This is a genomic window from Streptomyces sp. NPDC041191 (genome assembly GCF_055591945.1).
The window spans coordinates 1-113,345 of record NZ_JBVIZC010000010.1 but is presented as its reverse complement, the minus strand read 5'-3'; the positions used below and the strand labels follow the sequence as shown (position 1 = coordinate 113,345).

The 113,345-nt window shown below is 73.9% G+C and carries 98 protein-coding genes, 1 tRNA gene and 1 riboswitch (1 of these 100 running past the window's edge); of the genes, 59 read left to right on the top strand and 40 right to left on the bottom strand.

The window, feature by feature from the left end; translation table 11 throughout:
• Positions 1-1,078: the 5' portion of an SGNH/GDSL hydrolase family protein gene (locus ACZ6AQ_RS20765; protein ID WP_468761502.1), read on the bottom strand. Its footprint begins 146 nt before the window's first position; only the first 1,078 of its 1,224 coding nucleotides appear in the window; it begins with the start codon at positions 1,076-1,078; its stop codon lies beyond the left edge, outside the window.
• A 307-nt stretch (positions 1,079-1,385) separates the two neighbouring features.
• Here ACZ6AQ_RS20765 and ACZ6AQ_RS20760 point away from each other — a divergent pair, with 307 nt between their 5' ends.
• Both ACZ6AQ_RS20760 and ACZ6AQ_RS20755 read left to right on the top strand, forming a co-directional pair.
• The gene (locus tag ACZ6AQ_RS20760; RefSeq protein ID WP_468761169.1) at positions 1,386-2,057 is read left to right on the top strand and encodes an HNH endonuclease family protein; all 672 of its coding nucleotides are present in this window, start codon (positions 1,386-1,388) and stop codon (positions 2,055-2,057) included.
• 92 nt (positions 2,058-2,149) lie between these two features.
• Complete coding sequence (locus tag ACZ6AQ_RS20755) at positions 2,150-2,899, top strand: N-acetyltransferase (RefSeq protein WP_468761167.1); 750 nt, start codon at positions 2,150-2,152, stop codon at positions 2,897-2,899.
• A 111-nt stretch (positions 2,900-3,010) separates the two neighbouring features.
• Here ACZ6AQ_RS20755 and ACZ6AQ_RS20750 read toward each other — a convergent pair whose 3' ends face one another.
• On the bottom strand, positions 3,011-3,781 hold the full coding sequence (locus ACZ6AQ_RS20750; protein WP_468761165.1) for a hypothetical protein: 771 nt from the start codon (positions 3,779-3,781) through the stop codon (positions 3,011-3,013).
• 101 nt (positions 3,782-3,882) lie between these two features.
• On the bottom strand, positions 3,883-4,662 hold the full coding sequence (locus tag ACZ6AQ_RS20745) for a DUF4352 domain-containing protein (protein WP_468761163.1): 780 nt from the start codon (positions 4,660-4,662) through the stop codon (positions 3,883-3,885).
• A 309-nt stretch (positions 4,663-4,971) separates the two neighbouring features.
• Here ACZ6AQ_RS20745 and ACZ6AQ_RS20740 point away from each other — a divergent pair, with 309 nt between their 5' ends.
• The 4 genes from ACZ6AQ_RS20740 (at position 4,972) to ACZ6AQ_RS20725 (ending at position 9,909) form a co-directional block, all read left to right on the top strand.
• Positions 4,972-7,023, top strand: a complete 2,052-nt coding sequence (locus ACZ6AQ_RS20740; RefSeq protein ID WP_468761500.1) for an N-6 DNA methylase — start codon at positions 4,972-4,974, stop codon at positions 7,021-7,023.
• Between the two features lie 153 nt (positions 7,024-7,176).
• Positions 7,177-7,794 carry a hypothetical protein gene (locus tag ACZ6AQ_RS20735; protein ID WP_468761162.1) on the top strand — a complete coding sequence of 206 codons (618 nt, stop codon included), beginning with the start codon at positions 7,177-7,179 and terminating at the stop codon, positions 7,792-7,794.
• On the top strand, positions 7,791-9,386 hold the full coding sequence (locus tag ACZ6AQ_RS20730) for a protein kinase domain-containing protein (RefSeq protein ID WP_468761160.1): 1,596 nt from the start codon (positions 7,791-7,793) through the stop codon (positions 9,384-9,386). Before ACZ6AQ_RS20735 ends, ACZ6AQ_RS20730 begins: the two co-directional genes overlap by 4 nt.
• A gap of 121 nt (positions 9,387-9,507) precedes the next feature.
• Entirely contained in the window at positions 9,508-9,909 is a 402-nt protein-coding gene (locus ACZ6AQ_RS20725; RefSeq protein ID WP_468761159.1) for an LppU/SCO3897 family protein, read from the top strand.
• A 57-nt stretch (positions 9,910-9,966) separates the two neighbouring features.
• On the opposite strand, the gene ACZ6AQ_RS20720 is transcribed toward ACZ6AQ_RS20725, so the two are convergent.
• The 5 genes from ACZ6AQ_RS20720 to ACZ6AQ_RS20700 form a co-directional block, all read right to left on the bottom strand.
• Entirely contained in the window at positions 9,967-10,374 is a 408-nt protein-coding gene (locus tag ACZ6AQ_RS20720; protein ID WP_468761157.1) for a hypothetical protein, read from the bottom strand.
• Positions 10,371-11,003 carry an RNA polymerase sigma factor gene (locus ACZ6AQ_RS20715; RefSeq protein ID WP_468761155.1) on the bottom strand — a complete coding sequence of 211 codons (633 nt, stop codon included), beginning with the start codon at positions 11,001-11,003 and terminating at the stop codon, positions 10,371-10,373. The genes ACZ6AQ_RS20720 and ACZ6AQ_RS20715 overlap by 4 nt, the downstream gene beginning before the upstream one ends.
• 75 nt (positions 11,004-11,078) lie before the next feature.
• Positions 11,079-11,522 carry a hypothetical protein gene (locus ACZ6AQ_RS20710; protein WP_468761153.1) on the bottom strand — a complete coding sequence of 148 codons (444 nt, stop codon included), beginning with the start codon at positions 11,520-11,522 and terminating at the stop codon, positions 11,079-11,081.
• Positions 11,523-11,710: 188 nt separating this feature from the next.
• Positions 11,711-11,917 (bottom strand): DUF397 domain-containing protein, encoded by a 207-nt coding sequence (locus tag ACZ6AQ_RS20705; protein ID WP_468761151.1) that lies wholly within the window; start codon positions 11,915-11,917, stop codon positions 11,711-11,713.
• Entirely contained in the window at positions 11,899-12,741 is an 843-nt protein-coding gene (locus ACZ6AQ_RS20700) for a helix-turn-helix domain-containing protein (protein WP_468761149.1), read from the bottom strand. Before ACZ6AQ_RS20700 ends, ACZ6AQ_RS20705 begins: the two co-directional genes overlap by 19 nt.
• Positions 12,742-12,916: 175 nt before the next feature.
• On the opposite strand from ACZ6AQ_RS20700, the gene ACZ6AQ_RS20695 reads away from it, so the two are divergent.
• The gene (locus tag ACZ6AQ_RS20695; protein WP_468761147.1) at positions 12,917-13,309 is read left to right on the top strand and encodes a hypothetical protein; all 393 of its coding nucleotides are present in this window, start codon (positions 12,917-12,919) and stop codon (positions 13,307-13,309) included.
• Position 13,310: 1 nt separating this feature from the next.
• Here the strand turns inward: ACZ6AQ_RS20695 and ACZ6AQ_RS20690 are convergent, their stop codons facing one another.
• A complete protein-coding gene (locus tag ACZ6AQ_RS20690) occupies positions 13,311-13,934 on the bottom strand; it encodes a GNAT family N-acetyltransferase (protein ID WP_468761145.1) in 624 nt (207 codons plus the stop codon).
• A 91-nt stretch (positions 13,935-14,025) separates the two neighbouring features.
• Here ACZ6AQ_RS20690 and ACZ6AQ_RS20685 point away from each other — a divergent pair, with 91 nt between their 5' ends.
• Positions 14,026-14,619 (top strand): GNAT family N-acetyltransferase, encoded by a 594-nt coding sequence (locus tag ACZ6AQ_RS20685; protein WP_468761143.1) that lies wholly within the window; start codon positions 14,026-14,028, stop codon positions 14,617-14,619.
• A 105-nt stretch (positions 14,620-14,724) separates the two neighbouring features.
• On the opposite strand, the gene ACZ6AQ_RS20680 is transcribed toward ACZ6AQ_RS20685, so the two are convergent.
• The 3 genes from ACZ6AQ_RS20680 to ACZ6AQ_RS20670 all read right to left on the bottom strand — a co-directional run bounded on the left by ACZ6AQ_RS20680 (position 14,725) and on the right by ACZ6AQ_RS20670 (position 20,157).
• Positions 14,725-16,494 (bottom strand): NlpC/P60 family protein, encoded by a 1,770-nt coding sequence (locus tag ACZ6AQ_RS20680; RefSeq protein ID WP_468761141.1) that lies wholly within the window; start codon positions 16,492-16,494, stop codon positions 14,725-14,727.
• 507 nt (positions 16,495-17,001) lie between these two features.
• Positions 17,002-17,535, bottom strand: a complete 534-nt coding sequence (locus ACZ6AQ_RS20675) for a DUF7822 domain-containing protein (protein ID WP_468761139.1) — start codon at positions 17,533-17,535, stop codon at positions 17,002-17,004.
• Between the two features lie 126 nt (positions 17,536-17,661).
• A complete protein-coding gene (locus ACZ6AQ_RS20670) occupies positions 17,662-20,157 on the bottom strand; it encodes a YfhO family protein (protein ID WP_468761137.1) in 2,496 nt (831 codons plus the stop codon).
• Positions 20,158-20,281: 124 nt separating this feature from the next.
• Here ACZ6AQ_RS20670 and ACZ6AQ_RS20665 point away from each other — a divergent pair, with 124 nt between their 5' ends.
• The 13 genes from ACZ6AQ_RS20665 to ACZ6AQ_RS20605 all read left to right on the top strand — a co-directional run bounded on the left by ACZ6AQ_RS20665 (position 20,282) and on the right by ACZ6AQ_RS20605 (position 34,021).
• A complete protein-coding gene (locus ACZ6AQ_RS20665; RefSeq protein WP_388692744.1) occupies positions 20,282-21,292 on the top strand; it encodes a glycosyltransferase family 2 protein in 1,011 nt (336 codons plus the stop codon).
• Positions 21,293-21,371: 79 nt separating this feature from the next.
• Complete coding sequence (locus ACZ6AQ_RS20660) at positions 21,372-22,016, top strand: SurA N-terminal domain-containing protein (RefSeq protein ID WP_468761135.1); 645 nt, start codon at positions 21,372-21,374, stop codon at positions 22,014-22,016.
• A gap of 19 nt (positions 22,017-22,035) precedes the next feature.
• Complete coding sequence (locus tag ACZ6AQ_RS20655; protein WP_468761133.1) at positions 22,036-23,007, top strand: nucleoside triphosphate pyrophosphohydrolase; 972 nt, start codon at positions 22,036-22,038, stop codon at positions 23,005-23,007.
• A complete protein-coding gene (locus ACZ6AQ_RS20650) occupies positions 23,004-23,231 on the top strand; it encodes a hypothetical protein (protein WP_388692749.1) in 228 nt (75 codons plus the stop codon). Before ACZ6AQ_RS20655 ends, ACZ6AQ_RS20650 begins: the two co-directional genes overlap by 4 nt.
• A 70-nt stretch (positions 23,232-23,301) precedes the next feature.
• A complete protein-coding gene (locus ACZ6AQ_RS20645; RefSeq protein ID WP_468761131.1) occupies positions 23,302-24,615 on the top strand; it encodes a cytochrome P450 family protein in 1,314 nt (437 codons plus the stop codon).
• A 94-nt stretch (positions 24,616-24,709) separates the two neighbouring features.
• Positions 24,710-25,786, top strand: a complete 1,077-nt coding sequence (locus tag ACZ6AQ_RS20640) for a transglycosylase family protein (RefSeq protein ID WP_468761129.1) — start codon at positions 24,710-24,712, stop codon at positions 25,784-25,786.
• Positions 25,787-26,044: 258 nt separating this feature from the next.
• A riboswitch (cyclic di-AMP (ydaO/yuaA leader) is annotated at positions 26,045-26,218 on the top strand.
• 3 nt (positions 26,219-26,221) lie between these two features.
• Positions 26,222-26,950, top strand: coding sequence for a transglycosylase family protein (locus tag ACZ6AQ_RS20635; protein WP_468761127.1), 729 nt, complete (start codon positions 26,222-26,224; stop codon positions 26,948-26,950).
• Between the two features lie 337 nt (positions 26,951-27,287).
• Positions 27,288-28,574 carry a phosphopyruvate hydratase gene (eno, locus tag ACZ6AQ_RS20630; protein WP_468761125.1) on the top strand — a complete coding sequence of 429 codons (1,287 nt, stop codon included), beginning with the start codon at positions 27,288-27,290 and terminating at the stop codon, positions 28,572-28,574.
• A gap of 102 nt (positions 28,575-28,676) precedes the next feature.
• The gene (locus ACZ6AQ_RS20625; RefSeq protein ID WP_388692758.1) at positions 28,677-29,147 is read left to right on the top strand and encodes an FtsB family cell division protein; all 471 of its coding nucleotides are present in this window, start codon (positions 28,677-28,679) and stop codon (positions 29,145-29,147) included.
• A gap of 32 nt (positions 29,148-29,179) precedes the next feature.
• Entirely contained in the window at positions 29,180-29,785 is a 606-nt protein-coding gene (locus ACZ6AQ_RS20620; protein WP_468761123.1) for a DUF501 domain-containing protein, read from the top strand.
• The gene (locus tag ACZ6AQ_RS20615) at positions 29,782-30,696 is read left to right on the top strand and encodes a Ppx/GppA phosphatase family protein (protein WP_468761122.1); all 915 of its coding nucleotides are present in this window, start codon (positions 29,782-29,784) and stop codon (positions 30,694-30,696) included. Before ACZ6AQ_RS20620 ends, ACZ6AQ_RS20615 begins: the two co-directional genes overlap by 4 nt.
• A 369-nt stretch (positions 30,697-31,065) precedes the next feature.
• The gene (locus ACZ6AQ_RS20610) at positions 31,066-32,445 is read left to right on the top strand and encodes an NAD(P)/FAD-dependent oxidoreductase (RefSeq protein WP_388692764.1); all 1,380 of its coding nucleotides are present in this window, start codon (positions 31,066-31,068) and stop codon (positions 32,443-32,445) included.
• Positions 32,446-32,710: 265 nt separating this feature from the next.
• A complete protein-coding gene (locus tag ACZ6AQ_RS20605; RefSeq protein WP_468761120.1) occupies positions 32,711-34,021 on the top strand; it encodes a class I SAM-dependent methyltransferase in 1,311 nt (436 codons plus the stop codon).
• 63 nt (positions 34,022-34,084) lie between these two features.
• Here ACZ6AQ_RS20605 and ACZ6AQ_RS20600 read toward each other — a convergent pair whose 3' ends face one another.
• Both ACZ6AQ_RS20600 and ACZ6AQ_RS20595 read right to left on the bottom strand, forming a co-directional pair.
• Complete coding sequence (locus ACZ6AQ_RS20600; RefSeq protein WP_468761118.1) at positions 34,085-36,616, bottom strand: ABC transporter permease; 2,532 nt, start codon at positions 36,614-36,616, stop codon at positions 34,085-34,087.
• A gap of 101 nt (positions 36,617-36,717) precedes the next feature.
• Positions 36,718-37,488, bottom strand: a complete 771-nt coding sequence (locus ACZ6AQ_RS20595; protein ID WP_468761116.1) for an ABC transporter ATP-binding protein — start codon at positions 37,486-37,488, stop codon at positions 36,718-36,720.
• A gap of 378 nt (positions 37,489-37,866) precedes the next feature.
• On the opposite strand from ACZ6AQ_RS20595, the gene ACZ6AQ_RS20590 reads away from it, so the two are divergent.
• From ACZ6AQ_RS20590 to ACZ6AQ_RS20580, 3 genes are all read left to right on the top strand, one after another.
• Positions 37,867-37,951, top strand: a tRNA-Leu gene (locus ACZ6AQ_RS20590).
• A 296-nt stretch (positions 37,952-38,247) separates the two neighbouring features.
• Positions 38,248-39,150 carry a Bax inhibitor-1/YccA family protein gene (locus tag ACZ6AQ_RS20585; protein ID WP_468761115.1) on the top strand — a complete coding sequence of 301 codons (903 nt, stop codon included), beginning with the start codon at positions 38,248-38,250 and terminating at the stop codon, positions 39,148-39,150.
• A 127-nt stretch (positions 39,151-39,277) separates the two neighbouring features.
• Positions 39,278-39,607 carry a hypothetical protein gene (locus tag ACZ6AQ_RS20580; protein ID WP_468761113.1) on the top strand — a complete coding sequence of 110 codons (330 nt, stop codon included), beginning with the start codon at positions 39,278-39,280 and terminating at the stop codon, positions 39,605-39,607.
• 60 nt (positions 39,608-39,667) lie between these two features.
• Here ACZ6AQ_RS20580 and ACZ6AQ_RS20575 read toward each other — a convergent pair whose 3' ends face one another.
• From ACZ6AQ_RS20575 to ACZ6AQ_RS20565, 3 genes are all read right to left on the bottom strand, one after another.
• Positions 39,668-40,477: a hypothetical protein gene (locus ACZ6AQ_RS20575; protein ID WP_468761498.1), complete on the bottom strand. Its 810-nt coding sequence runs from the start codon at positions 40,475-40,477 to the stop codon at positions 39,668-39,670.
• A gap of 290 nt (positions 40,478-40,767) precedes the next feature.
• Positions 40,768-41,988, bottom strand: a complete 1,221-nt coding sequence (locus ACZ6AQ_RS20570; protein WP_468761111.1) for an acetyl-CoA C-acetyltransferase — start codon at positions 41,986-41,988, stop codon at positions 40,768-40,770.
• Between the two features lie 111 nt (positions 41,989-42,099).
• On the bottom strand, positions 42,100-43,170 hold the full coding sequence (locus tag ACZ6AQ_RS20565) for an SGNH/GDSL hydrolase family protein (protein WP_468761110.1): 1,071 nt from the start codon (positions 43,168-43,170) through the stop codon (positions 42,100-42,102).
• Between the two features lie 135 nt (positions 43,171-43,305).
• Here ACZ6AQ_RS20565 and ACZ6AQ_RS20560 point away from each other — a divergent pair, with 135 nt between their 5' ends.
• Both ACZ6AQ_RS20560 and ACZ6AQ_RS20555 read left to right on the top strand, forming a co-directional pair.
• On the top strand, positions 43,306-44,694 hold the full coding sequence (locus ACZ6AQ_RS20560; RefSeq protein WP_468761108.1) for a cystathionine beta-synthase: 1,389 nt from the start codon (positions 43,306-43,308) through the stop codon (positions 44,692-44,694).
• Between the two features lie 449 nt (positions 44,695-45,143).
• On the top strand, positions 45,144-45,983 hold the full coding sequence (locus ACZ6AQ_RS20555; RefSeq protein ID WP_388692780.1) for a MurR/RpiR family transcriptional regulator: 840 nt from the start codon (positions 45,144-45,146) through the stop codon (positions 45,981-45,983).
• Between the two features lie 38 nt (positions 45,984-46,021).
• Here ACZ6AQ_RS20555 and ACZ6AQ_RS20550 read toward each other — a convergent pair whose 3' ends face one another.
• The 5 genes from ACZ6AQ_RS20550 to ACZ6AQ_RS20530 all read right to left on the bottom strand — a co-directional run bounded on the left by ACZ6AQ_RS20550 (position 46,022) and on the right by ACZ6AQ_RS20530 (position 49,798).
• On the bottom strand, positions 46,022-46,393 hold the full coding sequence (locus ACZ6AQ_RS20550) for a hypothetical protein (protein ID WP_468761106.1): 372 nt from the start codon (positions 46,391-46,393) through the stop codon (positions 46,022-46,024).
• A 142-nt stretch (positions 46,394-46,535) separates the two neighbouring features.
• Complete coding sequence (locus tag ACZ6AQ_RS20545; protein ID WP_468761104.1) at positions 46,536-47,060, bottom strand: roadblock/LC7 domain-containing protein; 525 nt, start codon at positions 47,058-47,060, stop codon at positions 46,536-46,538.
• Positions 47,060-47,842 carry a transcriptional regulator gene (locus tag ACZ6AQ_RS20540; protein ID WP_388692784.1) on the bottom strand — a complete coding sequence of 261 codons (783 nt, stop codon included), beginning with the start codon at positions 47,840-47,842 and terminating at the stop codon, positions 47,060-47,062. Before ACZ6AQ_RS20540 ends, ACZ6AQ_RS20545 begins: the two co-directional genes overlap by 1 nt.
• Positions 47,839-48,234 (bottom strand): roadblock/LC7 domain-containing protein, encoded by a 396-nt coding sequence (locus ACZ6AQ_RS20535; protein WP_388692786.1) that lies wholly within the window; start codon positions 48,232-48,234, stop codon positions 47,839-47,841. The genes ACZ6AQ_RS20540 and ACZ6AQ_RS20535 overlap by 4 nt, the downstream gene beginning before the upstream one ends.
• Positions 48,235-48,469: 235 nt before the next feature.
• Positions 48,470-49,798 (bottom strand): type III PLP-dependent enzyme domain-containing protein, encoded by a 1,329-nt coding sequence (locus tag ACZ6AQ_RS20530; protein WP_468761102.1) that lies wholly within the window; start codon positions 49,796-49,798, stop codon positions 48,470-48,472.
• Between the two features lie 141 nt (positions 49,799-49,939).
• Between ACZ6AQ_RS20530 and hutU the strand changes: the two genes are divergently transcribed.
• Genes hutU through hutI form a run of 4 tightly spaced genes read left to right on the top strand, consistent with a single transcriptional unit; the run spans position 49,940 to position 55,498 of the window.
• Positions 49,940-51,628: a urocanate hydratase gene (gene hutU / locus ACZ6AQ_RS20525; RefSeq protein ID WP_468761100.1), complete on the top strand. Its 1,689-nt coding sequence runs from the start codon at positions 49,940-49,942 to the stop codon at positions 51,626-51,628.
• Between the two features lie 17 nt (positions 51,629-51,645).
• Positions 51,646-52,866 (top strand): allantoate amidohydrolase, encoded by a 1,221-nt coding sequence (locus ACZ6AQ_RS20520; RefSeq protein WP_468761496.1) that lies wholly within the window; start codon positions 51,646-51,648, stop codon positions 52,864-52,866.
• Positions 52,857-54,197, top strand: a complete 1,341-nt coding sequence (locus tag ACZ6AQ_RS20515; RefSeq protein WP_468761098.1) for a formimidoylglutamate deiminase — start codon at positions 52,857-52,859, stop codon at positions 54,195-54,197. Before ACZ6AQ_RS20520 ends, ACZ6AQ_RS20515 begins: the two co-directional genes overlap by 10 nt.
• A gap of 17 nt (positions 54,198-54,214) precedes the next feature.
• Entirely contained in the window at positions 54,215-55,498 is a 1,284-nt protein-coding gene (hutI, locus tag ACZ6AQ_RS20510; protein ID WP_468761095.1) for an imidazolonepropionase, read from the top strand.
• Positions 55,499-55,532: 34 nt separating this feature from the next.
• Here hutI and ACZ6AQ_RS20505 read toward each other — a convergent pair whose 3' ends face one another.
• Positions 55,533-55,883: a VOC family protein gene (locus ACZ6AQ_RS20505; protein ID WP_468761094.1), complete on the bottom strand. Its 351-nt coding sequence runs from the start codon at positions 55,881-55,883 to the stop codon at positions 55,533-55,535.
• A 252-nt stretch (positions 55,884-56,135) separates the two neighbouring features.
• On the opposite strand from ACZ6AQ_RS20505, the gene ACZ6AQ_RS20500 reads away from it, so the two are divergent.
• From ACZ6AQ_RS20500 to ACZ6AQ_RS20480, 5 genes are all read left to right on the top strand, one after another.
• The gene (locus ACZ6AQ_RS20500; RefSeq protein ID WP_468761092.1) at positions 56,136-57,212 is read left to right on the top strand and encodes a GNAT family N-acetyltransferase; all 1,077 of its coding nucleotides are present in this window, start codon (positions 56,136-56,138) and stop codon (positions 57,210-57,212) included.
• 175 nt (positions 57,213-57,387) lie between these two features.
• Positions 57,388-58,752, top strand: a complete 1,365-nt coding sequence (locus tag ACZ6AQ_RS20495; protein ID WP_468761090.1) for a glycosyltransferase family 2 protein — start codon at positions 57,388-57,390, stop codon at positions 58,750-58,752.
• 92 nt (positions 58,753-58,844) lie between these two features.
• Positions 58,845-59,600 carry a polysaccharide deacetylase family protein gene (locus ACZ6AQ_RS20490; RefSeq protein WP_468761494.1) on the top strand — a complete coding sequence of 252 codons (756 nt, stop codon included), beginning with the start codon at positions 58,845-58,847 and terminating at the stop codon, positions 59,598-59,600.
• Positions 59,601-59,797: 197 nt separating this feature from the next.
• Positions 59,798-61,654, top strand: a complete 1,857-nt coding sequence (locus ACZ6AQ_RS20485) for a hypothetical protein (protein WP_468761088.1) — start codon at positions 59,798-59,800, stop codon at positions 61,652-61,654.
• A gap of 55 nt (positions 61,655-61,709) precedes the next feature.
• Positions 61,710-62,162, top strand: coding sequence for a hypothetical protein (locus ACZ6AQ_RS20480; protein WP_468761086.1), 453 nt, complete (start codon positions 61,710-61,712; stop codon positions 62,160-62,162).
• Positions 62,163-62,204: 42 nt separating this feature from the next.
• On the opposite strand, the gene ACZ6AQ_RS20475 is transcribed toward ACZ6AQ_RS20480, so the two are convergent.
• The 3 genes from ACZ6AQ_RS20475 to ACZ6AQ_RS20465 form a co-directional block, all read right to left on the bottom strand.
• Positions 62,205-64,373 (bottom strand): lipopolysaccharide biosynthesis protein, encoded by a 2,169-nt coding sequence (locus ACZ6AQ_RS20475; protein ID WP_468761085.1) that lies wholly within the window; start codon positions 64,371-64,373, stop codon positions 62,205-62,207.
• Positions 64,370-65,560, bottom strand: coding sequence for a DegT/DnrJ/EryC1/StrS family aminotransferase (locus ACZ6AQ_RS20470; protein ID WP_468761083.1), 1,191 nt, complete (start codon positions 65,558-65,560; stop codon positions 64,370-64,372). The genes ACZ6AQ_RS20475 and ACZ6AQ_RS20470 overlap by 4 nt, the downstream gene beginning before the upstream one ends.
• Positions 65,561-65,738: 178 nt before the next feature.
• Positions 65,739-66,638 carry an RNA polymerase sigma factor SigF gene (locus ACZ6AQ_RS20465; RefSeq protein WP_468761081.1) on the bottom strand — a complete coding sequence of 300 codons (900 nt, stop codon included), beginning with the start codon at positions 66,636-66,638 and terminating at the stop codon, positions 65,739-65,741.
• Between the two features lie 220 nt (positions 66,639-66,858).
• Here ACZ6AQ_RS20465 and ACZ6AQ_RS20460 point away from each other — a divergent pair, with 220 nt between their 5' ends.
• Positions 66,859-67,227, top strand: a complete 369-nt coding sequence (locus tag ACZ6AQ_RS20460) for an STAS domain-containing protein (protein WP_468761079.1) — start codon at positions 66,859-66,861, stop codon at positions 67,225-67,227.
• A gap of 121 nt (positions 67,228-67,348) precedes the next feature.
• On the top strand, positions 67,349-67,777 hold the full coding sequence (locus ACZ6AQ_RS20455; protein WP_388692811.1) for an ATP-binding protein: 429 nt from the start codon (positions 67,349-67,351) through the stop codon (positions 67,775-67,777).
• Between the two features lie 102 nt (positions 67,778-67,879).
• On the opposite strand, the gene ACZ6AQ_RS20450 is transcribed toward ACZ6AQ_RS20455, so the two are convergent.
• The gene (locus ACZ6AQ_RS20450; protein WP_468761077.1) at positions 67,880-69,400 is read right to left on the bottom strand and encodes a peptide MFS transporter; all 1,521 of its coding nucleotides are present in this window, start codon (positions 69,398-69,400) and stop codon (positions 67,880-67,882) included.
• 424 nt (positions 69,401-69,824) lie between these two features.
• Here ACZ6AQ_RS20450 and ACZ6AQ_RS20445 point away from each other — a divergent pair, with 424 nt between their 5' ends.
• Together ACZ6AQ_RS20445 and ACZ6AQ_RS20440 are read left to right on the top strand one after the other, a co-directional pair.
• Entirely contained in the window at positions 69,825-70,502 is a 678-nt protein-coding gene (locus ACZ6AQ_RS20445; RefSeq protein ID WP_388692815.1) for a response regulator transcription factor, read from the top strand.
• A 23-nt stretch (positions 70,503-70,525) separates the two neighbouring features.
• Positions 70,526-71,803: an ATP-binding protein gene (locus tag ACZ6AQ_RS20440; RefSeq protein ID WP_468761075.1), complete on the top strand. Its 1,278-nt coding sequence runs from the start codon at positions 70,526-70,528 to the stop codon at positions 71,801-71,803.
• A gap of 52 nt (positions 71,804-71,855) precedes the next feature.
• Here ACZ6AQ_RS20440 and ACZ6AQ_RS20435 read toward each other — a convergent pair whose 3' ends face one another.
• Positions 71,856-72,371 carry a GtrA family protein gene (locus ACZ6AQ_RS20435; RefSeq protein WP_388692818.1) on the bottom strand — a complete coding sequence of 172 codons (516 nt, stop codon included), beginning with the start codon at positions 72,369-72,371 and terminating at the stop codon, positions 71,856-71,858.
• Positions 72,372-72,639: 268 nt separating this feature from the next.
• Between ACZ6AQ_RS20435 and ACZ6AQ_RS20430 the strand changes: the two genes are divergently transcribed.
• Genes ACZ6AQ_RS20430 through ACZ6AQ_RS20420 form a run of 3 tightly spaced genes read left to right on the top strand, consistent with a single transcriptional unit; the run spans position 72,640 to position 75,481 of the window.
• A complete protein-coding gene (locus ACZ6AQ_RS20430) occupies positions 72,640-73,758 on the top strand; it encodes a 5-(carboxyamino)imidazole ribonucleotide synthase (protein ID WP_468761492.1) in 1,119 nt (372 codons plus the stop codon).
• Complete coding sequence (gene purE / locus ACZ6AQ_RS20425) at positions 73,755-74,282, top strand: 5-(carboxyamino)imidazole ribonucleotide mutase (RefSeq protein ID WP_388692820.1); 528 nt, start codon at positions 73,755-73,757, stop codon at positions 74,280-74,282. The genes ACZ6AQ_RS20430 and purE overlap by 4 nt, the downstream gene beginning before the upstream one ends.
• Positions 74,279-75,481 (top strand): dipeptidase, encoded by a 1,203-nt coding sequence (locus ACZ6AQ_RS20420; RefSeq protein WP_468761073.1) that lies wholly within the window; start codon positions 74,279-74,281, stop codon positions 75,479-75,481. The genes purE and ACZ6AQ_RS20420 overlap by 4 nt, the downstream gene beginning before the upstream one ends.
• Before the next feature lie 65 nt (positions 75,482-75,546).
• On the opposite strand, the gene ACZ6AQ_RS20415 is transcribed toward ACZ6AQ_RS20420, so the two are convergent.
• The 3 genes from ACZ6AQ_RS20415 to ACZ6AQ_RS20405 all read right to left on the bottom strand — a co-directional run bounded on the left by ACZ6AQ_RS20415 (position 75,547) and on the right by ACZ6AQ_RS20405 (position 79,031).
• Entirely contained in the window at positions 75,547-75,924 is a 378-nt protein-coding gene (locus tag ACZ6AQ_RS20415) for a VOC family protein (protein ID WP_468761072.1), read from the bottom strand.
• A gap of 171 nt (positions 75,925-76,095) precedes the next feature.
• On the bottom strand, positions 76,096-77,430 hold the full coding sequence (locus ACZ6AQ_RS20410; RefSeq protein WP_468761070.1) for a UDP-glucose dehydrogenase family protein: 1,335 nt from the start codon (positions 77,428-77,430) through the stop codon (positions 76,096-76,098).
• A gap of 347 nt (positions 77,431-77,777) precedes the next feature.
• Positions 77,778-79,031, bottom strand: coding sequence for an LCP family protein (locus ACZ6AQ_RS20405; RefSeq protein ID WP_468761068.1), 1,254 nt, complete (start codon positions 79,029-79,031; stop codon positions 77,778-77,780).
• 130 nt (positions 79,032-79,161) lie between these two features.
• Here ACZ6AQ_RS20405 and ACZ6AQ_RS20400 point away from each other — a divergent pair, with 130 nt between their 5' ends.
• Positions 79,162-79,695, top strand: a complete 534-nt coding sequence (locus ACZ6AQ_RS20400; RefSeq protein ID WP_388692828.1) for an acyl-CoA thioesterase — start codon at positions 79,162-79,164, stop codon at positions 79,693-79,695.
• An 82-nt stretch (positions 79,696-79,777) separates the two neighbouring features.
• Here the strand turns inward: ACZ6AQ_RS20400 and ACZ6AQ_RS20395 are convergent, their stop codons facing one another.
• Positions 79,778-81,235 carry an LCP family protein gene (locus tag ACZ6AQ_RS20395; RefSeq protein WP_468761066.1) on the bottom strand — a complete coding sequence of 486 codons (1,458 nt, stop codon included), beginning with the start codon at positions 81,233-81,235 and terminating at the stop codon, positions 79,778-79,780.
• Positions 81,236-81,407: 172 nt separating this feature from the next.
• Here ACZ6AQ_RS20395 and ACZ6AQ_RS20390 point away from each other — a divergent pair, with 172 nt between their 5' ends.
• The gene (locus ACZ6AQ_RS20390) at positions 81,408-82,427 is read left to right on the top strand and encodes a glycosyltransferase family 2 protein (RefSeq protein WP_468761064.1); all 1,020 of its coding nucleotides are present in this window, start codon (positions 81,408-81,410) and stop codon (positions 82,425-82,427) included.
• 76 nt (positions 82,428-82,503) lie between these two features.
• On the opposite strand, the gene ACZ6AQ_RS20385 is transcribed toward ACZ6AQ_RS20390, so the two are convergent.
• The 4 genes from ACZ6AQ_RS20385 to ACZ6AQ_RS20370 all read right to left on the bottom strand — a co-directional run bounded on the left by ACZ6AQ_RS20385 (position 82,504) and on the right by ACZ6AQ_RS20370 (position 88,638).
• Complete coding sequence (locus tag ACZ6AQ_RS20385; protein WP_468761062.1) at positions 82,504-84,258, bottom strand: LCP family protein; 1,755 nt, start codon at positions 84,256-84,258, stop codon at positions 82,504-82,506.
• Between the two features lie 50 nt (positions 84,259-84,308).
• A complete protein-coding gene (locus tag ACZ6AQ_RS20380; RefSeq protein ID WP_468761060.1) occupies positions 84,309-86,054 on the bottom strand; it encodes an LCP family protein in 1,746 nt (581 codons plus the stop codon).
• A gap of 271 nt (positions 86,055-86,325) precedes the next feature.
• Positions 86,326-87,600 carry an LCP family protein gene (locus ACZ6AQ_RS20375; protein ID WP_468761058.1) on the bottom strand — a complete coding sequence of 425 codons (1,275 nt, stop codon included), beginning with the start codon at positions 87,598-87,600 and terminating at the stop codon, positions 86,326-86,328.
• A 285-nt stretch (positions 87,601-87,885) separates the two neighbouring features.
• Positions 87,886-88,638 (bottom strand): TIGR03089 family protein, encoded by a 753-nt coding sequence (locus ACZ6AQ_RS20370; protein ID WP_468761056.1) that lies wholly within the window; start codon positions 88,636-88,638, stop codon positions 87,886-87,888.
• A 137-nt stretch (positions 88,639-88,775) separates the two neighbouring features.
• Between ACZ6AQ_RS20370 and ACZ6AQ_RS20365 the strand changes: the two genes are divergently transcribed.
• The 4 genes from ACZ6AQ_RS20365 (at position 88,776) to ACZ6AQ_RS20350 (ending at position 93,594) form a co-directional block, all read left to right on the top strand.
• The gene (locus tag ACZ6AQ_RS20365) at positions 88,776-90,632 is read left to right on the top strand and encodes a peptidoglycan recognition protein family protein (RefSeq protein WP_468761054.1); all 1,857 of its coding nucleotides are present in this window, start codon (positions 88,776-88,778) and stop codon (positions 90,630-90,632) included.
• Between the two features lie 104 nt (positions 90,633-90,736).
• Complete coding sequence (manB, locus tag ACZ6AQ_RS20360) at positions 90,737-91,819, top strand: mannose-1-phosphate guanylyltransferase (protein WP_468761052.1); 1,083 nt, start codon at positions 90,737-90,739, stop codon at positions 91,817-91,819.
• A 242-nt stretch (positions 91,820-92,061) separates the two neighbouring features.
• Positions 92,062-93,033, top strand: a complete 972-nt coding sequence (locus ACZ6AQ_RS20355; protein ID WP_468761051.1) for a DNA-3-methyladenine glycosylase family protein — start codon at positions 92,062-92,064, stop codon at positions 93,031-93,033.
• Between the two features lie 72 nt (positions 93,034-93,105).
• On the top strand, positions 93,106-93,594 hold the full coding sequence (locus ACZ6AQ_RS20350) for a DUF1877 family protein (protein WP_388692846.1): 489 nt from the start codon (positions 93,106-93,108) through the stop codon (positions 93,592-93,594).
• 110 nt (positions 93,595-93,704) lie between these two features.
• Here the strand turns inward: ACZ6AQ_RS20350 and ACZ6AQ_RS20345 are convergent, their stop codons facing one another.
• The 3 genes from ACZ6AQ_RS20345 to ACZ6AQ_RS20335 are packed head-to-tail and all read right to left on the bottom strand — an operon-like array spanning position 93,705 to position 96,602.
• Positions 93,705-95,120, bottom strand: a complete 1,416-nt coding sequence (locus ACZ6AQ_RS20345; RefSeq protein WP_468761049.1) for a coenzyme F420-0:L-glutamate ligase — start codon at positions 95,118-95,120, stop codon at positions 93,705-93,707.
• Positions 95,117-96,073 (bottom strand): 2-phospho-L-lactate transferase, encoded by a 957-nt coding sequence (cofD, locus tag ACZ6AQ_RS20340; protein WP_468761047.1) that lies wholly within the window; start codon positions 96,071-96,073, stop codon positions 95,117-95,119. The genes ACZ6AQ_RS20345 and cofD overlap by 4 nt, the downstream gene beginning before the upstream one ends.
• Before the next feature lie 13 nt (positions 96,074-96,086).
• Positions 96,087-96,602 carry a cysteine dioxygenase gene (locus tag ACZ6AQ_RS20335; protein ID WP_468761045.1) on the bottom strand — a complete coding sequence of 172 codons (516 nt, stop codon included), beginning with the start codon at positions 96,600-96,602 and terminating at the stop codon, positions 96,087-96,089.
• Between the two features lie 712 nt (positions 96,603-97,314).
• Between ACZ6AQ_RS20335 and ACZ6AQ_RS20330 the strand changes: the two genes are divergently transcribed.
• From ACZ6AQ_RS20330 to ACZ6AQ_RS20320, 3 genes are all read left to right on the top strand, one after another.
• Positions 97,315-97,581 (top strand): WhiB family transcriptional regulator, encoded by a 267-nt coding sequence (locus ACZ6AQ_RS20330; RefSeq protein WP_030759721.1) that lies wholly within the window; start codon positions 97,315-97,317, stop codon positions 97,579-97,581.
• 405 nt (positions 97,582-97,986) lie between these two features.
• On the top strand, positions 97,987-101,697 hold the full coding sequence (locus ACZ6AQ_RS20325) for a glycosyltransferase family 2 protein (protein ID WP_468761043.1): 3,711 nt from the start codon (positions 97,987-97,989) through the stop codon (positions 101,695-101,697).
• Entirely contained in the window at positions 101,694-103,208 is a 1,515-nt protein-coding gene (locus ACZ6AQ_RS20320) for a DUF5719 family protein (RefSeq protein WP_468761041.1), read from the top strand. Before ACZ6AQ_RS20325 ends, ACZ6AQ_RS20320 begins: the two co-directional genes overlap by 4 nt.
• 123 nt (positions 103,209-103,331) lie before the next feature.
• Here the strand turns inward: ACZ6AQ_RS20320 and ACZ6AQ_RS20315 are convergent, their stop codons facing one another.
• On the bottom strand, positions 103,332-103,787 hold the full coding sequence (locus ACZ6AQ_RS20315; protein ID WP_468761039.1) for a metallopeptidase family protein: 456 nt from the start codon (positions 103,785-103,787) through the stop codon (positions 103,332-103,334).
• 354 nt (positions 103,788-104,141) lie between these two features.
• On the opposite strand from ACZ6AQ_RS20315, the gene ACZ6AQ_RS20310 reads away from it, so the two are divergent.
• The 8 genes from ACZ6AQ_RS20310 to ACZ6AQ_RS20275 all read left to right on the top strand — a co-directional run bounded on the left by ACZ6AQ_RS20310 (position 104,142) and on the right by ACZ6AQ_RS20275 (position 112,988).
• On the top strand, positions 104,142-104,525 hold the full coding sequence (locus ACZ6AQ_RS20310; protein ID WP_388692859.1) for a DUF3499 domain-containing protein: 384 nt from the start codon (positions 104,142-104,144) through the stop codon (positions 104,523-104,525).
• Positions 104,526-104,641: 116 nt separating this feature from the next.
• Positions 104,642-106,009 (top strand): phosphomannomutase/phosphoglucomutase, encoded by a 1,368-nt coding sequence (locus ACZ6AQ_RS20305; RefSeq protein ID WP_468761037.1) that lies wholly within the window; start codon positions 104,642-104,644, stop codon positions 106,007-106,009.
• Positions 106,010-106,113: 104 nt separating this feature from the next.
• Positions 106,114-106,296, top strand: coding sequence for a Trm112 family protein (locus tag ACZ6AQ_RS20300; RefSeq protein ID WP_309050867.1), 183 nt, complete (start codon positions 106,114-106,116; stop codon positions 106,294-106,296).
• A gap of 489 nt (positions 106,297-106,785) precedes the next feature.
• Positions 106,786-107,934 (top strand): SIS domain-containing protein, encoded by a 1,149-nt coding sequence (locus tag ACZ6AQ_RS20295; protein WP_468761035.1) that lies wholly within the window; start codon positions 106,786-106,788, stop codon positions 107,932-107,934.
• A gap of 290 nt (positions 107,935-108,224) precedes the next feature.
• Positions 108,225-109,376, top strand: coding sequence for a mannose-6-phosphate isomerase, class I (gene manA / locus ACZ6AQ_RS20290; protein ID WP_468761033.1), 1,152 nt, complete (start codon positions 108,225-108,227; stop codon positions 109,374-109,376).
• A gap of 66 nt (positions 109,377-109,442) precedes the next feature.
• Positions 109,443-110,408, top strand: a complete 966-nt coding sequence (locus ACZ6AQ_RS20285) for a cation diffusion facilitator family transporter (RefSeq protein ID WP_468761031.1) — start codon at positions 109,443-109,445, stop codon at positions 110,406-110,408.
• Between the two features lie 310 nt (positions 110,409-110,718).
• The gene (gene ahcY / locus ACZ6AQ_RS20280) at positions 110,719-112,173 is read left to right on the top strand and encodes an adenosylhomocysteinase (protein WP_468761030.1); all 1,455 of its coding nucleotides are present in this window, start codon (positions 110,719-110,721) and stop codon (positions 112,171-112,173) included.
• A 200-nt stretch (positions 112,174-112,373) separates the two neighbouring features.
• Positions 112,374-112,988 carry a hypothetical protein gene (locus ACZ6AQ_RS20275; RefSeq protein ID WP_468761028.1) on the top strand — a complete coding sequence of 205 codons (615 nt, stop codon included), beginning with the start codon at positions 112,374-112,376 and terminating at the stop codon, positions 112,986-112,988.
• Positions 112,989-113,345: the final 357 nt, after the last annotated feature.

Genomic DNA, 113,345 nt, shown 5'->3' with positions numbered 1-113,345 from the left:
CGTACGCGCCCGAGGTGCGGATCCAGTGGTTGACGGCGTCCCGCACGGCCTCGTTGGCCGGGGTGCCGTAGCGGGAGCCCCCGACCGGGAGGAGGGTCGCGCCGACGACCCGGAGGCCCCGGTCACGGGCCTCGCCGATCAGGGCGCGGTACCCGTCGATCAGCCGTTCGGCGGAGACGTCCTTGCCGGCGCCGATGTCGTTGATGCCTTCGAGGACGACGACGGTCCGGACGCCCGGCTCGGTGAGGACGTCCTTCCGGAGGCGGGTGAGGCCCTTCTCGCCCGCCCAGGAGGTGTCGCTCAGGAGCTGGTTGCCGCCGATGCCGTGGTTGAGGACGGCGCGGGGGCGCCCGGCCTCGGCCAGGAGCTCGGCGAGTTCGTCGGGGTAGCGGTTGTCGGCGTCGGGGGTGGAGCCCGCGCCGTCGGTGAGGGAGTCGCCGAGGGCGACGACCCCGTCGCGGCGGCCGGCGTCCCGCCCGCCGGAGACCTCGACGCCCGAGAGGTAGTACCAGGACCGGCCGGTCTCGCCGAAGGGCGCGCCGGACTCGTCGGCGCGGTGGTCGCCGGGGGCGCGGTAGGTGGTGGCGGCGGCGAACGGGTGGAAGGTGGCGGGGCCGGTGGGGCCCGCCGGGCGGAGGGTGACGGTCAGGGACTCGAAGGGCGTGACGGGGAAGCGGACGGCGTCGCTGTGGAGGGCGCCGCCGGCCGGGACCGTCACGGACTCCTCCCCGCCGAAGCGGAGGTGCCGCGAGGAGCCCGGCACGACCGCGCCGCCGCGCGCGGCGCGGGCGAGGGTCGCGCCGGCGATCCGCAGGGGAGCGGTGCCGTAACGGTTCGACAGTTCGATCCGGACCCGGTCGCCGCCGGCGGTGACGCGGACGACCTGGCGGAGCGTGTGGTCGTCGAAGCCCCGCTGCGACCAGTTGGGGGCGTACCGGTCGGTCGGCGCCTGCGGGGAGGCGGCCCACGCGCCCCGCCACCCGGGGTCCCGGTGGCCGGGGGAGGCGGCGGCGGACGGGGACAGGGCGAGGGCGGCCGTGGTGAGCAGGGCCGCGGCGGTACGGCAGAGGGCGAGCATGGTTCCCATGGTTCCGTTGATGACCGGCGGGGGCGGGTCCCTACCGCTTCCGGACGGAAGTCACTTCGGGAGGAGCAGGGTGGAGCGGGGCGGGGGGGGTGACGCGGCCTCCGGGGAGGTGCGACGGCCTCCGGGGCGTGGCGGCCTCCGGGGCGGTGTGGCGCGGCCCGGGGAAGCGTGACGGCTCCGGGGAGGGCGGAGGCCCCCGGGGCGCGACGGCCCCCGGGAAGGTGTGGCGTTCCGGAACGGGGGAACCAGAACACCCCGGGGCCGGAGGGCCCCGGTCCGTCCGACCTAGGATTCCATGGTGCCGACGTATCGAAGGAACCTCGCCCTCCCGGCCCTCGCCGCCGCCGTCCTCCTCGCCGCGGGCTGTTCCGCCGGCTCCGGCGGCGGCACGCCGGGGCGGTCGGCCGCGCCCGGCACCGCCCTCGCCGCCGTGGACGCCCTCACCGTCAAGGGGCGGGCCCCGAAGACCGGGTACGACCGGGAGAAGTTCGGCCGCGCCTGGGTGGACGTCGACAAGAACGGCTGCGGCACCCGGGACGACATCCTCAAGCGCGACCTGACCGGGGTCCGGTTCGCGGACGGCCACTGCAAGGTCGCCTCCGGCACTCTGAAGAACGACCCGTACACCGGCACCACCGTCACCTACACCCGGGGCCGCAGCAAGATCGACATCGATCACGTCGTGGCCCTCTCCGACGCGTGGCAGAAGGGGGCGCGGCAGTGGGACGCGGAGACCCGGCGCCGCTTCGCCAACGACCCGCTCAACCTGCTCGCCGTGGACGCCGCCACCAACCGGGGCAAGTCCGACGGCGACGCGGCGACCTGGCTGCCGCCGAACGGCGCGTACCGCTGCGCGTACGTGGCCCGGCAGGTCGCGGTGAAGAAGAAGTACGGGGTGTGGGTGACGGAAGGGGAGCGGGACGCGATGAAGCGGGTCCTCGGCGGCTGCCCGGAGCAGAAGCTCCCGTAGGACGGCGCCCGGACGCGGACCCCTGCGGCGACCTGCGGCGACCTGCGGGAAAACTCGTTGGTTCCCGCCGGAACGATCTTTACGCTGCGTCCATGGACCTGAACATATCGACCCTCGCCGAGCGCCCCGCACTGGAGGGGCCGATGTGGGGCATGCGCGACCTCTGGCCCGAGTTCATGATGTACGACCCGGTGGGCTGGGCGAACATGGGACAGATCGTGCGGCGGTTCCCGGAGTACGTGCTCGTCGCCACCGACCCCGGCGGGAAGGTCGTCGCCCGGGGGTTCTCCGTCCCCTTCCGGCTCGACGTGGACGGCCGCCGCGAACTGCCCGACCGGGGCTGGGACGAGGTGCTGCTGTGGGCCTTCTCCGACCTGAGGCACGACCGGGAGGCCGACACGGTCGGCGCGATCGAGATCACGGTCGACACGGAGTTCCTCGGCCGGGGCGTCTCGCACCTGATGCTCGCCGCCCTGCGGGAGAACGCCGGCCGGCTCGGCTTCTCCGAGCTGGTCGCCCCGGTCCGCCCCAACCACAAGCACCTGGAGGCCGGGTCCTCCCTCCACGAGTACGCCTTCCGCACCCGCGCGTCCGACGGCCTGCCGCACGACCCGTGGCTCCGCGCCCACGTGCGCGCGGGCGGCGTGATCGAGGCGGTGGCCCCGGCGTCGATGACGGTCGCCGGCTCCGTCGGGCAGTGGCGGAAGTGGACCGGCCTGCCCTTCGACACGGACGGCCCGGTCGAGGTCCCGGGCGCCCTCGTCCCGGTCCACTGCGAGGCGTCGCGCGGCTACGCGGTCTACGTCGAGCCCAACGTGTGGGTCAGGCACCGGATCGGCTGAGCCCGGCGGGCCCTTTCCCGGCGCCGGGTCCCGGCGCCGGCACACGCGACACGTGCGAGGGGGCCGCTCCCCGGCGGCGGCCCCCTCGCACGTGTCGCGTCCTCGTCCGGCTCAGCCGATGTCGGCGATGTCCCCGGCCGCCGGGACCTTCGCCACGACCGGCTTCCCGTACTGCGGGAAGGCGATCGTCCCCGGCTCGTCGCCGCCCTTCGTGACGATCTTCAGGACGTACGGAGTGCCTTCCGCGGCCACGTACACGGTCCTCGTCACACCGCCGTCGTCCGGTTCCGTCACCGTCAGCGCCTTCCGGCCGTCGACGGTGGCCTCTCCGCCCTTCACGATGCCGCTCGCGCCCTGCTCGAATCCGTCGAGGAGCGACGCGAGGTCGCAGAGTTCCAGGACGTCCTTCGTGTCGGGGTCGGTCACCGGGGTCCTGACCCAGTGGCCCCTGAGCGCCTTGAACACGCCCTCCCGCACCTCGGGGCTCTCCCCCTCGGTCTGCTCGCGCAGGGAGGCGTCGTCGAAGCGCAGGTACACCTCCTTGGAGTCGGCCTTGATCAGTTCGGTCGTGGCGGCCGTGCCCGTGGACAGCGTGCCGGTGCACCTTCCCGCGTCGTCGAGGGAGAGGTGGGCCTTCACCCGCTCGCCCTCGGACGTCATGTCGACCGCCACCGTCAGGGACTTCGCCGCCCTCGTCGCCGCGAACGCCTTGTCGAGGACCTGCGATCCGGTCAGCTCCGCGAAGGGCCCCTCCGGCTTCGCGCCGTCCGGGGACGGGCCGCAGGCGGCGGCGCCGGTCGCGACGGCGGCGCACAGGAGGACGGCCGCGGCGGCACGGCGGGCACGCGGGCGGGGGCGGGCGGGAATGCGGGGGGTGCGCATGGGGTGGGTCTCCGAGGCGTGTCGTACGGGGTGCCCGGTGGGGCGGTGTCCGGTGGGGCGGTGCCCGGGGCGCCGGGCCCCGGGGAAGCGGGTCCGGCCGGTCAGCCGAGCTTCAGCTCCCACTGCGAGGCGTTGTAGTCGAAGCCGGGGTGCACCTCGACCGTCAGGTCCTTGGCGCCCTTGGGGGTGTCGAAGGCGACGGTGAGGGTGGCCTTCTTGCCGGGCAGGACGGTGCCCTGGAAGCCCGCGCCGACCTTCTCGTCGAAGATCTGCTCGGCCGCGGCGCCGTTCGCCCCGGTGCGGCCGTTCAGCGTGACGAGGGTGGCGTCGAACTTCTTCTTGCCGCCGTTCTCGATGACGACGGTGACCTGGTACGCCTTGTTGCCCGGGGTGTGGTTCGCCGCGAACTCGCCGGGCTCGTACGCCTTCGGGTCCGAGACCGTGACCTTGAGGTCGTCGTCGTAGACCGAGGTGTCGCCGTCCGCCAGGGGCTTGGCGGGCTGGCCCTTGGCCCCCTGGTCCTTGGCCTTCGGGTCCTTGGGGGCCGCGTCCTTGACGGCCTTGTCGATCTCGTCGACCGCGTCGCTGACGGCCGTGAACGTGATCACCGCGCCGACGACCGAGAGGATCAGGGCCGCGAGGCCGAGGAGCGCGCCGGTGAGGGCCACCCCCTTGTTGTTCGCCTCGCCGCGCTTCACGCGACCCTTGCCGACGAGCCCGAGGATCAGGGCGATCAGGCCCAGGATGCCGGCCAGCCAGAAGAGCAGCGGGACGAGTCCGGAGAGCGTGCCGATGATGCCGAGGATCAGGGCGGCGGTGCCGAGGCCGTTGCGCATGATCCGCTGCGGGGCGGCAGGCGGGACCTGGGTGTCGTACGACATGGGTGTGTCCTCCCGGACGACGGTGATGTCTGGAGCGATGGGTCAATCACAGCAGAGCTTGTGAACCGAGTCAACATCGTTCACGCGAGCGAGGTCGGATCACACTGTGAAGCGCCCTTCGCGCGGTTCGTCAGTAGGATGGACGTCACACAGGAGACGGCCGGGGACCTGCCAGGGGTCCCGTCGGGAATCCGGCCGGAAGGCGAGCCAGGGGAGATGGGTCAGGTGCCGGAGAACGCGGCCGGGGCGGGTACCGGAGGAACGGACGCGAGGAGCGCGGGCGAGGAGGGGACGGACACGGCCGCCGAGGTGACCGCCGCCGGGATCGCCCGGCTGGCCGGGGTCGGCCGGGCCGCCGTCAGCAACTGGCGCCGCCGCCACGCCGACTTCCCCAAACCCGTGGGCGGCACGGAGACCAGCCCGTCCTTCGCCCTCGCCGAGGTCGAACGGTGGCTCCGCGCGCAGGGCAAGCTGGCCGAGGTCCCGCTCGGGGAGCGCGTCTGGCAGCAGGTCGCCGGCCACCCGGCCGGCGCCGTCACGGCCCTCGTCCACGTGGGCTGCGTCCTCCTCCTCGTGCAGGACCGGTCCGCGGCCTGGCCCTCGCTGGCCGAGCTCCCCGACGAACGGCTGGCCCGGCTGCTCCCCGTCGCCCTCGAAGAGGTGCTGACCGAGCGGCTGGGGCCCGAGCGGGCCGTGCTCACGCCCACGTCCGGCGCGCTCGCCGCCTCCCTCCCCCTGCTGCGCGGGGCCGCCGAACTGGCGGCCGGGACCGGAGTCCGCCCGGCCTTCGAGTTCCTCCTGGGCCGGCACCTCGACGCCAACCCGCGCCAGTACACGCTCACCCCGCCCGGCCCCGCCGCCCTCATGGCGGCGCTCGCGGCCCCCGCGCACGCGCGCGACGGCGGCGCTCCACCCACCGTTCTCGATCCCGCCGCCGGCACCGGCGGCCTGCTGGGCGCGGTCGAGGGCCCCGGCGCCGTCTGCGGCCAGGACGCCGACCCCGACCTCGCCGCGCTCACCGCCCTGCGCCTGGCGCTCACCACCGACGCCGACATCCGGGTCCGGTCCGGCGACAGCCTGCGCGCCGACGCCTTCCCCGCGCTCGCCGCGGACGCCGTCCTCTGCCACCCGCCGTTCAACGACCGCAACTGGGGCCACGACGAGCTGGCCTACGACCCGCGCTGGGAGTACGGCTTCCCGGCCCGTACGGAGTCCGAACTCGCCTGGGTCCAGCACGCCCTGGCCCGTCTCCGTCCCGGCGGCACCGCCGTCCTCCTCATGCCGCCCGCCGCCGCCGCCCGCCGCGCGGGCCGCCGCGTCCGCGCCGACCTGCTCCGCCGGGGCGCCCTGCGCGCGGTCGTCGCCCTCCCGGCCGGGGCCGCGCCCCCGTACGGCATCCCGCTCCACCTCTGGGTGCTGCGCAAGCCCGTCCCCGGCGCCCGGCCCGCCTCCGAGGTCCTTCTCGTGGACACCGCGTCCGAGCACGCGGCGCCGGGCAGGGAGGGGCGCGACCGGCTCGACTGGCAGGCCGTCCACACGGCCGTACTGGACGCCTGGACGCCCTTCGACCGGGACGGCGCGGCGGGCGGGGTCCCGGGTGCGAGCCGCTCCGTGTCCGTCGTCGAACTCCTCGACGACGACGTGGACCTCACCCCCGCCCGCCACCTCCCGCCCCCGGCCGGGGCCGGGGGCCCGGCGCAGCTGGCCGGGGTGCGCGAGCGGCTGACCGAGACGCTGCGCCGCACCCGGGAACTGACTCCGCCGCCCGTCACCGACCCGGTCGGCACCGGGGCCGGCGGGCCCGTCACGACGGTCGGCGAACTGGCCCGCGCCGGGGCCCTGACCCTGCGCGCGGGCGGCACGGGCACCGCCCCCGCCTCCGCCCCGGTCGCCGTCCTGACCGACCACGACGTCCTGGCCGCCCAGCCCCCCTCCGGGACGCTGCCGGACGGGCCGCCGGAGGAGCCGGTGCTGCTCGCCGCCGGGGACGTCGTCGTCCCCGTCCTGGGCGGCGGCGCGGCCGTGCGCGTCGTGGACGCCTCCGCCGAGGGCGCCGCCCTCGGCCGCAACCTCCACCTGCTGCGCCCCGACCCGGCGGCCCTCGACCCCTGGTTCGTGGCCGGTTTCCTCCGCGCCACCGCCAACACCCGGCAGGCCAGCAGCTACGCCTCCACCGCGTCCCGGCTCGACGTCCGCCGCCTCCGGCTCCCGCGCCTCCCCCTGGCCGAACAGCGCGTGCTCGGGGAGCGGTTCCGCGCCCTGGCCGCGTTCGAGGAGGCCCTGCGGGAGACCTCCCGCCTCGGCGACCGGCTGGTCCAGGGGATGTACGACGGCCTGGCGAACGGTTCCGTGGCGCCCTGACGCCCCGGGCCCGGTCCGCCGGGCCCCCGGGCCGGGGCCCGGCGCGCCGCTCCTCATCCGTTCCACAACGGTTCCGGGTATCCCGGAGCCGTTGTCCCCGGGGGTGTATACGCTCGTGCTCCGCACCCGAACCGTCCGAGCAGGAGCAGCAGGATGTACGGCCCCCCGCAGGTCCCGCAGCCGCCGAAGAGCCCCGCCTCCGGCGGCCGGATCGCCCTGCGCGTCCTCTTCTGCGCGCTCGCGCTGCTCAGCTGCGGTTTCCTGGCCTGGGCGCCGATGCTGCGGCTGGCGGTCGTCACCCGCAGGACGGCGGACTGGGTGCTGTGCGCCCTGACGTTCCTCGCGGGGGCCGGCCTGTTCGCGTACGCGGCGGCCACCGGCGACCAGGAGGTCACCACCGCGGAGTCCTTCGTCGCGCTCGGCGTCATCACGGTCCTGGTGGCGGGCCCGGTCACGTACTACCTGGTCGGGGAGATCCGCCACGCCGAACGCCGCCGCGCGGAGGGGACGGCGTTCGGCCGCGACCCGCGGGGGTACGCGTTCGGCACCGCCGTCACCGTTCCGGGCGGAAGCGTTCCGGGCGGGGGCGTTCCGGGCGGGGGCGCGGGCCCGAACCCGTACGCCGTTCCCGTGACCCCCGCCTCCGTCACCCCCGCGCCCGTGGCCCCCGCCCCCCGGCCCCCGGCCCGCATCGAGCAGGTCCGCGCCGAACTGGACGAGCTGAGCGACCTGCTGCGCAAGGAGCCCCGGGAAGACGAAGGCGGCCGGTGAGCGGGCGGGTCGTCGGAGGACGCTACGAACTCGCCACCGTCATCGGCCAGGGCGGCATGGGCCAGGTCTGGACGGCCTACGACGGGCGCCTCGACCGCCGGGTCGCGGTGAAGCTGCTCCGGCCGGCCGCCATGACCGGCCCCGCCGCCGACGCCGACGAACTGCGCCGCCGCTTCGTGCGCGAGTGCCGGGTCACCGCGCGCGTGGCCCATCCCGGTCTGGTGACCGTGCACGACGCGGGCAGCGAGGACGACGACCTGTACCTCGTCATGCAGTACGTGGAGGGCGCGGACCTCGCCGACCACCTCGCCGAGCACGACCCGTACCCGTGGGAGTGGGCGGTGTGCGTCGCCGCGCAGCTGTGCCCGGTGCTCGCCGCCGTGCACGCGGTGCCGATCGTGCACCGCGACCTCAAGCCCCGGAACGTGATGATCCGTCCGGACGGCACGGTGACCGTCCTCGACCTCGGCGTGGCCTCCGTCCTGGACACCGACACCACCCGCCTCACCCACACCGGCTCACCCATCGGCAGCCCGGCGTACATGGCGCCGGAACAGGCCATGGGCGGCGCCGTCGGACCCTCCACCGACCTGTACGCGCTCGGGGTCCTGCTCCACGAACTCCTCAGCGGGAACGTGCCGTTCTCCGGTTCGACCGCGCTCGGCGTGCTGCACCGGCACCTGTACGAGCCGCCCGTCCCGCTCCGGCGGCTGCGCCCCGAGGTGCCCGCGGCGCTGGAGGCGCTGGTGCTGCGGCTGCTCGCCAAGGACCCCGGCGACCGCCCGTCCGGCGCGCACGAGGTGTACGAGCACCTGCTGCCGCTGCTGCCCGCACGCGGGGCGCCGACGGGGCCGATGGACCCGACCCGGCCGTTCCTGCGCCCGCACGCGCCGTGGCCGGACCGGGCGCGGACCCCGTCCGGGCCGGTGACCGCCGTCCCGGCCCCTCCTCCGCCGGCGCACGCCCCGGCCCCGGCCCCGGCATCCGGTCCCCGCGCCGATCCCCGGGTGTACGCCTCGTCCGCGGCGCCGCCCGCGCGGCCGGACGTGGCCGCCGCCGTGGACGAGGCGAAGCGGCTGCTCGCGGAGGGGTCGCTGACCCGGGCCGTGGACGTGCTCGGCGGCATCCTGCCCGCCGCCGAGGCCGAGCACGGGACCCGGTCGCCGGTCGTCCGCATCCTGCGCAAGCAGTACGCGTCCACCCTGATGGACGACGGACAGTACCGGCGCGCGCTGCCGGAGCTGCGCCGGCTCGCGGCGGACCGCGACGCGGAGGCGGGCCCGGCGGACCCGCAGGCCCTCCAGTTCCGCTACGACACGGCGCTGTGCCTGGAGCAGCTGGGGGAGACGGCCGCCGCGCTCGCGGAGTTCCGGGCGGTCCTGCCGTACTACGAGCGGGAACCCGCCCGCGCCTTCGACATCCGCCGGCGGATCGGCCTGCTGCTCCTGGCGGCGGGCGACCACGTCGCGGGGCAGGACCAGCTCCGGCGGCTCCTCTTCGACGCGGAACGCGCCTACGGTCCGTACCACCCGCTGCCGGCGGATCTGCGCAGGGCGCTCGACCACCAGCGGCAACTGGGCCCGCGTCCCTGACGGGGCGGCAGCATCACGACTCCGCATCTGATCGGTCAACGATTCCCTGTGATCCCTTTTGTCGTTTTTGATAAATGTAGCGTTCGCGTCTGATCATGTTCATATCCCTGAGGAACCCTTCATGACGACGCCGTCCGCGCCCTTCAGCCCCGAGCAGCAGCCCGCCACCCCGGAGCAGCAGCCCGCCCCCGCCAAGAAGGGTTCCGCGATCCTCAAGAAGGTCGGCGGGGTCGTCGTGGCGATCGTCCTCGCCGTCGCCGTGAAGCTCGGCCTCCCGCACCTCACCGGGGACGCCCCGGTGCACGCCAAGCCCGGCGAGTGCGTCACGGTCACCGGCCCGGACAACGACCCCGAGGTCGACACCGTGGACTGCTCCTCCGGGAAGGCCGACCTCTTCAAGGTCGTCAAGGTCATCGACGACAGCTTCGACGTGAACAAGTGCGGCGAGCAGCTGTCGGCGCTCGCCCAGCAGCTGGAGTCGGACAAGTTCGTGCTCTGCCTGGACGAGGTCACCGCGAAGTAGGCGCGTCACCCGTCGGCAGGGGCCGGGACCCGCGGGTCCCGGCCCCTGCCGCGTCCCCTACGGGGCGTCGGCCGGTTTCGGGGTCGTCACCGTCGGGGTGGCCGGGCCGGATGTCGGGGTCGGCACGGGTGCCGGGGCAGGGCCGGGGGGCGCGGTGGTGGCGGTACGGGCCGGGAGCACCGGGTCCGGGACCGGTGAAGCGCCGGGCAGCAGGGCCGGGACGCACGCGGCGGCCACGGCGGCGGCCGCGCCGAACGCGACGAGGGCCACCCGGCGGACGCGGCGCGTTCCCCAGGAGCGCCCTTGCGGCGGCGCGCCGCGGCGCAGGTCGCGGTGGGTCACGAGAGCGGCCCGCGCGGCGAACGCGGCCCGCAGCCGCTCCTCGGTCGCGGCCCGCGACCGCCCGGCCGCCGGGGCCCGGCCGGTCTCCGGCGCGGGCCCGTGTTCTTCGGCGCCCGGTGTCATCGGACCGCCTCCAGTCTCTTCTCCAGGGCGTCGAGCGCGCGGCTCGCGGTGGACTTCACGGTGCCGCGCGCGAGCCCGAGGGTCTGCGCTATCTGCTCCTCGGTCAGCTCCGACCAGTACCGCAGGACCAGCACCTCGCGCTGGCGCCGGGTCAGCCCCGCGAGCGCGTCGAGCACGTGCCGGTGCTCCTCGGCGAGCAGCAGCCCCTCGTCCACGGGCGCCCCGGCGCCCGGGTGGGGCGGCACGTAGGCGCGGGCGGTGCGGCGTCTGCGCAGGACGGAGCGGGCCGCGTTGACCACGGCGGTGTGCAGGTACGCGCCGGGGTCCCGGAGCCCGTCCAGCGAGGTCCCGTAGGTGCGGCACAGCGCCGCGAACGCGTCCTGGACGACGTCCTCGGCCGTGTGCAGGTCGTCCACCAGGAAGAGCGCGAGCCGCACCATGTCGAGCCGCCGGGCGTGGTACAGCTCGGTGAGCGTGGGCGCCGGCCCGTCCCCGTACGGGGACGGCGCGACCGCCCGGAGGTGGCGTCCTCGCACGGGCGCGGTCCCGGTCCCGCCGCGCGGGGCGCGGGCGAGCAGGCGGGACCACCAGGGCGGCGCCGCCGGGGCGGCGGGCAGGGCGTACTGCATGGGCCTCGATCCGTTGCGCGGGGGCCGGGCGGGCCGGGGCGCGGTTCCCGCACCCCGGCCCGCCCGGCCGTGGTGCTACTTGCCGGTGCCCGGCCGGGTCACGCGGGGCGCGACCGGAGCGGGAGCGGCGGGCGCGGGCCGGGAGACGTCGCCGGTCGCCGGAACGGGCCGGGGGGCGTCGCCGGTCGCCGGAGCGGGCCGGGAGACGTTGCCGGTCGCCGGAGCGGGCCGGGAGACGTCGCCGGTCGCCGGAGCGGGGGCGGGCGCGCCGGGCGCGACCACGGTCGGCTTCGCGGCGGGCTTCGGAGCGGCGGGCACGGTGACCGGCGCCGGGGCGGCCGGAGCCGTGTCGGGGGCCGTGACGACCTTCGGCGCGGCCGGGGCCGGGGCCGGGACCGTGCCCGAGTCGGCGACGGCCTGGACGGCGAAACCGCCGCCGAGGAGGAGCGCGGCACCGGTGAGGACGGTACCCAGGACCCGGGGGCGGGGGCGGTAGTTCCGCTTGGCGTGGCTGGACATGGGGTTCTCCCGAGGAAGCGAGGAAGTCCGGACGCGTGGCCCGGTGGTCTGTCGAAGGGCGCCTTCAACCCACCAGACGTGCGGCGCTCCCCGGGGTTGCGGCCCGCTCCGGAAAACTTTCCGGAGCGGGCCGGGACCCGGTCCCCGCCGAGGCCCCACTCCTCACCGTCGGTGCGACTGCCCGGGCCTCACGCCCCGAGCGGACCGCCCGCGACGCCACCCACGAAGGAGGCCCAGGCCCCGGTCCCGAAGACGAGAACGGGCCCGGCCGGGACCTTGCTGTCACGGACGGGGACGTGGGGGAGGCCGTCGGCGACTTCGAGGCAGTTGCCGCCGTCCTGGTTGCTGTAGGAGCTCTTGCGCCATGTGACGTGGCTCAGGTCGAGGGTGCGCATGAAGCTGCCTCCAGCATGTCCTTGATGAACTTCCGTGACTTGACAGGGGAAAGCGCCAGATCACGGACCAGATCGTAGCGGAGCTGAAGCTTCTCGACTGTGGCCGCATCTTCCACAAGGTCGCCCGAGTATCCGGTCTCCACCCAGGCCACTGAGCGCCCGTCCGTCAGCCGTAGAAAGATCACATCGGTATTGGTCAGCGCATGCGGACCGACCGAGTTGAGGACGACCTGGAGTGTGATGTTCCGTCGCTCGCCCATCATGATCAGATGCTCCAACTGGTCGCGCCATTCGACGGCGTCGGGCAGCGGGGTGCGAAGCACGGTCTCCGAAAGGATCGCTCGGAACGGGGGAGCGGTAGTGCCGGACAGCAGTTCGCGGCGTCCCGTGCGTGCGTCGACCTGCCGGGTCAGTTCCTTGCCGTCCATGCCGCCCGCGGACAGAGTGGTGCGAGCGTACGCGGGGGTTTGCAGAAGCCCCGGGACCGCGCTCACCGCGTAGTACCAAAGGCTCACCGCTTCCGACTCAAGCCGCATGTAGCGCTGGTACCGCTCTTTGAATTGCGCTGGATCCCCGACCGCCAACTCCCACAGCGTCAGCAACAGCCCCGGTGTCCCGTAGTACTGGTCCAACGCTTTGACCACCTCCGGGCCGCCCAGCGTCTCCCCGTTCTCCATCTTCGAGAACAGGGACCAGTCCCAGCCGACGACCTCGCCCAGCTTCCTCAGGGGAAGCTCCCGTTCGGCCCGCAGCGACCGCAGCTCCTCCGCGAACCGCTTCCTCGGCTCCTGACTCCGGCCCGTGACCGCCCGTCTCGCCGGCATGGCGCGCCCTCCCTCTGTGGAAGATGTGGAACTACCCGCGCCACCTGCAGAAGTACCGCCCGACCGCGCTCTTCGTTCCCTGGAACCGGGCCATCCTCGCCATGGACCCGGAACACGCACGGTAGTCCACCCCTGGCGCTCCGCGCAGGCGGTGGAGGAGAAGGAGACAGGGCGCATGGAGTCGCAAGGACCGGAGCGCGGGGCGCTCGTGTACGACCAAGTGGCGCACGTGGTGGGGGAGTTCCGGGGGAGGGCCGGGCCGTACGCGATGCTGCGGCCCGTGGGCGGTGGCCGGGAGTGGCAGGCGGACCCCGCCGACCTGCGCCCGGCCACCCCCGCCGAGCGGCTGAGCGCGGGCGTGCGGGCGGCCAACGACCGGACGCGGGCGGGCAACGGCGCGGGCGGCCCGGTGCCCGACCTGAGCCGCCCGCCCCGCCCCGTACCGCACTGCACCGCCTGTGCGCTGCTCGTGCGGGAGCGGCGCGAGGCCCGGGAGCGGTGCGACCGCAGCGCGGAGACGGACGTGAACGTCCTGCTGCGCCGTCACCTGTCCCGGGACCACCCCTGAGTCACGGGGTCTGCGGCTCCCGGCGCATCGCCCACAGGACCGGGCCGCCGCCGGGCAGCCGGAACTCGTCGCGCACGACGAAGCCGAAGTGCTCGTAGACGGGGAGGTTGTCCGGCTTGGAGGACTCCAGGTACACCGGCAGGCCCGCCGCGTCCGCCTTGGCCAGGCCCGAGCGCAGCAGGGCGGAGCCGTGGCCCCGTCCCCGGGCGGCGGGGTCGGCGCCGACGACGGCGAGGTACCAGTGGGGTTCGGCCGGGCCGTGCTCGGCGGCGGCCGTGACCGCGTCGCGGAAGACCCCGGCCCGGTCGCCCAGGATCTCCTGGAGCAGCCCGATCGTCTCCGCGTCGGGGACGGCCTTCTCGGCACCCTCGGGCGCCACCCAGAACGCCGCCGCCGCGTCGGTGCGTTCGCACACGCCGTGGAGGCCGTACTGCCGGGTGAAGAGGGTGGTGAAGTACCGGCGGAGCCCCGCCTCGCGGCCGGCGTCGTCGGGGAAGAACCAGCGCATCATCGGGTCGTCGCCGAAGGCGGAGGCCAGGATGCGGCCGATCTCCGGAGCGTCGTCGATCACGGCCGGCTTCGGTGTGTTCGTCATCGGTGTGTTCGTCAGGGGCATGCGGGTCATTCTGCAACCGCGACGATCTTGGTCGGCCGGGGGGTCCCGTACGCCCGGAGGGACGGCCGGGAGCAACGGGGAGACGTGCGACGATCCCCCGGTGACCGAACCGGACGGCCGGGCCGCGCCCGGAACCCCGCGCACCGAACGCCTCGACCTCGTACCGCTCGCCGTCGCCCACGCCGGGGAGATGGCGGAGGTCCTGGCCGACCCCGCCCTGTACGCCTTCACCGGGGGCGAGCCCCCGGACCCGGCCGCGCTGCGGGCGCGCTACGAGCGGCTGACCGCCGGATCGCCGGACCCGGCCGTGACCTGGCACAACTGGGTGGTGCGGCTCCGTACCGAGGACCGCCTCGCCGGGACCGTGCAGGCGACCGTCACCGGGGGCGGCCGGGTCGCGGAGGTCGCCTGGGTCGTCGGGACCGCCTGGCAGGGGCGCGGGATCGCCCGCGAGGCGGCCCGCGCCCTGGTCGGGCTGCTCACGGACCGGGGCGTGCGGACCGTCGTCGCCCACGTCCACCCCGGCCACACCGCCTCCGCCGCCGTCGCCCGCGCGGCCGGCCTCGCCCCGACCGGCCGGATCGTGGACGGCGAGGTCCGCTGGGAGCTGCGGACGGACACCCCCGCGGACCCGACCGGCCCGCCGGACCGGAACGCCGGCGGGGCGGGACCGGGAGCGGAGGACGGGCGGTAACCGCGGTGGGGTGATCTCCACGACCGGCCGCACCCTGGACGACGACCTCCGCCGGATCACCGAGGGCCCCGACGTCGGTCCGGCCGTCCGGCCGTGGGCCGCGCGTCAGATGCGGTGCACGGTGTGGAGCTTCGTGGCGTACGTGCCCGTGCCGTCCAGGGTGGAGGAGCCCGCCAGGTCGGACATGGTCGGGCCGTTTCCGGTCTTGCGGCTGGAGAGGAAGCGGCGCTTGCCGTTCGTGTCCTCGCCCAGGTAGATGCCGACGTGGTCGACCGTGACGGTCAGGTTGTCGTCGCCGGAGTCGGCGTTGAAGAGGACCAGGTCACCGGGCTGCAGCAGGGTCGCGGCGGGCGGGGTGCCGCCGGTCGTCCGGTCGATGCGGGTCCCCGGAGCGTAGTCCGCCATGTCGCGGGACTTGCGCGGCAGACGCGTCCTGGAGGTGTCGGCCCCGGCCGCCATCGGGACCCGGTGGTGGTAGCCGAACACCATGCGGGTGTAGCCGGAACAGTCCAGGTTGCCGACCTGCTTGCTGGACGGGCCGGTGTAGGTGCCGTCCGGGAAGGTCCAGCCGACGTTCATGTACTCGTGGAAGTCGGCGCCCTCGTAGCGGTTGCCCCGCGCGTCGAGGTAGCCGTAGCCGGCCCGGCCGAGGACCTGCTTGCCCGCCGCGGCACCCGTACCCGCGGTCACGGCGGGCGCGTCCGGGAGGAACATCGCCGCGCAGGCGAGCACGTCGGGCGCGGTCGAGCCGGCCCAGGAGCGGATCTGCGCCTCCAGCGCCGGAGTCCAGGTGCCGTCGAACGGCTGCTCCAGAACGCGCACCCAGTCGGTGTGGGTGACGGTCGGCGGGGTCTCCCACGTGGCGGCGGTGACCTCGAAGCGGCTGACGGTGAGCTTGATCGGCAGGTTGGTGCAGCCGTCGTTGGCGAGGGCTCGAAGGCCCACCCGGCCCTTGCCGAAGGTGGTGTCGTCGGCCTCTGCGGTCCAGGCGGCCGGCTCGCTCGTGTTCGTGCGCCAGGCCTTGACCTGGATCCTGGCCCCTTCACGGCGGACTCGTATGGTCCAGTTGGTGCCGGCGGCGACGCCGGTGGCCAGGGAGACCGCCGGTACCAGCTGCGTGACGGCGTCGGCGACCTCCTTCTCGACACGGAGCTCGACGGCACCCGTGGTCGTGAAGGACAGCCGGGCCCGGTAGTTGTTGTGCGAGTCCTGATAGCCGAAGGACAGGGCGTACGAGCACGCCTGACCGGTCGGCACCTTGTCGAAGTTGGCCACCGACCGCACGTCGACGTCGGTGATCTCCCCGTCGCGGACGCTGGCGTGGCGGCTCGCGTAGTCCGTGGTCAGGTTGATGACGCCGGCGCCGGGGGTCACCGAGTAGTCGGAGGCGGCGCCGCCGAGGGTGGTCCACCCACCGCCGCCGGGAGCGGTGCCCCAGTACACGCGGTCGGCCTCGGGGAGGGACAGGTCCGGCAGGGTCCGCTGGAAGTCGTCCACGAAGGGCCGCTTGTTCTCGGTGAAGGTGCGCTCGGGGCCGGGAAGCAGCACCGTACGGGCTCCGAGCGTCAGCAGCGCGACGCGCTTGCCACCGGAAGTGACCTCGGTACGGGCAGGAGTGCCGGACAGCACGCTGGTGCTGAGTGCGCCGAGAGCGACGGGGGTGAACCAGTCGGCGCCGAGGGGGGCGATGGTCACCGCGGAGCGGGGGGCGCTCAGGCCGGGCGCGGGACCGGCGAGCGGGGCCGGGGCGGGAACCGCGGCCGTGGTGACCGCCTGAGCGGCCCGGGCCGGGCCGGCGGTCAGGGACGCGAGGGGAACCGCGGCGGCGGTGGCGGACAGCGCGGTGAGCAGACCGCGGCGGGAGGTAGGGGTCATGGCAACATCATCCGGTTGCCCGTCAACCGCGTTCGGGCGGGGCTGATTTCGGCGCCGGGCCTCCGGAACGGATGCCGATGCGGCGGGTCCGGGGCAGAGGGCACCGCCCGGAGGGTTGGGTCACCGACGGGGGCGGTGGCCGGGGGCGAGCGGCCCGGACGCGCTGTCCGGGGCTGTCCGGGCAGGGCGATGACCCGGTCCGGGCTTTGCCCCGTTCCGTGGACACTCGCCTTTCGTGCGACCGGTTCCAGGTGAGCGGCGCTCACCGCGTGGTGCCGTTCGTCGGAAGACACAGGAAGGCGACGGCGAAGGCCGCGCCCGTCCGCGGGAGGGGTCTCCTCCTCCATCGCCTCCTGCCCCGCCGGGACCACGCTGGACGAGCTGAACCACTCTCACCGAAACCGGCGGACCGCTCCGAGCCGTCTTCCGTCTTCGTGGCCCTGCCCATCCCACCGGGGTGCCCCGCCGATCAGGCCGGGATCGCCCGGCACCGCGCCGCGGGCTCCGTCAGTCGGGGAAGGAGAAGTAGAGCGCCTCGCTGTAGAAGGACGCGAAGTGCCTCTGCCAGTCGGCTCGTACCGAAGCCAGCCAGTCGTCGTTCCGGCCGACGATCGCCGCCTCGGCCCTGGCGACGGCGTCGGGGATGTCCTCGGACACCAGACGCCGCACGCTCTCTGCCGGATCGTCGTCCGCCATCGAGACGATCTCCCCCGTCTCGAGGAGGAAGTACTTCGCCTGCTGCTTCTCGAGGTGGGCCGTGGTCCTGGCAACGCATTCGGCGAACTCGGCGTCGTCCTCCAGGCCCTTGCCGACCGCGCGCAGGAGGTCGAGGAGAAGGGCCGCCCCGTCGGCGTAGTCCGCGGCGATGCCGATCGGAGGGTTCCAGATCATGGACGGGACGATCGTCGTTCCGCGCCCCACCATGAGCTTGTGCGCGAGCGGGATGTCCCAGTTGTGCTCGGATATGCATCGGACCCGTTGGGGGATCCCCGCCTCGTTCGGCATCGAGTCTGCGGAGTAGAGATAGGAACGGTTTGCCATGGCGGGGACGCTAGCACCGGGGGCCGACAACGTCGGCGCCGTCGGGTTCCTTCCGCGCGGACACACCGCACGCGCAGGCAAACCACCCGCCGGCCGCGTCCCCCACCTCACAGGGCGACACACGCCCTAGGCGCCGGGCGGCGACGGGGCACGGGCCCGCCTCCGCGCGGTCACCGCCGTCGCCGCCAGCAGCAGCGCCGCCGCCGCGCCCGCCGCCAGGCCCGCCCGCAGGCCCGGGGGCCGGAACGCGCAGGAGATCTCCGTGCGGCCGTCCCCGAGGGGAACGGCCAGGAAGCCGCCGTACGAGACCGGTCGGGCGCCCTCGCAGTGCCAGCCCGCGATGCGGGGGACCGCCACGACCGCCGTGCCCCCGCCCGGCGGGAGGACCGCCCGTATCCCCGACGGGGTGACCTCCACCGAGGTCGCCGCCCGGGTGCGGAGGGCCGTCACCGCCGCGCGCAGGCGGCCGTGGTCCAGGCAGCCGAGTTCGCCGGGGCCAGGAAGGGACGGCCGCAGGCCGGGGACCCGCTGGAACCCGAGGGACACCATCGCCTCCTGCCGCTTCGGCCGGCCGCCCCGGAGCCGGACCTCGCGGTCGCCCAGGCGGGCCCGGCCCGTGGCGTCCGGGGCCCAGAGGAAGACCTCCGTGCCGACGGGGCACGCGCCCGCGCGCGGGGTCCCGTAGACCCGGGAGCCGAGCAGGAGTTCCTGGTTGCGGAAGGGCGACGGGCCGTAGACCGGGGGCGGTCCCGGCGGCCGTACCGTCACCAGGGGGAGACGGACGTCCGTGCGGACCACCGCGCCGTTCCGCCACCGCGCGCCCACACCGGACAGCGCGTCCGTCACCGGGTTGTCCAGGCCCATCAGGTTCCGGCCCCGCGAGGTCCAGCCGCCGCCCAGCGCGTCCAGGGTGGAGGTGAGGACCGCCGGGGTGTGGCTGCTGTAGTACGCGGCGCCCTGGCCGCCCAGGAGCAGCGGGTCGTTGCCCGCGACCCGGGGGTGCCCGGAGTCCGTGCGGTACGCGGGCCAGCCGTCCGCCGCCGCCAGGGCCGCCGCCCGCCGCTCCGCCGCCGCGCCCAGCGCGGGGTAGTCGTCGAGCCGTCCGAGCCGTTCCCGGTCCGCGTACGCCGTCGTCGCCGCCGACTGGCCGACCAGCGTCCCCGTCACCAGGAGCGCGGCGAGCAGTCCGTACCGGCCCCGGCGGGGGAGGAGCAGCGCGCCCGCGACGGCCGCGAGGCCCGCGCCCGCGAGCGGGAGCGACCAGGGGGTGAGGAGGGGGCTCGGCAGCGCGGCGAGCGCGAGGACGAGGACGACCGCCGCGCCGCCCGCGACCGCCCGGCGGCCCGGACCGCCGGGGAGGGGTCCCGCCCCCGTCCGGCCTCCGCCGCTCTCCGCCCCCGGCCGCTCTCCGCCGCTCTCCGCTCCCGGCCGGCCTCCCTCCGGGACCGCCGGGGCCCGTTCCCCGCCCCGGGCCGTCCCCGTCCCGCCTCCGGTCAGGCACGTCCAGGCCGTCAGGACCAGCACGCCGGAGAGGACGAACGTCTGCCGGTACGGGCTGCCGTTCGGCGTCGCGAAGGCGTGCCAGAGCAGATGCGTCGGCCCCCACTGCATCGACGCCGCCACCGCCGCGCACAGCCCCGGCCACAGCCACCGCTCCCGGCCCGGCACGTCGCGGCGGAAGAGCAGTGCCCCCGCGAGCAGCGTCACCGCCGTGCAGACGTAGGCCGCCGGGGTGGAGAAGCTGTAGGTCAGCGGGAGCAGCCGGGCCAGGACGTCCGTGCCGGCCGCCGGGGCGAACTCCCGGACCAGGCCCGGGTGGGCGTACCGCGAACCGAGGAGGACCGGGACCAGGACGGGGGCCGCGAGGCCCACCCCGGCGACCGCCGTCACCGCCGCCCGCAGCAGCGTCCGCGCCCGGAAGGAGTCCGTCACCGCCAGCCGGACCAGGAGGACGAGGAGGGCGCCCAGGGTCGCCATGTACGCGGTGTAGAAGTTCGCCACCCAGCAGACCGCCACCACCAGGGGCCCCAGGAGCGGCCGGCGGCCCTCCCGCACCCACTCGCCCACCAGGCAGAGCAGGGGGAGGGCGATCAGGCCGTCCAGCCACATCGGGTTGTAGGTGGCCTCCACGACCGACCAGCCGCACAACGCGTACGAGGCGCCCAGGACCGCCGCCCACCACCACGCGCCCGGCCCCAGCCGGCGCAGCAGGTGCGTCATGGCCGCCGCCGCGACCGCCGTCTTCAGGACGGTGATCGCGTACACCGCGTACTCGATGTCCCCGCGCGGGAAGAGCGCCACCAGCGGGGCGAAGGGGCTCGACAGGTAGGTGCCGTAGTCGGGCAGGAAGGCCGTGCCCCAGCCCGCCCGCCAGTCGAAGAGGAGACCGCCGTCCGCCCGGCCCCTGAGCAGGTCCCACAGGTGCGCGTGGAACGGCACGAACTGGTTGGCGAGGTCGTTGACGGACCGGCGGTCCGGCCCGAAGGGGAAGACCCGGGCGGCGGCGTCCCCGCCGCAGACGGCGACGACGGAGAGCGCGGCGGCGAACAGCGCGGGAAGCGTGGCGGCGAGCGGCGCGGGGAGTGCGGCGGCGAGCGGGCGCGGGCCCTTGGAGTTCGGCATGACGGGTCGAATATGTCAGCGTTTCCCAGGCCGGGAACCGGTCCGGAGGGACAGTTCACGCGATGGCTGCCGAGGGGTCATGCGCGCGTCAGATCGGGGGGTCGGGCCCCGCTATCATGACCGCGTGCTGCTCTCGATAGTCGTCCCGTGCTTCAACGAGGAAGACGTTCTCGCCCGTTTCCACGACCACGTCACCGCCGAGCTCGAACGCTTCGACGGCGAGTTCGAGATCGTCTACGTGGACGACGGGAGCCGGGACAAGACCCTGCTGATCCTCCGGGAGCTCGCGGAGCGCGACCCGGGGCGGGTCCGCTACCTCTCCTTCAGCCGCAACTTCGGCAAGGAGGCCGGCATGCTCGCCGGGCTCCGGCACGCGTCCGGCGACGCCGTCGTGATCATGGACGCCGACCTCCAACACCCGCCGGAGCTGGTGCACCGCATGGTCGCGCTGCACGCCGAGGGGTACGACCAGGTCGTCGCCCGCCGCACCCGCGAGGGCGACCGCGTCACCCGCACCCTCACCGCCCGCCTCTACTACTGGGCGATCAACCGGCTCGTGGACGTCGAACTGGTCGACGGCGTCGGGGACTTCCGGCTCCTGTCCCGCCGGGCCGTCGACGCGGTCCTCGACCTCGGCGAGTACAACCGCTTCTCCAAGGGCCTCTTCTCCTGGGTCGGCTTCCCCACCACGACGTTCTCCTACGAGAACGCCGTCCGTGAGGAGGGCCGCTCCAAGTGGTCCTTCGGCCAGCTCCTCAACTACGGCCTCGACGGCCTGCTCTCCTTCAACAACAAGCCGCTGCGCGCCGCCGTCCACCTCGGCCTCCTCCTTCTCCTCGTCGCCCTCGGCTACGCGGCCTGGATCGTCGGGTCCGCCCTGGTCAACGGCGTCGACGCCCCCGGCTACGTCACCCTCCTCGTCGCCATCACCGCCCTCGCCGGCGTCCAGATGATGATGATCGGCCTCATCGGCGAGTACGTCGGCCGCATCTACTACGAGGTGAAGCGGCGGCCCCACTACCTCCTGAAGGAGACGCACGAGGACCGGGGACGGACCGCGGGCGGGGAAAACGCGGGACGGGCCGGTACCCGGGCGGCGGACGAGCCGTTGTGGGAAGCAGTCGCCCCGAAGTAGTGGCTCCGGCCCGGGCGACTCCCTACCATCGATCACCGCAGGGTCGTTCCACCGACGCACGACCGCCCGGGAGGCTCCTTTGCACCGCCGCACCGCGCTCACCGTCTCCGCCGCGCTCCTCGCCGCGGCCCCGCTGCTCACCGCCTGCGGAAGTGACGCCCATCCGGGGGCGGCGGCCGTCGTCGGCGGCGAACGCATCGACGTCTCCAGCCTCCAGGCACAGGTGAAGGACGTGCGGGCCGCGCAGGAGGCGTCCCCGCAGGCCGACCGGCTGGTCGGGAGCGACGGCGACCTCGGCCGCCGCAAGCTCAACGTCATGATCTTCGACCGGATCGTCGAGAAGGTCGCCCGGGACAACGGCGTCACCGCCACCCGCGCCGAACTCCAGCGGACCCGGACGGCCTTCGTCCGCCAGAGCGGCGGCGAGGACCGGCTCGCCGGCGTCCTCCTCCAGGAGCAGGGCGTGGCCCCCGGCCAGATCGACGGCGTCGTCCGCCGCAACGTCCTCATGAACAAGATCGCCGAGAAGCTGGGCGTGGACGCCGGCCCCGAGGGCCAGAAGAAGCTCACGCAGGTCTTCTCCGCCGCCTCCCGGGACCTCGGCATCGACGTGAACCCGCGCTTCGGCGCCTGGGACGACGCCGAGGTCCGGCTCACCTCCACCACCGCGCCCTGGCTGCGCCGGACCACCGAGGACCCGGTCGCCGTCGAGGCCGGTGCCTGAGTCCGGGTAGGTTCGGGGGGTGACTTCCGAGAGCCCCGGCCGCATCGTCCTGCTCACCGCCAGCCACCGCGTCGCGCCCGGACTGCTGTCCTGGCCCGCCTGGCAGGCGCTGCACGGTGCGGACCGGGTGCTCTGCCCCGACGAGCACCACCCCCAGCTGCCGTACCTGCGCGAGGCCGGGATCACCGTCGAGCACGCCCGCCCCACCGCCGGGGAGCTGGTCGAGGCGTGCGCCGGGGGCCGTACGGTCCTGGTCCTGCCCTCCGGCGAGGGCGACCGGGACCTCACCGACGGCCTCGCCCGGCTCGCCGGCTCCGGCCGGGCCGTCATGCCCGACCTGGAGCTGCTGCCCGGCTCGTACGACCTGCCCGGCGCCCGCCTCCTGGACCTCGTGCAGATCATGGACCGCATCCGGCGGGTCTGCCCCTGGACCTCCGCCCAGACCCACGAGGGGCTCGTCCCGTACGCCGTCGAGGAGGCGTACGAACTCGTGGAGGCGATCGAGGACGGCGACCGGGCCGCGCTGCGCGAGGAGTTGGGGGACGTCCTGCTCCAGGTCGTCTTCCACGCGCGGATCGCCGAGGAGGACCCGGAGGAGCCGTTCTCCGTGGACGACGTGGCCGGAACGCTGGTCGAGAAGCTGGTCCACCGTCATCCGCACGTCTTCGGGGACGCGACCGCCGAGACCCCCGAAGAGGTCCACGCGCACTGGCAGCGGACCAAGGCGATCGAGAAGCGGCGGGAGTCCGTCACCGACGGCGTGCCCCTCGGACAGCCCGGCCTCGCGCTCGCCGCGAAGCTGGCGGGCCGGGCGCGGGCGGCCGGACTCGGCGTGCCGCTCCCGGCGGACGAGGGCTTCGGGTACGACCTGCTCGCCCTCGCCGCCCGCGCCGAGGCGGCCGGCGTGGACCCGGAGGCGGCGCTGCGGGCCGCCGCCCGTACGTACCGCGACGCGATCCGCGCTGCGGAGGGACTGGAGGAGAAGGCGTGAACGAGGGCGACGAGAACAGGACCTCCCCGGAGGTCTCCCGGAAGGCGTCCCGGGGGGACCTGGCGGCGGGGGCGGGCGGGACCGTGCTGTTCCTGCTGCTCCTCGCGTGGGGTGCGACGAACGACGACTCCCCGGGGTGGCCCCTCATGGTCGCGGCGCTGGGCGCGGTCCTGAGCGTGGCCCTGCTCGTCCAGTGGGTGGCGCAGGGGCGGCGCGCGGAGTGAGCGACGGCCCCTCTCGCGGGCGCCTCCCGCCGGGGAGGGGCGCGCGAGAGGGGCGCTGTACGGTCGGGGGGTGAGTGACAGCACCGCCCCGGCCCCCGGCTCCGGGGAGACCCCCGCCCCCGAGCTCTTCACCTGGGAGTTCGCCACCGACCCGTACCCGGCCTACGCCTGGCTGAGGGAGCACGCGCCCGTGCACCGGACGACGCTGCCGAGCGGGGTCGAGGCATGGCTCGTGACGCGGTACGCGGACGCCCGGCAGGCCCTCGCGGACCAGCGGCTCTCCAAGAACCCCGCGCACCACGACGAGTCCCCGCACGCCCGGGGCAAGACGGGCATCCCGGGCGAGCGCAAGGCCGAGCTGATGACCCATCTGCTCAACATCGACCCGCCGGACCACACCCGGCTGCGGCGGCTCGTGTCGAAGGCGTTCACCCCGCGCCGGGTCGCCGCGTTCGCCCCGCGCGTCCAGGAGCTGACCGACCGGCTCATCGACGGCTTCGTGGAGAAGGGGAGCGCGGACCTCATCCACGAGTTCGCCTTCCCGCTCCCCATCTACGCCATCTGCGACCTGCTCGGCGTGCCCCGCGAGGACCAGGACGACTTCCGCGACTGGGCCGGGATGATGATCCGGCACGGCGGAGGCCCGCGCGGCGGGGTCGCCCGGTCGGTGAAGAAGATGCGCGGCTATCTCGCGGAGCTGATCCACCGCAAGCGCGAGGGCCTGGGGCGGGAAGAGGGGGACGACCTGATCTCGGGGCTCATCCGCGCCTCCGACCACGGCGAGCACCTCACCGAGAACGAGGTCGCCGCCATGGCCTTCATCCTTCTCTTCGCGGGCTTCGAGACCACCGTGAACCTGATCGGGAACGGGCTCTACGCGCTGCTGCGCCACCCCGGGCAGCGGGAACGGCTGCAGGCGTCCCTCGCCGCCGGGGAGACCGGCCTCCTGGAGACCGGGATCGAGGAGCTGCTGCGGTACGACGGGCCCGTGGAGATGGCGACCTGGCGGTACGCGACGCGGGCGCTGACCATCGGCGGGCGGGAGATCCCGGCGGGGGACCCGGTGCTCGTGGTGCTCGCCGCCGCCGACCGGGACCCGGAGCGGTTCGACGGGCCCGACACGCTCGACCTCGCCCGGCGCGACAACCAGCACCTCGGGTACGGCCACGGCATCCACTACTGCCTGGGCGCGCCGCTCGCCCGCCTCGAAGGGCAGACGGCCCTGGCGACCCTGCTGACCCGTCTGCCGGACCTGGCGCTCGCCGTCGATCCGGCCGGACTGCGGTGGCGCGGGGGGCTCATCATGCGTGGTTTGCGCACCCTTCCGGTGGAGTTCTCCCCCTCCGTACCGGTCCTTCCGGCTGACGGCGTGTCAGAAATGTGATCTTCACGTGATCGGGGAGCCATCGACTTGTGACGGACGTTCGAATGCGGCTACGTTTCGCGGCAGTCTCAGCCGTCACGCGAAAGGCGCTTCTATGCGTTCCGGGAACGGACGACACCGTCGCCCCCGTCAGGCCCCCGCCCTTGTCGTCGCCGCCGGGGTGACCGGATCGGCCATGGCGCTGCCGCTGCTCGCCACCGGGTCCGCCTCCGCCGCCGACGCCGCCACCTGGGACCGGGTCGCGGAGTGCGAGTCCGGGGGGCAATGGAGCGCCAACACCGGCAACGGGATGTACGGCGGACTCCAGTTCACCCAGGAGAGCTGGGAGCGCCACGGCGGTCTGGTGTACGCGCCCAGCCCCGACCTCGCCAGCCGGGCCCAGCAGATCGCGGTGGCCGAGAAGGCCCTCGCCAAGGGCAGTGCCGAGTGGGCCACCTGCGCCCCGATCGCGGGCCTGGCGAACGACGGGAAGGCCACCGGGGTGGACCCGGGCCCGGTCACCGTTCCCGTCTCCCCCGTGAAGCCCGTCCCCGAGTCGGGCTGGAACGCGGGCGGATCGGGCGCCCCCGCCGCTCCGGAGACCGTGGCGCCCGAAGCGGCCGAGAGGTCCGCGCCCCCCGCCGCCACCGTCACGCCCGCGACGCCCGCCTCCCCGACCGCGCCGGCCGCCCCGGTCACTCCGGTGCCTCCCGCCACGCCGGGCGCGCCGACCGGAACGACCTCCCCGACCGTGCCGGTCACTCCGGCCGTGCCCGACACATCCGTTACGCCCGTTACGCCCGGTACGCCGGAGGGTGGTGAGGTGTCGGTCACGCCCGGCACCGGCAAGCACCGGGGCGGGGCGGACCCGCAGGAAAGCATCAAGTCGGGCACTTCCGTCGAATCCGGCAGACATGCCTCGGGCGAGGATAAGCTCGCCGAAAACCCTGCGGGCACTCCGGTGACCGGGGGGGTGAAGAATTCGGGCGTAACGGACAGTCAGGGCTCTTCGGGTGAATACGTCGTGCGTCCGGGTGACAGCCTGTCGGACATCGCGCGGGCGAACGAACTCCCCGGCGGGTGGACGGCCCTCTATGACGCCAACAAGCGGACCGTGGGGACCGATCCGGACCTCATCCTGCCTGGTCAGAACCTCGAACTGACGCCGGCTCCGAACCCGGCGGCGGGGTAGTTCGGGAGCTTCTGTCCGGATCCATGCGAGTGAGACATGGGTCTCTTTGTCCCAACTGGCGTGTCGTGCCCGGAAGCTCTGCTTCCGTCACCTCCCACCTGCGCAAACGGGCCCCACTGGAGGGCAAGGAGAGGCGAAATTAGTCATATGAGCCTCTTTGAACTTCGGGGGGGTCTGTGCGTACGGTCGTCATCGCTCGCCACCGCGGGCCCCTTCGACCGAAACGCCGAATCCTGCCGTCGGTCGTGGGGAACAGTCGTCGCGCAAGCGCCGAAGGCAGGAGCGGGGGACCCAAGGTAAGCGCCGGCCCCGGCCGTTGAGACAGACGGCCGACGATCGGCTTGGGGTGAAGCCGCGTGCTAGGACACGCGGCCGGGCAACTCATTGGCCCGAACCCGACAGCTCACCTCGCAGGCGTCGGTGAGGAGAAACTCCATGCTGTTTTCCGCCAAGGGCAAACACCGCCGTCCCTCCAAGGCCACCCAGGTCGCCGCGCTCGTCGGCGTCACCGGTGTCGCCGTCGCCGCCCCGCTGATGACCGCGGGCGCCGCCTCGGCCGCCACGGCCTCCGAGTGGGACCGCGTCGCCCAGTGCGAGTCCGGTGGCAACTGGTCCATCAACACCGGCAACGGCTTCTACGGCGGCCTCCAGTTCACGTCCTCCACCTGGGCCGCGTACGGCGGCACCGCCTACGCCCCGCGCGCCGACCAGGCGTCGAAGTCCCAGCAGATCGCCGTCGCCGAGAAGGTCCTCGCGGGCCAGGGCAAGGGCGCCTGGCCGCACTGCGGCGTCGGCCTCTCGGGCGCCTCGTACGGCGGCTCCGCCGAGAGCGCGACGGAGCAGGAGAAGCCCGCGAAGAAGCAGCGGACGCAGAAGCGCTCGACCGAGCAGCCGACCACCCGCAGCGAGCAGCGCCAGGCCCCGAAGAAGGCCGAGAAGCGCCACGACGCTCCGGAGTCCGCCCGGAAGACCGTCACCACCCCGACCGGCGAGACGGTCAAGAAGGGCGACGGCGAGTACAAGGTCGTCGCCGGCGACACCCTCAGCAAGATCGCCGAGGCGCAGGGCGTCGAGGGCGGCTGGGCCCGGCTCTTCGAGCTGAACGACGACGTCGTCGAGAACGCCGACCTGATCTACCCGGGTCAGCAGCTCCACCTGAAGTGAGTCCGGCGGGTCGCGTGAGTCCGGCGGCTCACGCGGCCCCGACGGCCCTCCCGCGGTGACCACCCCGGTCCGGCGCGCCCTCCCCCGTGCGCGCCGGACCGGGGTTCCCCCTTTTCCCGGGCCGGGTCCGCTCGTACGGGAGTACGGGTCCCATGACGGTTACCAACCAGTAGATACGGGGTGATTCGCCCCCATGCGCGTGCCCTTGGGTCCTTTTTCGTCCCAGGGTGCGGGCGCCCGGCCGACCGGAGCCCCCGGGACGGTTAGGCTCTTGCCGCAAGGCCGAGCGACCCCGCACCGACCTTGCGTCACATCCAGCGTCACATCCCAGAAGGAGATGCTCGTGCCGTCCATCGACGTCGTCGTAGCCCGGGAAATCCTGGACTCCCGAGGCAACCCCACGGTCGAGGTCGAGGTCGGCCTCGACGACGGCAGCACCGGCCGTGCTGCCGTCCCGTCCGGCGCCTCCACCGGTGCGTTCGAGGCCCTGGAGCTCCGCGACGGCGACCCCGGCCGCTACCAGGGCAAGGGCGTCGAGAAGGCCGTCCTCGCCGTCATCGAGCAGATCGGCCCGGAGCTGGTCGGCTACGACGCCACCGAGCAGCGCCTGATCGACCAGGCCATGTTCGACCTGGACGCCACCCCGGACAAGTCCTCGCTCGGCGCCAACGCCATCCTCGGCGTCTCCCTCGCCGTCGCGCACGCCGCCTCCGAGGCCAGCGACCTCCCGCTCTTCCGCTACCTGGGCGGCCCGAACGCGCACCTGCTGCCCGTTCCGATGATGAACATCCTGAACGGCGGGTCGCACGCCGACTCCAACGTGGACATCCAGGAGTTCATGATCGCCCCGATCGGCGCGGAGTCCTTCTCCGAGGCCCTGCGCTGGGGCACCGAGGTCTACCACACCCTCAAGGCCGTCCTGAAGCGCAAGGGCCTCTCCACCGGCCTCGGCGACGAGGGCGGCTTCGCCCCGAACCTGGAGTCCAACCGCGCCGCCCTCGACCTCATCCTCGAGGCGATCAAGGAAGCCGGCTACGCCCCGGGCAAGGACATCGCGCTCGCCCTCGACTGCGCCGCCTCCGAGTTCTACAAGGACGGCGCGTACGAGTTCGAGGGCAAGTCCCGCTCGGCCGCCGAGATGACCGAGTACTACGAGGAGCTGGTCTCCGCGTACCCGCTGGTCTCCATCGAGGACCCGCTGTTCGAGGACGACTGGGAGGGCTGGAAGGCCATCACCGACAAGCTCGGCACCAAGGTGCAGCTCGTCGGCGACGACCTGTTCGTCACCAACCCGGAGCGCCTGGCCCGCGGCATCGAGGAGGGCAGCGCCAACGCCCTGCTCGTCAAGGTCAACCAGATCGGTTCGCTGACCGAGACCCTGGACGCCGTCGAGCTGGCCCAGCGCAGCGGCTTCAAGTGCATGATGTCCCACCGCTCCGGCGAGACCGAGGACGTCACCATCGCGGACCTGGCCGTCGCCACCAACTGCGGCCAGATCAAGACCGGCGCCCCGGCCCGCTCCGAGCGCGTCGCCAAGTACAACCAGCTCCTGCGCATCGAGGAGATCCTGGACGACGCCGCGGTCTACGCCGGCCGCAGCGCGTTCCCGCGCTTCAAGGGCTGACGCACACGCCGGGCCCCCGGGCAGGGCGGCCTCCGTACGTCCCCGTACCCGGTCCCGTACCGTGTGCGGGGACGTCCGCGTGAACAGGGGAGGCGACACGACATGGCCGTGAAGGACCGGGACCGGTTCTCGACCGCGACCCGGATCAGACTGCTCGGCGAGCAGACCGCCGCCCGTGTCTACCGCTCCCAGACCCGCCGTCAGGCCCGCCGCTCCCGGCTCACCGGCCGCGCGGCCTTCCTCGCCCTCGTCGTCTGCTCCCTGGTCGTGGCGCTCGCCTACCCGATGCGCAGCTACGTCTCCCAGCAGGGCGAGATCGCCGAGCAGGAGCGCCGGGCCGCCGAGGCCGCCCGGCGGGTCCAGGACCTGAGGGACGAGAAGGCCCGCCTGCAGGACCCGGCCTACGTCCGCCGCCTCGCCCGCGAACACCTCCACTACGTGCTTCCCGGCGAGACCGGCTTCACCGTGGACGACCCCGGCGCGGAGCAGCGGCCCCGCGCCGACCGGGGAGCGGCGGACCGCCCCTGGTACGACAACCTCTGGGCCGGCGTGGACGACGCCGACCGCCGCTGACCCACCCGTACGACCCGACGACCAAGGCAGACATGGAAACGCCCCCTCCGCAGACCGAACGCACCGAGCCCACCGGGGCGGACATCGCCGCCTTCGAGCTCCAGCTCGGCCGGCCGCCCCGCGGCCTGCGCGCCATCGCGCACCGCTGCCCCTGCGGGCAGCCGGACGTCGTCGAGACCGCGCCCCGGCTCCCCGACGGCACGCCGTTCCCCACCACGTACTACCTGACCTGCCCCCGGGCGGCCTCGGCCATCGGCACCCTGGAGGCCAACGGGGTCATGAAGGAGATGCAGGCCCGGCTCGCCACCGACCCGGAGCTGGCCGCCGCCTACCGGGCCGCGCACGAGGACTACCTCGCCCGCCGCGACGCCATCGAGGTCCTGGAGGGCTTCCCGAGCGCCGGCGGCATGCCGGACCGCGTCAAGTGCCTGCACGTCCTCGTCGGCCACGCGCTGGTGGCCGGTCCCGGCGTCAACCCGTTCGGCGACGAGGCGATCGCCATGCTGCCGGAGTGGTGGGCGAAGGGCCCCTGCGTCACTCCGTGCGTGACGCCGAAGGAGGAGGACGGCTGGACGGTCGAGGGCGACGGGAACGGCCACTTCGCCTTCAGGCCGGCCGACGGCGAGGAGGAGAAGTGACCCGGGTCGCCGGAATCGACTGCGGCACGAACTCCATCCGCCTCCTCGTCGCCGACGTCGACCCGGAGACGGGCGGGCTGACCGAGCTGGACCGGCGGATGCGGATCGTCCGGCTCGGCCAGGACGTCGACCGGACCGGCCGGCTCGCCCCCGAGGCCCTGGAGCGGACCTTCGCCGCCTGCCGCGAGTACGCGGAGGTCATCCGGGAGCTGGGCGCCGAGAAGGTCCGCTTCGTCGCCACCTCCGCCTCCCGCGACGCCGAGAACCGCGACGACTTCGTGAACGGCGTCGTGGAGATCCTGGGCGTCGAGCCCGAGGTCGTCACCGGTGACCAGGAGGCAGGGCTGTCCTTCACCGGCGCCACCGCCGACCTGCCCGGCACGGAGACGTACCTCGTCGTGGACATCGGCGGCGGCTCCACCGAGTTCGTCACCGGCAGCAGCCGGGTCGAGGCCGCCCGCTCGGTCGACATCGGCTGCGTCCGGCTCACCGAGCGGCACGTCCGCCACGACCCGCCGACCGCCGAGGAGGCCGAGGCGATCCGCGCCGACGTGCGGGCCGCGCTCGACCTGGCCGCCGAGACCGTGCCGATCGGCACCGCCGGCACCCTCGTCGGGCTCGCGGGCTCGGTGACCACCGTCGCCGCCCTCGCCCTCGGGCTCCCGGAGTACGACTCCGAGCAGGTCCACCACTCCCGGATCTCCGCCGCGCAGGTCGCCGAGGTCGCCGACCGGCTCCTCGCCTCCACCCACGCCGAACGGGCCGCGCTGCCCGTGATCCACCCCGGGCGGATCGACGTGATCATCGCCGGGGCGCTCGTCCTGCGGGAGGTCGTGGAGCGCGTCGGAGCCGCCGAAGTGGTCGTCAGCGAGCACGACATCCTCGATGGGATCGCGCTATCCGCGGCATAGAGGGGCGCTATCGAGCCTCCTGACGGCGCTCCGCCGGGAAAGTTCGTGAAGTTCTTCACAAGGAAAAGGGCCCTGAGGGTGCCCGAGGAGGGCCTTCGGGCCCTCCGAGGGGCGCCCCAGGCCCCTTTCGCAGGCGCGGAGGCCGATCGGCCCGATGTTTCCATCGCGTGAACCGGGCCTCCGGTTCAGCGTCGACGGAGGCTCTCCTGTCCAGTTCACGAGGGGTGAACAACGTTCGCCACCGCACCTCGGTTCCTTTGCGGGACCATGACGTGGATCACGTGGGCGGCGGAGTGTAGCAGAGGTGCCCGCAGACCTTGTGAAGGGGCGCACGAGATCACCCCCCGAACGGGGTGGATACTCGATCTCATGAGCACCACGGAGCGTCCCAGGATCCTCGTAGTAGGCGGCGGGTACGTAGGCCTGTACGCAGCTCGGCGCATCCTCAAGAAGATGCGCTACGCGGAGGCGACCGTCACGGTCGTCGACCCGCGGTCGTACATGACCTACCAGCCCTTCCTGCCCGAAGCCGCCGCCGGCAGCATCTCGCCGAGGCACGTCGTCGTCCCGCTGCGACGCGTCCTTCCCAAGGCCGAGGTGCTCACCGGTCGGGTCACCACCATCGACCAGGACCGCAAGGTCGCCACGATCGCGCCGCTCGTCGGCGAGGCGTACGACCTGCCGTTCGACTACCTGGTCATCGCGATGGGCGCGGTCTCCCGCACCTTCCCGATCCCCGGCCTCGCCGAGCAGGGCATCGGCATGAAGGGCATCGAGGAGGCCATCGGCCTGCGCAACCACGTCCTCGAGCAGCTCGACAAGGCCGACTCGACCACCGACGAGGAGGTCCGCCGCCGGGCGCTGACCTTCGTCTTCGTGGGCGGCGGCTTCGCCGGCGCGGAGACCATCGGCGAGGTCGAGGACCTGGCCCGCGACGCCGCGAAGTACTACCAGAACGTGTCCCGCGAGGACATGCGCTTCATCCTGGTCGACGCGGCCGACAAGATCCTCCCCGAGGTGGGCCCCAAGCTCGGCCAGTACGGCAAGGAGCACCTGGAGGGCCGGGGCGTCGAGATCTACCTGGAGACCTCCATGGACTCCTGCGTCGACGGCCACGTGGTGCTGAAGAACGGCCTGGAGGTCGACTCCAACACCATCGTGTGGACCGCCGGCGTGAAGCCGAACCCGGCGCTCTCCCGCTTCGGTCTGCCGCTCGGCCCCCGCGGCCACGTGGACTGCAACGAGAAGCTCCAGATCAACGGCCTCGACTACGCGTGGGCCGCGGGCGACAACGCCCAGGTCCCCGACATGGTGGGCCGCCGCGCGGGCAACCCGAACGCCTGGTGCCCGCCGAACGCCCAGCACGCGCTGCGCCAGGCCAAGGTCCTCGGCGACAACGTGGTGGCCGGCATGCGCGGCTTCCCGCAGAAGGAGTACAGCCACGCCAACAAGGGCGCCGTGGCCGGACTCGGTCTGCACAAGGGCGTCGCCATGATCGTCATGGGCAAGATGAAGATCAAGCTCAAGGGCCGCCTCGCCTGGTACATGCACCGCGGCTACCACGGCATGGCGATGCCGACCTGGAACCGCAAGATCCGCGTCTTCGCCGACTGGACCCTCGCGATGTTCCTCAAGCGCGAGGTCGTCTCCCTCGGCGCCATCGAGTCGCCGCGCGAGGAGTTCTACGAGGCGGCCAAGCCCGCCCCGGCGCCGGCCGCCCCGGTGCAGGAGAAGGCCAAGGCGTCCTGACGCCCCGGCAGGGCTGACCAGGACACGGCAGTACAGAGGGGCCCGGGGCAGTACAGAACAGCACAGAGCGGTACGGCGGCGGCGCCGGGCAGTACCGCAGTGACCCGAAAGGGCCGTCCGCCATCCGTGGTGCGGGCGGCCCTTCGCGTGTTTTGCCGACTCGTTGCGCTGCGGCGGGAGTGAGAACGCGCACGCACGGTGTTCCCTTGGTGACGAACACGCCTGACGAACGTTTCCGGGGCACGAGATCACGGAGGTGCGCACCATGGCCGACGCCGCGCCGAGGCTGACGGCTCTCGCCGAGGAGCTGCTGGGAGGACCGCTCCCGGTCCGGTTGCGGACCTGGGACGGCAGCGAGGCCGGTCCCCCGGACGCCCCCGTCCTGGTCGTCCGCGACCGCCGCGCCCTGCGCAGGATGATCTGGAAGCCCGGCGAACTGGGCCTGGTCCGCGCCTGGGTGGCCGGGGAGATCGACGTCGAGGGGGACCTGTACGAGGCCCTGGACCGCCTCTCCGGCCTGCTCTGGGAGCGCGGGGACACGGGCGGGGGCCTGCTCGCCGCGGCCCGCGACGCTCGGCTGCGGGCCGCCGCCGCCTCCCTGCTGCGGCTCGCCGGACCCCTGCCGCCGCCGAAGCCGCCGGCCGAGGAGATCCGCCGCCGCCGGGGCGGCCGGCACACCAGGCGCCGCGACCGGCGGGCGATCAGCCACCACTACGACGTGGGCAACGACTTCTACGCGCTGGTCCTCGGCCCCTCGATGGTCTACTCGTGCGCCTACTGGCCCGCCGGGGGCTCCGCCGGCTCCCTGGAGGAGGCCCAGCGCGACAAGCTCGACCTCGTCGCCCGCAAGCTGGACCTGAAGGAGGGCGACCGGCTCCTCGACGTCGGCTGCGGCTGGGGTTCCATGGCCCTGCACGCCGCCCGCGCGTACGGCGCCCGGGTCGTCGGCATCACCCTCTCCCGCGAACAGGCCGCCCACGCCCGCAAGCGGATCGCCGAGGAGGGCCTGACGGACCGGATCGAGATCCGCGTCCAGGACTACCGGGACGTCGCCGACGGCCCGTACGACGCGATCTCCTCGATCGGGATGGCCGAGCACGTCGGCGCCGTGAAGTACCGGGAGTACGCCGACGTCCTGTACGGGCTCCTCAAGCCCGGCGGACGGCTCCTCAACCACCAGATCTCCCGGCGCCCCGAACCCGACGAGGACGCCTACGAGGTCGATCCCTTCATCGACGCGTACGTCTTCCCCGACGGCGAACTCGCCCCCGTGGGACGCACTTTGACGACCCTGGAGGACGCCGGTTTCGAGGTCCGGGACGTCGAGGCCCTGCGCGAGCACTACGTGCTGACCCTGCGCCACTGGGTGGCCAACCTGGAACGGGAGTGGGACCGGGCCGTCCGGCTCGTCTCGCCGGGCCGGGCCCGGATCTGGCGGCTCTACATGGCGGCCTCCGCCGTCTCCTTCGAACGCAACCGGATCGGCGTGAACCAGGTCCTCGCCGTCAGGACGCCGGAGTCGGGGACGAGCGGAATGGGCCTGCGCACGCGGGTCTGGACCGAGGGCGCGGACTGACGCGCGGACGGCGGAGGGCCGTCCCCCGCGCGGGGGACGGCCCTCCTTTCCGTACGGGTGCCGCTACTCGGCCTTGATGGCGGCGAGCACGTTCAGCCGGGCCGCGCTGCGGGCCGGCCACAGGGAGGCGAGGACGCCGACCAGGGCGGCCAGGGCCAGGAAGATCCCGATCCGGTCCCAGGGCAGGACCAGCGCGTAGCCCGGCAGGCTGTTCCTGAAGGTCTCGCCGATGGCCCAGCCGAGGAACGAGCCGAGCCCGATGCCGACGACCGCGCCGAAGACCGAGATGACCACGGCCTCCAGACGGACCATCCGCTTCACCCGGCGCCGGTCGAGACCGATCGCCCGCAGCATGCCGATCTCCTGCTTGCGCTCGAAGACGGACATCGCGAGGGTGTTGACGACGCCGAGGACGGCGATCACCAGGGCCATGCCGAGCAGGCCGTACATGATGTTCAGCATCATGTTGATCGGGCCGCCGAAGGCGTCGCGGACGTCCTTGTGGTCCATCACCGTGATCGCCGGGTTGTCGCCCATGGCCTTCGCCAGGGCCCGCTCGTTGGCGGCGCTCGCGCCGCCGGAGGCGGAGACGAAGATCTCGCGGATCCGCGCCTCCTCGTCGTGCGCGGCGAGCAGCGCGTGGTCGGCCAGGACCGGCGAGAGGAACTGGTTCTCCTCGTAGATCGCGCCGACGGTCAGCCGGCCCTTGCGCTTGTCGAGGAAGTCGACCGGGACGGTGTCACCGACCTTCAGGTGCCGCTTCGCGGCGGTCTCCTCCTCGACGGCGATCGTGTCGCCGCCGAGGGAGGACAGCGACCCCTTCACGACGTCCAGCCTGAGGAGCTTCCCGATCGCGTCCGGGGTGACGCCGGAGACCGGGACGTACTCGCCCTTCAGCTCGAAGGCGCCCGCCTCCTGCGGGGAGACCGCGAGGGCGCCGGGAGCCTTCTCCAGGGCGGTCAGCGCCTCCTCGCTCAGGGGGTCGCCGCCGGCCATGACGACCAGGTAGTCGGCCTTGAGGTCGTCCGTGGTCATCTTGTCGAGGGCCGCGCCGACGGTGGCGCCGAGCACGGACAGGCCGGTGACGAGGGTCAGGCCGATGGCGAGCGCGGAGGCGGTGGCGCCGGTGCGGCGCGGGTTGCGGACCGCGTTCAGGCCCGCGAGCTTGCCGGAGACCGCGAAGAGCTTCACGAAGACCGGGCGGATCACGGCGATCACCGGCCGGGACAGGAACGGGATCAGCACGATGACGCCGATGAGGGTGAGGAACGCGCCGCCCGCGATGAGCATGCGGCCGTCGTCGCCGCCCTGGTTCGCGCCGAACACGATGAGCGCCGCGCCGAGGGCGGTGATCGCCGCGCCGAGGGAGTTCCGCACGACGAGCGACTTGGTGCCGGCGGCGGCGTGGACGCTGCTCATGGCCGCGACCGGCGGGATCTTCGAGGCGCGGCGGCCGGGCAGCCAGGCGGCGAGCATCGTGATGAGGACGCCGACGCCGAAGGCGCTGAGGGCCGGGGTGGCGGTGAGGACCAGTTCGCCGTCCGGGACCTTCATCTCGAAGGAGGCCATGGCCGAGCGGAGCCCGACGGCGAGACCGATGCCGAGGACGTAGCCGACGACCGAGGCGACCAGGCCGACCAGACCGGCCTCGGCGAGGACGGAGCGGGTGATCTGCTTCCGGGAGGCGCCGATCGCCCGCATCAGGGCCAGTTCCCTGGTGCGCTGGGCGACCAGCATGGTGAAGGTGTTGGAGATCAGGAAGACCCCGACGAAGAGCGCGATGCCCGCGAAGCCCAGGAGGACCTGGTTGAGCGCGCCGAGACCGTCCTCGATCTCCTTGGCCTGCTTGGCGGCGAGCGCCTTGCCGGTCTGCGTGGTGGCCGTCTTCGGGAGGACCTCGCGGACCTCGGCGAGCAGCTTGCCGTCGTCGGTGCCGGGAGCGGCGGTGACGGTCATGTCGCGGTAGAAGCCGGGCTTCAGGTAGAGCTTCTGGGCGACGGCGGTGTCGAACAGGACCAGGCTGCCGCCCGCGTTGACGGCGCCGTCCTCGGTGGTGAAGACGCCCGAGAGGACGTACTCCTTCACGGGGCCGTTGGTGGCGACGCGGACGGTGTCGCCGACCTTGTAGCCGCCCTTGTCGGCGGTGTCCCTGTCGAGCGCGACCTGACCCGCCTCGACCGGCCCGGTGCCCGTGGTGAAGTCGTACGCGCGGTCCTTGCCGTCCTTGCCGGGGGCGAAGTTGGTGCCCTTGTTGGACCAGCCGACGCCGATGAGCTTCCCGTCCTTGTCGGGCACGCCGGCGAAGCCGTCGACGCGGGCGGCGACGGAGACGACCCCGCCGAGCCCGGCGACCGCGTCGACGTCGCGCTGGGAGAGGCCGGGGGTCTTCCGGGGGTCTTCGGGGTCCCCGTACATCGTGACGGCCACGGCGACGTCGTCGTAGCTCTTGGCCGACTGGTTGCGGAACGCCTGGGAGAGGGTGTCGGTGAAGACGAGGGTGCCGGAGACGAAGGCCACGCCGAGCATCACGGCGAGCACGGTCATCAGCAGTCTCGCCTTGTGCGCGAGCACGTTGCGCAGGGCGGTACGGAACATGGGTGTGTCCTGAACGAAGGGTGGGACGGACGGAGGTCGGGGCGGAGCGGGCGGGGCGGGGCGGGCCGTACCGGTTCGAGTCCGGTTCCGGCGCCCCCGCGTCAGCTCGTGCGGCCCTTGGCGTCGAACGCCTTCATGCGGTCGAGCACGCCGTCCGCCGTGGGGCTGAGCATCTCGTCCACGATCCGGCCGTCCGCGAGGAAGATCACGCGGTCCGCGTAGGAGGCGGCCACCGGGTCGTGGGTGACCATGACCACGGTCTGTCCCAGCTCCCGCACCGAGTTGCGCAGGAAGCCGAGGACCTCGGCGCCCGAGCGGGAGTCGAGGTTTCCGGTCGGCTCGTCCCCGAAGATGATCTCGGGGCGGGAGGCGAGGGCGCGGGCCACGGCCACGCGCTGCTGCTGGCCGCCGGAGAGCTCGGTCGGGCGGTGGCCGAGGCGGCCGGAGAGGCCGAGCATGTCGATGACCTGCTGGACCCACTGCTTGTCGGCCTTGCGGCCCGCGATGTCCATGGGGAGCGTGATGTTCTCCATGGCCGTCAGGGTGGGCAGGAGGTTGAACGCCTGGAAGATGAAGCCGATCTTGTCCCGGCGCAGCTGGGTGAGGTGCTTGTCCTTCAGGGTGGACAGCTCCGTGTCACCGATCCGCACCGAGCCGGAGGAGAAGGAGTCGAGTCCGGCGACGCAGTGCATGAGCGTCGACTTGCCGGAACCGGAGGGGCCCATGATCGCGGTGAACTCGCCCTGCCGGAAGTCCACGGTGACGTGGTCCAGCGCGACCACCTGGGTCTCGCCCTGGCCGTAGACCTTCGAGAGGTCCGTGGCGCGGGCCGCCACCGCGGTGGCGCGGGGCACGGTGGGGGTGGTGGTCACGAGGAGGACTCCTGTCGTCGCGGGGGTGCTGCGGGAACTCCCTCATCGTGTCGGGCGTTCCGCCTCCGTACGTCCGCCCACGTGCCCGTTCCCGGGGCAGCCTGGAGTCGGACCGGGGGCCGGGAACCTCCTCCTGAGGTATGACCGGCGTCCCTGAGGCCGGCCTCCGCGCGGAGGTGACAGAAAGGCGACGACTTTTCGTCATTCCGTGAGGTGCGGCTTTGCGCCCGCGGCGCTCGTCACGGTTCGGGAAGAACGCCCCCACCTGCACTGACGCACCCTCAGGCGTCAATAAAATAAGACAACATCGGTCTGGCTCTTCCACTGAACGAGGGAAGTGTCCCGATAGGCTCCTGTGCCAACGCGGAGCTTCGCGACGCCCGGATGGTGGAACGCAGACACGGCGAGCTTAAACCTCGCTGGCCTTCGGGCCGTACCGGTTCGAGTCCGGTTCCGGGCACCACCGTGTCCAGGCGGACGCCTGCGGCCCGGCGGGGCTCCTCCGGCCCGGCGGGACCTCCCCGGCCCGCCCGGGAGCCGGGAGGCCGGGGGCGGGCCCCGGCCGCGCCGTCCCGGCGGGCGCTCCCCGCCGGCTCCTCCGCACGGAGCGGGAAGCTCCGGGTGGAACGGGACGTTCCAGGGGTAGGGGACCCCCGTATCGCGGGAAAAAGATCCTCCCCGAGCACTAGAGAGTTTCTTTTGCCTACGCATTACCCTTGACGCATGGCCGCGCCGTGCGGTCTGCCATGGAGGAGTGAGATGAGGAGCAGCAACCCGGTCTTCTCGCGACGGGGGTTCAGCCGCGACAACGGCTACGCGGGCTTCAACGCGCAGCAGCCGCAGGCCGGGGGCCCCGCCGTCGGAACCGACCCGTACGCCACCGGCAACCCGTACGCCGGGGGCGCGGCGAACCCGTACGCGACCAACCCGTACGCCCCGCAGGACACGCAGCTCGGCGCCCCGCAGCAGGCCCGCGGCAACGTGATGACGATCGACGACGTCGTGAGCCGCACGGCCATGACGCTCGGCACGGTCGTGGTCACCGCCGTCCTGTCCTGGCTGCTGCTTCCGGTCGACCCGGCGAACCTGACCAAGTCGTACGGCATCGCCATCGGCGCCGCCCTGGTCGCCCTCGTGCTGTCGCTCGTGCAGTCCTTCAAGCGCAAGCCGTCACCCGCGCTCATCCTGAGCTACGCCGCCTTCGAGGGCGTCTTCCTCGGCGTGATCTCGGCCGCCGTCTCGACGTACATCGCCGACGGCGTCGTCACCCAGGCGGTCCTGGGCACCATGGCGGTCTTCGCCGGCGTGCTCGTGGCCTACAAGATGGGCTGGATCCGCGTCAACCGGCGCTTCTACGGCTTCGTGATGGCCGCCGCGATGGGCTTCATGCTCCTCATGGCCGTCAACCTGCTGTTCTCCGTCTTCGGCGGCGGCGACGGCCTCGGCTTCCGCAGCGGCGGCCTCGGCATCCTCTTCGGCGTCATCGGCATCATCCTGGGCGCCTGCTTCCTCGCCCTCGACTTCAAGCAGGTCGAGGACGGCGTGACCTACGGCGCGCCGCGCGAGGAGGCGTGGCTGGCCGCCTTCGGCCTCACCATGACGCTGGTGTGGATCTACCTGGAGATGCTGCGTCTGCTGTCGATCCTCCAGGGCGACGACTGACGCTCCCCGTCCCCGGCGCCCTCGGCGCCTTCGGGGTGAGGGCCCGTCCGGCTTCGTGCCGGGCGGGCCCTTCCGCGTTCCTGGCGTCCGTTGGCGGGGGCCCCGGCGCGGCGCGTAGGGTCGCGGGGTGCGTGATACGAGTGATCTGACCACCGCCGTGGCGCGGTTCGCCGACCGGCTGCGGGCCGCCCCGCACAGCCGCCTCCAGCGGGGCGCGGCGGCCGAGGGGCTGGCCCTCGCCCGGGAGCTCGCGGTGCGCGCGCAGCGCGCCGAGGACCCGGACCGGGAGCCGAGGACCATGCCGGACGCCGGGGTCTTCGCGGTGGCCGACCAACTGGTGGTGGCCGGCAACGACCTGGCCGAAGCACTGCGAACGGCCCCGGCCGGCTCCCGCGAGGGGGAACTGGACGAGGCCGTGGGGCTCGTACGGGAGGCGGCCGGGCGCTCGGGACTCTGAGCCGCCCGCTCCGGGGCTCCGGCGGCTCCCCGGGTAGGGGGCTGCCGGTAGCCCGGGTGGCTACAGCGAGGCGATCACGCGGTCCGCGAGGATGTAGACGTTCTCCTCGTCCATGTCGCCGTACGAGAAGGTCAGGGCGAAGGCGCCGGACACGCCCGAACCGCCCAGCAGGACGGGGGTGCGGCCCGCGCGCAGGGCCTCGGCCAGGCGCTCCGCCGTCTCCCGGTGCCCCGGGGTCATGCAGAGCGTGGTGCCGTCCGCGAAGACGTACACGTCCAGGGTGCCGAGGGGACCCGGACGCACGTCGGTCAGCGCCGTGCGGGTGTCGGCCAGCTCCTCCAGGCGGGACACCGTCCGCTCGTGATCGGTGACGACCGGGGTCTGCACCGGTACGAAGTCCGGGTGCGAGGGGTGCCGGCGACGGGCCGCGGCCAGCTCCGGAGAGTCCTCCGGGAACTCCTCCAGCGGGTCCGGCACGCCGTCGAGCGCCTCCGCCTCCGCCTCCATCGCCTCCAGGGCCATCGCCTCCAGGCCCACGAAGTCGGTCTGGCGCGGCACGTAGAAGGCGCCGTCCTCGACCGGGCCGCCGAGCAGGGACGGGGCGTCGGCCGCGTCCCGGGCCTCCTGCGCGGCCCAGAAGGCCCGCGCCTCGGCCAGCTCGCGCTCGCGCTCCTCGGCCAGGGCCTCGGTGACCGCGGCCCGTATCTCGGCGGCGGGCGTGGCCCGTGCCGCGGGCACCGTGGCGCCGCGCCCGGCCGCCAGCTCGCTCCGCAGGGCGGTGATCTGCTTGCGGAGACCGTGGACGGCGTGCAGGGCGGCAGCGCCCACGGCCGTGGCGGCGGCCGTGGTCAGCAGCAGGGCAAGAGGCATGGCGCTCACTGACGTACTCCCGTTTCCGAGTCGATCCCCCGACTTCCTACCTCAGCTTGTCGCGGGGTGGCGCACGCTGTCAGTGCATTACGTCACGAATTGGACAGGTATTTCTCCCTGGCTTTTGGTCCCGAAACCGCCCTGACCTGGGAAAACGAACTCCCCCGGGATGTAGGTCACATCCTGGGGGAGATTCGGTCACGACCGGGACGCGGGCGGGGGCCCGGCGGGAGGACTCGGCTCGGCCGCGCGTTCCCGTTCCTCGGACGACCCCCACCCTCCGCTCCGGCTCAGCTCAGCCGCTCGATCACCATCGCCATGCCCTGGCCGCCGCCGACGCACATGGTCTCCAGGCCGAACTGCTTGTCGTGGAACTGGAGGCTGTTGATCAGCGTGCCGGTGATCCGGGCGCCGGTCATGCCGAAGGGGTGGCCGACGGCGATCGCGCCGCCGTTGACGTTCACCTTGTCCAGGTCCAGGCCCAGCTCCTGGTAGGACGGGATCACCTGGGCGGCGAACGCCTCGTTGATCTCGGCCAGGTCGATGTCGTCGATGGTGAGACCGGCGCGCCTCAGGGCCTGCTTCGACGCCTCGACCGGGCCGAGGCCCATGATCTCGGGGGAGAGGCCGGAGACGCCGGTGGAGACGATCCGGGCCAGCGGGGTCAGACCCAGCTCGCGGGCCTTGGTGTCGGACATGATCACCAGGGCGGCGGCGCCGTCGTTGAGCGGGCAGCAGTTGCCGGCCGTGACCAGGCCGTCGGGGCGGAAGACCGGCTTGAGGCCCTCCACGCCCTCCAGGGTGACGCCCGCGCGCGGGCCGTCGTCCGCCGAGACGACCGTGCCGTCCGGCAGCGTCACCGGAGTGATCTCGCGCTCCCAGAAGCCGTTCTTGATGGCCTGCTCGGCGAGGTTCTGCGACCGTACGCCGAACTCGTCCATCTCCCGGCGGCCGATGCCCTTGAGGCGGGCCAGGTTCTCGGCGGTCTGGCCCATCGCGATGTAGGCGTCCGGGACCAGGCCGTCCTCGCGCGGGTCGTGCCAGGTGGAGCCCTCGGAGGCGGCGACCTCGGCGGTGCGGGCCTCGGCCTCGGCGAAGAACGGGTTGTGCGTGTCGGGCAGGGAGTCCGAGTTGCCCTTCGCGAAGCGGGACACCATCTCGACGCCGGCCGAGACGAAGACGTCGCCCTCGCCCGCCTTGATCGCGTGCAGCGCCATCCGGGAGGTCTGGAGCGAGGAGGAGCAGTACCGGGTGATCGTGCAGCCCGGCAGGTGGTCCATGCCCATCTGCACGGCCACGATCCGGCCCAGGTTGTTGCCCTGCTCGCCGCCGGGCAGACCGCAGCCCAGCATCAGGTCGTCGATGTCGCGCGGGTCCAGCTCGGGCACCTTCGCCAGGGCCGCCCGGACGATGGTCGCGGTGAGGTCGTCCGGCCGCAGGTCCTTCAGGGAGCCCTTGAAGGCCCGGCCGATGGGGGAACGGGCGGTCGAGACGATCACGGCTTCGGGCATCACGGCTCCATGGGGTGCGGAGTGGGCGGACTCAAAGGGAAGTTACCCGTACGTACCGCACGGGGTCACCGGCACGGGCGTGTGATGCGGGCCTCTTTTCTAAGCGGTCGCTCAGTCGGTGGGGGTGTCGGGCGAGGGGGAGGCGTCCACGGACGTCTGCGCGTCCCCCGTGACCTTCCCGGTCCCTCCCGCTTCTCCCGCCTCTCCCGCCTCTCCCGTCGCGAGCGGCAGCCGCCGCCTGCGCCGGTGCTTGAGCAGGGCCCAGGGCGCCCGCGCGGCCGTGACCTCGGTGCCGGCCTCCTTCGCCGCCTCGGCCGCCGCCTTCGCCACCGGCAGCACGTTCTCCCGCCGCGCGGGCTCCAGCAGGTCGGCCTCCGGCCACATGCCCAGCACCGCGCAGACCGTGGGCAGGACGGCCATCGCCGCCGTCGCGTATCCCTCGGCCGAGGGGTGGAAGCTGTCCACCGCGAACATCTCGCGCGGGTTCGCCTCGAACTCCGGCCCCAGGAGGTCGCCGAGCGACACCGTCCGCCCGCCCTGCTCCACCACCACGATCGTCTGCGCCGCCGCGAGCTGCCGCGACGCCCGCCGCGCCAGCCAGCGCAGCGGCTGGTAGACCGGCTCGATCGTGCCCAGGTCGGGGCAGGTCCCGACGACCACCTCCGCGCCCGCCGTCCGCAGCCTCCGCACCGCCTCCGCCAGGTACCGCACCGACTCGGTCGGCGGCATCCGGTGCGTCACGTCGTTCGCCCCGATCATGATCACGCACACGTCCGGCGCCCCCAGGGGCTGCGAGAGCAGCAGCGACACCTGCCGCTCCAGGTCGTCCGAGCGCGCTCCCGGCAGGGCCACGTTCCGCAGCACCACCGGCCGCTCCGCCACCGCCGCGAGCCCCGAGGCGAGCAGCGCGCCCGGCGTCTGGCCGGTGCGGCGCACCCCCTGACCCGCCGCCGTGGAATCACCCAGAAGGGCGAGCCGCAACGGCTCCTCCCCGCCGAAGGCCCGGCCGTACAGGCCGTCCGCCGCCGGGGGCAGCGGGGCCGCCCCGCCCCCCACCGTCCGCTTCGCGAGCTGCGCCTCGGCGAGGAGGAGTCCCACCGCCGCGACCCCGAGGAGCCCGATGCCCCCGCCGCCGTACGCCGCACCCGTCGCGATCCGCCGCGCCACCCTCGCCCTCGACATGGGGCCGTCACCTCCTTCGAGCCGTTCGGGCCTCCTGCCCGCCGGGCCTCGGACCGTTCAGGGTCTAACTGCCCCGTAACCCGCTCCGACTACGCATACGCTGGCCACACCATTACGGAGACCCCGGAGATTACGGTGCAATTCCACGACTCGATGATCAGCCTCGTCGGCAACACGCCGCTGGTGAAGCTCAACAACGTCACAGCGGGCATCCAGGCGACCGTCCTGGCCAAGGTCGAGTACTTCAACCCCGGAGGATCGGTCAAGGACCGGATCGCCCTGCGGATGATCGAGGCGGCCGAGCGCAGCGGCGAGCTGAAGCCCGGCGGCACCATCGTCGAGCCCACGTCGGGCAACACCGGCGTCGGCCTGGCGATCGTGGCCCAGCAGAAGGGCTACAAGTGCGTCTTCGTCTGCCCCGACAAGGTGTCCCTCGACAAGATCAACGTGCTGCGGGCGTACGGCGCCGAGGTCGTGGTCTGCCCCACGGCCGTCGACCCGGAGCACCCGGACTCGTACTACAACGTCTCCGACCGGCTCGTCCGGGAGACGCCGGGCGCCTGGAAGCCCGACCAGTACTCCAACCCGAACAACCCGCGCTCGCACTACGAGACCACCGGTCCCGAGCTGTGGGAGCAGACGGAGGGGAAGATCACCCACTTCGTCGCGGGCGTCGGCACCGGCGGCACCATCTCCGGCACCGGCAACTACCTCAAGGAGGTCAGCGGCGGCTCCGTCAAGGTCATCGGCGCCGACCCGGAGGGCTCCGTCTACTCGGGCGGCTCGGGCCGTCCGTACCTGGTCGAGGGCGTCGGCGAGGACTTCTGGCCCACCGCGTACGACCGGAAGGTCACCGACCGGATCGTGGCCGTGTCCGACAAGGACTCGTTCCAGATGACCCGCCGCCTCGCCAAGGAGGAGGGCCTGCTCGTCGGCGGCTCCTGCGGCATGGCCGTGGTCGCGGCCCTGGAGGTCGCCCGCGAGCTGGGCCCCGACGACGTCGTGGTCGTCCTCCTCCCGGACTCCGGGCGCGGCTACATGTCCAAGATCTTCAGCGACGAGTGGATGGCCGACTACGGCTTCCTGGAGGACACCTCCTCCGCGAACGTCGCCGACGTCCTGCGCCACAAGGAGGGCGGCCTGCCCTCCCTCGTCCACATGCACCCGGACGAGACCGTCGGGCAGGCCATCGAGGTGCTGCGCGAGTACGGCGTCTCCCAGATGCCGATCGTGAAGCCCGGCGCCGGCCACCCCGACGTCATGGCCGCCGAGGTCGTCGGCTCGGTCGTCGAGCGCGAACTGCTCGACGCCCTCTTCACGCAGCGCGCCTCCCTGGAGGACCCGCTGGAGCGGCACATGAGCGCGCCGCTGCCGCAGGTCGGCTCCGGCGAGCCCGTCGCGGACCTCATGGCCGTCCTGGGCGAGTCCGCCGACGCGGCGATCGTCCTGGTCGAGGGCAAGCCGACCGGCGTCGTCAGCCGCCAGGACCTGCTGGCCTTCCTGGCGGGCGGCGGCGCGAAGTAGTCCGCGGCGGGGGCGCGGCGCACCGGTCGTGGCGCCGTTCGCGCGATCGGTACGCGCACGACACGTGCGCGCAGCACCCGCTTAACATGCCTCTGGCACGTTGTTCCTTGTCGGCGTCACGGACTTCCGGAGCGGCTCCCGGGCCTCCGAAGACGCCGCCGGACGCGGAGACCGGCCCGACCCGGGCCCGTGTCCCCGCGGGGACCGCCGTCGTCCCGCCCCCCGGTCACGGGGGTGCGGCGGTCCCCGCGTCAGGCTCCTCGGAAGGGCCCCCGCTCTCGCGGGGGCCCTTTCCCGTGCGGCGGCGCGGCCGTACGGTGGGCGCCGGCCGGTCCCGGGCGCGCGGTCCGGGTACGGAGACCCGCGGGGCCGCCGGGGCGTCCTCCCGGGTTCGTGCATATCCTTATGCAGAGTGGTGTGCGCGTGAATAGGTGAAAGGGGAGGGCGGCGTGAGCGACAGCCCGGCCGGTCGGCTCCAGGCCCTCTTCGAGGGGCACCGGCTGACGCCGACCCAGCGGCGGATCGCGCACTGCATGGTGCGGCGCGCCGGTGACGTGGCGTTCCTGTCCAGCGTGGAGCTGGCCGAACTCGCCGGGGTCAGCCAGCCCTCCGTCACCCGCTTCGCCGTCGCCCTCGGCTTCGACGGGTACCCGGCGCTCCGCCGCCACCTGCGCGAGGTGACGCCCTCCGGTGCCGGCGAGGACGGGGGCGAGGTGTTCAACGAGTACCAGCAGGCCGTCCTCGCCGAGATCGAGAACCTCAGGCACCTCGCCGGGCTGCTCGCGGACCCCGGGCCGGCCGAGCGGGCCGGCCGGCTCCTCGCCCGCTCCCGCCCGCTGCCCGTGCTCGGGCTGCGGGCCGCCTCCTCGCAGGCGCGGGGCTTCGCCTACTTCGCCGCCAAGGTGCACCCCGACGTACGGCTCCTCGACGAGGGCGGCTCGATGCTCACGGACCGCGTGGACGCGGCCGTACGGGCCGGGGCCACGGCCCTGCTCTGCTTCGCCCTGCCCCGGCACCCCCGCGAGACCGTCGAGGCCCTGGCGTACGCGCGGACGGCCGGGCTCACGGTCGTGACCGTCGCCGACTCGGCGTTCGCGCCCGTCGCCGCCCACAGCGACCTGCTGATCCCGGCCGCCGTGGGCACCGGGCTCGCCTTCGACACCGCCTGTGCGCCCATGATGCTCGGCCGGGTCCTCCTGGAGGCCATGGCCGACGAACTCCCCGACGCGCAGGCGCGCCTGGAGGAGTTCGACGCGAAGGCGGCGGCGCGGGGCCTGTTCGTCGAGTAGGCCGGGGCCGGCGTGCCGGGCGGCGCGGCCCGGCTCCGTCAGACCTCCAGTTCGGCCTCGATCTTCTTCAGCTGGTGGCGGGCCATCGCCAGGTTGGCCCGGCTCTTGTCCAGGGCCAGGTAGAGGAAGAGGCCGTTGGCGTTGCGCCCCTTGAGCAGCCGGATCAGGTGGTAGTGGGTGCCGAGCGTGATCAGGATGTCCTCGATCTCGTCGTTGAGCCCCAGCATCTCCATCGCCCGGACCTTGGCGCGGACGACGTCGGTGTTGCCGGCCGCGGCCACGTTCAGGTCGAGTTCCTTGCCGCCGCCGATCGTGCCGAGCGCCATGCCGCTGGTGTAGTCGACGAGGGCCGCGCCGATCGCGCCGTCGATGGAGGCCGCTTCCTTGAGGGAGGTCTCGGTGTTCGCCATGGTGTCGTACTTCTTTCTTACTCGGGTTGCGGCCTTCTCGGGTGAGGGCCTTCTCGGGTCACGGACTTCTGGGTCGCGGGCTTCTCGGTCGCCGGCTTCCGGGGGACGGGCTTCCGGAGCCGTGGAGCAGGGGCTTCCGGGTTCACGGGCTCCCGGGGCCGCGGACGTCCCGGGTCGGGAGCCCCCCGGAGTACGGGGCCCTCTCCGGGTACGGGGGCGGGAGCTGTCCGAGGCGGGGCGGCTCCCTGCGCTCCAGCGCGCCGTCGACCAGCTCCCCTATCCGGACGCTGGACCGGCGGGCCTCCAGGTGGAGCCGCCCCACGTTGATCCGGGGCCCCGCGAGCAGCGTCAGGACGACCGAGTCGCCCGCCGCGTACGTCGCCACGTAGCCGTTCTCGCCGCGTACGAGCAGTTCGCGGAAGCGGCCCTGTCCCGTGGCGTCGGTCAGCCGCCGGCCGACGCCGAGCGCCGCCGCCGTCAGCGCGGCCACGCTCCCCGCCTCGCCGTCCACGGTGTCGTGGGCCAGGACGAGGCCGTCGGCGCTGGCGGCCAGGGCTCCGGTGAGCTGGGGCAGCCGCGCCCGGAGCCGTCTCAGCTCGCCCAGGACCTCGGCTTCTGCCGTCATGAGCTGTCTCCTCTCGGCGCGCATGCGCAGGGCACGCCTCATCACAGGTGTGCCTCCAGGGCGTCACGGAGCCGGCGCAGCAGGGCGATGTCGGGGTGGGACACCGGCGGGACCGGCGGGAAGGACGGCGACCGTGGTGCGGGGACGGATTCCGGATCGGGGGCGAGCGGGGTCTCGACCAGCCCGGCGGCGGCGAGCCGCCGCACGTCGAGAAGGGTGTGGAAGGCGGGGCGGCCGAGCAGCCGGGCCAGCTCCGCCGGGGTCCGCTCCCCGTCGGCCAGCGCGAGCAGCGCGCGCTGGCGCGCTCCCACGGTCTGGCCCGGGGCGGCGGGGCGGGGGACGACCGGGGCGGTGTCCACGGCGGCGTACGGCCAGACGGCGTCGAGGAGTTCGCGGCGGCGCACCGTCTCGCGCTCCACCGCCTCGGCCGAGACCGGCCGCACCGTCCCGAACCAGTGGCCCACCCCGTACCGGAAGCGGGTCGGCCCGCCGGTGGGGGAGAGGGCGAAGAAGGCCGCGTCGAAGACGGCGCCGAGGTGGCATATCTCCAGCTCGCCGTCCTGGAGCCGGCCGCTGTCCACGAGGAAGCGGCCCACCGCGCGGTGGGCGCCGGCCCGGTCGACGGCCTCGTCCCAGTTCTCCCGGGGCAGCCGGCCGCCGGTGGTGAGGAGGACGTCGACGCCGGGGGCGGCGGGACTCTCGGCGTGCACCACCCGGCCGTCGACCAGGTAGAGCGTGCCGTGGTCGCGGAGCAGGGCGCCGGTGGCCTTCTCGGCGGCGAGCCGGACCAGCATCGGGGAGACGGGGGTGGCGACGGCGCTCATCCGAGGACCAGCCTCTCGGCGATGTCGCGGAGCCGCATGCGGGCGAGGGCGAGGTTGCCGGTGTCGCGGTCGAGCCAGAGGTGGAGGAAGACGCTGCTGTCGAAGGAGGTCTCCACGAAGCGGAGGACGTGGTAGCCGGCCCGGGTGGTGACGATCAGGTCCTCGACGGGCGGGCCCCCGGCGCCGGGACCGTCGTCCGCCGTCGTGAACGTGTCGAACTCCGCTGCCGAGCGGGCGAGTTCGGCGGTCTCGGCGGCCGTCGTCTCGTGGTCCCCGACCGGCGAGTCCCCCGCCGTCCCCAGAGCGAGCCCGCTGGTCCAGTCGACCAGGGAGGCGCCCCGAGCGCCCGGCAGGGTCATGGCCTCCGTCAGGCACTCGTCGATTCCGGGCACGCGGATTCCCCTCCCGATGCGGTGTGCGAACGTACGGCAGTGACGGTGACGCTACTGAACGTTCCCGTCCGGAGGGGGAGTTCTGGCATTTTCCATCGGAACATGCCATGGAGTGGCGAGAATTCGTCTGCCGTCCTCCGTCCCGTTCGGCCCGCCGCCCGCCGCCCGTCCCGTTCCGTCGGCGGGCCGGTCCCGCGTCCGCCGCCCGGCCGGCGGCGTGCCCGTACCCGCCCGGTCACCCCACCAGCGCGTCCGCCAGGTCCCCGCCCGATTCGGCCACGATCCCGTCGGTGGTCTGGGCCCTCCGTACGGTCGCGAACGCCACCGTCCCGTCACCGGCCACCGTGAAGCCGTGGACCGCGGGCCGGGGCAGGCTGTTGTACGCGTAGTGGTGGGCGAAGCAGTACGCGCCGGTGTCCGGAACCGCCACCACGTCCCCGGGACGGAGCGGCGGCAGCGCGCGGCCGGTGGCGATCAGGTCCCCGGCGAAGCAGGCGGGGCCCGCCACGTCCTGGACGGTGGTCTCCCCGGTGCGCGGCCGGCCCCCGGAGTCGTACGCGAGGACGCGCAGCGGCCAGGAGGCGGGGGCGTAGACCGTCCGGGTGACGAGCTGTACGCCCGCGTGGGTGACGGCGATCGGGCGGCCCCCGGAGGTCTTGGTGTACTCCACCTGGGTCAGGACCGTGCCGTGCTTGGCGAGCAGCGAACGGCCGAACTCGGTGACCAGGCGGTAGCGGCCGTCGAAGAGGCCGGGGACGGTGGCGGCGAGCAGCCGGGCGTACTCCGCGTACGTCGGCGTCTCCTCGTCGGAGGCGAAGTTCACCGGCAGGCCGCCGCCGATGTCGAGGGTGTCGATCCGCCGCCCGCCCGCCGCCCGGTTGATCTCCTCGGCGAGCGCGTACGCCTCCCCGACGCCCCGTGCCATCAGGGCGAGCGGGACGCCCTGGGAGCCGGTGTGGACGTGCAGGCGGGTCAGCCAGGGGCGGTCGAGGAAGGCCCGCACGACGGCCTCGCGGGCGCCCTCGTCGCGGAGCGCCACGCCGAACTTGGAGGTGGCGGTCGCGGTGGAGAGCGCGTCGATGGAACCGGCGCCGACCTGCGGGTTCACCCGGAGTCCGAGGGGCGGGAGCGGCGCGGTGGCGGCGGCGGCGAGCGCGTCGAGCCGGGCCAGCTCCTGGAAGTTGTCGGCGTTGACCGCGATCCCGAGCGCGAGGGCCCCGCGCAGCTCCTCCGGCGTCTTGGCGGGGGAGTCGAGCACGGTCCTGCCGGGCGGGACCCCGGCGGCGCGGGCGAGGGCCAGCTCGCCGGGGCTCGCCGCCTCGGCGCCGATCCCGGCCTCGTGCAGCAGGCGCAGGACGGGGACGAGCGGGGCGGCCTTCACGGCGAAGGCGTGCAGCACGGGGGCGTCGGTGACGGCGGCGAAAGCGCTGGTCAGGGCGGCGGCGGAGGCGCGGATGCCGGCCGTGTCGAGGAGGGCGACGACCGGTTCGGCGGGGGAGAGGAGACCCTGTTCGACGGCGGCGCGGACGGCGGGATCGCGACGGGAGGAGGCCATGCGTTCCATCGTCGCCCCTCCGGTGCGGGAGCGGGAGGGGGCAGGAGCGGAAGGGGCGGCGTGCCCCCGTCCGCCGCCCCACCCTGTTGACTACAACTATTCATGACGCCAGGATGTGAATATCTGAACGACATTCGAGGAGGCACCGCCATGTCAGGACCCCGCCCCGTACGGGCCCCGCGCGGTACGGAACTGAGCGCCCTGGGATGGCAGCAGGAGGCCGCCCTCCGGATGCTCCAGAACAACCTCGACCCCGAGGTCGCCGAGCACCCCGACAAGCTCGTCGTCTACGGCGGCACCGGCAAGGCCGCCCGCGACTGGCGCTCCTTCGACGCCATGGTCCGCACCCTGCGCACCCTCAAGCAGGACGAGACGATGCTCGTCCAGTCCGGCCGCCCGGTCGGCGTCATGCAGACCCACGAGTGGGCCCCGCGCGTCCTCATCGCCAACTCCAACCTGGTCGGCGACTGGGCGAACTGGGAGGAGTTCCGGCGCCTGGAGCAGCTCGGCCTCACCATGTACGGCCAGATGACCGCCGGTTCCTGGATCTACATCGGCACCCAGGGCATCCTCCAGGGCACGTACGAGACCTTCGCCGCCGTCGCCGCCAAGAAGTTCGGCGGCACCCTCGCCGGGACCATCACCCTGACCGCCGGGCTCGGCGGCATGGGCGGCGCCCAGCCGCTCGCCGTGACGATGAACGACGGCGTCGCGATCTGCGTCGACGTCGACCCGCGCGCCATCGAGCGCCGCATCGAGCACCGCTACCTGGACGTCAGGGCCGACGACCCGGCCCACGCCCTCCGGCTCGCCACCGAGGCCCGCGACGCCCGCCGCCCGCTGTCCATCGGCCTCCTCGGCAACGCCGCCGAGCTGCTCCCGCAGCTGCTCGCCGAGGGCGCGCCCATCGACATCGTGACGGACCAGACCTCCGCCCACGACCCGCTCTCCTACCTGCCCGTGGGCATCGCCTTCGAGGACATGGCCGACGCGGCGGCGAAGGACCCGGCCGGGTTCACCACCCGCGCCCGCGAGTCGATGGCCCGGCACGTCGAGGCCATGGTCGGCTTCATGGACGCGGGCGCCGAGGTCTTCGACTACGGCAACTCGATCCGGGGCGAGGCCCGGCTGGCCGGCTACGACCGCGCCTTCGCCTTCCCGGGCTTCGTCCCGGCGTACATCCGCCCGCTGTTCTGCGAGGGCAAGGGCCCGTTCCGCTGGGCCGCGCTGTCCGGCGAGGCGTCGGACATCCACAAGACGGACAAGGCGATCCTCGACCTCTTCCCCGAGAACGAGTCCCTGCACCGCTGGATCAGGATGGCCGGCGAGCGGGTCCACTTCCAGGGCCTGCCCGCCCGCATCTGCTGGCTCGGCCAGGGCGAGCGCGACAAGGCGGGCGACATGTTCAACGACATGGTCGCCGACGGCACCCTCGCCGCGCCCCTCGCGATCGGCCGCGACCACCTGGACTGCGGCTCGGTGGCCTCCCCGTACCGCGAGACCGAGGCCATGCTCGACGGCTCCGACGCCATCGCGGACTGGCCGCTGCTCAACGCCATGGTCAACGTCGCCTCCGGCGCCTCCTGGGTCTCCCTCCACCACGGCGGCGGCGTCGGCATGGGCCGTTCGATCCACGCGGGCCAGGTCACGGTCGCCGACGGCACCCCGCTGGCGGGCGAGAAGATCCGCCGCGTGCTCACCAACGACCCGGGCATGGGCGTCATCCGCCACGTCGACGCGGGCTACGACGTCGCGGAGCGGGTCGCGGACGAGAAGGGCGTCCGCGTCCCCATGCGCGAGGGTTCCGACGCGTCCGGCTCCGGGGAAGGCTCCGCGTGAGCGACAGCTTCCACGCCATGTGGCGGTCGCTGCGGCCCCTCGGCCGCAGCGCCGCCTCCGGCGGCTACCGCCGCTACGCCTGGACGGACGCCGACGCCGACTGCCGCCTCTGGTTCCGGATGCAGGCCGAGGCCCGCCGCCTGGACGTCGAGACCGACCGCAACGGCAACCAGTGGGCCTGGCTCGGCGACCCGACGGCAGGCGACGCCGTCGTCACCGGCTCCCACCTGGACTCCGTCCCCGACGGCGGCGCCTTCGACGGCCCCCTCGGCGTCGTCTCCTCCTTCGCCGCCCTCGACGAACTGCGCTCCCGCGGCGTCTCGTTCAAGCGCCCCCTCGCCATCGTCAACTTCGGCGACGAGGAGGGCGCCCGCTTCGGCCTCGCCTGCGTCGGCTCCCGCCTCACCGCAGGACGGCTGACGAAGGAGCAGGCGCACGCACTGCGCGACGCCGACGGGATCAGCCTCCCGCGGGCCATGGAGGCCGCCGGGTACGACCCCGACGCCATCGGCCCCGACCCGGAGCGGCTCGCCCGCGTGGGCGCCTTCGTGGAACTGCACGTCGAGCAGGGCCGGGCCCTGGACCTGTCCGGCGACGCCGTCGGCATCGCCTCCGCCATCTGGCCGCACGGCCGCTGGCGGTACGACTTCGCCGGCGAGGCCAACCACGCCGGCACCACCCGGCTCGTGGACCGCCGCGACCCGATGCTCACCTACGCCGAGACCGTCCTCGCCGCCCGCCGCGAGGCCGAACTCGCGGGCGCCGTCGCCACCTTCGGCAAGGTCGCGGTCGAGCCGAACGGCGTCAACGCCATCCCCTCCCTGGTCCGGGGCTGGCTCGACGCGCGCGCCGCCGACCAGGACTCCCTGGACGCGGTGGTCAGGGGCGTCGAGACGGCGGCCCGCGACCACGCCGACCGGCACGGCATCGACCTCACGGTCGTCCGCGAGTCCTTCACCCCCGTCGTGGACTTCTCGCACGCCCTGCGCGACGAACTGTCCCGCATCCTGGGCGACCCGGCCTCCGGCACCACGGGCACCTCGGGCAAGGTGCCGGTCCTCGGCACCGGAGCGGGCCACGACGCGGGTATTTTGTCCGAATCGATCCCGACCGCCATGCTGTTCGTACGGAATCCCACCGGCGTCTCCCACTCCCCGGCCGAGTTCGCGGCCGAGGACGACTGCCTGGCCGGGGTCCGCGCACTCGCCGACGTACTGGAGGAGCTGGCGTGCCGCTGACGACGACGTACTGGCTGGAACACGCCTGGCTCGACCCGTACGTCGAGCCGGGCGTGGCCCTGGACGTGGCGGACGGCCGGATCACGGCGGTCCGGACGGACGCGGCGACGCCCCCGCCGGGCGCCGAGGTCCTGCGCGGCCTGACGGTCCCGGGCCTGGCCAACGCCCACTCGCACGCCTTCCACCGCGCCCTGCGCGGCACCGTCCAGGTCGGCTCCGGGACCTTCTGGACCTGGCGCGAGACCATGTACAAGATCGCCCAGCGCCTCACCCCCGACAGCTACTTCGCGCTCGCCCGCGCGGTGTACGCGGAGATGGCGCTCGCCGGCATCACCTCCGTCGGCGAGTTCCACTACCTCCACCACGCCCCCGGCGGCACCCCGTACGCCGACCCCAACGCCATGGGCGAGGCCCTGATCGCCGCCGCCGCGGAGGCGGGCGTCCGCATCACCCTCCTCGACACCGCGTACCTCTCCTCCGGCTTCGGCGCCGCCCCCGAGCACCACCAGCTCCGCTTCACCGACGGCACCGCCGACGCCTGGGCCGAGCGGGCGTCGGCGCTCAGGGAACGGGACGGCGTCCGGATCGGGGCGGCGATCCACTCCGTCCGGGCCGTCCCGGCGGACCAGCTCGCCACCGTGGCCGACTGGGCCCGGCGGCGGGAGGCCCCCCTCCACGTCCACCTCTCGGAGCAGACCGCCGAGAACGACGCCTGCCTCGCGGCCCACGGCCTCACCCCCACCGGACTCCTGGCCGAACACGGCGTGCTGGGCCCCCGGACCACCGGCGTCCACAACACCCACCTCACGGACGGGGACATCGGCCTCATCGGCTCCTCGTCCACCGGCACCTGCATGTGCCCGACGACCGAACGCGACCTCGCGGACGGCATCGGCCCGGCCACCGCCCTCCAGAAGGCCGGCTCCCCCCTCTCCCTGGGCAGCGACAGCCACGCGGTCGTCGACCTCCTCGAAGAGGCACGGGCCATGGAGCTGAACGAGCGCCTGCGCACCCACGTCCGGGGCCACTGGACCGCCGCCGCGCTCCTGCGCGCCGCCACCGCCGGCGGTCACGCGGCCCTGGGCTGGGACGAGGCGGGCGCTCTGGAGACGGGCGCCCTCGCCGACTTCACGACGATCGCCCTGGACTCCGTCAGGACAGCGGGACCGGTGCCGCGTCTGGCAGCCGAGACGGCGGTATTCGCAGCGTCGGCAGCGGACGTGCGCCACACGGTCGTGGGCGGCCGCCACGTCGTACGGGACGGGGCCCACCGGTCCGTGCCGGACGTGCCGCGGGCCCTCGCCGACTCGATCGCCGTCCTGCGCGGCTGAAGGAGACACCCCCCACCATGAACACCGGCCCCGAGACGAGGAACAGTGCGGCGGCGACCTCCGCCCCCACGAGCGCGAACAGCGCGGTGGCGACGCCCGCCACCGCCATCGTCAACATCGCCAGCCTGGTCACGAACGATCCCTCCCTCGGGTGGGGGTCCCCCCGCTCGAGCAAGTTCGAGAGCGGGGGAGGAAGTCCTCTGGGCCTGATCCGGGACGCGGCCGTCGTCATCGAGGGCGACCGCGTCGTCTGGACCGGTGAGACCAGCAAAGCACCCGCCACTGACAACCGGGTCGACGCCGGCGGCCGGGCCGTGATCCCCGGCTTCGTCGACTCCCACTCACACCTCGTCTTCGCGGGCGACCGCACGGCCGAGTTCAACGCCCGCATGTCGGGGCAGCCGTACGGGGCGGGCGGCATCCGCACGACGGTCGCGGCGACGCGCGCGGCGTCCGACGCCGACCTGGAGCGCAACCTGACGCGCCACCTCCACGAGGCCCTGCGCCAGGGCACGACCACCTTCGAGACCAAGTCCGGCTACGGCCTGACGGTCGGGGACGAGGCCCGGGCGCTGCGCATCGCCGCCGCGCACACCGACGAGGTCACCTACCTCGGCGCGCACGTCGTCCCCCCGGAACACGCCGACGACCCGGCGGCGTACGTGGACCTCGTGACGGGCGAGATGCTGGACGCCTGCGCCCCGTACGCCCGCTGGATCGACGTCTTCTGCGAGGAGGGCGCCTTCGACGGCGACCAGGCCCGCGCGATCCTCACCGCCGGGAGGGCGAAGGGCCTCCACCCCCGCGTCCACGCCAACCAGCTCACGTACGGCCCCGGGGTCCGGCTTGCGGTGGAGCTGGACGCGGCGAGCGCGGACCACTGCACCCACCTGACGGACGCGGACGTGGACGCCCTGGCGTCGGGCAACACGGTCGCCACCCTCCTCCCGGGGGCGGAATTCTCCACCCGCGCCGCGTGGCCGGACGCCCGCCGCCTCCTGGACGCGGGCGTCACGGTGGCCCTCTCCACGGACTGCAACCCGGGCTCCTCCTACACCTCCTCCGTCCCCTTCTGCGTCGCCCTGGCGGTGCGGGACATGGGCATGACCCCCGACGAGGCGGTGTGGTCGGCCACCGCGGGCGGCGCGGCGGCCCTCCGCCGCACGGACGTCGGCCGCCTGGCCCCCGGCGCCCGCGCGGACCTGACGCTCCTGGACGCCCCGTCCCACGTCCACCTGGCCTACCGGCCGGGGGTGCCGCTGGTGGCGGGGGTGTGGCGGAGGGGCGAGCGGGTGGTCTGAGGGAAGGAGTCCCGCCGGCCGGCGGCGGCTCCTCTCAGGCGCGGTGGCCGAGCACGTTGACGACCCGGCCGTCGGGGTCCCGCACGAAGAAGCGCCGGACGCCCCACTCCTCGTCCGTCAGCGGGTGCACGACCTCCGCGCCCGCCGCCCGCACCGCCGCGTACACCGCGTCCACGTCCTCCACCTCCACGCTCAGGTCGGGGGAGACGGGAGCGGTCGGGTCCTCGCCCATCAGGCCGACCTGGGCGGCGGGGACGGCCGGCGAGGCGAGGGTCGCGATCCAGCCGTGGTCCATGACCTGCTCGAAGCCGAGGAGTCCGTAGAACTCCCGGTTCTCGCCGGGGGACCCGGTCCGCAGGTTGGGGACGACGCGACGCACGCTCATCGGGGGCTCCTCGGCACGGGAACGTTCGGCGGAACTCGTGGACCACCTGGATCTCCCCCACGATATGCGCGGGGAACCCCTCCGGCTCCTCGGCCGGGCCCCACGGTTCGGGGACCGTCCGCCCGTCCCTCCCGGGGCCGGTCACGGAAAGACCGGGTATCCCTGTCTCCGGGCGTTGCGGACCGGTACCGTCCTGTCCTGGCAGTACTCAGGGGGTTGGACCGGGGGGTCGGCAGGGTGAGTGCCTTTCGTGTGCGAATCGCGCGGCCGGGGGAGCTGGGCGCGCGCGAGATCGAGGCGTGGCGGGCGTTACGGGCCGGGTCCGGCGCGCCCGGGAACCCCTTCATGGAACCGGAGTTCGCCCTCGCCGTCGCCCGGGTGCGGCCCCGTTCCCGCGTCGCCGTCTGGTGGGAGGGGGACGAACCGGTCGGCTTCTTCCCCTACGAGAAGGGCCCGTTGGGGAGGGGGCGCGCCCTCGGGTACGGCGTCTCCGACAGCCAGGGGGCCGTCCTCCGGCCCGGCCTGCGACCCGACGCCCGCGCCCTGCTGCGCCACTGCGGCCTCGCCTCCTGGGAGTTCGACAACCTGGAGGCCGGCCAGCCGGTCTTCGGGCCCGCCGCCGCCGAGTCCTTCGCCTCCCCCGTGATCGACGTCCGCGAGGGGTACGCCGCCTACGAGGCGCTGTTGCGCGTCCGGTCGCCCACGTTCCTCCGGACCACCCTCGCCAAGGAGCGGCGGCTCGCCCGCCGGACCGACGGCGGGACGCGGTTCGTGTTCGACGAACGCGACCCGGCGGCCCTGCGCACCCTCATGGAGTGGAAGTCCGCCCAGTACCGCAGGACCGGCCGCCGCGACCGCTTCGCCCAGGAGTGGATCACCACCCTCGTCCGCCGCCTCCACGAGCGGCGCACGCCCGGCTGCTCCGGCGTCCTCTCCGTCCTGTACGCGGGGGAACGGCCGGTCGCCGCGCACTTCGGGCTGCGGTCCGCGACCGTGCTGTCCTGCTGGTTCCCGTCGTACGACCCCGAGTTCGCGAAGTACTCGCCCGGCCTCGTCCTGCACCTGCGGATGGCCGAGGCGGCGGCGGAGGCCGGGATCGGGACGCTCGACCTGGGGCGCGGCGACGCCGAGTACAAGGACGCCCTGAAGACGGGGGAGCTGACGGTGTACGAGGGGGCCGTCCTCGTCCCCGGCGCGCGGGCCGCCCTGCACTGGCTGGGGCGCGAACCCGCCCGGCGCGTCCACGGCTTCGTCCGCGACCGGCCCGCCCTCGCGGCCCGCGCACGCGCCGCGCTCAACGGGGCCGCCCGGCTGCGGGGCGGACGGTGACCGCGCCCGGAGGACCCGCCTCCCCGCAGCCGGACGGCCCCGCTCCGCACGCCCCCGGTCCGGCGCGCTCCCGCCCCCGCGTCCCCGGGGGACCGCCCCCCCGCCCGTACGCTTCCGCCCCGTCCCGCCCCCGTCCGTCCGGCCCTCGCCCGCGCGTCCTCCGGGAGCCTCCCCGTTGAACCGTTCCGTCCCCCGTCCCCTCTCCGTCGCCGAGATCGACCTCGCCGCACCCGAAGGGCCCGTCCTGTCGTTCCGGCCCGCGCCCGGCGGGCCGCCGGTCGTGCCCGGGAACGTCTACGCGCTCGTACGGCTCCGGGGGCGGCCCGCCGCCACCGTCGTCGGGACCGTCGCGGACGGCGAGGACCCCGCCGGCGTGCTGGCCGCCCTCGCCCGCGAACGGCTCGCCCGGCGGGTCCCTCTCTCCGACGCCGAACGGCTCGCCGGGACGGGGCCGGGGACGGAGGCCGGGAGGGGGCCGGAGGCCGGAGCGGGGCCGGGGGCCGGAGCGGGGCCGGGGGCCGGAGCGGAGCCGGGGGCCGGTACGGGCGAAGGGCCCGTCCCGCCCCGCGCCTCCGTCGTCGTCGCCACCCGCGAGCGCCCCGCGCGGCTCGCCCGCGCCCTCGACTCGCTCCTCGCCCAGGACCACCCCGGCTTCGAACTGGTCGTCGTCGACAACGCGCCCCGGACCACGGCCACGTACGACCTCGTGACCCGGGAGTACGCCGGCCGCGTCCGGTACGTCCGCGAGGACGCCCCCGGGCTCGCCGCCGCCCACAACACCGGCCTCGCCGCCTCCCGGAGCGGGATCGTCGCCTTCACCGACGACGACGTGATCGCCGACCCGCGCTGGCTGACCGCGCTCACCGGCCCCTTCGCCGCCGACCCCGGCCTCGGCTGCGTCACCGGCCTGATCCTGCCCGCCCGGCTCGCCACCCCCGCCCAGGTCCTCCTCGAATCGCACGGCGGGTTCGCCAAGGGCTTCGCCCCGCGCCTGTACGACCCGGCCCGGCCGCCCGCCGACGAGCCGCTGTTCCCGTTCACCGCCGGCGGCTTCGGATCCGGCGCCAACATGGCCTTCCGCGCCGAGGCCCTGCGCCGCGCCGGGGGCTTCGACCCCGCCACCGGCACCGGGACCGCCGCGAGGGGCGGCGACGACCTGTACGCCTTCGTCGCCGTCCTCTCCGCCGGCTTCCGCCTCCGCTACACCGCCGAGGCCCTCGTCTGGCACCACCACCGCGACACCTGGCAGGACCTGCGGAACCAGGCGTACGGCTACGGCGCGGGCCTCACCGCGTACCTCACCGCGACCCTGGTCCACCGGCCCCGCCTGCTGCCCGCGCTCCTCGCCCGCCTCCCGCGCGGCCTCGCGCACGCCCGCGCCGTGACCGCCCGGCGGGGAGGGGCCGGGGGCGGCGTCCCCGGCGAGCACGGCACCCACCACCCCTGGCCCCGAAGCCTCTCCCGACTGGAGCGACGCGGCATGCTCTACGGCCCGATCGGATACGCCACGGCCCGGCTGCGGAAGGCGGGTCCGCGATGACGCGCGCCACCGGCGGCCTCCGTGCCCTCCTGCCCGGCGGTCCCCCCGTCCCCGTCCACGCCCGGATACCCGTCCTCCTGTACCACGCCGTCATGGAGGACCCGCCGGACTGGATCGCCGAATTCACCGTCTCCCCGGCGGAGTTCGCCTCCCAGCTCGACGCGGTCGTCGCCTGCGGCCGTACCGCCGTCACCGCCGGCGCCCTCGCCCGCCACCTCGCCCACGGCACCCCGCTGCCGCCCCGGCCCGTCGTCCTCACCTTCGACGACGGCTTCGCCGACCTCGCCGGGCCCACGGCCGAGGCGCTCGCCGCGCGGGGCCTGCCCGCCACCGCCTACCTGACCACGGGCGCCCTCGTCCCGGGCCGCCCCTGCCTGCTGCCGCCCGCGCCGATGATGACCCTCGACCGGGCGCCGCGCCTGGAGGAGTACGGGATGGAGGTCGGCGGCCACACCGTCACCCACCCGCAGCTCGACACCCTCGCGCCGGGCGCCCTGCGGCGCGAACTGCGCGACTCGAAGGCGGAGCTGGAGGACGTCCTCGGGCACGAGGTGGCGCACCTCGCCTATCCGCACGGCTACAACAGCCCGGCCGTCCGGCGGGCCGCCGCGGCGGCCGGGTACGCCTCGGCGGTCGCCGTGCGGCACGCGCTGAGCTCCGGGAGCGACGAGGTCTACCGCGTCGCCCGGCTCATCGTGCGCCGCACCCACACCGCCGCCGACGTGGAGCGGTGGATGGAGGGGCGGGGCGCGAGGACCGCTCCGTACCCGGACTCGCCGGCCACGTTCGGCTGGCGCGTGTACCGCCGGGGCCGGGCCCTGGTGAAGGGACCCGAGTTCGCCGGCTGAGCCACGGAGCCGGCGGGGACCAGCGATTCCCTTGCCGATCAAGGGTGTCGCATGCGTGTACGTAACCGAAGTGGGTTCCTCTGCTTCACCGAGGGGACCGTGAGGAGAGAGCCGCCGTGCAGCACCACGTGCCATCAACACCGGTGACCGGGAGCGACGGTATGCCGTCGCGGCCTTCCGCGCGGGGCCGGGAGGCCATGGAGCGCGGAACCGGGGAACAGGGCGGCGGAGCCCCCCCGGACCACCGCCGCCGGACCGGCGCCCTCACCGCGCTCCGTTCCCCCGCCGCCCTCAACCCGGCGCTCCTCGTCCTCGCCGCCGCGCTCTGGTGGTGGGCGCTGCCCCGCATCGACTTCCGGAACATCGAGGAGTTCGGCCTCCTCGACCGCTTCCCTCTCGCCTTCTACGCCGCCCTCGCCGTCCTGACCTGCGGATTCGTCATCACTCTGCGGCGTGCCGGCACCGCGCCCCTGTGGCCCGCCACCTACGGCGCGGCGATGCTCGTCGCCCTCAAGGCGCCGCCCGCGATCCTCTACGACACCGTCCGCTACGCCTGGGCGTCCAAGCACGACGCGATCATCAGCAGGCTCCTCGCCGAGGGCACCGTCCCTTCCGGGCGTGAGCCCTCCGGCGGCATGGCGGCCTACGACCAGTGGCCCGGCTTCTTCTCCCTCGACGCGGCCCTCGTCCGTGCCTTCGGCGTCGATGCCGCCGCCTCGTTCATCAACTGGGCCCCGGTCGTGCTCGGTCTGCTCACCATGCCCGTCCTCATCCTTGTCTACCGCACGTTCAGCGACGACTGGCGGCTCGTGTGGACCGGCGTGTGGATCTTCCAGTTGGCGAACTGGGTCGGCCAGGACTACCTCTCACCGCAGGGCTTCTCCTACCTGCTGTACCTCGCCGTCCTCGCCGTCGTCGTCCGGCACTTCGTCCTGCCCGGTTCCGCCGGCGTGCTCCGCGACCGCTCCGCCCTGGACCCGGCCGCCGGGTCCGTGCCGCCGCCCACGACCACCCGGCAGCGGGCGGTCGCCGTCCTCTTCCTCGTCCCGATCGTCGCCGCCATCAACGTCTCGCATCAGCTCACCCCCGTGATGCTGTGCGCGAGCCTCTTCGCCCTCTGCCTCACCCGCCGCTACCGCAACCTCGGGCTCCTCGCCACCACCGGCCTGATCATGCTGGTCTGGGACCTGACCATGGGCCGGGAACTCTTCCTCGACACCCTCGGCACCCTGCGGGAGAAGGCCGGCGACCTCCTCGGCAACTCCCGCCCCGGATTCGCCGGCGACCCCACGGGCCCCGGCTCGGAGCTGGTCGGCAGCGCCAACGTCCTGATGGTCCTCGTCCTCGCCGGGCTCGCCGGCACGGCCGTACTGCTCCGCCGCGCACTGGTCCGCAGCGCCCTGCCGCTGCTGCTCGTCACCGCGGCGCCCCTCCCGATGTTCGCCGTCAACGACTACGGCGGCGAGATGGTCTTCCGCGTCTACCTCTTCGGCCTGCCCGGCGCGGCCTTCTTCGCCGCCGCCGCGCTCGTCCCCGCCGCCGGTGCCGCGAGCCGCGCCGCCGTGCTCGCCCGCCGCACGGCCGCCGTCGCGCTGCCCGTCACCCTCGTCGCCATGCTCGCCGGCTTCCTTCCCTCGTACTACGGCAAGGAAGGCATGCACTACGCGCCGCCCGGCGAGGTCGCGCTCACCCGCCGTGCCTTCGACCGGGCGCCCGAGGGAGCGCTGATCCTCGCCGCGACCGGCGCCTTCACCGACTCGTACTACCGGTACGACCGCTACGAACGCTGGTTCTTCACCGAGCAGGAGGTCGACGAGAACCTCCGCATGCTGAAGGACCCGGCCGGTTACCTCGCCGGCGGCATCCCCGGGGGCCGCCCGGCCTACGTGATCCTCACCCCCACCCAGGGGAGGGCCGTCCTCGGCGAGGGCTACCTCCCGGAGGGCGGTTACGACACCCTCCGGAAGGCGCTCAAGAGCTCCCCGCTGTTCGGGGTCGTGGAGGAGAGCCGGTACGGGCTCGTCCTCCGCTACCGCCCCACGACCGGCGGCTGAACACCCCTCCGGACACGACCCGTCGCAGACCACACGCACGAGGAGCGGATACGCCATGAGCCACCCACGTCCGACCCCGGGCGTCCAGCGCAGAGCCGCCCTCGCGGCTTCCGGCTGGATCGCCCTCGCCGCGACCGCGTTCCCCGGCGGCTCCCCGCTGCGCTGGATACCCGTCCTCGCCTTCGTCGTCCTCGCGCCGGGCCTCGCGCTGATGCTCCCGCAACCCCTCGGGCTGCGGCCCGGCGCCCGTCTGGAGGCACTGGCCCTCGCCGCGCCCGTCAGCCTCTCCGTGGCCACCCTCACCGCGACCACCCTGTTCCTGACGAAGTCCTTCTCCCCGACGCTCTTCCTCGTCGTCCTCGCCCTCTTCGTGAGCGTCACCGCCGCTCTGCCCGGCGTTCCGCTGCCGGCCGCCACGCGCGGCGCCGTCGAACGGGACGGGGCCGGGGCCGGCGGCGCGCGGGGGTTTCCCCGGCCCCGTCGGCGAAGGGCCGGCGGGGGACGGTGAACGGGCGTCTTTCCGGGGCGGCCCGCGCCGCCGTCAGCGCCGTCAGTGCCGTCGGCCGGCTGCCCCCCGGAAGGCGCACGCCGCCATCGTGCACCCGGCCAGGCCGAGGAAGAGCGGGAGCGGGACGGCGGCGAAGGCGTGCTGTCCCGCCCAGCCCGCCCAGACCAGCACCCACACCGCCCCGGCCGTGACCCGCGCGCCCGCCCCGGAGACCCGCAGCAGCACGGCCGCGAGCAGCAGGCACAGCGCCTGGAGCGCGACCGGGGCGACGGCCCGCGCCGTTCCCTCGCCCAGGAGCACCGCGCCGGGACCCCGCGCGTCGGCCGGACGCAGGCCGAGCAGGGGCGGGGCGGTGTGCAGGGCGAGGAAGGTGGCGAGCAGGACCGCCGAGGCGAAGGCCGGCCGGAAGGCGCGCAGGCCCACGGCGACGCCCTGGAGGACGACGAACAGCAGCCCGGCGGCGAGCGTGACGGGCGGCAGCGCGGCGAGCAGCCCGGTGCCAGAGAGTTCCTCGACCTCCAGCTCGCGGGAGCGGGCGAGCGGGTACCAGAAGAGCCCGGCCGCCAGGCCGAGCAGCGGCCACGGCCAGGCCGTCCACCACTCCGGGCCCTCCGCCCTCGCCCTCGCCCTCGCCCCCGCCCCCGTTCCCGCGGCCGGGGCCGACCGTGGCGTCCGTGTCTCCGCCGCACGGCCCGGGGGCCCGGGAACGGGGACGGGAATGCCGAACGCGGGCGTCACCGCGTCGTGCGCCCCGCGCAGATAGGCGCTCTCGCGCGCCCAGCGCGTGCCGTACCCGTCTCCGTACCCGTCTCCGTGCCCGCCCCCGTACCCGTCCCCGGCCTTCGTCCGGGCCGCCGTCCGGGGCCGCGGGGCCGGCGCGCGGTCCTTCAGGACGGCCCGCAGCCCCGGCACGCACACCGCCGCCATCACCGTCATCGAGCCGAGCACGGCGTATCCGGCGCCGTCGATGCCGTACGGGCCGAGGAGGAGGGTCGCGCTGCCGAGGACCAGGACGCACATCGAGCCCTGGATCACGGCGAGCATGCCCGTGCGTCCCTGGACGCGCAGCACGCCGATGTACAGCTCGACGGCGACCCGGGGCAGCGCCCCCGCGGCGAGCAGCCGCAGCACCGTGGAGCCGTTGTCGGCGTAGCCCCGGCCGAAGGGGGTGAGGATCAGGGGGGCGAGGAGGACGAGGACGAGGACGACCGGGACGAGCAGCAGCGTCATGCGGCGCAGGGCGCCCCCGACCCCTTCGGCGAGGGAGTCCGGGCTGTGCGAGGCGTGCGCGGTGAGCGAGGAGGCCATGTTGATGGCCATGAACTCCATCGTGCCGCCGACCGTGTAGGCCGTGTAGAAGAAGGCGTTGTGGGCGGCGTCGAAACGGACGGCGACCATCATCGGCAGCAGGCTGATCATGACGAGGCTGAAGAACGCCCCCACGGCGTCCCCGGCCACGAAGCGGCCGATCTCGCGCGGGCTCGGCGGTTCGCGGTCCCGGTCGGCGCGGGCCTGCCGGGGGATGAGCCGGCGGAAGATGAGCCAGCCGAGCGGCACCACCGAGAGCGCGATCGCCGCCGCCCAGGAGACGAAGACGCCGAGCACCGGCACGGCGGAGGCCAGGAGGACGAGCAGGACCAGCTTGCCGAGCGAGAAGGCCGCGTTGCCGACGGGCACCCAGATCGCGCGCCTGAGCCCGGTGAGCACGCCGTCCTGGAGGGAGAGCAGCGCCCAGCCGATGGAGGAGGCGGTGAAGAAGATCCCGGCGGAGACGGTGCCGAGCGGGGCGTACGAGGGGCCCCACCAGTCCAGGGTGAGCAGGAAGAGCGCGCAGGCGAGGCCGACGACGACGGTGCTGGTCAGGTAGAGGCGCAGCACCAGCGGCCCGGTGGCCCGGCCGGCCCGGGGGACGTACCGGACGACCGCGCCGGCCAGGGTGGTCGCCGCGATCGAGGCGAGCATCCGCTGCGCGGCGATGGCGGCTGAGCCCTGGCCGACGGCCTCCTCGGAGTAGTGGCGGGCCGCGACCAGCCAGAAGCCGAGGCCGAGGGCGGCGGAGACGCCGGTGGAGAGCATCAGGGCGTACGCGTTGCGGAACAGGGAGCTCTCGCCGGAGCCGGGGTCCCCGTCGTCCTTCGTCGCGCGGGCGTCCGCCGGGGCCCCGCCGTCCGCTTTCCGCTCCGCCCCGCGCAGCCGTACGGATCCGGTCACCGGGCGCCGCCGAGGGCGGCCGACGGGTGGACGGGCCGCAGGCCGGCGGCCCGCAGGGCGGCGAGGACGTCGTCGGCGCGGCGCGGGTCCACCGGCAGGGCGTGCCGGGCGAACCACGCGGCCCGCTCGGGCGCGGGGGAGGGGTCGGTGAACGGTTCGCCCGCGTAGGCGTCGAGCGGCGGGTCGTAGAGGTAGCCGGTGGTGATCCGGCGCCGGGCGAGGGCGGCGGCGGCCGCGTCCCGGTCCTCGACGAGCAGGGGCACCCGGAAGAGGGGCTGGGCCTCCGCGTCGGCGGCGCAGCCGTACTCGCTGGCCAGGAGGCGGGCGGTGCCCGCCCGGTGGGCGTCGAGGACGGCGTCGAGCCCGGCGAGCCTGCGGGCGGTGCGGCGGAGCCTGCCGGAGCCCGGCCGGAGCCGGTAGTCGTGCAGGTCGACGCGGACCCAGGAGTGGAAGGGGTCGAGCGCGGGCGCGGCGGGAAGGGCCCGCGCGAGCGCGTCGGCGCGGAGCGGCATCCGGATCTCCTCCCGCTCCTCCAGGCCGCACGCCCGCAGCGCCGCGCGCGCGGCCCCGGTCAGGCGCAGTCCGCGCACGGCGGCCTCCGCGTACGGCCGCACCAGGTGGGCGAGTTCGGCGGTGGTACGGGTCGGGTGCAGCAACGCGTCGCGGGCGGCGGCCAGTTCGTCGCGCAGGTCCGGGTCGGCGAGGGACAGGAAGCCGCCCGTCCCGGCGCGGGCGTGCTTGGAGAGACTGAAGACGGACGCCTCGCCGTACGTGCCGACCGGGCGCCCGCCGACGGTGGAGCCGATCGCGTGGGCCGCGTCCTCGATCAGCGGGACGCCGAGCAGGTCGCACCGCTCGCGCAGCTCCGGCGCCGGGTCGGGGTTCCCGTACAGGTTGGTCGTGAGGACGGCGGACAGGCCGCGCCAGACGGACTCGGGCACGGCCGGGACGTCGAGGGAGCCGTTCCCCGGGTCGAGCGGGGCCTGGACCGGGCGGAGGCCGGCGGCGAGGACGACGAAGAAGATCACGTCGTCGTTGACCGGCGACATCAGCACCCGTCCGCCGGGCTCGCACCAGTGGCGCAGCGCCAGGTAGAGACCGAAGCGGCACGACGGCACGTAGAGGCACTCCCTGCCGCCGAGTCTGCCGCGCATGCGTTCTTCCAGGTCCGCGTACGCAGAAACCATGTGATTCCCCCCTGAGACCCCGGCTCAATGTGGCCCAGCCCGGACGGCGCGTCAACAAGGCCCCGGTCACGGGCCGGATCGCGCGCGCCGGTCACGCGGAAGGGCCCGCCCAGGGTCGTCAGACCGTGAACGGGCCCTTCCGGAAGCCATCTTGGCGCCCCGGGCGGGGGAGTGGGGCTCATTCCTCCAGAGTGAGGCCCTGGCGCAGCCGGGCGAGGGTGCGGGTGAGCAGCCGGGAGACGTGCATCTGCGAGATGCCCAGCTCCTCGCCGATCTCCGACTGGGTCATGCCCGAGACGAAGCGGAGGGAGAGGATGCGCCGCTCGCGGGCGGGCAGCGAGGCGATCATCGGCTTGAGGGAGGCGATGTACTCGATGCCGGCCAGGCCGTTGTCCTCGTAGCCGAGCCGGTCCGCGAGCGCGGCCTCGCCGCCGCCGCCGTCCTCCTCGGACGGCTGGGCGTCGAGCGAGCTGGCGGTGTACGCGTTGCTCGCGGTCATGCCCTCGACGACCTCCTCCGGCGGGATGCCCAGCTCCTCGGCGAGCTCGGCGACCGTGGGGGAGCGGTCGAGGCGCTGGGACAGCGCGTCCGTGGCCCGCGCCAGGTCGAGGCGGAGCTCCTGGAGCCTGCGCGGGACGTGCACGGACCAGGAGGTGTCCCGGAAGAAGCGCTTGATCTCGCCGATGATCGTCGGCATCGCGAAGGTGGGGAACTCGACGCCCCGGGAGAGCTCGAAGCGGTCGATCGCCTTGATGAGCCCGATGGTGCCGACCTGGACGATGTCCTCCATCGGCTCGCTGCGGGTGCCGAACCGGGCGGCGGCGAAGCGGACCAGGGCGAGGTTCAGCTCGACGAGGGTGTTGCGGACGTACGCGTGGGCGTGGGTGCCCTCCTCGAGCTCCGCGAGCCGGGCGAAGAGCTCCTTCGACAGGGCGCGCGCGTCGACCGCCCCGATGCGGTCGAGGGGCCGGTCGAGCAGGTGCTCGGCGAGGCCGTCGGGAAGAAGGGCGGTGTGGTCGGGGGGCAGTGCGGTCGACGGCGCGCCGGGGGTGCGCGGTGCGCCGAGGCGGGGTGACATGGGTCTCCTTCGGGTACTTCTCGCAGCGGTTTGCGGCGCCTCCAAGCCGGCCGTGTCGGGTGTCTTCTCCACACCTACCTGCTCGACGGGGGAGGTTGCAAGTGTCAATAATCCCGTTTGTCCCCCTATGAGATGGGCCGCATGTGCATCGGAGGCCACCCCGCTTGTAGTGTTCGACGGACGTCAGTCGGCATCCGCGAGAGCGAGAAGAGGCACGGCCATGGACCGCGAAAACATCGGCGGCGCACTGCCCGCGCGGTTGCGGGTCGAAGTGCGGGCCGTGGGAGAGAGTGAACTCCTCACCCCGGTGGGCGAACTCGACCACCACACCGCCGAACTCCTGCGCGCCCCCCTGGACGGGGCGCTGGACGAGGGCCGCTCACGGCTCGTCGTCGACTGCTCGGGCCTGGAGTTCTGCGACTCCACCGGACTCAACGTGCTGCTCGGCGCCCGGCTGCGGGCGGACGCCGTCGGCGGCGAGGTCCACCTGGTGGGGATGCGGCCCGCGGTGGCCCGGGTGTTCCACATCACGGGCGCGGACACCGTCTTCACGGTGCACGACACCCTGGAGACGGCGCTCCCGGAATGAGGTCCGGCCGTGCGCCGTACCGCCCCGCGGAGCCCGGTCCGGCGCACCCCTCCACCCCCGGCTCCGCCCGCGCCCCCGTACTTCCTGCCCCTGCCCCGTCGATCGGTGAGGTGAAGCGCTGATGGACCCAGCTTCCGACGTCCGTACGCTCGCCCTCGGCGGGACCAGCGGAACGGTGCCGCTCGCCCGTGACTTCACGCGCACGGCGCTCCAGGAGTGGGGCTGGCTGCCCGCCGCCACCGCGGACCGGAGGGCCGCCGCCGAGGACGTCCTCCTGGTCGTCTCGGAGCTCGTCACCAACGCCTGCCTGCACGCCGAGGGGCCCGAGCAGCTGCGCGTCCTGCGCCTGCCCGAGGTGCTGCGCCTCGAAGTCACCGACCTGGGCGCCGGACAGCCCGCCCCGCGCACCCCGCACCGGGCCGGCCGGCCGGGCGGACACGGCATGTTCATCGTGCAGCGGCTCTGCCGGGACTGGGGCATCGACCGCACGCCGGGCACCCCCGGCAAGACGGTCTGGGCCGAACTGACGGCCCCGGCCCAGGACGCCTGAGGAACCCCCCGGGTCCCCGGCCGGTCGGCCGGACACGACCACACGACGGAGGCCGCCGCACCTGATCGGTGCGGCGGCCTCCGTCGTGTGCGGCGGGTGACGTCAGTGGACGTCGCCCATGAGGGTCTGGACCTTCCTGCGGTACATCCAGATCGCGAATCCGGCGACGACGGCCATCGCCGCCTCCATCGCGATGATCCCGGTGCCGTTGAGGTCGGCGCCCGCGATCGACAGCAGTCCGGTGGTGCAGTCGCCGGCGGTGACGGCGAGGAACCACACGCCCATCATCTGGGAGGCGTACTTCTGCGGCGCCATCTTCGTGGTGACGGAGAGGCCGACCGGGGAGAGGCACAGCTCACCGATGGTCTGGATCATGTAGATCGAGACGAGCCACATCGGGGAGACCTTGGTGCCGTCGCCCGCCATGTTCATCGGGACGATGAAGACGAAGAAGGACGCGCCGACCAGGACGAGGCCCATCGCGAACTTCACGATGGTGTTCGGCTCCTGGTTCTTGCGGGCCAGCCACAGCCACAGCCAGGCGAAGACCGGGGCCAGCGCCATGACGAACAGCGGGTTCAGCGACTGGTACCAGGTGGCGGGGAAACCGAGGCCGAAGATGGTGTCGGCGGTCTTGTCGTCGGCGAACAGGGACAGCGTCGAGCCGCCCTGGTCGTAGATCATCCAGAAGATGGCCGCGGCGACGAAGAACCAGATGTAGCCGGTCACCCGGGACTGCTCGCCGGCGCTCAGGTCCTTGTCGCGCTTGATGCGCGCCAGGACGGCGACCGGGATGATCAGGCCCGCGAGGGTGATCGGGACCATCGCCCAGTTCAGGGTGTACATGCCGAGGGCGACCACGGCGCCGTAGAACACGGCGGCCACGGCGACGACGACGGCGGCCTTGGTGAGGACGGCCTTGCGCTCCTCGGCGGACAGCGGGTTCGGGACCTCGCTGCTCTTCGGGTTCAGCGTCTTGCCGAAGCAGAGGAAGACGGCCAGGCCGAGACCCATGCCGACGGCGGCGAGGGCGAAGCCCAGGTGCCAGTTGACCTTCTCGCCGACGGTGCCGATGACCAGCGGGGCGAAGAACGCGCCCAGGTTGATGCCGACGTAGAAGAGCGTGAAGCCGCCGTCGCGGCGCGGGTCGTCCGCGCCCTTGTAGAGGTGGCCGACCATCGTCGAGATGTTGGCCTTCAGCAGGCCGGAGCCGACCGCGACGAGCGCGAGGCCGACGAAGAACATCGCCTGGCCGGGCAGGGCCAGCGAGAGGTGGCCGAGCATGATCACGGAGGCCGCGATCGTGACCGTCTTCCGGGCACCCCAGACGCGGTCGCCGAACCAGCCGCCGGGCATGGCCATGAGGTAGACCATCGAGACGTAGACGGAGTAGATGGCCGTCGCCGTCGCCGCGGTCATCGCGAGGCCGCCGCCCTGGCTGCCCGTGGCGGCGTCCACGCCGCCGGAGACCAGGTACAGGACCAGGAGGGCCCTCATGCCGTAGTAGGAGAAGCGCTCCCACATCTCGGTCATGAAGAGGGTGGCCAGGCCCCGGGGGTGGCCGAGGAACGTCTTCTCGTAGCCGGGAGCACCGGTGGAAGACGTCGTCAGGCTGGACGCCATGTCGATCCTTGCTCTGTCGGGACGCTCGCCTTGTGAGCGGGGTGCGCCCGGTGGGGGAGGCCGGCACCGGCGGAGTCGTGGGACCCCGCCGGGATCCACGCCCCGGGGGGCGCGTCGTCGCGCCCCGGGACCCGGCCCACAGGTCGTTCGCCGTCGTCGAGACCGGCGGGCCGGCCTCACGCAGAAAGAGGACCCGGCCCGCCAACCCGGCCAAAGGTCCCCGTATACCGCTACAGACGTCTCGCCACCATACGACACGACAGTGCCGGATATGGAAGGACTTGAGAGATGGATCACAGGCAGAAGTGCAACCGTACGTGGTCTTTCGAAGGTCTCGCGCGAGATGCCCACAAGATCCCCAGGGCCCCTCCGGGCCGTACGGATCGCCCCCCGGCCCGGCCCCGGCGCGGACTACCATCACCCCATGACCCGTGTACTGCTCGCCGAGGACGACGCATCCATCTCGGAGCCGCTGGCCCGCGCCCTGCGGAGAGAGGGGTACGAGGTCGAGGTCCGCGAGGACGGCCCGGCCGCCCTCGGGGCCGGACTCCAGGGCGGTGTGGACCTGGTCGTGCTCGACCTCGGGCTGCCGGGCATGGACGGCCTGGAGGTCGCCCGGAGGCTGCGCGCCGAGGGGCACACGGTCCCCATCCTGGTCCTCACCGCGCGCGCCGACGAGGTGGACACCGTCGTCGGGCTCGACGCGGGCGCCGACGACTACGTCACCAAGCCCTTCCGGCTCGCCGAGCTCCTGGCCCGGGTCCGGGCCCTGCTGCGGCGCGGCGCCACCGAGCCGGCCCCCGTCCCCTCCACCCACGGCGTGCGGATCGACGTCGAGTCCCACCGGGCCTGGATGGGCGAGGAGGAGCTCCAGCTCACCGCCAAGGAGTTCGACCTGCTCCGGGTCCTGGTCCGGGACGCCGGCCGGGTCGTCACCCGCGACCAGCTCATGCGCGAGGTCTGGGACACCACCTGGTGGTCCTCCACCAAGACCCTCGACATGCACATCTCGTGGCTGCGCAAGAAGCTCGGCGACGACGCGGCGAACCCGCGCTACATCGCCACCGTGCGCGGCGTCGGCTTCCGCTTCGAGAAGAGCTGAGGGAGAGAACCGGAGAAGCCGCCGTGCGCCGCCGCCTGATCAACTCCACGCTCGCCGTGGTGCTCGTCGTCATCGCCGTCTTCGGCGTCTCCCTCGTCATCGTGGAGACCCGCACGATCGCCGGCAGCGCCCAGGAGAGCGTGGACTCGGAGGCGCTGCGGATCGTCTCCATCGTGGACAGCCGCCTCATCGGGGGCGAGCCGGTCAACCCGGACATCCTGGCCGAGCAGAGCGGCGCCAAGCGGTACGCCCGGATCGGCATCCCCGGCCGTGCCCTGATCGAGATCGGGAAGCGGCCCGGGGGCGAGGTCATCCGGGGCACGGCCGAGGGCGAGCGCGGCGAGACCGTGACCGTCGAGGAGTCCCGCTCGGCCGTCACCGCCGAGGTCGGCCGCACCCTCCTGATCATCGGCGCGGTGGCCCTGCTCGCCGTCGTCGCCGCCGTCCTCCTCGCCGTGCGGCAGGCGAACCGGCTGGCCTCGCCGCTCACGGACCTCGCGGAGACCGCCGAACGCCTGGGCTCCGGCGACCAGCGCCCCCGGCACAAGCGGTACGGGGTGCCCGAACTGGACCGGGTCGCGGACGTCCTCGACGCCTCCGCCGAACGGATCGCCCGGATGCTCACCGCCGAACGCCGGCTCGCCGCCGACGCCTCCCACCAGCTCCGTACGCCCCTCACCGCGCTCTCCATGCGCCTGGAGGAGGTCGCCCTCGCCGACGACCTCGACACGGTCAAGGAGGAGGCGACGATCGCGCTCACCCAGGTCGAGCGGCTCACCGACGTCGTGGAGCGGCTGCTCACCAACTCCCGCGACCCCCGGACCGGCTCCGCCGTCGCCTTCGACCTGGACGAGGTCGTCAAGCAGCAGATCGAGGAGTGGCGGCCGGCCTACCGCAGCGCCGGACGGGCCATCGTGCGCTCCGGCAAGCAGGGGATGCGGGCCGTGGGCACCCCGGGCGCGGTCGCCCAGGTCCTCGCGGCCCTGATCGAGAACTCGCTCATGCACGGCGGCGGCACGGTCGCCCTGCGGACCCGGGTCACGGGCAACCAGTCGGTGATCGAGGTCACCGACGAGGGACCGGGCGTCCCGGCCGACCTCGGCGCGCGGATCTTCGAGCGGGCGGTCAGCGGCCGCAGCTCCACCGGCATCGGCCTGGCGGTCGCCCGCGACCTCGCGGAGGCGGACGGCGGGCGCCTGGAGCTCCTCCAGCAGCAGCCGCCGGTCTTCGCGCTCTTCCTGGGCCGGGAGGTCAGGGGCGTCTCGGAGGCGCAGGAGCCGCCGGAGCGCCCCGTACGGTGAAGGGCCGGGCGGCCGGGGAGCGCCCCACGCGGTCGCCGGGCGGCCCGGCCGCTCAGACGCGGTCGGGCTGGCGGCGGGTCGCCTGGCGCGGAGTCTGCTCCAGGAACGATTCGGCGGTCTGGACCGCCTCCTTCGCGGGCAGGGCGCGGAAGACCCACGTGCGGTACGACCAGAAGCGGAACAGGGTCGCGACCGCGATCCCGAAGAACTTGAAGAAGTTGCTCTGCAGGGGCGAGTCCCAGCCGAAGCCGTACGTCGCCGTGTACAGCAGGCCGTTCTGGATCACCAGGCCGACCAGGCTGAAGACGAGGAAGAGCGTCATCTCCTTGGTGCGGCGGCTCTTGTCCCGGTCCTTGTAGGTGAAGTACCGGAAGCCGACGTAGTTGAACGCGATCGCGACGACGGTGGCGACGACGCTCGCCCGCACGACCTGCAGGTCCGAGAAGTGGCGCACGAGGTTGAACACCCCGAGGTCGACCAGGACCCCGATCGCCCCCACGGCCCCGAACTTGGCGACCTCGCGGAAGAGCCGGTCGAGTCGCGTGCGCAGCGCGCCGGGTTCACTCATGGTGATGGCTCTGTCCCGTCCGTCCGGATGACGTCCGGGTGACGTCAACCAGTCCATGCTAACCAGGGCCCCCGGCACGTGCCGGTGCGCCTCGGGAACCCCGGCCCGACCCGGACCCGGCCGGGCCCCCCGCCCTCGGGCCCCCTCCGGCCGCTCCGTACGGGCTCCCGCACGGTTCCGCAGGGGCCTCCTTGTGCCAAACCACAGCCGGACGCGTGCTCCGCGGTGGTGCGGATACCCTAAGAGGGTGACGTTTCCGGTAGTCGGCATGGTCGGTGGCGGTCAGCTCGCCCGTATGACCCACGAGGCGGGCATCCCCCTCGGCATCAGGTTCAAGCTCCTCAGTGACACCCCGCAGGACTCGGCGGCCCAGGTGGTGAGCGAGGTCGTCGTCGGCGATTATCGCGACCTGGACACGCTGCGTGACTTCGCGCGTGGATGCGACGTGATCACCTTCGATCACGAGCACGTCCCCACCGAACACCTGCGGGCCCTGGAGGCGGACGGCATCCCCGTCCGGCCGGGGCCCGACGCGCTGGTGCACGCCCAGGACAAGGGTGTGATGCGCGCCCGGCTCGACGCGATCGGCGTGCCGAGCCCGCGCCACCGCATCGTCGCGGACGCGGCGGACGCGGCGGCGTTCGCGGCCGAGGTCGGGGGCTTCCCGATCATCCTCAAGACCGTGCGCGGCGGCTACGACGGCAAGGGCGTCTGGTTCGTGCGTTCGCCCGAGGACGCCCGCGATCCGTTCCTCGCGGGCGTTCCGGTCCTCGCGGAGGAGAAGGTCGACTTCGCGCGCGAGCTGGCGGCGAACATCGTCCGCTCCCCGCACGGCCAGGCCGTCGCCTACCCGGTGGTCGAGTCCCGCCAGGTCGACGGCGTCTGCGACACCGTGATCGCGCCCGCTCCCGGCCTGTCCGAGGAGCTGTCCGGGCAGGCGCAGGAGCTGGCGCTGCGGATCGCCCGGGAGCTGGGGGTCGTCGGCCACCTCGCCGTGGAGCTGTTCGAGACCACGGACGGCCGGATCCTCGTCAACGAGCTGGCGATGCGCCCGCACAACTCCGGCCACTGGACCCAGGACGGCGCGATCACCTCGCAGTTCGCCAACCACGTCCGGGCGGTCCTCGACCTGCCCCTCGGCGACCCGCGCCCCCGCGCGCGGTGGACCGTGATGTGCAACGTGCTGGGCGGCGACTACCCGGACATGTACGCCGCGTACCTGCACTGCATGGCCCGGGACCCGCAGCTCAAGATCCACATGTACGGCAAGGACGTGAAGCCCGGCCGCAAGGTGGGCCACGTCAACACCTACGGCGACGACCTGGAGGACGTGCTGGAGCGCGCCCGCCACGCCGCCGGCTACCTGCGAGGAACGATCACCGAATGAGCACCAGTCCCGTCGTCGGCATCGTCATGGGCTCGGACTCCGACTGGCCCGTCATGGAGGCCGCCGCCCAGGCCCTGGACGAGTTCGAGATCCCGTACGAGGTCGACGTCGTCTCCGCGCACCGCATGCCGCGCGAGATGATCGCGTACGGCGAGGAGGCCGCCGGGCGCGGGCTCAAGGCGATCGTCGCGGGCGCGGGCGGCGCCGCCCACCTGCCCGGCATGCTCGCCTCCGTCACCCCGCTGCCCGTCATCGGCGTGCCGGTGCCGCTGAAGTACCTCGACGGCATGGACTCGCTCCTCTCCATCGTGCAGATGCCGGCCGGCGTCCCGGTCGCCACGGTCTCCGTCGGCGGCGCCCGCAACGCGGGCCTGCTCGCGGCCCGGATCCTCGCCGCCCACGACCCGGCCCTGCTCGACCGGATGCGCGGCTTCCAGCGGGAGCTGAACGACCAGGCCACCGAGAAGGGCAAGCGGCTGCGCGCCAGGGTCGAGGGCGCCGAGTCCTTCGGCTTCGCCCGGTGACCGCCGCCGACCGCCTGGCGGAGGCCCGGGAGCTGCTGGCGGCCCACCCGGTCGCGGACGGCCACAACGACCTGCCGTGGGCCCTGCGGAAGCACGTGCGCTACGACCTGGACCGCATGGACATCGCGGCCGACCAGAGCGCCTCGCTCCACACCGACCTCGCCCGGCTGCGGGCGGGCGGCGTCGGCGCCCAGTTCTGGTCGGTGTACGTGCCCTGCGAGCTGGCCGGGGACGACGCGGTCAGCGCCACCCTGGAGCAGATCGACGTGGTCGACCAGCTCCTGGAGCGGTACGCGGCGGACCTCGCGCCCGCCCTGACCGCCGACGACATGGAGGCGGCCCGGAAGCAGGGCCGCATCGCCTCCCTCAAGGGCGCCGAGGGCGGCCACTCGATCAACGACTCCCTCGCCACCCTGCGCGCGCTGTACGCCCTGGGCGTGCGCTACATGACGCTCACGCACAACGACAACAACGCCTGGGCGGACTCGGCGACCGACGAGCCGGGCGTCGGCGGCCTCTCCGCCTTCGGCCGGCGGGTCGTCCGCGAGATGAACCGTTCCGGCATGCTGGTGGACCTCTCGCACGTGGCCGCGACGACCATGCGGGACGCCCTCGACGCCACGGCGGCGCCGGTGATCTTCTCGCACTCCTCGGCCCGCGCGGTCTGCGACCACCCGCGCAACGTCCCGGACGACGTCCTGGAGCGGCTGCCCGCCAACGGCGGCGTCGCGATGGCCACCTTCGTGCCCAAGTTCATCCTCCCCGCCGCCGTCGAGTGGACGGCCCGGGCGGACGAGAACCTGCGGGCACACGGCCTCCACCACCTCGACACCACGGCGGAGGCGATGAGGCTGCACCGCGCCTTCGAGGAGGCGAACCCGCGGCCGGTCGCCACCGCCGCCACGGTCGCCGACCACCTCGACCACATGCGCGAGGCGGCCGGGATCGACCACGTCGGCATCGGCGGCGACTACGACGGCACGGCCTTCACCCCGTCCGGCCTGGACGACGTCGCCGGCTACCCGAACCTGATCGCGGAACTCCTCCACCGGGGCTGGTCGCACGGGGACCTGGCGAAGCTGACCTGGTCCAACGCGGTCCGCGTCCTGCGCGACGCGGAGGACGTCTCCCGCGACCTGAGGAACCGTACGGCCCCGTCGAACGCGACGATCGAGTCGCTGGACGGCACGGCGGCCTGACGCGAGGACGCCCGTGGCCCCTCTTCCCGGCCGGGAAGAGGGGCCACGGGCGTCTCACGGGGTCCTCAGCCGACGCAGAGGCAGAACGGGTGGCCGACCGGGTCGGCGTACACGCGGAAGTCACGGCCGGGCCCGCCCGCGTCCAGGAGCTTGGCGCCGAGCGCGAGCACCCGCTCCTCGCCCCGGTCGAGGTCGTCCACGGTCAGGTCGAGGTGGAACTGCTGCCCGCCCTCCTCCTCGGGCCAGCGGGGCGCGACGTACCCGGCGACCTCCTGGAAGGCGAGCCGCGTGCCGTCGTGCCCGGAGAGCACCACCCAGGAGTCCCCCTCCTCCGAGTCCTCGGACGGGTGCGGGGAGCCGCCGAGGATTCCGGCGTAGAAGGTCGCGAGGGACATCGGGTCGGGACAGTCCAGGACGACGGACCGCAGGGTGGCGACGGGCATGGCACTCCTCTTTCGCGTGGACTCCTCCGCGGGGACCGGACGCCCCCGCCGTCCCCTCCTACCCGCGTCGCGGCGCGGCAAGGCGGTCCGGTCCTCCCCGCGTCGCGGCGCGGCAAGGCGGTCCGGGTCCGGGCGCCGCCCGTCCGCCCCTCGGGGAGGCGCCCCCGGGTCCTACGCCCGCGGCCGCCCCATCGCCCGGTACGTCCACCCGGCCGCCCGCCAGCGCTCCGCGTCCAGCGCGTTGCGGCCGTCCAGGACGGTCGGGGTCGAGACCGCCGCGGCCAGCTCCGCCGGGTCGAGGTCGCGGAACTCGCGCCACTCCGTCAGGTGCAGCACCACGTCGGCGCCGCGCACGGCCTCCAGGGCGGAGTCCGCGTACCCCAGCGTCGGGAAGACGCGGCGGGCGTTCTCCATGCCCTTCGGGTCGTAGACGGTGACCTGGCCGCCCTGGAGGTGTATCTGCCCGGCGACGTTGAGGGCGGGGGAGTCGCGCACGTCGTCCGAGTCCGGCTTGAAGGTGGCGCCCAGGACGGCCACCCGGCGGCCCAGGAAGGAGTTCCCGCCCAGGGCCTCGCGGGCCATCTCCACCATCTGGCCGCGCCGCCGCATGTTGATCGAGTCGATCTCGCGCAGGAAGGTCAGCGCCTGGTCGGCGCCCAGCTCGCCCGCCCGCGCCATGAACGCCCGGATGTCCTTCGGCAGGCAGCCGCCGCCGAAGCCGATGCCGGCCCGCAGGAACTTCGCGCCGATCCGGTCGTCGTGGCCCAGCGCCTCCGCCAGCTTGGCGACGTCGCCGCCCGCCGCCTCGCAGACCTCCGCCATCGCGTTGATGAAGGAGATCTTCGTCGCGAGGAAGGAGTTCGCGGCCGTCTTCACCAGCTCGGCCGTCGGGAAGTCGGTCACCACGAACGGCGAGCCCTCCCCGACCGGCACCGCGTACACCTCGCGCAGCAGCTTCTCGGCCCGGCCGGTCTCCCCGCCGCGCACGCCGATCACGATCCGGTCCGGGTGCAGGGTGTCGTCGACGGCGAAGCCCTCCCGCAGGAACTCCGGGTTCCAGGCCAGCTCCACGCCCTCCGGGAGCAGGGTCGCGAGCCGCTCGGCCGAACCCACCGGCACGGTCGACTTGCCGACCACCAGGGCCCCTTCGCGCACGACCCCGGAGAGGGAGGCGAAGGCGGCGTCCACGTGGCTCATGTCGCAGGCGTACTCGCCGTGCTTCTGCGGGGTGTTCACGCAGACGAAGTGCACGTCGCCGAAGGCACCGACCTCCTCCCAGGAGGTGGTGAACCGCAGCCGCCCGCTCGACCCCTCGACCCCGGCCACGTGCCTGGCCAGCAGGTCCTCGAGCCCCGGTTCGTACATGGGGACCCGTCCGGCGGACAGCATCTCGATCTTCTCGGGCACGACGTCGAGCCCGAGCACCTCGAAGCCCAGCTCCGCCATGGCCGCGGCATGGGTGGCGCCGAGGTAGCCGGTGCCGATCACGGTGATCCTGAGGGCCATGCGGTACTCCAGTGGTGTCGGGCGGAATGCCTGCCCGAGCATAGTCCCGCCCTGGTCGGGGGCTCGGGCACGGCCTCCCCTTCGGGGCGCCCGACGGGGGCGGGCGGGCCCGGGAGGGGGTGGGCGTGGCGGGTTCCGGCGGTTTCGGTCCGTACCGGCCTCCGTGGGCGACTGCGGCCACACCCGCGACCACCCGTCGAGCGCATGACGCGCGCCGCCGGGATCACCCAGGTCCACGAAGGCACCCACCGGGTCCGGCGCCCCGTCGTGGCCCGCCGGCCTCCCGTGGGCACGGGAAAGGGCGCCCCTCGCGGCGAGGGGCGCCCTTTCCCGTACGTCCGGCGGGGTCAGTGGTTCGACTCGACCGTGACCTTCTCGTCGTTCCTGATCTGCTCGACCAGCTGCTTCACCTTCGGCATGTCCCACCGCAGGGAGTTCTGCGGCGCGGAGCCCGCGATCGGCATGTTCATGGACTTGCCGTCGCCGCCGCTGATGCCCTTCATCGCGAAGAACATCTTCCCGAGGTCGTACAGCGACATGTCCTTGTCCACGATCAGCGTGTCCAGACCGGCGCCCAGCGTCGGGTACAGCGCGAACGGGTTGAGGATCGTGCCCGGCGTGGCCGCCTGGTTGGCCAGGGCGGAGAGGAACTTCTGCTGGTTCTTCGTCCGCGCCAGGTCCGACTCGGCGAACGCGTACCGGGTCCGGACGAAGGCGAGGGCCTGTTCGCCGTCGAGGGTCTGCGTGCCGGCCTGGAAGTCGGCTCCGGACTTCTTGTCCTTGAACGCCTTGTCGATGGTCAGCTCGACGCCGCCGAGGGCGTCCACGATGTTCGCGAAGCCGGCGAAGCCGATCTCCGCGTAGTGGTCGATGCGCAGCCCGGTGTTGAACTCCACGGTCCGCACGAGCAGTTCCGGGCCGTCCATCGCGTAGGCCGCGTTCAGCTTGGAGCCGCCCCGGCGGGCCTCGTACTTCTTGCCCGAGGTCGAGCCGACGAACGACGGGATCGTCACCCAGGAGTCGCGCGGCAGCGAGACCATCGTGTTCCCGCTGGAGCAGGCCGCGAGGATCATCATCGAGTCGGTCCGCTTGCCCTCGGCGGAGCCGGTGTGCAGCTTCTTCTTCTCCTCGGCCGACATGCCCTCGCGGCTGTCGGAGCCGACGATCAGGTACGTGGTGCAGTCGCCCTCGGACGGCCGCTCGATGACCTTGGAGAGATCGACCTCGTTGCGCATCCGCGAGCTCGCCCAGGCGTACGTGCCGATGCCCCAGGCGAGGAGGGCGGCGACCAGGACGATCGAGCCGATCTTGAGGCGCTTGCGCCAGTCCGGGGCGGGGCCGCCGGGGCCCCGCGGGTCGTGCTGCGGGGGGACGGTGCCGCGTCCGCCGCCCTGGGGGCCGCCGTACACCTGGCCCGTGTTGTAACCGGAGTCGTACCCCGTGCCCCGGGCCTGGGTGAAACCCTGGTCGTACCCCTGGTCATGACGGGGCGGCTGCTGCGGGACCTGCGGGCGCCGCACATGGCTCATCCTGCGGGGACCCTCGGGCCGGGGGTTCGCGGGGCCGCGGCCGTATCCGCCCTCATCGGGCCAGTCATTCATACGGACCAGTGTGCCGGGCGGGCCTCCGCGTACGACAGGGCGGGTGGAGGATCGGGGCGCGGCTGTTGCCAAGCTGATGCAAAGCGGGCCGAACGGGGACGGCGGAAGGGCCCGGCATAAGGTGGAGGGCATGACAGATCAGGGCGATATTCCGGGCAAGCCCGTCTCGGCCTCCCGCACCACCCTCAGCCACATCATGACCAGCCACGACACCAACCTGCTCGGTACGGTGCACGGCGGCGTGATCATGAAGCTGGTGGACGACGCGGCGGGCGCCGTCGCGGGCCGCCACTCGGGCGGTCCGGCCGTGACCGCCTCCATGGACGAGATGGTCTTCCTGGAGCCGGTCAGGGTCGGCGACCTGGTGCACGTGAAGGCCCAGGTCAACTGGACCGGCCGGTCCTCCATGGAGGTCGGCGTACGGGTCATGGCCGAGCGCTGGAACGAGTCCACGCCCGCCACCCAGGTCGGCTCCGCCTACCTGGTCTTCGCCGCCGTCGACGCCGAGGGCAAACCCCGCCCCGTCCCGCAGGTCCTCCCGGAGACCGAGCAGGACAAGCGCCGCAACCAGGAGGCCCAGATCCGCCGCACCCACCGCCTGGCCCGCCGCCGCGCGATCAAGGAACTGCGCGAGCGCCGGGCGGCGGAGGGGTACGAGGACTAGGACGTACGGGGGCGTACGCGGGGAGGACCGTGCGCGGGGAGGACCGCGGGCAGGGGGAGGGCCGTGCGCGGGCCGGGCCCGGCTACGACGGGCACGCCACCTCGTTCCCGGTGACCGCCTCGAACGGCGTCTCCGCCTCCTCGGCCCGCACCGTTCGCACGCCCCGGTAGTCCGTCCCCACCGTCACCCGCAGCGTCGCGCCCCTGCCCTCCACCGCCCGCAGCTCCGCGCCGGGCAGGGCCGCGCCCAGGGTCTTCGCCGAACGGTCCCAGCGTGGGTCGTACTCCACGACCGTGCGCTCCCGGACCGCTCCGGGCGCCGTCCTCGGGGACCCGGTGGTGGCGAAACCGGCCCCGCGCAGGGCGGTGTCCACCTTCCGGCCGAGCCCGTCCTTCCGGGTCCCGTTCCGGACCTGGACCCGGACCTCGGACGGCGGCACGTCCACCACGGCACCGGACGGGGCCTTCGACGGGGCCGCCGTCCTCCGCGGGGCCAGCGGCCGGTCCTCGCGCAGCGCCCGGAAGAGGTCCGTCGCCTTCGCCGCGTCCCACTTCACCGTCGAGCCGATGCCCTTCACCGGGAAGCTCATGTCCCCGACCGGCACGGACACGAACTCCGACGACGCCGGGGTGAGGCCCCGCATCGCCCTGGCCAGGGACAGCAACCGGTCCGTGCCGAAGCCCTCGTCGGCCCGTACGGAGTCCAGCATGCTCGTGGCCACCGCGCGGAACCGCACCGGGTTGAGCAGCACCCCGCCGCTCGTCATCCGGTCGACGAGGGCCGCGAGGAACCGCTGCTGCCGCTGCATCCGGCCGATGTCGGCGGCTCCGTCGACGTGCCGGGAGCGCACGTACTGGAGGGCCCTGCCGCCGTCCAGCTCGTGGGTGCCGGGGGCCAGGTCGAGCCCGGTGTACGCGTCCTTCAGCGGCTTCGTCGTGCAGATCTCCACCCCGCCGACCGCGTCCACGGTCCGCATGAAGCTGGTGAAGTCGACCTCCAGGTAGTGGTCGATCTTGACGCCGGTCATCGACTCGACGGTCCGCACGGTCAGCGCGGGACCGCCCTCCGCGTAGGCCGCGTTCAGCTTCACCGGGTGCGCGTGGTGCTTCTCGCCGGTGGTGAGGTCGGTGTGCTCGGGCATCTCGGCGTACGAGTCGCGCGGCAGGCTCACCACGCTCGCCCGCTCCCGGTCCTGCGAGAGGTGCACCAGCATCACGGTGTCGGTGCAGTGGCAGGGCTCGCCGCCGAGGCGGTACCGCTCCTTCTCCTCCGGGGTGATCCGGTCCCGGCCGTCCGTGCCGACGACCAGCACGTTCATCCCGTGCCCCGCCTGCGGCCGGTTCTTCATGTCCTTGAAGGGATCGACGCGGGTGAGCCCGGTGTCGAGCCCGGTCACCAGGGCGTGCCCGACGCCGCCGGCCGCGAGGACCGCCACGGAGAGCGCCGTCGCCGTCCGCACCCCCCACCGGGGCCGCCGGCGGCGCGCCGGTGCGCGGCGGGCGGCGGGCCGGGGACGGGGCGTGCGGGACGGTGCGGGCACGGACGGACACCTCCGCGGGCGCGGGACGAGGGAACCATGAGCACCGTAGGCCCATACGATCAGCGCAAAGGCGCACCACCCGTCCGGCGCGCACCGGTGTCCCCCGTTCGCGGTAACGTGGCGGGCGATACCGCCGTCTCGCCGGCGACGATCCCCGTACCGCCGAGGAACCATGCTGCCCCCCGTCTCCGTGATCATGCCGGTCCTCAACGAGGAACGGCACCTGCGCAATTCCGTCCGCCACATCCTGGAGCAGGAGTACGACGGCGAGATGGAGGTGGTGATCGCGCTCGGCCCGTCCACGGACCGCACCGACGAGATCGCCGCCGAACTCGTCCGCGAGGACCCCCGCGTCCACACCGTGCCGAACCCCACGGGCCGTACGCCCGCCGCCCTCAACGCGGCGATCAACGCCTCCCGCCACCCGATCGTGGTGCGCGTCGACGGCCACGGCATGCTCTCCCCGGACTACATCGCCACCGCCGTACGGCTCCTGGAGGAGACCGGCGCGCAGAACGTCGGCGGCATCATGCACGCCGAGGGCGAGAACGCCTGGGAGGACGCGGTCGCCGCCGCGATGACCTCGAAGATCGGCGTCGGCAACGCCGCCTTCCACACGGGCGGTGCGGCGGGCCCCGCCGAGACGGTCTACCTGGGCGTCTTCCGGCGTGAGGCCCTGGAGCAACAGGGCGGCTACAACGAGGAGTTCATCCGCGCCCAGGACTGGGAGCTGAACTTCCGCATCCGCGAGGCGGGCGGCCTGATCTGGTTCTCGCCGGAGCTGCGCGTCCAGTACCGCCCCCGGCCCACGGTGAGGGCCCTCGCCAAGCAGTACAAGGACTACGGGCGTTGGCGCCACGTGGTGGCCCGCTACCACCGGGGCTCCATCAACCTCCGCTACCTGGCCCCGCCGGCCGCCGTCTGCGCCATCGCCGCCGGCGTGGTCGTGGGCGCCACCCTCACCCCGCTCGGCTTCGTGGTGCCGGCGGGCTACCTCGCCGCCGTCACCGCCGGTTCGGTCCCGGCGGGCAGGGGCCTCCCGTTGAAGGCCCGCCTCCGGATCCCCGTCGCCCTCGCCACGATGCACATGTCGTGGGGGTACGGCTTCCTCACCAGCCCCCGCTCCCTCGCGAGGAAGGTCGTCGCGAGCCGCCGCCCGGCGGTGAGGGCGGGCGAGAACGAGACGGTCTGACGGCCGCGTCCGTACGCACGGCGAAGGCCGGGTCCCGGTGGGGGACCCGGCCTTCGCCGTGGGCGGGGGAGTGCGGTCAGCTCTTCCCGTCCCACTTGTAGACGGAGTAGATGTCCATGCAGTCCGCCTTGTCGTCGGCGCCCGCGGGCAGGTCGCCCGCGGTGTGCGTCGGCGTCTTGTAGACGGCGCCCTCCCGCCAGTCCGAGCCCACCACGACGGTGATGCCCCCGGTCTTGGCGTCGGCCCGGACCTTGGCGTCGGGCAGGCCGAGGGCCTTCGCCACGGACAGGGCGTTCGCCTTGCCCCGCTCGCCGTCCGCCGTCGGGTACCAGACGACCGTGTCCTTGCGCGGCTGGGCCTCCTTGGAGGAGTCGGCCTGGGTGAAGCCCTTGCCCCGGAGGGTCTCCTTCACCTTGCCGGCCCTGCCCTCGACCGGCGGTTCGCCGTCGCCCGCCGTGCCGTTGACGACCGTCACGGCGAAGGAACCGGGGGCGTCGGCGGGCGTCTTCGGCTTCGCGGGGCCCGCCGGCTTCGGCTTGGCGCCGGTCTTGGCCCCGTTCTTGTCGAAGGCGATGTCGTCACGCAGCATCGACCACATCTTGTCGGCGGAGGGCGGGATCACCTCGAGCCACTCGTCGGGCTTCGGCGGGTACGGCTTGGTGGGGACCGTGGCCGTCGTGAGACGGTCGATCTTGACGTTCTTGAGCTGCATCGAGAGGTCGAAGAGGCCCTTGACGGTGCTGATCTCGTCGGAGACGTGGAGGGCCTTCGTGGCGGTGTCCGCCAGCCCCATCAGACGGCCGGTGTCGTTCCAGGCGTTCTGGCCCTGGAGCTTCTTCATCATGCCGCTCATGTACATGTGCTGGGCCTTGGCGCGGTTCTGGTCGCTGCCGAACGCGTGCCGGGTGCGCAGCCACTGGAGGGCCTGCTCGCCCTGGACCTCGGTGGTGCCCTTCTTCAGCTTCAGGCCGGAGCCGCCCCTCACCAGCCTGGTCGGCTTGTCGTAGACACCGGTCTTCACGCAGACCGGGACGCCGCCGACCTCGTCGGCCATCGCCACGACACCGGCGAAGTCGACCATGATCCAGTGGTCGATGTAGACCCCGGTGAGGTTCTCCCAGGTGGTGAGGGTGCAGCCGGGACCGCCGCGCTGCAGGCTCTCGTTGATCGGCCGGTTGCTCGTGCCCGGGTAGGTCTTGCCGGCCTTGTCCTTGCACTCGGGGATCTTGACGACCGTGTCGCGCGGTATGGAGACGATCGAGGCGTTCTGCCGGTCGGCCGAGACGTGCAGCAGCATCTGCACGTCGGCGAGCGGTGCGCGGTTCTTGTCGTCGCGGCCGCCGCCCAGGGCGATGTTCTTCTCGTCCTCCCGGCTGTCCGAGCCGATGAGGAGGATGTTCAGCGGGGTGTCGCCGAGCGCGTTCGGCGCGGCCTTCTTCACGCCGCTCTCGCCGCCCGCGCGGCTGTCGCTGCGGATGTTGCCGTTCAGGTGCTCGTAGTACAGGTATCCGGCGCCGGCCGTGCCGAGTATCAGCACCGCCAGGGTGACCGCCACCCAGCGCAGGGCCTTGCGTTTGCCCGCCTTCCTGGAACGCCGTCGCGCGCCGGCGCGGCGGTGGCCGCTACGCGCGTCACCCCCCGCCGTGCCGCGCCGCCGCTCCGCGCGGGTCGACGCGTCCGGGGCCCCGGCGGAGGACTCCTCCTCGCCGGGGGCGCCGGTGTCGGCGCCGGTCGCCTCGCCCGCGCCGTGCAGATCGTCGTCCCAGCCCAGTTCACGGGCGTGCGGAACGCTTTTCCGCGTTCCCTCCCCGCGCACGCTGCTCTGTCCCACCCCAGGTCCCCTCATGGATCAGGAGTACGCCGGCGCCCGGTGTTCCCGGGTCACTTGGCGCACACCTTCTTGTCAGCTTCTACCTTCTCGACGTCCGGCGCCTTCACCGGCCCGTCGACGGGCACCCCCGCGCCCTTGAAGTCGGCGCCGAGGACGAGCGTCATGGGCTCGCGCTCCCCGGCGTTCTGCGTGCCCGGCTTGAGCGCCGTGGCGGGCAGGCCCATCATGTCCGCGAGTTTGCGGGCCTGATCGGCCTGGTTCGGTGCGTAGGTGAGCGTGGTCCGCGCCGCCTTCTCGGGAGCGTTGCTCCTGTTGGCGGAGCGGGTCACGCCCTGCTCGTTCTGCAGCCAGTTGATGGTCGACTGCGCCGCGCCCCGGATGCCGCTGCCGTTGTAGACGTCGACGCGCACCTGGGCGGCGGTGGACCGCGCGCCCTTGAGGAGCGCGGCCTGCGCCTGCGCCTGGGCGTTCTTGGCGTCCTGTTCCTTCTTCTTCACCTCGGTGAAGGAGACGTCGTTCTTGATCATCTCGAACACCGGGGAAGCCTTGGTGGGGTGGAGGACGACCGTCGCCCTCCTGTTGGGCGGCTCGTCCGGGTTGTCGATGACGGGGACGGTCATGAAGCTGATGTTCTTCAGGTCGACCTTCCCGATCTCCTTGGCCAGGGTGGTCAGCTTCAGCGCGCTGCCTATCCCCTTGTCCACCGTCAGCGCCTCGGTCGCCGCGTTCGCGACCGAGAGCAGCCGCGTCGGGCTGCCCAGGGTGTCTTCCTTGAGCTGGCGCAGCATCGACGCGAGGAACTGCTGCTGCATCTTGATGCGGTCCAGGTCGCTCTGATTGCCGAGGCCGTGGCGGTTGCGCAGGAACGCGAGGGCCTGCTCGCCCTGGATGCGGTGGTCGCCTGCCGCCAGGTCGAGCTTGGAGTACTTCTTGTCCCGGAGCGGCTTGGTCAGGCAGACCTTCACGCCGCCGACCGCCGTCGAGAGCGTCTTGACGGCGTTGAAGTCGACCATCATGAAGTGGTTGATCCCCACCCCGGTCATCTGCGTGACGGTGCGCATCGTGCAGCCCGGGTCGCGGCCGTTCACGCCGAACGACTCGTTGAACTTGGTCTTCCCGACCGAACCGGGGATGACCTTGGTCGAACCGTCGGGCTGCTTCGTGGGGCAGTCCGGGATCTCGGTCTTGAGGTCCCGGGGGATGCTCAGCGCCGTCGCGTTGGTCCGGTCGTCGGAGAGGTGGATGAGGAACGTGGTGTCGGCGTGGCCGGTCACGTTGCTCTTGTTGCCGTAGCTCTCGTTGCCCGCGCCGGTCCGGACGTCGTTGCCGATGATCAGGATGTTGAGCGGCCCGTCCATCGTGGGCGTCTGGACCGCCGCGTCACCGACGTCCACCGTGCCGATGTTGCCGTTGAGCTTCTCGTAGACCAGGTACGCCCCGGTCGCCCCGCCCACCAGGACGAAGGCCATCGTGCCGCCGGTCCACAGCAGGACCTTCTTCTTGCGGGAGGCGGCCTGCCGGGGCCTGCGGCGGCTCGCGGGCGGCTGCGGGCCCCCGCGGCTCTGCTCGGGGACCCGGCGCCGGCGCTGGCCGGGGACGGCCGCCTCGGTGGCGGTGGCGGTGCCGCCCTCGGGGGCGGCGGCCGGGACGGCGGCGGTGTCGCGGGCCCGGGAGGAAGGGCCCGGGTGCTCAGCGGAGTGGTCCAGTCGCAGTTCGTAGTTGCCCGTCTGCGGGTTGAGCACCCACTGGTCGGCGGGGTCGATCTCGTCCGCCCGTCCACGGCTGTGCGCGTCCACGGTTACTCGAATCCTCCGTCGGTGCCACGCGAGGCGCCTTCCCCAGGGGGCGCCGCTCTCTCGGTCGTTCGATCCTTGGTGAGTGCGACGACCGCGAGGTCGGAGTGCACCGGATCGCGTCACAGTATCCGCCCCGTTCGGCGTGGGGCGACGACCGTGACAAATTCCACGCCCCTTATATCCGGGCAATTGGCTCAAACGTCATCTCGCCCCGCCCTCCCCTTGGTTCGCCCTTTACTCATCCTTCTCACGAGGTTCTCGCGACCCCCGTTCACGAGCAGATCCCCTCCGCCGCGTTCCGCCCGGTGTAGGTCGGAGTGGCGGAGGGGGCCGTGGAGGGAGACGGCGGGCTCTCCGTTCCCGTTCCCGTTCCCGTCCCCTCCTTCTCCTTCTCGCCGGGCTCCACCGCCACGGGCTCGTCCTTCCGCAGCTGTTCGAAGAGCCGGCTCGCCGCCGGCTGCACCAGTTCGTCCCGGTTCGCGTTGTGCGCGTACGGGCGGCGGGGGACCGTGAGGAACTGCACCCGCTCCGTCGGGACGGCCCGCATCGAACGCGCCAGGTCGTACAGGTCCCGCATCGAGTCGAGCCCCTCGTCGGTGGTGATCGACTTCGTGGCCGCGTCCAGGACCGGGTAGAGCTTGGCCGGGTTCAGCAGGACCCCGTTGCTCTGCACCTTGTTGACGAGGGCGCCGAGGAACTGCTGCTGGCGGTCCATGCGGTCGGTGTCGCTGCCGTTGCCGATCGACTTCCGGGCCCGTACGAAACCGAGGGCCTGTTCCCCGTGGAGCGTCCGGCGCCCCGCGGGCAGCTTCAGGTGCGCGTCGGCGTCGTCCACGGGCTCCTTGAGGCAGACCTCCACCCCGTCCACGGCGTCCACCATCTTCTTGAAGCCCTGGAAGTCGATCACCATGTGGTGGTCGATCCGGACGCCGGTCAGCTTCTCGACGGTGCGGATCGTGCACGCCGCGCCGCCGGCCTCGAAGGACTGGTTGAACTGCGCGAACCGCTCCCGGGTGCGGTTCCCGTCGGCCTCGCGGCAGCTCGGGACGGTGACCATCAGGTCGCGGGGGAGGGAGACGGCCGTGGCGCTCCGCTTCCCCGCCGCCAGGTGCAGCAGGATCACGGTGTCGGAGCGCTGGGTGCCCTTGTCCCTGCCGTACTTGCCGTTCTCCTCGCCGGACCGGGTGTCCGAACCGATGAGCAGGATGTTCCGCGCGGCCGAGGAGCTCGCCGGGGGGCGCTCCTTCTCGTACTTGCGCAGTTCGTCGGCGGCGCCGGTGTCCGTGGTGATGTTGCCGTCGAGCTTGCGGTAGAACCACCAGCCGGCCCCGGCCCCGGCCAGCACGGCCACCGAGACGCCGAGCGCGGTCCAGCGCAGCCAGCGGTGCCGGCGCGGCTTCTCCGGGGGCCCGGCCGCCGCGTCCCCGGAGGTGCCGGCCGCCGCGTCCTCCGGGGCACCGGCGGTCCCGCCCTCGGGGGCGCCGGTCGCGCTCTCCCCGGGCGCCGGTGGATCCGGTTCGGCGGGCGTGCCCGCGCGGTCCGTCACGTCTGCGTCCGTCCTTCGTGGCATCGGCGGCACGTCGGGCGGCCACCGGTCGCGGAGGAAGACGGCCGAACCCGACGCTTGGTTGTGCGGAAGGAGCCGACTCCCCCCGGCCGATCATCCACCGGAGCGGGCGCGTGAACCCGGGGGCTCGGCGCGTCGATGGGCCGAATGGGGGTGAAGCGGGGCCCGGACCGAGCGGTTCGGAGCGCCGAGTGGTTCAGGGCACCGAGTGGCTCGGAGCCCCGAGTGGTCCAGGGCGCCGAGCCGTTCGGAGCACCGAGCGGTTCAGAGCACCGAGTGCGTGACCCGCTCGCTCTCCATCCGCCGGTCGAGCGCCCCGGCCGCGAGCAGGTCCGGACGGCGGCACAGCACCACGGAACCTCCGGCGGCGAGGGGCGCGTACAAGCCGGTCGAGAGACCTCGCCAGTCCTCGTGGCCGAGCGCGGACAGCACCCGGGAGCCGGGGGCCAGGCCGAGCGCCGCCGCGTCCACGCGGGCCTGCTCGACGAGCTGGGCGCCACTGCGTTCCGTACCGTCGACGACGAGGGCGGGAGCGTCCGGATCGACCGGTACGAACGGGGCGAACCGGTCGCCCTGGCCCGGCACCTCGACCGCGTAGTCCGCGTAACCGGCGGGCGGGGCGGGGAACCGGCGGCCCAGCGGCGCCAGGGAGAGCGCGATCCGCTCCCCCGGGCAGGCCAGGCCCGCCTCCAGCGCGTCCGGCCCCGCGACCACGACGTCCGCCCCGGCCGGGTCGCCGCCGACCTCGGCCGTCACGCCGACGGAGGAGCACGCGAGGAGCCAGACGGCGGTCTGCCAGTGCGCGGGCAGCAGCAGCGCGAGCCGGTCGCCGGGTGCGGCGGACAGCTCGCCCTGGAGCAGGTTCGCCGTCTTGGCCACCCAATTGGCGAAGGTGGCGACGGACAATTCCACGCGCTCACCGGTGGCGTCGTCGTAGAAGGTGACCAAGGGGCGGGCGGGGTCCGCGGCGAGCGCGGATCGCAGCAGGTCGGCGGGGGTGCGGTCGCTGGCGTTCACGCCGGACAGCGTACGCGGGAGGGCCCGCCGGGGTCCGCCGTACCGGTGACGCGGTCCACCGGTCGGACCGACCGGCCGCCGCTTTCCGGGCGGTTTCCCGGCGCGCGCGACGGTCCGGCGATACGCACGATCGGCCTATGCGTGCCTCACTCACCTCCTCGCTCGCCGTCACCTGTGCGGCGGCCCTCGCCCTGCCGGTCTCCTCCGCCGCGCCCGCGGCGGCCGGGGTGACCGGGCAGCCACCGGCGGTCTCCGCACTGCCGCCCTCGCCCGACATGCCGGGCTCCACCCAGTCCCTGCCGCTGTCCCCGCTGGGCCCCTCCTCCCGGGCCGGCGGCGGCTCCGGCGAGCAGGGGGTCGTCCGGCGCGACGTCCGGCCCTTCTCGCTCGTCGGCGTGGTCTGGGACGACCCGTCGGTCCCGCTGCGCGGCACCGTGCAGGTCCGCACCCGGGCCACCGGCGGCGGAGCCTGGTCGGAGTGGCAGGACGTGGAGACCCACAACGACGAGCACGGGGCCGACCCGGGCACCCGGGAGGGAGCCGCCCGGGGGCTCCGGGGCTCCACGGCACCGCTGTGGGTGGGCGACTCGGACGGCGTCGAGCTCCGCGTACGGGCGGAGGCGGACGGCACGGGCCGCGCGGCCCCGCTCCCGGACGGCCTGCGCCTCGAACTGGTGGACCCGGGCGAGGACCCGGAGCCGGGGACGCGGTCCGCCCTGGCCACCGAGGCCGACACCGAACCGGTCGTCTTCCCGGGGGAGGAAGGGACGCCGGGGACGCCGGGCACGGGGACGCCGGGCACGGGGACGCCTGGCACGGGGACGCCTGGCACGGGGACGCCTGGCACGGGTACGGGCGTGGAGGCGATGCGTCCCGGTGGGGCGTCCGTGGAGCCGGGGGCCGTCCGGTCCGGGGTCCGCACCGCCGCGGTCCCGCCGGACGGCACGACCCGGAAGACCCCCGGGAACGCCACGGCCCCCCTGGCCCCCGGGAGCCCCGTGGCGGCCCGGGTCTCCACGGTCCCCGAGGCCCCGCCGCCTCCCGTCTCCGCCCCGTCCGCTCCGGCCGCCCCGTCCGCTCCGGCCGCCCCGTCCGCTCCGGCCGTCGGAACCGCTCCCGCCCGCCCGTCCCTCCTGCCCGCCCCCGCCCTCCCGTCCCTCCCCGGGGCCTCCGCCCTCCCCTCCTTCCCGGGCCTCCTGGCCGGGCTGAGCGCGGCGGAGACGGCCGTCGGCGCGGCCAACGCCAAGCTCGCCGCGTACGGCGCGAACTGGATCCCGGCGCTGACGAAGGAGGCGACCGAGGCCGCCGCCGCCGCGCTCCCGCCCCGCGCGCAGGAGGCACAGGTCCTGGCACAGGCCCAGGCCCAGACACAGGCCGCGAAGCCGTACATCGGCCCCCAGCCCAAGATCATCACCCGTAAGGGATGGGGAGCGGACGAGAGCATCCGCGAGAAGGGCTTCGTCTACACGAAGACGATCAAGGCGGCCTTCGTGCACCACAGCGCCACCGGCAACAACTACACCTGCGCCCAGGCCCCCTCCGTCCTGCGCGGCATCTACCGCTACCACGTCAAGAGCAGCGGCTGGCGGGACTTCGGCTACAACTTCGCCGTCGACAAGTGCGGGAACATCTACGAGGGCCGGGCGGGCGGCGTGGCGAAGCCGGTGCTCGGCGCCCACACCCTCGGGTTCAACACCAACACCATGGGCATCGCCGTCCTCGGCAGCTACGGCACGACGACCCCGCCGGCCGCCGCCGTGACCGCCGTGGCCCGCCTGACGGCCTGGAAGCTGGGGCTCCACGGGATCAACCCCAAGGGGACGGTGACCCTGGTCTCGGGGGGCGGGAACCTGTACAAGAAGGGCACGAGCGTCCGGTTCCACGCCATCGCCGGACACCGCGACGGGTTCGCCACGGCATGCCCCGGGGCGAAGCTGTACGGCAAGCTCGGCACGGCCCGTACGAGCTCGGCGTCGTACCAGGGAAGGAGCTGATGGGGTCCCCGGGGCAACCATCTGCATAAACTGACCGGTCATATCGCAGGGACGACCGAGACGGGCGTGCCGACGGGCCCCGAACAGGAAGCAGAGACGACAAGGTGACAGAAGCGATCCTCCTGGTCGGTGGCAAGGGGACACGGCTGCGGCCCCTCACGGTCAACACCCCCAAGCCCATGGTCCCGGCGGCCGGCGTCCCCTTCCTGACGCACCAGCTGGCCCGCGCCCGCGCCGCCGGGGTCGAGCACATCGTGCTCGCCACCTCCTACCTGGCCGAGGTCTTCGAGCCGCACTTCGGCGACGGCTCCTCGCTCGGCCTGAGCCTGGAGTACGTCACCGAGGAGGAGCCGCTGGGCACCGGCGGCGCGATACGCAACGTGGCCTCCCGGCTGCGTTCGGGGCCCGACGAGCCCGTCCTCATCTTCAACGGGGACATCCTCACCGGCCTCGACATCCGCGCCCTGGTCGCCACCCACGCCGCGTCCGGCGCGGACGTCTCCCTGCACCTCACCCGGGTCGAGGACCCGCGCGCCTTCGGCCTCGTCCCCACGGACGGCACCGGCCGCGTCACGGCCTTCCTGGAGAAGCCGCAGACGCCCGAGGAGATCGTCACCGACCAGATCAACGCGGGCGCGTACGTCTTCCGCCGCTCGGTCATCGACACCATCCCCACCGGCCGGCCCGTCTCGGTCGAGCGCGAGACCTTCCCGGAGCTGCTCGCCTCCGGAGCCCACCTCCAGGGCATGGTCGACTCCACGTACTGGCTGGACCTCGGCACCCCGCAGGCGTTCGTGCGCGGCTCCGCCGACCTGGTCCTCGGCCGCGCGCCCTCCCCGGCCGTCCCGGGCCGCTGCGGCGACCGCCTGGTGCTGCCGTCGGCGCGCGTCGCCCCGGACGCCAAGCTGACCGGCGGCACGGTCGTCGGCGCGGACGCGGTGGTCGGCGAGGGCGCCCGCGTCACGGGCTCCACGCTCCTCGCCGGAGCGGTCGTCGAACCGGGCGCGGTGATCACCGACTCCCTGATCGGCGCGGGTGCCCGCATCGGCGCGCGCACGGTCCTCACCGGCGCGGTCATCGGCGACGGCGCCCGGATCGGCGCCGACAACGAACTCCGCGACGGCGCCCGCGTCTGGTGCGACACGACCCTCCCCGCGGGCGCGATCCGCTTCTCGTCGGACCAGTAGGGACCGGGGCCCGTAGGGGCCGGGGCGGACCCGTAGGGGCCGAGGGACCCCTACGGGCCGAGGAACCCCTACGGGCCGGGCGGGCCCGTACGGGCCGAGGCGAACCCGTACGGGTACAGCGACCCCTGCAGGGTGGAGTGAACCCCTGCGGGCCGAGGCGGAACCCGTACGGGCGTCGAGCCGGTACGAGGCCGAGTCCGTACGGGGACGGCACCGGGCCGGCCCCCGTTACCCTCGTCCCCATGGCCGGCCGCTTCCCCCAGAGACCCACCCCCGCCCCCGTACGGGCGGTCGGCCGCGTCCCCGCGTCCCGCGCCCGCTCCCTCCCCCTGGCGGAGCCGCTCGACCCGGCCCTCACCCTCGGCCCCCTCCGCCGGGGGCCCGCCGACCCCACCTACCGGGCGGCCCCGGACGGCTCGTACTGGCGGGCCACCCGCACCCCCGAGGGCCCGGGGACCCTCCGCGTCGCCGTACGGAACGGCGTGGCGGAGGCCGAGGCGTGGGGACCGGGCGCCCCCTGGCTCCTGGACCGCCTCCCGGCCCTCCTCGGCGCCGAGGACGACCCGGCCGCCTTCGTCCCCCGTCACAAGCTGCTCGCCGCGGTCCACCGTCGCCGTCCCGGGCTGCGCCTCGTCCGCACCGGCCTGGTCCTGGAGTCGCTGATCCCCTCGGTCCTGGAGCAGAAGGTCACGACGGACGAGGCGTTCCGGGCCTGGCGGCTGCTCGTACGGAAGTACGGCGAGCCCGCGCCCGGCCCGGCGCCGGACGGCATGCGCGTCATGCCGGACGCGCGCGCGTGGAGCCTGATCCCGTCCTGGGAGTGGCACCGCGCGGGCGTGGACGACAAACGGGCCTCGACGATCCTGCGCGTGTGCCGGGTGGCCCGCCGCATGGAGGAGGCCGCGGACATGGCCCCGGCCGAGGCCCGCGGACGCCTGGAGCTGGTCCCGGGCGTCGGTCCCTGGACGAGCGCCGAGGTGGTCCAGCGCACCCACGGCGCCCCCGACGAGGTCACCACCGGCGACTGCCACCTGCCCGGCATCATCGGCTGGGCCCTCGCGGGCGACCGCACGGCCGACGACACCGCCATGCTCGGCCTCCTGGCCCCCTACGCCGGTCAGCGCCACCGCGCGGCCCGCCTGATCCTCCTCGGCGGACGCGTCCCGCCCCGCCGGGCGCCCCGCATGACCCCGGGGAACATCGCGGCGCTCTGAACCCGGAATCCGGGGTACCCGGAAATCCAGGGAAGATCAGGGAGAGGGACGAGGGGAAGAGGGGAAACAGCCATGGGCCTGACGCTGACGCGGATGTCCGAGGACGCCGTACGCGAGGGAACCGACACCGTCCTGCGCCGCTTCGAGGACATCGAGAGCGCCCTCCTGAGGGCGGCGGGCGACGACGCCGGCGGCTCCCCGGCCGGCACCTACTGCGCCCTCGACGAGGAGGACCGGTCGCTGCGGGCCGTGCTGACCCCGGCCCTGGGGGCCGAGGCCGCGGAGAACGCCACCAGCGGCGCCCAGTACCTGGGGGAGGACGGGCACGGCACCACGTACGGGTACCTCGACCTCGCCGACGTCGCCGCCACCGCCGAGGCGCTGGCGGCCGTCGACTTCCGGGCCCTGCTCGCGTCCACCGACGCCTCGGTGCTCGGTTTCCGGCACGGCCTCGCCCACGGCTACCTGGAGGACCTGCGGGAACGGGCCGAGGCCCTCACGGAACTCTTCGCGCTGGCGGCGAAGGAGGGGGAGTACGTGGTGAAGAAGCGCGAGGGCTGACACCCCCGCGCACGCGGACGGGACACCCCACGCGGACGGGGCACTCGGGGGCGGACCCGGGGCGACCCGGGTGCCCCCTCCGCGCCGCGCCCCGGGAAGCGCGCCGCCGGCTACCGCACCTCGACGAAGTCCGAGGCGTCCCGCGCCGGCCGTTCCCCCGGCGGCGCCGCCGGGTGGCCGATCGCCACCGCGCCCAGCGGGTCCCAGTCGTCCGGCAGGCCGAGGACCTCCCGTACGACGTCCCGGCAGAACATGGTCGAGGAGACCCACGCCGAGCCGAGCCGTTCGCCCGCGAGCGCCACCAGGAAGTTCTGCACGCCCGCGCCCGCCGCCACCAGGAACATCTCGCGCTCGGCGGTGTCCCGGCGCGGGTCGCCGTAGTGGTGGGATCCGTCCATGACGAGGCAGGGCACGGCCAGGTGGGGCGCGTCGCGCAGGACGTCTCCGCGCCGGACCCGCTTCGCGATCGACTCCTCGGACTTCCCGTCCCGGCGCAGGTCCGCGATCCACGCCTCCCGCATCGCGTCGAGCAGCCGCGTCCGCGACTCCGCCGACTCCAGGAGGACGAACCGCCACGGCGTCGTGTGGTGCGGGGCGGGGGCGGTCACGGCGGCGGCGACCGCGCGCCGCACCGCGCCCGGGTCGACCGGCTCGGCGGTGAACTTCCGTACGGTCCGCCGCAGCGTCACCGCCTCGCGCACGGCCTCGGAGGTGCCGAGCCGGAACATGTCGTCGGCGGCCCCGCGCACGAGCGCGCGTGCGCCCGGCTCCCCGTCCCCGCCCACCACGTGCGGCAGGCCCCGCAGGACGGCCACCGGGAGTCCGGCCGCCTTGCCCTTCACCAGGTCGCCGGCGGCGGCGAGTTCGTCGGCGGTGGCGACCACGGTCGCGCCCAGCGGGTTGCCGTGCGCGTCGGTTCCGCCGCGCAGGTCGTCCAGGACCCGCACCCCGGCCGCCCCGATGGCCACGTCCGTGAGCCCGTCGCGCCAGGGCCGCCCGAAGGTGTCCGTGACCACGACCCCCACGTCCACCCCGAGGGCGTCCCGCAGTCCCGCCCGGATGCGCCGGGCCGAGGCGTCGGGGTCCTCGGGCAGCAACAGCACCGTGCCGGAAGGGGTGTTGGAGGCGTCCACCCCGGCGGCGGCCATGACGAGCCCCTGCCGGTTCTCCACGATCCGCAGCGTGCCGCGCCGCGCCACCACCCGCACCGTCTCGGCGTCGATGGCCGCCTCGCGGTCGGCGGCGGCGACCCTCCGGCCCTCCGCCTTGCTCACGATCTTGGAAGTGACGAGCAGCACGTCCCCGTCGGCCAGGTCCGGCGCGACGGCGGCGATCATGCCGGCGAGGTCGTCCCCGGCCGTCACCTCCGGCAGCCCGGACAGGGCCCAGACCCGGTACGAGGGACCGGAGCCGGTCCCGTACGGGGGGACGGGAGCGGTCCCGTACGGGGAGGCGGCGGTCCCGTACGGGGAGGCCCCGCCCGGGGAAGGGGCCCCGGTCCCGCCCGGGAAGGCGGCGTCCGTCACCCCCGCACCTCCTCGGCCAGCGCCAGCGCCTCGCGCGCCATCGCGGCCGTCGCGTCCACGTCCGTCATCATCAGCGGCACCGCACGGCAGGCGATGCCCGCCGCCCTGACGTCCGCGACCGCGTCGGCGTCCACGGTGTCCACGAGCCAGCCGTCGAGCAGCCCGGGGCCGTAGTGCCGGGCCACCGCCGCCGCCGTGGACTCCACGCCGACCGCCGCGAGCACCTTGTCGGCCATGCCCCGCACGGGCGCGTCGCCGACGATGGGGGAGAGGCCCACGACCGGCGCCCCGGCCGCGACGACCGCCTCGCGGATGCCGGGCACGGCCAGGATCGTGCCGACGGACACGACCGGGTTGGACGGCGGGAAGAGGATCACGTCCGCCTCGCCGACGGCCTCCAGGACGCCCGGCGCCGGCTTCGCGGTCTCCGCGCCGACCGGCACGACGGCCTTCGCGTCCACGGAGGCGCGCAGCTTCACCCAGTACTCCTGGAAGTGCACCGCCCGCCGCTCGCCGTCCACCTCGATCGCCACGTGCGTCTCCACGCGGTCGTCCGACATGGGGAGCAGGCGCACCCCGGGCCGCCAGCGGGCGCACAGCGCCTCGGTGACGGCGCTCAGCGGGTAGCCCGCGCCGAGCATCTGGGTGCGGACGATGTGGGTCGCGAAGTCCCGGTCGCCGAGGCCGAACCACTCGGGCCCGACGCCGTACGCCGCGAGTTCCTCCTTGACGGTGAAGGACTCGTCCGCGCGGCCCCAGCCCTGCTCCTCGTCGATCCCGCCGCCGAGGGTGTACATCACCGTGTCCAGGTCGGGACAGACCTTCAGGCCGAAGAGGTGGATGTCGTCACCGGTGTTGCCGACGACCGTGATCTCCGCGTCCGGCTCGGCCCGCCTGAGGCCGCGAAGGAAACGGGCACCGCCGATACCGCCTGCCAGAACCACAATGCGCATGTACGGCAGTGTCTCAGGCGACGATCATCTCCGTGGCGCCGGGAGCCGGGGCGCACCGCTCCCGGAACGACTCGTGGACCGGCATCTCGGTCAGGCCCGGGAAGTAGACGTGCAGGCTGACGGCCGGTTCGAGGGAGTCGTTGACGACCTCGTGGACGTACCCCGGCGCGAACACGCGCTGCGCGCCGGCGGCGAGGGTCCGCGCGCCGCGTTCCGTACGCTCCGTCAGCCCGCCCTCCAGGACGGTGAGGACGCCGGAGGAGAGGCCGTGGTCGTGGAGCCCGCTGCCCTGGCCGGGCAGCCAGGAGAGCAGCCACACCTCGTAGCCGGGACCGGTGCGCAGCCGGTGGTACCAGCGGGTGGTGGCGTCGTACGCGACGTACGGGGCCCAGAGGGAGCGGTCGTCCGCGAGGGAGCGGGCGAGGCCGGCGAACTCGGCCACGGTGACGGGGTGGGCGCGCTCGGGCTGGAGGAGGTGGGGGACCTCCAGGATGTCGCCGGCGATCTGAAGGTCGCTGTCCATGTTCATGGGTGCGGTGGTTCCTCGGCAGAAACGGGAGCGGTGGGGGCCGCGCGGGAGTCGTGACGCGGCCTGCGCGGGGGTGACACGGGGGTGACGCGAGGGGGGAGGGGGCCGGAGCGCGGGGGCATCGACGGCCGGGCGGCATCAACAGCCGGGGCGACAACAGCGACAGCGGACCCCGACAGCGCGACGGAACCCACGGGCGTGGGTCACGGAGGGCGCTGCGGTCGCTGGCATGCCACCAAAGGTGGGCGGACGGGTACCCGACTGTCAACCCAATGCCCGATTTGTGGGTAATGTTTCACCTCATCCGGTCGTCCTCCCCGGAGAAAGGTTTGCTCGCGCCCGGACCAGGAGAGATGGCGCTTCGACCGTGCCCGCGAACGCGGCGGCGCCCGCGTGTCGCTCCCGCGCGCGGAGGGCGTTCCGTGACCGGAATGTGATCAGGGTCGCTTCCCCGAGGGGATCGCAACAGGATCCGGGTCCCGGGCGTCTTCCTCCGGGGAGGAGGCGCGCGGTCACGCCAGAGGCATGTGTCATGGTTTTTGGTGATTTGAACACTTACCGCATACGCTTGGTTCCGCAGAGTGAATACGGGGCCCAATAGCAGATCTCGGCTTGACTCGCACAGAGCACGAACTTGTAATTTCACTCGTGTCGTTCGGCCGTGCTCGCACGGCACCACCACGGGGACGCACAGAACAGACGAGGGGCGCACATGACCGAGTTGTTCCAGGAACTGCTGCTGGTCGAGGACGCGGACGAGGAACTCGGCTGGCAGGAGCGCGCGCTGTGCGCCCAGACCGACCCCGAGTCCTTCTTCCCGGAGAAGGGCGGTTCGACCCGCGAGGCCAAGAAGGTCTGCCTCGCGTGCGAGGTCCGCTCCGAATGCCTCGAATACGCGCTGCAGAACGACGAACGCTTCGGCATCTGGGGCGGTCTCTCCGAGCGCGAGCGACGCCGCCTGAAGAAGGCCGCCGTCTGAACCGCCGCCGGCCCCCGACCGCGTCCGGACCCCCGAGCCGGGACGCGCCCACCGGGACCGCGCGCCAGGACGCGCACCAGGACGGTGCGAACGGTCCGCCCCCTGTGATCCACCCACAGGCGGCGGACCGTTCGCGTCGTCCCGCCCCGGGCCGCGCCGCTCCGCACGACCGGCCCGGACCCCTCCCGCCGGACCCGCTCCGGCCGCGCCGACCGGAGCCCGCCGCCGGACGCTCGTCCCGGCCTCCTCCCCGCGCTCCTCCCCGTGACCGTTCCGTCCGCTCTGTCCACAGGCGTCCGTCCACAGGGCGGTCGGCCGCTCCGTGTGAGCCGTTAGTGTGGGCCTCCGTCCGAGACGCTCCCCACGCCCCCCGCGGGCGACCCCGGCCGGAGGGCCCGTAGCTCGATGTCCTCAACTCCTGAGTTTCCGCGACACGTCGTCACCGCCGTGCTCGTCACCCACGACGGCGCCCGCTGGCTGCCGGACGCCCTGGCCGGTCTGCTCGCCCAGGAACGCCCCGCGCAGAACGTCATCGCGGCCGACACCGGCAGCGCCGACGACTCGGCACGGCTCGTCGCCGAGGCGATCGGCGACGACCGCGTCCTGCACCTCGCGCGACGCACCGGTTTCGGCGCCGCCGTCGAAGAGGCCGCCCGCACCGCGCCCGTGCTCGGACCCGAGGACCTGCCCTACCTGAAGCGCCCCAGCGGCTGGGACCCCGTCAGCCACACCTGGAACGACGAGGCGTACGACCTCCCCGAACTCCCGCACGGCGAACCGGTCCAGTGGCTCTGGCTCCTCCACGACGACTGCGCGCCCGAGCCCGGCGCCCTCGCCGCCCTCCTGCGCGTCGCCGACTCCGACGCGCACGCCGCCGTCGTCGGCCCCAAACTGCGCGGCTGGTACGACCGGAAGCAGCTCCTGGAGACCGGCGTCTCCATCGCCCGCAGCGGCCGCCGCTGGACCGGCCTCGACCGCCGCGAGCAGGACCAGGGCCAGCACGACCAGGTCCGCTCCGTCCTCTCCGTCTCCACCGCCGGCATGCTGATCCGCCGTGACGTCTTCGAGGAGCTGGGCGGCTTCGACCGCCGGCTGCCCCTCATGCGCGACGACGTCGACCTGTGCTGGCGCGTCCACGCCGCCGGCCACCGCGTCCTCGTCGCCCCCGACGCCGTCCTGCGCCACGCCGAGGCCGCCGCCCGCGAGCGCCGCACCGTCGACTGCGCCGGCCGCACCGCCGCCAACCCGCACCGCGTCGACAAGGCCGGAGCCGTCTACACGCTCCTCGCCAACACCCGCGGCGCCGCCCTCCCCTACGTCTTCGTACGGCTCGTCCTCAGCACCCTGCTCCGCACCCTCGCCTACCTCGTCGGCAAGGTCCCCGTCCAGGCCGTCGACGAGGTCATGGGCCTCTTCGCCGTCCTGCTGCGCCCCGAGAAGATCCTCGCCGCCCGCGGACGGCGCAAGAACCCCGCCGTCGCCGCGAGCGAACTCCGCCCGCTCTTCCCGCCGCCCGGCGCCACCGTCCGCGCCGCCCTCGAACAGCTCACCGCCAACGTCGGCGGCGGCGAGGCCGAATCCGGCGGCTCCCGGCGCGGTGTGGTCGAGTCGGGCCCCGGCGGCGACGACGCCGACTACCTGGAGATCGAGCAGTTCGCCCGGCTCAAGAAGATCGCCCGCAAACCCGGGCCCGTCCTCTTCGCCCTCCTCCTCGCCGTCTCCCTCGTCGCCTGCCGCGACCTCTTCGCCGGCGGCTCGCTGGCCGGCGGCGCCCTGCTGCCCGCCCCCGACACCGTCTCCGGCCTCTGGTCCCGGTACGCCGACGCCTGGCACGCCCTCGGCACCGGCGGCACCCAGGCCGCCCCGCCGTACCTCGCCGTCCTGGCCGTGCTCTCCGCGCTGTTCCTCGGCTCCACCTCCACCGCGCTGACCCTGCTGCTCGTCTGCTCGGTCCCGTTCGCCGGCTTCACCGCGTACTTCGCCTCCCGGGGCATCGTCGAGTCCCGGCTCCTGCGCGCCTGGGGCTCCGTCGCGTACGCCTTCCTGCCCGCCGTCACCGGCGCCCTCGCCACCGGCCGCCTCGGCACCGCCGTCCTCGCGATCCTGCTCCCGCTTGCCGCCCGCGCCGCCGTCGCCGCCCACGGCTTCAACCGGCCCGACCGGGGCAGCTGGCGCGCCACCTGGGCCTACGCCTTCCTGCTCACCCTCACGACGGCCTTCACCCCGGTCGTCTGGCCGCTCGCCGTCCTCCTCGGCCTCGGCGTCCTCGCCGTGCGCCGCTCCGACATCACCGCGTACGGACTCCGGTTCCTCGCCGCCACCGGCACCCCGCTGCTCGTCCTCGCCCCCTGGTCGCTCACCCTCCTGACCAGCCCCTCCGCGTTCCTGCGCGAGGCGGGCGTCGATCTGCGCACGGGCACCGCCACCGCCCTCGACCTGCTCGGCACCAGCCCCGGCGGCCCCGGCACCACCGGCGGTCTGCTCCTGGCCGGCCTCGTCCTCGCGGGCCTCGCCGGGCTGCTGCGCGAGGAGCGCCGGCTCGCCGTCCACGCCGCCTGGGCCGCCGCCCTCGCCGGACTCCTCCTCGCCGCCCTCTCCAACGGCGCGGGCGGCACCGGCTGGGCCGGACCCGCCACCCTCGTCTACGGAGCCGCCCTCATCGCCGCCGGCATGATCGGCGCCGAGGGGGGCCGCACCCGCGTCGCCGCCCACGGCTTCGGCTGGCGCCAGCCGGTCGCCGCGCTCGTCGCCCTCGCCTGCGCCGCCGGCCCCGCCGTCGCCGCCGTGAGCTGGATGATCGGCGGCGCCGACGGCCCGCTGACCCGCCGCGACCCGGTCCAGGTCCCCGCCTTCGTCGCGGAGGAGAGCGGCACCCGCGACCAGCCCCGCACCCTCGTCCTCGGCGGTTCCACGCCCGGCGAGGTCGCCTACACGCTGGTCCGCGGCTCCGGCGCCCGCCTCGGCGACGCCGAACTCGCCGCCGCCGCGGGGGACGACTCCTCCCTCGACCGGGTCGTCGCCCGCCTCGTCGCCGGGTCCGGCGCCGACCAGACCCGGGAGCTCAGCGGCTACGCCGTCCGCTACGTCCTCGTGCGCGACGGGGCACCGCGCCAGGTGAGCCGCGTCCTGGACTCCACCCCCGGCCTCAGCCGCCTCAGCCAGCTCGACGGCAGCGCCCTGTGGCGCGTGGACCGCGAGATCGCCCGGATCATGATCGTCCCGCCCGCCGCCGGGGCCGGGGCCGCCGCCGACGGGGAGACCGCCAAGGCCGTCCCCGTCGCCGCCGGGCCCGTCGAGGCGCACACCGAGATCCCGGCGGGCCCCGCGGGCCGCGTCCTGCGCCTCGCCGACCGCGCCGCCGAGGGCTGGACCGCCACCCTCGACGGCAAGGAGCTGACGAGGACCACCGTCGACGGCTGGGCCCAGGGCTTCGAACTCCCCGCCGGGGGCGGCCGTCTCGACGTCACGTACGACGAGCCGTTCACCCACACCGCGTGGGTCTGGACCCAGGTCGCCCTCTCCGTCGTCCTGCTCGTCCTCGCGCTGCCCGGCCGGCGCCGCGAGATCGACGACGACCTGCCCGACGAAGAGCCCGCGATCCCGGCACAGGCGGCCGAGGGCGACGGCCGCCGGGCCCGCCGTCTGCGCGCCGCCGCCGAGGCGGAGGCGGCCGGGGCGGCCGGGACACCGGAGGACGAAGCGTCCCCGGTCCCGGTACCGATCCCGGAACAGCAGTCCCACGAGCCGCAGCTCCACGACCAGCGGTCCCACGACCAGGGGTTCCGGGAACAGGGCCAGGAGCAGCAGGGCCAGGAATGGCAGGGCGGGTACGACCCCGCCTACGCCCAGGCCCAGCCCTACGCGGACCAGGGCTACTACCAGGAGTACGCGGCCGACCCGCAGCAGCAGCCGTACGCGTACCCCCCGCAGGGGCAGGGCCACGACCAGCAGGGTTACGACCAGCAGCAGTACGGCGGCCCGCAGTACGGCGGCCAGGGGTACGACCCGCAGCAGCCGTACGAGCAGCCGCAGCAGTACGACCCCTACGGGTACGGCTACGGGCACCCGCAGGCCCACGAGACCGAGCAGCGTCCCGACGGGAGCAGCAACCAGTGAAGCGCACGACCCTCTCCCTGATCGCGGGCGCCACGGCCCTCGCCGCCGTCACCGGCTTCGCCGCCCTCACCGCCCCCGGCGGCACCGCCGCCCCCGCCGCGTCGAAGGCCACCACCCGGCTGCCGGTCGAACGCGCGAGCCTGGCCTGCCCGGCGCCCAGCGGCTCCGAGGTGGCCGAGACCGTCTACACCTCGTACACCCCGGCGGGCGCGGGCGCGGGCGCGGGCAAGGACACGGCGTCCGGCGGGGCCGGACGGCCCGTGGCCCTCCTGAAGCCCGCCGCGTCGGCCGCCGGCGGGGCCGCCAAGAAGCCCCAGGCGCCCGCCACCGTCACCGCCCCCGGCAAGCCCGTCACCGCCGGGGCCGACGGCGCGGCCGTGCCCGCCCTCACCGGCTCGGCGACCGGCGCCCTGGCCCCGGGCTGGACCGTCCAGCAGACCACCGCCGTCCCGGCGGGCGGCGCGCGCGGCCTCCTCGGCCTCGCCTGCGGCGCCCCCGACACCGACTTCTGGTTCCCGGCGGCCTCCACCGCCAAGGAGCGCCAGGACTACGTCCACCTCACCAACCCGGACGACACGGCGGCCGTCGCCGACATCGAGCTGTACGGCCCCGAGGGCGTCCTCAAGTCCCAGTTCACCGAGGGCGTCCCGGTCCCCGCCCGCTCCACGGTCCCGGTCCTCCTCCCCACCCTCACCGGCGCGACCGCCCAGCGGGACGTCACCGTCCACGTCACCACCCGCAGCGGGCGCGTCGCCGCCGCCGTCGCCGCCGCCGACGGCAGGCTCGGCAGCGACTGGCTCGCCGCCTCGGCCGACCCGGCGAGCAGCGTGGTCCTGCCCGGCATCCCGGGCGACGCCACCTCCGTACGGCTCGTGGCCTTCGCCCCCGGCGAGGACGACGCCGACCTGAAGATCCAGCTCGCCACCGCGACCGGCTCGATCGTCCCGGCGAGCGCCGGCTCCCTGCACGTGAAGTCCGGCATGACGGCCTCGGTCGACCTGCCGGACCTCACCCGGGGCGAGGCGGGTGCGCTGCTCCTCACCCCGAGCGACCCGAAGAAGGCCACCCCGGTCGTGGCGGGCCTCCAGGTGGTCCGGGGCAAGGGCGCGAACACCGAGATCGCCTTCGTCCCGGCGGCGGCGGCGATCTCCGCCCGCGCGACGGCCGCCGACAACCGGGCCCGGTCGTCGACGCTCTTCCTGACCGCCCCCGGCGCCGCCGCGCAGGTCAAGGTCACGGCCTCGGCCGGTTCGGAGGCGGGCACGCCGGTGTCGAGGACGGTCACCGTCAAGGCGGGCACGACGACGACCCTCACCGACCTCGTCCCCCAGGGGCTCAAGGGCTCCTACGCGCTGACCGTCGAGCCGGTCTCCGGCGGCACGGTGCACGCGGCCCGGATGCTCGCGGTGCCCCGGGACGGCGTCCCGATGTTCACCGTCCAGACCCTCGCCGACGACCGGGGCACGGTCGAGGTCCCGTCGGCCCGCCAGGACCTGGGCGTACTGGACTGAGCCACGGCCCGCCGGGGCCCGGCGACCGCGCCGGGCCCCGGACCGGGGACGCTCCCGTACGGACCGGGGATGCTCCCGTACGGGAGCGGACGGCCCGGAGGCCGCTTCCGCCCCTGCCGGCCGTCAGTCCTGCCCGTAGCGGGGGTCCACCGATTCGGGGGAGAGCCCGAGGAGCTCCGCGACCTGCTCCACGACCACCTCGTGGACGAGGAGCGCCCGTTCGTCCCGGCTCTTGGAGCGGAGTTCGACCGGCCGCCGGTAGACGACCACCCGGGCGGGCTCGCTCTTCTCCGCCGGGACCGAGCCGCCCAGCGGCACCGTGTCGCCCGGTACGGGCGGCGGCACCTCCAGGACCATGAACTCGACGTCGGCCAGCTGCGGCCAGCGCCGTTCGAGGCGCTCCACCGAGTCCAGCACCAGGTCGCGGAAGGTGTCGGCACGGCTCGTGGAGAGCGGCACCTGCGGCGGGGCGACCGGCCCCCGCATCCCGCGGCCGTGCCGGTCGCGGCGGCGGACCCGCGGCTCCGCCGGGGGCTCCGCGGGAAGGTGCGAAGGGCTCGGTGGCACAGGACTGTCCATCACTGACGCAGCGTAACCCTCCTCGCCCTCCTGCGCCGGGCGCGTCCGCGCGGTCCTCCCGCGTTCCCGTGCCGCCGAGCGTCTCCCGTACCGCCTGTCGGAACCTGAGCGTTCCGGCCAACCGCGTGCCCGCTCCGGCAGCCGATCGCGATCGGCCATCTGGCCCTCATTGACCGGATTCCTCTCCCAAAGTGTCCGGATCGCCCTCTTTCCCCCCACCCCCTTCCCGCCTTCCCCGCAGGTCGGACCGGCCGGTCTCCACGGCGGTATGGCGGAGGTCACACCGCGACACGGTGGAGTGACCCGAGGGCGGGTCGTCGCGGCCCGCTCAAGAGTGCGGTACCGTCCAACACCGTGAGCCCTGTACGTCGCTGTTCGCGCACCGCGTGCGGCCGCCCTGCCGTCGCGACACTGACGTACGTCTATGCCGACTCGACTGCGGTCCTCGGCCCGCTCGCCACCTACGCCGAGCCCCACTGCTACGACCTGTGCGCCGAGCACGGCGAACGCCTCACCGCCCCGCGCGGCTGGGAGGTGGTGCGGCTCTCCGACACCTCCGCCCCGGCCCGCCCCAGCGGCGACGACCTCGAGGCCCTCGCCAACGCGGTGCGGGAGGCGGCCCGTCCCCACGAGCGCGCGGCCGAGGCCGGCGGCAAGGGCGGCGGAGGCCGGGGCGGCGACCCCATGGAGGTCGGCCGCCGGGGACACCTCAGGGTGCTCCGTTCGCCCGACAACTGACGACAACGGAGCGCAACCGGCCACCGTCCCGGTTCACCCGCCCCACTCCGGGTAGCTTTGGCGTTCCGTACAACACGCGCCGTACACGCGTGCCCATGACTCAGGAGGGTGGATCCGTGACTGCCGATCTGTCGCAGATCGTGAAGGCGTACGACATCCGCGGGGTGGTGCCCGACCAGTGGGACGAGCCGCTCGCCGAACTCTTCGGCGCCGCCTTCGTCCGGGTGACGGACGCGGACGCGATCGTCGTCGGCCACGACATGCGCCCCTCGTCCCCCGGCCTGGCGGGCGCCTTCGCGCGCGGCGCGGCCCGCCTCGGCGCCGACGTCACCCTCATCGGGCTCTGCTCCACCGACCAGCTGTACTTCGCCTCCGGCAGCCTCGGCCTGCCCGGCGCGATGTTCACCGCCTCCCACAACCCCGCCCAGTACAACGGCATCAAGATGTGCCGGGCCGGAGCCGCCCCCGTCGGCCAGGACAGCGGCCTCGCCGACATCCGCGCCCTCGCCGAGGAGTGGTCGGAGAAGGGCGCCCCGGAGGCCGCCGCCACCCCCGGCACGATCACCGAGCGGGACACCCTCGCCGACTACGCCGCCCACCTCAAGGGGCTCGTGGACCTCACCGGCATCCGCCCGCTGAAGGTCGTCGTGGACGCCGGCAACGGCATGGGCGGCCACACCGTCCCCACCGTCTTCGCGGGCCTCCCGCTCGACACCGTCCCGATGTACTTCGAGCTGGACGGCACCTTCCCGAACCACGAGGCCAACCCGCTCGACCCGAAGAACATCGTGGACCTCCAGGCCCGCGTCCGCGAGGAGGGCGCCGACATCGGCCTCGCCTTCGACGGCGACGCCGACCGCTGCTTCGTCGTCGACGAGCGCGGCGAGCCGGTCTCCCCGTCCGCCATCACGGCCCTCGTCGCCGCCCGCGAACTCGCCAAGCACCCCGGCGGAACGATCATCCACAACCTGATCACCTCCTGGTCCGTGCCCGAGGTCGTCCGCGAGCAGGGCGGCGAGGCCGTCCGCACCCGCGTCGGCCACTCCTTCATCAAGGAGGAGATGGCGAAGACCGGGGCGATCTTCGGCGGCGAGCACTCGGCGCACTACTACTTCCGGGACTTCTGGAACGCGGACACCGGCATGCTCGCCGCGCTCCACGTCCTTGCGGCCCTCGGCGGCCAGCAGGGCACCCTCTCGGAGCTGGTCGCCGCCTACGACCGCTACGCCGCCTCCGGCGAGATCAACTCGACCGTCGCCGACCAGGCCGCCAGCACGGCCCGGGTCAGGGCGGCGTACGAGGGCGCGGACGGGATCGTCCTCGACGAGCTCGACGGCCTCACCGTGACCGCCGCCGACTGGTGGTTCAACCTCCGGGCCTCCAACACCGAACCGCTGCTCCGCCTCAACGTCGAGGCCCGCGACGAGCCCACCATGGCCCGGGTCCGCGACGAGGTCCTCGCTCTGGTCCGGGCGGCGGACTGACCCCGTGCCGGGCGCCGGGGCACGGGTTCGTCCCCGTTCCCCGGCGGTAGGCTGACCTGGCCCGAAGGGCAGCACCACCACCGTTCGTCCGAAGGGACCACCCCATGCCGCTCGAAGCCGGCCTCCTGGAGATCCTGGCCTGCCCCGCGTGCCACGCCCCGCTGAACGACCGCACGGCGGACGAGAACCCGGAGCTGGTCTGCACGGGTGCCGACTGCGGCCTCGCCTACCCGGTCCGCGACGGCATCCCGGTCCTCCTCACCGACGAGGCCCGCCGCCCGGCGTGACCGCCGCGCCCCGGGGTCGGCGCCGGGCCGGTCACCCCGTGGCCCCCTGCGGCCCCCGGGGCGGCCGGCCGCCGGCCCCGCGGGGACCGGACCGGCCCTCCGCCCCCGCCGGGTGACGCCCGCCGGGGCCGGGCACGGCACCGGCCCCGCCCGACCGGGCGGGGCCCACGAAACGCGCCGGCGCGTCCGGCGACCCGTACGGCGGCGGGCGGACGACGGCGGCCGGACGACACCGGCCGGGCGGCACCGGCCCGTACGGCGGAGAACCGGAGCGGAACGAGCCGTACGCGGGCCGGGCGCGCCCCCGGAGCCGCCCCACGACACGCCGCGTCCGCCCCGGAGCGGCACCACGCCCCGCGACCCCGCCGGGCCCCGCACCCGGGACACCCCGGCCACGGCACCACGTGCCGCGGCGCCCCGTAGGGGAAGCCCCGTCCCCACCCCGAGGCAGCCCGCCAGGGGAACCCCACCCACCCCGGGAGGCACCAGATGCTCGACGAGAACCTCCTCGACGCCCCGGACGACCTCGCCCTGGCCGACCGCCGCGGTCTCCTCCGCGGCGCCGCCGAGGCCGGCGCACGGGTACGGACCGCCGCCCGCCACGCGGCCGAGGCCGGCATCGCGGACCTCCGCCCCGAGGGCCGCCCCCGCGCGGTCCTCGTCGCGGGCCCCGGCACCGCCGCCACCGGCGTCGCCGACCTGATCGGCGCCCTCGCCGGAGCCACCGCCCCCGTCGTACGCCTCCGCCCCACCGGCGTCGCCCCCGCCGGCGGCGCCCTGCGCTGGACGCTGCCCGGCTGGACCGGCTCGGTCGACCTACTGCTGCTCCCCACCACCGACGGTTCCGAACCGGGCCTCGCGCTCCTCGCCGAGCAGGCGTACCGCCGGGGCGTCACGGTCGTCGCCGTCGCCCCCCAGGGCTCCCCGCTCGCGGAGGCGGTCAGCGGCTCGCACGGCCTGTTCGTCCCCATGGCCGTCGCCCCCAACGAACTCCCCGACGAGTACGCCGAGAACATCGCGGCCAGCCCCGGCGCCCTCTGGGCCCTGTTCACCCCGCTGCTCGCCCTCCTCGACCGCCTGGGCCTCCTGGAGGCGCCGCCGGAGGCCCTGGAGAAGGTCGCCGACCGCCTCGACCGCACGGCGGAGCGCTGCGGCCCGGCCGTCGCCACCTACGGCAACCCGGCGAAGACGCTCGCCGCCGAACTGGCGGACTCGCTCCCGCTGATCTGGACCGAGGGCGACGCGGCGGGCCCGGCCGGCCGCCGCTTCGCCGCCGTCCTCGCCGAACTGGCCGGACTGCCCGCCCTCGCCGCCGAACTCCCCGAGGCGCTTCCCGCCCACGGCGTCCTGCTCACCGGCGGCTACGCGGCGGGCGCCGACCCCGACGACTTCTTCCGCGACCGGGTCGAGGAGCCCGGGGCCCTGCGCGCCCGGGTGGTCCTGCTCCGCGACCGGCCGGCCGACGGCCTCAGCGCCGCCCCCGCCGCCCGGGAACTGGCCCTCGGCCACGACACGGCCGTCAGCGAACTGGAACCGGAGGAGGGCGACGCCCTGGAGACGCTCGCCGAACTCCTCGCCGTGACCGACTTCGCGGCCGTCTACCTGGCCCTGGCCACCCCGGACCGCGCGACCCCGTAGACACCCGGGCCCGAGCCGCCGGACCGGGGCGCGGACCCTTCCGGGCCCGCCGCCCCGATCCCGTAGGTCCCGGTCCCCGCACCCCGGCCCCCGCCCGTACGCCCGGACCACGGAGCCGTACCGGCAGGAACGCCCGCCCGGCCCGCGCCGCCCGCCCGGCCCGCGTCCGCTTTTCCCGGGCGACGGGCGCCCCACGTCCACCGCCCCGACATCCGCCCGTCACCCACCCCCTGTCCCCTGTCTCCCGACACACCACACGTCCGCCACCACCCGAGGAGCCGGCAGGCACCATGGACCGCCTCGTCAACACCGTCCGCCCCTACGCCTGGGGTTCCACGACGGCCATCCCGGAGCTGCTCGGCACCACCCCCACCGGCGAGCCCCAGGCCGAGCTGTGGATGGGCGCCCACCCCGGCGCCCCCTCCCGCACCGGGCGCGGCGCGCTGAACCTGCTCATCGACGCCGACCCCGTACGCGAACTGGGGGAGCGGACCGTCGAGAAGTTCGGCCCGCGCCTCCCCTTCCTGTTCAAGATCCTCGCCGCCGGCGCCCCGCTCTCCCTGCAGGTCCACCCCGACCTCGAACAGGCCCGCGCGGGCTTCGCCGCGGAGGAGGCCGCCAGCATCCCGGTCGACGCCCCGCACCGCACCTACAAGGACGCCAACCACAAGCCCGAGCTGATCTGCGCCCTCACCCCCTTCGAAGGGTTCTGCGGCTTCCGCGCCCCGGCCCGGGCCGCCGACCTGATCGCCGGGCTCGGCGTCGACTCCCTCAAGCCGTACGCGGACCTGCTGCTCGCCCACCCCGAGGAGGCCGCGCTCCGCGAGGTCCTGACGGCCCTGCTCACCGCCGACCCGGAGGAGATGGCGCACACCGTCACCGAGGCCGCCGCGGCCGCCGACCGCCTCGGCGGTGCCCACGCCCCGTACGCGACGCTCGCCCACCACTACCCGCGCGACCCCGGCGTCGTCGCCGCGATGCTCCTCCACCACGTACGGCTCCAGCCCGGCGAGGCCCTCTACCTCGGCGCGGGCGTCCCGCACGCCTACCTCGACGGGCTCGGCGTCGAGATCATGGCCAACTCCGACAACGTGCTGCGCTGCGGCCTCACCCCCAAGCACGTGGACGTCCCCGAACTCCTCAGGGTCGTCCGCTTCGACCCGGCCGACCCGGCCGTCCTCCGCCCCGAGGCGTCCCCGGAGGGCGAGGAGGTCTACGAGACCCCGACCGACGAGTTCCGCCTCTCCCGCTTCGTACGGGCCGAGGGGGCCGCCCCGGCCGACATCACCGTCCCCACCCCCCAGATCCTGCTCGCCGTCGCGGGCCGTCCGCGGGTGGGCGGAACGGTCCTCTCCCCGGGCGAGTCGGTCTTCGTACCGGCGGGAGAGGGCATCCACCTGTCCGGAGCGGGTACGGTCTTCCGCGCCACCGTCGTCGCCTGATGCGACAATGACCGGCCGAACGGCGGCCAGCGGGCCGGAGAACCGACGAAGGGACCACGTACACCCATGAGCGCGTCAGGCGGAACCAAGGCGATCGTGGCGGCGCTCGCCGCCAACCTCGCGATCGCCGCAGCCAAGTTCGTGGCGTTCCTGTTCAGCGGTTCGTCCTCGATGCTCGCGGAGAGCGTCCACTCGCTCGCGGACTCCGGCAACCAGGGCCTGCTGCTCGTCGGCGGCAAGAAGGCCCAGCGCGAGGCGACCCCGCAGCACCCCTTCGGCTACGGCCGCGAGCGGTACATCTACGCCTTCCTCGTCTCCATCGTCCTCTTCTCCGTCGGCGGCATGTTCGCCGTCTACGAGGGCTACGAGAAGATCAAGGACCCGCACGAGATCGAGGCGTGGTACTGGCCGGTCGGCGTCCTCGTCTTCGCGATCGTCGCCGAGTCGTTCTCCTTCCGCACCGCCATCAAGGAGTCGAACCCGCTCCGCGGCGACCTCTCCTGGAAGGAGTTCGTCCGCCGCGCCAAGGCCCCCGAGCTGCCCGTCGTCCTCCTGGAGGACTTCGGCGCCCTCGTCGGCCTCGTCCTCGCCCTCGGCGGCGTCGGCCTGGCCCTCCTCACCGGCAACGGCGTCTGGGACGGCATCGGCACCCTCTGCATCGGCGTCCTGCTCATCCTGATCGCGATCGTGCTCGCCGCCGAGACCAAGTCGCTGCTCCTCGGCGAGGCCGCCGGCATCGACGAGGTCAGGAAGATCGAGGCGGCCGTGGTGGACGGCGACACCGTCACCCGCCTCATCCACATGCGCACGCTCCACCTCGGCCCCGAGGAGCTCCTCGTCGCCGCCAAGATCGCCGTCCGGCACGACGAGACCGCCGCCGAGGTGGCGCACGCCATCGACGCCGCCGAGGAACGGATCCGCGCCGCCGTCCCCATCGCGCGGGTCATCTACCTGGAGCCGGACATCTACAGCGAGAAGGAGGCCGCGGCGGGCGCCGACCCGTCCGCGACCCCGGGGGGCACCGGCCACTGACCCCGCCCCGCTCCACCGAGGCCCCCGGAACCCCGCGGCTCCGGGGGCCCCGGCGTGTCCGCGCGGCGAGCCCGCGCCCCCTACCCGGCTCGATCCGGACTGTGGCCCGCCGCGCCGGTCGGTGTAGATTCGTGACCAGCCAGACGTCGCTGCTGATGGCGGTCGGGCGGTCCCGGGACCGGCCGAGGGAGAGAGGGCCTCCGACGACGGCACCATGGAAGGACCCGGGCATCCGTATGCCCGGGGGCCCGCCGCGGTGCCCGGCGCCCCGACCGACCCTCGCACCCGATCCACGAGGAGCAGCCCCGTCATGACGACCGTCGCCCACCAGGACTTCAAGGTCGCCGACCTCTCCCTGGCCGTTTTCGGCCGCAAGGAGATCACCCTGGCCGAGCACGAGATGCCCGGCCTGATGTCGATCCGCCGCGAGTACGCCGAGCAGCAGCCGCTGGCCGGCGCCCGGATCACCGGCTCCCTGCACATGACCGTGCAGACCGCCGTCCTCATCGAGACCCTCGTCGCCCTCGGCGCCGAGGTCCGCTGGGCCTCCTGCAACATCTTCTCCACCCAGGACCACGCCGCCGCGGCCATCGCCGTCGGCCCGAACGGCACCCCGGAGAACCCCCGGGGCGTTCCGGTCTTCGCCTGGAAGGGCGAGACCCTCGAGGAGTACTGGTGGTGCACCGAGCAGGCCCTGACCTGGCCGAACACGCCCACCGGCGGCCCGAACATGATCCTGGACGACGGCGGTGACGCCACCCTCCTCGTCCACAAGGGCGTCGAGTTCGAGAAGGCGGGCTCCGCTCCGGACCCGGCCACCGCGGACAGCGAGGAGTACGCCCACATCCTGCGTCTCCTCAACCGCACCCTCACCGAGAACCCGCAGAAGTGGACCCAGCTGGCGTCCGAGATCCGCGGCGTGACGGAGGAGACCACGACGGGCGTCCACCGCCTGTACGAGATGCACCGCGACGGAACGCTGCTGTTCCCGGCGATCAACGTGAACGACGCCGTGACGAAGTCGAAGTTCGACAACAAGTACGGCTGCCGCCACTCCCTGATCGACGGCATCAACCGCGCCACCGACGTCCTCATCGGCGGCAAGACGGCCGTCGTCTGCGGCTACGGCGATGTCGGCAAGGGCTGCGCCGAGTCCCTGCGCGGCCAGGGCGCCCGCGTGATCGTCACCGAGATCGACCCGATCTGCGCGCTCCAGGCGGCGATGGACGGCTACCAGGTCACGACCCTGGACGACGTGGTGGAGACGGCCGACATCTTCATCACCACCACCGGCAACAAGGACATCATCATGGCCGGTGACATGGCCCGGATGAAGCACCAGGCCATCGTGGGCAACATCGGCCACTTCGACAACGAGATCGACATGGCCGGTCTCGCGCAGATCCCGGGCATCGTCAAGGACGAGGTCAAGCCGCAGGTCCACACCTGGACCTTCCCCGACGGCAAGGTCCTCATCGTGCTGTCCGAGGGCCGTCTGCTGAACCTGGGCAACGCCACCGGCCACCCCTCCTTCGTGATGTCGAACTCCTTCGCGGACCAGACCCTGGCCCAGATCGAGCTCTTCACGAAGCCGGAGGAGTACCCGACCGACGTCTACGTGCTGCCGAAGCACCTGGACGAGAAGGTCGCCCGTCTCCACCTGGACGCGCTGGGCGTCAAGCTGACGACCCTGCGCCCGGAACAGGCCGCCTACATCGGCGTCGAGGTCGAGGGCCCGTACAAGCCCGACCACTACCGCTACTGATGTCCCGGCCGGCGGCGCCCGCGCGCTGACGCGACGCCGTCCCGGACAGCGGTACCGGACCCCGCCCGGGGACGCCTCCACGAAGGACGTCCCCGGGGAACGAGTACTCGGACAGGCCCCCCGCACCCCCGTGCCGGGGGGCCTGTCCCGTTCAGCCCCCGTCAACGCTCCTGGAAGCGCTCCCTCCCGAGGACCGACCCATGCCCCGCGGCCGTTATTCGCTCCATGACCCGCACGATCACACCCCCCTCGGCGAAGAACACTTCCACTGCGCGCCCGGCCCCTCCGGCTGGCGCTACGTCGCGCAGACCACCACCCCCTCCGGCGACCACGGAGGCTCCGTCGACCTGACCGTCGACGCGCTCGGCCGCCCCCTCCGACTCGAACTGCACGCCGCCGACTGGCAGGTCCGCGGCGCGGCCCTCGACGGCGTCACCTGGGTCCGCACGGACCCCACCGGAACCCACGCCACCGAAGGCAACGTGCGCGCCCACGCCTTCACCGGCACGTCCCCGGCGTTCCTCGTCGCCCTCACGCGACTCCTGCGCCTCACCCCCGATTCCCCCGAGACCCGCGTCAGGCTCGTCGCCTTCACGGCCCCGGTGCTCGCCCCCCTCACGGTCGACCAGTCCTGGGCGCTGCTGAGGAGTGAAGCGCACCCCACTGACAACGGCCCCCTGATCGTGGACGAGTACCAGGTCAGCACCCTGGACACGGGCGAACGGCACACCGTCCACATCGCCGGCGACGTGGTCCTCGCGGCTCCCGGCATCGAACTCGAAGACCTGGACACCCCGCCCTCGGTCTTTCCCTGACCGGAAGAGCCCGAGCACGGCGCCACGCCTCCCCTGCGGCCGATGTGCGTACGGCCCCGTCGAGCTGCTAGTCTCCTCCGGTGCCCGCAAAAGCCGTTGACACGGCGTTCGCGGGGAGGTAGATTTGAACGGTTGCCTGGAGCTGGACAGCTCGGCAGCAATCAAGTAAAGTCTGAATCACTCCGAACGGAAATCAATTCCACGGAGTCACTTCGATTCCTATCCGAATCACGAAAGCCACCGATTGGGTCGGCCGAAATGAATCTGATAGAGTCGGAACCGCCGGAAGGGCCCGGAGCGAAAGCGAACGGGACCGGAAAGCACCGGGGAAATCGGATCGGAAAGATCTGATAGAGT

Bases quoted from the DNA above. Each gene is read 5' to 3' on its own strand.
- ACZ6AQ_RS20610 (WP_388692764.1), top strand. From the start codon at position 31,066: ATGAGCACCACGGAGCGTCCCAGGATCCTCGTAGTAGGCGGCGGGTAC.
- ACZ6AQ_RS20705 (WP_468761151.1), bottom strand. From the start codon at position 11,917: ATGCGCACCCTCGACCTGAGCCACGTCACATGGCGCAAGAGCTCCTAC.
- ACZ6AQ_RS20460 (WP_468761079.1), top strand. From the start codon at position 66,859: ATGGACCGCGAAAACATCGGCGGCGCACTGCCCGCGCGGTTGCGGGTC.
- hutI (WP_468761095.1), top strand. From the start codon at position 54,215: ATGAACACCGGCCCCGAGACGAGGAACAGTGCGGCGGCGACCTCCGCC.
- ACZ6AQ_RS20550 (WP_468761106.1), bottom strand. From the start codon at position 46,393: ATGGCGAACACCGAGACCTCCCTCAAGGAAGCGGCCTCCATCGACGGC.
- ACZ6AQ_RS20670 (WP_468761137.1), bottom strand. From the start codon at position 20,157: ATGCCGAACTCCAAGGGCCCGCGCCCGCTCGCCGCCGCACTCCCCGCG.
- ACZ6AQ_RS20520 (WP_468761496.1), top strand. From the start codon at position 51,646: ATGTGGCGGTCGCTGCGGCCCCTCGGCCGCAGCGCCGCCTCCGGCGGC.
- ACZ6AQ_RS20470 (WP_468761083.1), bottom strand. From the start codon at position 65,560: ATGGTTTCTGCGTACGCGGACCTGGAAGAACGCATGCGCGGCAGACTC.
- ACZ6AQ_RS20335 (WP_468761045.1), bottom strand. From the start codon at position 96,602: ATGAACATGGACAGCGACCTTCAGATCGCCGGCGACATCCTGGAGGTC.
- ACZ6AQ_RS20450 (WP_468761077.1), bottom strand. From the start codon at position 69,400: ATGGCGTCCAGCCTGACGACGTCTTCCACCGGTGCTCCCGGCTACGAG.
- ACZ6AQ_RS20480 (WP_468761086.1), top strand. From the start codon at position 61,710: ATGAGCCACCCACGTCCGACCCCGGGCGTCCAGCGCAGAGCCGCCCTC.
- ahcY (WP_468761030.1), top strand. From the start codon at position 110,719: ATGACGACCGTCGCCCACCAGGACTTCAAGGTCGCCGACCTCTCCCTG.
- cofD (WP_468761047.1), bottom strand. From the start codon at position 96,073: ATGCGCATTGTGGTTCTGGCAGGCGGTATCGGCGGTGCCCGTTTCCTT.
- ACZ6AQ_RS20445 (WP_388692815.1), top strand. From the start codon at position 69,825: ATGACCCGTGTACTGCTCGCCGAGGACGACGCATCCATCTCGGAGCCG.
- ACZ6AQ_RS20570 (WP_468761111.1), bottom strand. From the start codon at position 41,988: ATGCCCGAAGCCGTGATCGTCTCGACCGCCCGTTCCCCCATCGGCCGG.
- ACZ6AQ_RS20600 (WP_468761118.1), bottom strand. From the start codon at position 36,616: ATGTTCCGTACCGCCCTGCGCAACGTGCTCGCGCACAAGGCGAGACTG.
- ACZ6AQ_RS20365 (WP_468761054.1), top strand. From the start codon at position 88,776: ATGCGTGCCTCACTCACCTCCTCGCTCGCCGTCACCTGTGCGGCGGCC.
- ACZ6AQ_RS20640 (WP_468761129.1), top strand. From the start codon at position 24,710: ATGCGTTCCGGGAACGGACGACACCGTCGCCCCCGTCAGGCCCCCGCC.
- ACZ6AQ_RS20430 (WP_468761492.1), top strand. From the start codon at position 72,640: ATGGTCGGTGGCGGTCAGCTCGCCCGTATGACCCACGAGGCGGGCATC.
- ACZ6AQ_RS20565 (WP_468761110.1), bottom strand. From the start codon at position 43,170: ATGTCGAGGGCGAGGGTGGCGCGGCGGATCGCGACGGGTGCGGCGTAC.
- purE (WP_388692820.1), top strand. From the start codon at position 73,755: ATGAGCACCAGTCCCGTCGTCGGCATCGTCATGGGCTCGGACTCCGAC.
- ACZ6AQ_RS20735 (WP_468761162.1), top strand. From the start codon at position 7,177: ATGTACGGCCCCCCGCAGGTCCCGCAGCCGCCGAAGAGCCCCGCCTCC.
- ACZ6AQ_RS20575 (WP_468761498.1), bottom strand. From the start codon at position 40,477: ATGCCTCTTGCCCTGCTGCTGACCACGGCCGCCGCCACGGCCGTGGGC.
- ACZ6AQ_RS20680 (WP_468761141.1), bottom strand. From the start codon at position 16,494: ATGACCCCTACCTCCCGCCGCGGTCTGCTCACCGCGCTGTCCGCCACC.
- ACZ6AQ_RS20410 (WP_468761070.1), bottom strand. From the start codon at position 77,430: ATGGCCCTCAGGATCACCGTGATCGGCACCGGCTACCTCGGCGCCACC.
- ACZ6AQ_RS20485 (WP_468761088.1), top strand. From the start codon at position 59,798: ATGGAGCGCGGAACCGGGGAACAGGGCGGCGGAGCCCCCCCGGACCAC.
- ACZ6AQ_RS20545 (WP_468761104.1), bottom strand. From the start codon at position 47,060: ATGAGGCGTGCCCTGCGCATGCGCGCCGAGAGGAGACAGCTCATGACG.
- ACZ6AQ_RS20710 (WP_468761153.1), bottom strand. From the start codon at position 11,522: ATGTCCAGCCACGCCAAGCGGAACTACCGCCCCCGCCCCCGGGTCCTG.
- ACZ6AQ_RS20390 (WP_468761064.1), top strand. From the start codon at position 81,408: ATGCTGCCCCCCGTCTCCGTGATCATGCCGGTCCTCAACGAGGAACGG.
- eno (WP_468761125.1), top strand. From the start codon at position 27,288: ATGCTCGTGCCGTCCATCGACGTCGTCGTAGCCCGGGAAATCCTGGAC.
- ACZ6AQ_RS20715 (WP_468761155.1), bottom strand. From the start codon at position 11,003: ATGCAGTACGCCCTGCCCGCCGCCCCGGCGGCGCCGCCCTGGTGGTCC.
- ACZ6AQ_RS20315 (WP_468761039.1), bottom strand. From the start codon at position 103,787: ATGGACAGTCCTGTGCCACCGAGCCCTTCGCACCTTCCCGCGGAGCCC.
- ACZ6AQ_RS20585 (WP_468761115.1), top strand. From the start codon at position 38,248: ATGAGGAGCAGCAACCCGGTCTTCTCGCGACGGGGGTTCAGCCGCGAC.
- ACZ6AQ_RS20455 (WP_388692811.1), top strand. From the start codon at position 67,349: ATGGACCCAGCTTCCGACGTCCGTACGCTCGCCCTCGGCGGGACCAGC.
- ACZ6AQ_RS20695 (WP_468761147.1), top strand. From the start codon at position 12,917: ATGGAGTCGCAAGGACCGGAGCGCGGGGCGCTCGTGTACGACCAAGTG.
- ACZ6AQ_RS20635 (WP_468761127.1), top strand. From the start codon at position 26,222: ATGCTGTTTTCCGCCAAGGGCAAACACCGCCGTCCCTCCAAGGCCACC.
- manA (WP_468761033.1), top strand. From the start codon at position 108,225: ATGGACCGCCTCGTCAACACCGTCCGCCCCTACGCCTGGGGTTCCACG.
- ACZ6AQ_RS20755 (WP_468761167.1), top strand. From the start codon at position 2,150: ATGGACCTGAACATATCGACCCTCGCCGAGCGCCCCGCACTGGAGGGG.
- ACZ6AQ_RS20405 (WP_468761068.1), bottom strand. From the start codon at position 79,031: ATGAATGACTGGCCCGATGAGGGCGGATACGGCCGCGGCCCCGCGAAC.
- ACZ6AQ_RS20285 (WP_468761031.1), top strand. From the start codon at position 109,443: ATGAGCGCGTCAGGCGGAACCAAGGCGATCGTGGCGGCGCTCGCCGCC.
- ACZ6AQ_RS20350 (WP_388692846.1), top strand. From the start codon at position 93,106: ATGGGCCTGACGCTGACGCGGATGTCCGAGGACGCCGTACGCGAGGGA.
- ACZ6AQ_RS20435 (WP_388692818.1), bottom strand. From the start codon at position 72,371: ATGAGTGAACCCGGCGCGCTGCGCACGCGACTCGACCGGCTCTTCCGC.
- ACZ6AQ_RS20325 (WP_468761043.1), top strand. From the start codon at position 97,987: ATGTCCTCAACTCCTGAGTTTCCGCGACACGTCGTCACCGCCGTGCTC.
- ACZ6AQ_RS20330 (WP_030759721.1), top strand. From the start codon at position 97,315: ATGACCGAGTTGTTCCAGGAACTGCTGCTGGTCGAGGACGCGGACGAG.
- ACZ6AQ_RS20505 (WP_468761094.1), bottom strand. From the start codon at position 55,883: ATGAGCGTGCGTCGCGTCGTCCCCAACCTGCGGACCGGGTCCCCCGGC.
- ACZ6AQ_RS20300 (WP_309050867.1), top strand. From the start codon at position 106,114: ATGCCGCTCGAAGCCGGCCTCCTGGAGATCCTGGCCTGCCCCGCGTGC.
- ACZ6AQ_RS20415 (WP_468761072.1), bottom strand. From the start codon at position 75,924: ATGCCCGTCGCCACCCTGCGGTCCGTCGTCCTGGACTGTCCCGACCCG.
- ACZ6AQ_RS20720 (WP_468761157.1), bottom strand. From the start codon at position 10,374: ATGACACCGGGCGCCGAAGAACACGGGCCCGCGCCGGAGACCGGCCGG.
- ACZ6AQ_RS20490 (WP_468761494.1), top strand. From the start codon at position 58,845: ATGGAGGACCCGCCGGACTGGATCGCCGAATTCACCGTCTCCCCGGCG.
- ACZ6AQ_RS20530 (WP_468761102.1), bottom strand. From the start codon at position 49,798: ATGGAACGCATGGCCTCCTCCCGTCGCGATCCCGCCGTCCGCGCCGCC.
- ACZ6AQ_RS20540 (WP_388692784.1), bottom strand. From the start codon at position 47,842: ATGAGCGCCGTCGCCACCCCCGTCTCCCCGATGCTGGTCCGGCTCGCC.
- ACZ6AQ_RS20355 (WP_468761051.1), top strand. From the start codon at position 92,062: ATGGCCGGCCGCTTCCCCCAGAGACCCACCCCCGCCCCCGTACGGGCG.
- ACZ6AQ_RS20465 (WP_468761081.1), bottom strand. From the start codon at position 66,638: ATGTCACCCCGCCTCGGCGCACCGCGCACCCCCGGCGCGCCGTCGACC.
- ACZ6AQ_RS20620 (WP_468761123.1), top strand. From the start codon at position 29,180: ATGGAAACGCCCCCTCCGCAGACCGAACGCACCGAGCCCACCGGGGCG.
- ACZ6AQ_RS20275 (WP_468761028.1), top strand. From the start codon at position 112,374: ATGCCCCGCGGCCGTTATTCGCTCCATGACCCGCACGATCACACCCCC.
- ACZ6AQ_RS20725 (WP_468761159.1), top strand. From the start codon at position 9,508: ATGACGACGCCGTCCGCGCCCTTCAGCCCCGAGCAGCAGCCCGCCACC.
- ACZ6AQ_RS20295 (WP_468761035.1), top strand. From the start codon at position 106,786: ATGCTCGACGAGAACCTCCTCGACGCCCCGGACGACCTCGCCCTGGCC.
- ACZ6AQ_RS20605 (WP_468761120.1), top strand. From the start codon at position 32,711: ATGGCCGACGCCGCGCCGAGGCTGACGGCTCTCGCCGAGGAGCTGCTG.
- ACZ6AQ_RS20625 (WP_388692758.1), top strand. From the start codon at position 28,677: ATGGCCGTGAAGGACCGGGACCGGTTCTCGACCGCGACCCGGATCAGA.
- ACZ6AQ_RS20675 (WP_468761139.1), bottom strand. From the start codon at position 17,535: ATGGCAAACCGTTCCTATCTCTACTCCGCAGACTCGATGCCGAACGAG.
- ACZ6AQ_RS20750 (WP_468761165.1), bottom strand. From the start codon at position 3,781: ATGCGCACCCCCCGCATTCCCGCCCGCCCCCGCCCGCGTGCCCGCCGT.
- hutU (WP_468761100.1), top strand. From the start codon at position 49,940: ATGTCAGGACCCCGCCCCGTACGGGCCCCGCGCGGTACGGAACTGAGC.
- ACZ6AQ_RS20690 (WP_468761145.1), bottom strand. From the start codon at position 13,934: ATGACCCGCATGCCCCTGACGAACACACCGATGACGAACACACCGAAG.
- ACZ6AQ_RS20700 (WP_468761149.1), bottom strand. From the start codon at position 12,741: ATGCCGGCGAGACGGGCGGTCACGGGCCGGAGTCAGGAGCCGAGGAAG.
- ACZ6AQ_RS20400 (WP_388692828.1), top strand. From the start codon at position 79,162: ATGACAGATCAGGGCGATATTCCGGGCAAGCCCGTCTCGGCCTCCCGC.
- ACZ6AQ_RS20745 (WP_468761163.1), bottom strand. From the start codon at position 4,662: ATGTCGTACGACACCCAGGTCCCGCCTGCCGCCCCGCAGCGGATCATG.